The sequence below is a fragment of the Clostridium acidisoli DSM 12555 genome (assembly GCF_900176305.1).
GTDB lineage: Bacteria > Bacillota > Clostridia > Clostridiales > Clostridiaceae > Clostridium_I > Clostridium_I acidisoli.
In genome coordinates this window covers 287,710-403,052 of record NZ_FWXH01000002.1, presented here as the reverse complement: position 1 = coordinate 403,052, position 115,343 = coordinate 287,710, and the positions used below count along the sequence as shown (strand labels likewise).

The following is a 115,343-nucleotide window of genomic DNA, read 5'->3' as shown; positions in this document are numbered from 1 at the left end:
ACCACAAAGAAGTGATAATTAATTCTATTGCTATAGAAAAAATAGAAGAAGTACCTGAAACAGTTATAACGCTTTTAAATGGAAATAAGTATTTAGTAGAGGAATCACCAGATGAAGTTATAGATAAAATAATAGCTTTTAAAAAAAGAATAAATGATACTAAATATCTATAACATTATTTTGTTTAGAGGGAGTGACATATAAATGAGTGAGAAGAACAAGAAAGAAAAAAAAGGCGGAGTTCCAATAATAGTTGTAATATTACTTTTAGTAATAATTATACTGGGTGGTGCTTTTGGAGCGTACATGTTACTTTTCAATAAAAGTTCAAGTAAAACTGCTAATAACACTGCTAATACTGTAACGGTAGATTCCACTGAGCAGGCAACTTTATCTTTAGATGAAACTATAATAAATTTAGCGGATACAGATTCACAAAGATATGTAAAAGTAAAAGTTTCTTTTGGTTACGATTCTACAAATAGTAAACTTACAGCTGAAGTTACAAGTACAGATGCAGATAAAAAACCTATTTTTGCGGATTCTGTTATAAGTATTCTAAGAAACAAAAAATCTACTGACCTAACAGGAAAAAACTTAGATGCTATTAAGCAAGAAATTTTAAATACTGTCAATCCGTATTTAAAAAATGGAAAATTTTCAAATGTATATTTTGATGAATTAGTTGTTCAATAAGTAATGTCGAGGGTGGTAAAAAGATGCTGGACACATTTTCAATTATAGTAAAACTTATAGTTGCACTTTTAATTATTTTACCATTAATATATTTAAGTTTAAAATATGGTGGAAATAGATTACAGGGCATTCAAAATGGAAGTTTTATGAAGTTATTAGAGAGGCTTCAAATTTCAAAAGAAAATAGTCTTCTGGTAATAAAGATTGGTGAAAAAGGATATGTATTCTCCAGTACTGGAGATAAAATTGAAATTATTATGGAGTTAACAAAAGAGCAGATTTTTGAAATTGAACAATCAAAGAAGATAAAGCAATACAAAAACATGAGTGAATTTCTTAATGATTTCAAAGTTAAAATGAATTTTAATGATAAAAGTAATGCATTAAAATCGTTTAAAAATAAGCTTAAGATTAAAAAGGAAGATTAGTATGAAAAAGAAGGCATGTATAGTAGCTACTTTAATTTTATTAAGTGTATTTTTTATGGGACATAATGTACAAGCTGCAACTAACAGTGTACCATCATTGAATGTGTCATTAAATAATTCTTCTACTCCAACTGATTATGTTAATGATATAAAGATACTTATTATGATGACAGTTTTAACACTGCTTCCATCAATAATAATAATGACAACAAGTTTTACTAGAATAGTTGTTGTATTTGGATTTCTAAAAAGTGCATTAGGTACTCAAAATGCACCACCAAGTCAAGTTATAATTGGATTATCATTATTTTTAACATTTTTTATAATGACACCAACAGTAACGGCCATTAATACTAATGCAGTTCAACCATATATTAACAATAAAATAACTCAAGAGCAGGCCATAACAGCTGGAGAGAAGCCGTTAAAAGATTTTATGCTAAAGCAAACAAGGCAAAAAGATTTAAAGCTTTTTATGGAGGCTGCTAAGAATGATCCTAAAACTCCAACAGATAAAATACCAATGCATGTTGTGATTCCAGCATTTATAATAAGTGAACTTAAAACAGCATTTATAATAGGATTTTTATTGTATATACCATTTATAATAATAGATTTTGTTGTAGCAAGTATATTAATGTCTATGGGTATGTTTATGGTTTCACCAGCAATGATTTCGTTACCTTTTAAGTTGCTTTTATTTGTTATGGTAGATGGTTGGTACATGATTGTTAAATCACTTATTCTAAGTTTCTCATGAGGAGGAAAATTAAATGACAGAAAATATGCTATTAGGAATATTAAAAGATGGAATTACAACAGGATTAATGGTAGCTGCGCCGTTTTTAATTGTGGCTGTAATTGTTGGATTAATCATAAGTATATTTCAAGCTACAACACAAATTCAGGAGCAAACCCTAACATTTGTTCCTAAACTTTTGGCTATTGCGGTGATTGGAATTTTAACGTCCACATGGATGCTTCATATGATGACTGGTCTTACAGATAGAATATTTGATACAATTTCAAATATAACTAGATAGGTGTGATTATTAAATGATTAATGTATCATATGTTTCTGCATTATTTTTAGTATTTCTAAGAGTAATTACTTTTTTTATTGCAGTGCAAGTTATATTCCCAAATGGTCTACCTAATACAGTAAAAATTATGTTTTCACTAGCGATTTCATATTTTGTTGTTTCTAATGTTAATTATTCGGATATTTCAGCTATTAATAACCAATTAATTTACGCACAAAAATGTATCTTTGAAGTGTTAACCGGTCTTGTTTTAGGTTATTTAACAAATCTAGTATTTATGTGTGCAAGAATTGCTGGTCAATTAATAGATGTTCAAATTGGATTCTCAATGGTAACATTGTTTGATCCAACTGCAAATGTTAATACTACACTTATTGAAAGATTAATGCAGATGTTTAGTGTGGTAATATTTTTCATAATTGATGGACATTTGGTGCTTATACAATCACTTATTGATAGCTTTAGTGTTATTCATTTGGGCAATTTTGTATTAGGTGATGGGTCAGCAATGTATGCTTTAAATGCATTTATTCAATTTTTTCAAATAGCTATAAGAATAGCAATTCCAGTAATAATTATACTGGTAATTACGGATATTGTATTAGGTCTTGTTTCTAGAACTGTACCACAATTGAATGTAATGATTTTGGGACTGCCAATAAAGGTTTTGATGGGAATGTTTGTATTTATGCTTACACTTCCAATTATGATAAATCTGATTATACATGGATATAGTTTGCTACCAGATTTATGGAAGGGATTTTACAAAATATTACCGGCCATAATAATATTTGCAGATGGCGATAAGACTGAAAATGCTACTCCAAAGAAAAAGAGTGATGCAAGGAAAAAAGGCCAGACTGCAAAAAGTAAAGAAGTTCCATTAGCCATTACACTTTTAACTTCGGCTATTATTTTTTATACTTTAGGAAATTCTGCATATAATCAAGTAAGAAATATGATGATTACATATTTTAGTGGCTATATGTTAAATGTTAAAGGCTTCAATGCCTATACAATTCAAAAAATACTGTTTTTTGCTTTAAAAAATGTAGGTATAGTTTTTTTAATGTTTGCAGTTCCTATTATGATTATGGGTATAGCAGCTAATTTTCTTCAATCTGGTTTTATATTTTCAACAGAATCACTTAAACCAGATTTAAAAAAATTAAATCCAATTTCAGGATTTAAGAAGATGTTTTCAATTAGAACTTTGGTTGATTTAGTAAAGGATATAGCGCTTGTATCAGTAGTAGGATATGTAGGATATAAATTTATAATTGGAAATTTTGATAAATTTTTAGGTATAGATACTTTGAATTTTGATGTCATACCTGGCGTAGTAAAAGGCTTATTTATGTCAATACTGCTAAAGATTACTCTTATTATGGTAATTATAGCAATTTCAGATTATATATATCAGAGATATATGTTTAATAAAGATCTTAAAATGACAAAACAAGAAGTCAAGGATGAATTCAAACAGGATGAAGGAGATCCGCAAGTAAAGTCAAAAAGAAAGCAAAAAATGAGAGAAATGTCAATGCGTAGAATGATGTCAAATGTTCCTGATGCAACAGTAGTAGTCACTAACCCAACACATATAGCTGTGGCATTAAAATATACGGAGGGTGAAAGTAGTGCGCCTATTGTAATAGCAAAAGGTGCTGATAGACTAGCTCTTAAAATAAAGGAAGTAGCAAAAGAAAATGAGGTTGCAATAGTTGAAAACAAGCCATTAGCTAGGCTTATGTACAATGAGGTTGAAATTGACGAAGAAATACCAATGGACATGTATCAAGCTGTTGCTGAAATATTGGCTATAGTATTTAAGATGAAAAAAGGTAAAGGATGAATGTAGATGAACAATGACAAGAAAAAAAATTATAGTATAAAGAATAATTGGGATGTTGTTGTAGCATTTGGTGTAATGGCAATAGTATTAATGATAATAATACCATTACCTACCACTTTAATTGATATTCTGATTGTAACTAATATGACAATAGCAATAATTATACTCTTAACAACTTTGTTTACTACTGATGTTTTGCAGTTATCTATATTCCCTACATTGCTTTTAATCACAACTTTGTTTAGAGTTGGACTTAACGTGTCTTCTACAAGGTTAATATTAAGCCAAGCTAATGCAGGAGAAGTAATAAGTGCATTTGGAAACTTTGTTGTAAATGGAAACTATGTAGTTGGTATTATAATATTTTTGATTATTATAGTAGTTCAATTTGTAGTAATAACAAGTGGTGCTGGAAGAGTTGCAGAGGTGTCTGCTAGGTTTACATTAGATGCAATGCCTGGTAAACAGATGAGTATTGACGCAGATCTTAATGCAGGTCTTCTTGATGATATGCAAGCTAAAGAAAGAAGAAAAAATCTTCAAAGGGAAGCTGATTTCTATGGAGCAATGGATGGTGCTTCTAAATTTGTTAAAGGTGATGCTATAGCCAGCATTGTAATAGTTATGATAAATATTATTGCTGGTATTATAATAGGCGTTCTCCAACTTAACATGTCTGCAGGGGATGCAGCACAGACATATGTTAGACTTACAATTGGAGATGGTCTTGTAAGCCAGATTCCTGCACTTTTAATATCTATTGCAACAGGTATTATTGTAACACGATCAGGAAACGAAAAAGATTTTGGAAATGAATTAGTTGGACAGTTAACTGCCTTTCCAAAGGTCTTGTTTATAGCTTCTAGTGTATTATTTTTACTTGGACTTTTATCCGGTTTTCCACATTTAGTGTTTATGGTTTTATCTGCTTCATGTGGACTCGCAGCTTATTTACTTTTTAGAGAAGAGAAAAATAAAATAATACAAAAAGAGGAACATAAAAATAATGAAATTGCAGAAATGGAAGGTAAAGAACCAGAAAATGTTATGAACCTTGTTTCTGTTGAACCGATGGAAATAGAAATAGGTTATGGTTTAATTCCACTTGCGGATGAAACATCAGGAGGAGATTTACTTCAAAGGATTGCTTCGGTTAGAAGACAATGTGCAATTGAAATGGGTATAGTGGTTCAGCCTATAAGAATAAGAGATAACTTACAACTAAAGACAAATGAATATGTTGTTAAAATTAGAGGAACAATAGTTCAAAAGGGTGAATTAATGCCAAGTATGCTTCTATCTATGGATTCAACTGGTGAAAGTGAAGAAATTCAAGGAATAAAGACGATTGAACCAACATTTGGACTTCCAGCAGTATGGATAAATAAGGATCAAAGAGAAGAGGCGGAGATAAAGGGCTTTACAGTTGTTGATCCAACTACGGTAATGGTAACTCATTTAACAGAAACTATAAAACTTCATTCATATGAACTTTTAGGAAGGCAAGAAGTAAAAGGAATTATAGATTCAATGAAAGAAAGATATAGTGCTGTAGTTGAAGAACTTATACCAGATCTTATGACCATTGGTGAAGTTCAAAAAGTTCTACAAAATCTTTTGAAAGAGAAAGTGCCAATTAAGGATATGGTCACTATATTAGAAACACTTGCAGATAACTCTAGAAACTCTAAAGATATTGAACTTCTTACTGAGTATGTCAGGATAGCGCTTGGAAGAACAATATGTAATCCTCTTGTTGGAGAGGACAATAAATTAGTTGTTGCAACTTTTGCACCAGATGTAGAAAATGTGATTGCTAATAATATACAAAAATCTATGCAAGGATCTTTTCCAGCGGTAGATCCAGAAACTACATCAAAAATTTTAGATTCAATAAAAAATGTCTTAAGTTCAATTTATTTTCCTGAGAATCAACCTGCAATTTTGGTTTCTCCTAAGATAAGACCAGCAGTAAGAAAACTTTTAGAGATGGTATTTCCTCATGTTTCTGTGTTGTCTTTAAATGAAGTACCTAATGAAGTTGAGATAAAAGCTGAAGGAGTTGTTAACATCTAATGATTATAAAGAAATATGTAGTTAATAGCATGAATGAAGCAATGACTAGAATTAGGTATGAACTTGGAAATGATGCTGTTATTATAAGCCAAAGAAAGATAAGAAAAAAAGGCATTAAAGGTATCTTTTCTAAAAAAGCAATTGAGGTTACAGCCGCAATAGATGATAAAAATAAAAACAACAATTTCAACAATATAGACATAAGTGATAGCATAGAAGCTATCAAAAAAGCTATGAATTTAGAAAAAAAACCTCTCACAAAAGTAATTCAGGAAAAAAATATTGACAATGGTAAAAAAAGCAATGAGAGTGTAAAAAATTCAGATTATTTAATTAATGAAATGAAAGAAATGAAAAACATATTAAGTAATATTGCAAGTACAGGAATAAGTTCAAATGGTAAAAGTGATTTACATGAAAAACTTGAAGGTTTAGATTTAAACTCAGAAATAGTTGAAGACATAATAAGTAGAATTAGACTTGACAAAAGAGAAGTAGATGAAAATGAGAAAATTAAAGAAGCATTGAATTGTGTTGTTAGTGTAACTAAACCTAAAAATGAGAAAATAATAGTTTTAGTGGGACCAACAGGCGTTGGAAAAACTACAACTATTGCAAAGCTTGCAGGTAGATTATCTTTGATTGAAAAAAAGAAAGTTGGTCTTATAACTGTAGATACATATAGGATTGGAGCAGTAGAACAATTAAAAACTTATGCAGATATTATGAACATTCCATTTGATGTGGTTTTTTCAATTAAGGATATGGAAAAAACAATAGAAAACATGAAAAATTGTGATGTGATTTTAGTAGATACTACAGGAAGAAGTAGTAAAAACGTAATGCAGATTTCTGAACTAAGAGCATTTGTAGAAAAGACAAATTCTAAGGATATTCACCTTGTTATAAGTGCATCTACCAAAAATAGCGATATTAAGACAATAGTTGAGGGATATAGAGTTTTGAATTATAATAGTCTTATAATAACAAAACTAGATGAGACTTCTACCTATGGTTCATTAATAAATATAATAAATTATGCACAAAAACCGTTAAGCTATGTAACAACTGGTCAAAATGTTCCAGATGATATTAGATGTCTAAATTGTGATGAGGTGACAAACCTTGTTATGGGAGTTGAAACTGTATGTTAGATCAAGCTCAAAGGCTTAGGCAAATGGCTGCCAGTAATAAATTAGATGAAAAAAAAAGTTGTCCCAAAATAATTACAGTTACATCGGGAAAAGGTGGAGTTGGGAAAAGCAATTTTGTAGTAAATTTAGGCTTGACTCTACAAAAAAATGACAAAAAAGTTTTGATTTTTGATGCTGATGTGGGTATGGGAAATGATGACGTATTACTGGGGGTTTTACCTAAATACAATGTATTTGATGTCATATTTAATGATAAAGATATTAAAGATGTAATTGTTACTGGTCAATATGGAATTAAACTTTTACCAGGTGGTTCAGGGATGACAAGAATTAATGAGATTACTAATGTCCAAAGAAACAAATTTTTAGAGAAACTTTCAGCACTTGAGAATTTAGACTATATATTAATGGATACAGGGGCAGGTATAAATAGAAGTGTATTAGGCTTCATTGCTTGTTGCGATGAACTTATAATACTTACAACGCCAGAACCAACCTCTCTAATGGATGCATATAGTCTTATAAAGGCAGTGGTGCATTTTAAGATTAAATCAAAAGCTAAGGTAGTTATAAATAGAACTTTAGACAAAAGTGAGGGCCAGGAAACTTATGAAAAATTTAAAAACGCAGTTAAAACATTTCTTAAAATTGATGTAGAGTATATTGGAAGCGTATCAGAGGATAAAAAGTTAGTTCAAGCAGTTAGATCACAAAAACCATTTGTAATAAGCAGCCCCAATTGTGAAGCTGCTGAGGATATAATTAAAATAGCAAATAAACTTCAAGGAATTGAAAGCAAAGGTACAAGTGTCCAAGGACTATTTAAAAAGATATTTAACATATTTTCGTAAGGGGTTATCAAATAATGAAGAACAATAATGTAGAAATCAATATCAATACAAAATGTGAAGTCCTTATTAAAGGAAAATCCTATAAGAGTAACATACAAGATATTTATGAAAAAGATATAGCCATAAGTATACCAGTTTTTAAAAATAATTACGCTAATTTACTTAAAGATGAAGAGGTAGAAGTTATATACTATGATGAAAAAAATGTATATGGGTTTCAATCTAAAGTCACTGGTAGGAAAAATGATGGTATATCTATGATACTTATTGAAAAACCTGATAAAATAAAAAAGGTTCAAAGAAGAAGGTTTTTTAGGATGGATTTATCCATGGAAGTAGAATATAAAAAAATTGAAGATAATTTAAGCGATAATCAAATAAATGCAATTATTGAGGAAAATAAGGACTTTAGTATATGTACAATGGTTGATTTAAGTGGTGGCGGCATAAGGATAAGAACTAAAGACGATATTGATGAAAATCAATTGTATATAATAAAAATACCATTAAAAGATGAGGTTATCTATGTTACATGTTATTGTGTTAGAGTAATTAGAGATAGTATAGCCAAATCTAATGTATGTGGATTTTCGTTTTATGATATTGAGGATTCTAAGAGAGATAGAATCATATCGTATTTGTTTCAATTAATGAGGGAACTTAGGAAAAAGGAATAGGGGAGGTCTAATCATGGTTAGTCTTGGAAGTTTTGATACTAAAGAAGAGATAATAAAAAAATATATTCCACTTGTTAAATATATTGCATCGAGAGTTATAATTGGGAAAGGAAAATACATAGAATATGAAGACTTGGTGAGTTATGGAATGGTTGGACTGATGGATGCTTTTAATAAATTTGATGTTAGTAAAGGAATGAAATTTTCCACTTATGCATCTATAAGAATTAAGGGATCAATGATTGATGAACTTAGAAAAAACAGCCCTATTTCTAAAGGTGCAATGGACAAACTTACAAAATATAATCAAGCAATAGAAATATTACAAAAAAAATTACTTAGAGAGCCAACAGATTTCGAAATAGCAAATGAGCTTGGAATTACAATAGGAGATATTAGCCAAGTTGAAAATTATATAAATTATATTTCCGTGGTATCATTAGAAACTTTGATTTTTTCAGATGATGATGATATGCCGTTAATAGGAACAATAAAAGATGAAGATAGTCCAAGTCCTGAAATGGCTTTAGAAGAAAAAGAAGAAGTAGAGTATCTAACTAAAGCGCTGGATTTGTTAAAAGAAAAAGATAAAACCGTTTTGTCATTATATTATTATGAAAATTTTACATTGAAGGAAATAGGACATGTTTTAGGTGTTTCAGAATCAAGGGTATGCCAATTGCATACTAGAGCTATTGTACATTTAAGAAGTGCTATGCAGAAATTAAAATATGAATAGTGTGAGGTTTTGATAATATGATAACATTTTTGTTAGTATTAATAGGATTTTTACTTATAATAATTAATTTCAAAACTATAAAAAACGAAAAAAACACCTTTAAAGGAACATTTGATGATGTTTCAAGTAATTTAAAAGATTATGATATAGAGATTGGGAAACTAAGAAAAGAATTTGGAGAAACTATATTTGAACTTCAGCAAGAGATTCAAGATTTAAAGGGTAATATAGATAATGGAAAAATTAAAATATATAAAGAAAGCGATATCGATAACGAATATATAAATAGTGACATTGAAGACAATGAAGAAAAAGTTGAAATTGAACAGAAAACATACATACAAAATAGTGATGAATACAAACTAAATCCACAAGAAAATAATGTTAAAATAAATGAAATAAAAGAGATGATGGATAAAGGGTTATCTATAGATAGTATATCTGAAAAATTAGGAATGGGTAAGGGGGAGATACTATTAATAGAAAAATTATATCACAAATAAAAAATTGTATAATCTTAATTTGTGATAGGAAGATTATGCTTGGAATTGGAATTGGAATTTTAATTGCAACTTGTTTTATGGTTACTGAAAAAACCATTGTAAGTCTTAGTAAAAGTCAAATTGAAACCAGAGCTTATAATTATGGAATGAGATATCCAGAGGATATGAAAGTAATAAATAGTAAGGATGTGGGCAAATGATACGAGGTTTATACACAGCAATTTCAGGAATGATAACTCAACAGTCAAAAGAAGATGTAATTACAAACAATATGGCTAATGCCGATACTAATGGTTTCAAAGGAGATAATCTTGTAATAGGTAGCTTTAAGAATGTTTTAATTGCAAACAGTTCTGATATTGAAAATGGACGACATGTACGTAATACTATTGGAACATTAAGTTTAGGTAGTCAGATAGATGCTTCAGATACTGATTTTACTCAAGGAACAATAGTTAATTCTGATAGTGATAAGGATTTTGCTATAGATGGTAGAGGTTTTTTTACAGTAAGTCAAGATAATGGGACAGGAACTCAAAATTATTACACAAGAGATGGTCATTTTCATGTTAACATGCAAGGGTATTTAATGGATGAAAGTGGTGACTATGTTATGGGTAAAAATGTGAACACTGGTAATGAAGAAAAAATTAATATTGGTAATGGAAAATTAACAAGTGATCAGTACGGAAACTTGAGTGTTGATGGAAAACCAGCATATTCACTTTCTATGGTTGATTTTAATGATTATAAATCACTCAAAAAAGTTGGCGATAACTTATATTCAGGAACTAATCCTATTCGAAATGTAAATGCTACAGTTCAGCAAGGTGCTTTGGAAAAATCAAATATAAGCACGGTTAATGAAATGGTAAATATGATGACTACTATGAGAAATTTTGAAAGCAGTCAAAAAGTGGTTTCTGCAATGGATGAAACTTTAGGGCAAGCCGCAAATGATGTTGGAAAGGTGTGATTTAAAGAATGGATAGATTAATGTGGGCTGCACGTACTGCGATGAACGCACAGCAAGAAAAGTTAGATATAATATCAAATAACATATCTAATATGGATACAGCCGGTTACAAAAGCCAGGATGTTGGCTTTAGAGATTTAGTTTATGAAACAATGAATAGAAATGGAATTCCTGTTACTGATAATAAAAGCAGAACTGTAGATCCACAAAATGGAACAGGTATTAGAAATTCAGAAGTAACAAGAGATACAACATCTGGAGGGTTGGTTCAGACAGGTTTAAAAACTAACTTAGCACTTCAAGGAAATGGATATTTTAAGGTTATTCGTCCAGATGGAAGTAATGCATATGTTAGAAGTGGCGATTTTGTGGAGGATGGTTCAGGAAGACTTGTAGATAATAATGGAGATAGGTTGGAAGTTATAGGACAAGATAATAAGTTTATCAATGGAAATTTTGCCGTGGATACACAGGGAAATGTTACTGTAAATGGAAGTAATGTTGGTAAAATTAACGTATATGATACTATTGGTGAAGATTCTTTAGTCTCTGTTGGAAATAATTTATATGTACCTAAGGCTGGAGCAACTATGTTTGTAACAAATGGTGCTACAATAAATCAAGGATATTCAGAAGGTTCTAATGTAGATATGTCAGAACAAATGACGGATATGATAGAAGCGCAAAGGTCTTACCAAATGAGCGCAAAAAGTTTAACTAATGCTGATCAAATGGCTGGAATTGTTAATCAGCTATTTAAAGGGAATTAATCAATAAAATAAAAAACTTCCAAAAGCTATATAACTTTTGGAAGTTTTTTTAATTATTTGATGCTTCAATAACACTTGTAATAGGTGGAATGACCTGTTTCTTTCTTGAAAGTAATCCAGGTGCGTAAGCACTATCATCTTTAAGAGTTATATTAAATGCCTTTGATACAATCTCTTTATTAGGACCAGTAGCAAATAACTGAGAACCACCTTTTAATATATCAGTTAGAAGTAATAAAAGAAAATTGAAACCTTCATCCTTTACTTTCTTATTCATATAATCCATCATTGATGGTTTCATAGGATCAAATCCATCTATATCCATTGTAGTTACCTGTGAAACTCCAATTTTATAATTTGAAAGTGAGAATATCTTATAGTCTTGATTAAATATTTCACTTACAGTTTTGCCTTCAAGAGAAGTTCCAGCCTTAAACATTTTAGCTGCAAACTCTTCTGGCTCAACACCTGTAATTTCACTTAATCTTTTTAATACTTCTCTATCTTTAGGTGTAGTAGTAGGGGACCTAAACATCAAAGTATCTGAGATTATAGCACCAGTTAAAACTCCTGCAGCTTTTTTAGAAGGGCGAATGCCATTCTCAAAAAATATTGAGGCAACTATTGTGCTTGAACTACCAACTGGCTGATTTCTAAAATAAATTGGAGATCCAGTTTGAATGTCAGCAATTCTATGATGATCAATTATTTCTAATATTTCTGCATCTTCAAGACCATCTACTGATTGGGCTCTTTCATTATGATCAACTAATATAACTTTTTTCTTTATTTGAGAAATCAAATGGAAACGAGATACAGCACCTACAACTTTATTATTACTATCAACTACTGGATAACTTCTATATCTTGTTTTTAACATAACATCCTTTATGTCTTCAACGTAATCATTAAGTGTAAACTTTACTATGTCAGAAGAAACCATAACATAACTAATGGGGATACTTTGAACAATTAGTCTTGAAGCTGTGAAAGAATCATATGGAGTCGAAATTATAGAACAACCAGCTTTTTTAGCTGCTTCTACTATTTCATCACTTACTGGGTGATTTCCAGAAACAATCATTAGTGAAACCTTAGAATTAATAATCATTTCTTGAGTATCTTTTCTATCACCACATATAACAACATCACCTTGTTCTATGTGATCTTCAGCACTACTTGGTAACATTGCAGCTATAACAATCTTGCCAGGAAAACTAGGATCAGCTTCATGTAGAAATATTGATTTTGCAGAAAGAGTGTCTAGGATATTTTCTATTTTAGTATTTGATTTTGCTAAAATTTTATTATCCCAAATATCCATATAAGTTGATGTTAAGTTTGATACTGAAACAACACCTTTTAATTTTCCATTATCATCAACTACGGATAATGTTTTAACATTATTTTTTTTCATAATTGACCAAGCCATTTTTAATGAAATTTCAGGTTGTACAGGTGAAATTTTATCATATTCTAAATCTGACACCTGAGGTTTCATTGTTGTTAATAGTGTAGGTTTTTCTACTTCAAAATAGTCTAATATAAATTGTGTTTCACGACTTAATTCACCTTGTCTTAGAGCTAAGACAGGTGTTTCTCCAGTCTTATTTTTAAATTCAGCATATGCAATAGCAGCACATATTGAATCCGAATCGGGATTCTTATGTCCTGTCACATAAATTACGTCTTTCATAAAAAAGTCCTCCTTTTAGATCAAAAAATCAAGCACCACATATTATATATGTCATGTTTTAGTACAATTTGTCTTACTATATTTTATAATCTATATTTCCAAAAGTAAAGTGAAAGGTTAAAAAATCTTTCATAATGTTTACATATATAAACATATATTAGTTATAAATTAAGATTTTTATAATAGGAAGGATAAAAGATTGCAAAGCAGTGGTGAAGGGTTTTAACGATTGCTTCGCTTTTTCACCGTGAAGCATAGGTGAAAACCCTTCACCTATGCCTTGCAATATATCACTATTATGAAAATCAAACTAAGTATTAACGTTATCTAAGTATTTATGCGGGGTGAAAAAATGATTAATGAAAATGAAATTTATAATGGACTTAGTACTGCAGAGGCAAATAAACTATTAAAAACACATGGGTTAAACATACTAAAGCAAAATAAAAAAGCCACACCTGTGAAGATATTCATAGCTCAATTTAATGATTTTATTATATGGGTATTGATTGCAGCAACTATAATATCCGGCTTTATGGGTGAAAAGGCAGATGCCATCACCATAATAATAATTATTATTATGAACGCAATTATGGGATTTGTACAGGAGTATAAAACGGAAAAATCTCTAGAGGCTCTAAAAAAGATGGCATCACCTACAACGAAAGTAATAAGAAATGGTAATGTTCAAGTAATAAATGCAGAACTTTTAGTACCAGGAGATTTAATTGTAATAGAGAGTGGTGATAGAGTACCGGCAGATGCTATAATTGTAACATCTTCTAATTTATCCCTTGATGAGTCAATTTTAACAGGTGAATCGTTAGGGGTTAGCAAAAGTTCCAGTAATAGAAATAATAGTGTTTTTATGGGAACAATAGTTCTTAGGGGAAAAGGAGAAGCAAGAGTAGTCGAAACAGGAATGCATACAGAAATGGGCAAGATAGCAAATCTTTTGCAAAATATAGAACAGGAGAGATCACCATTAAAGGATAAATTATCTTCACTAGGAAAGGTATTGGTAGTCCTTTGTGTTATGATATGTATTGTAGTTACGGCGCTTGGAATAATAAGGGGACAAGATAAATATCAGATGTTTTTATTAGGACTAAGTCTTGCAGTTGCTGCTATTCCAGAAGGATTACCAGCTATTGTAACTGTAGCACTTGCACTAGGTGTATCAAGAATGCTTAAAAGAAACGCTCTTGTTAGAAGACTTCCAGCAGTTGAAACACTTGGCTGTACATCTGTAATATGTAGTGATAAAACAGGAACTCTTACTAAAAACATTATGACAGTAAAATCAATATATTATAACGATAAAATTTATAATGAAAATAGATTTAAAGACGAGAAATTATATCTATTAAAAAGAGCATTTGTATTTTGTAATGATTGTGAAGTGAATTACAGAGAAAAAAATATAGGAAAAAGTCTTGTAGGTGAACCAACTGAAACAGCTCTTATAAAAGCTTTTTTTACCAATAGTTATGACATAAAGACATTTTTAGATAGTGCTAAAAGAATTAGTGACATTCCATTCGACTCAAATAGAAAAATGATGTCAGTAATAGTAAATGAGCACGGGAGAAAAATTTCATATGTAAAAGGAGCACCAGAGAGAATAATTGATAGATGTAAATATATCAGTATTGACGGAGAAAAAAAAGCATTTACAGAAAACTATAAAAAAAGGGTACAATCTGTACTTAATGATATGTCAAGCAAAGCCTTAAGATGTATTGCTGCTGCGTATAAGGACAGTGGAATTATAAATGGAAATCAAGAAAGAGATCTTATATTTTTGGGTTTTGCAGGAATGATAGATCCTCCAAGAGATGAGGTTAAGGGAGCAGTATTAAGATGTAAAGAGGCTGGTATAAAGGCAGTAATGATAACTGGTGACCATAAAAACACAGCTTATGCTATAGGAAAAGAATTAGGTATATGTAGTGATCTGTCGGAAGTTATAACTGGTGAGGAACTAGATAAATTAGACGACAATAAACTTTCATCAATAATAAATAAAATAAAGATATTTGCAAGAGTTTCTCCAGAACATAAACTTAGAATAGTTGGAGCATTTAAAAGAAAAAATAAAATTGTGGCAATGACTGGTGATGGAGTAAACGATGCTCCAGCAGTGAAAAATGCAGACATAGGAATATCTATGGGAATATCAGGTACAGATGTAACAAAGGAAGCCAGTTCAATGATACTTCTAGATGATAATTTTACAACAATTGTGGCAGCTGTTGAAGAGGGTAGAGTTATATACAATAATATAAGGAAATTTATCAGATATCTTTTATCGTGTAACCTTGGAGAAGTACTTACTATGTTTTTATCTTCTCTATTGTATTTGCAAACACCATTATTACCTATTCAAATATTACTTGTAAATTTAGCCACCGACGGTCTTCCTGCAATTGCCTTAGGTGTAGATCCAAAAGATGAGGATGTTATGTACGAAATGCCAAGGGATAAAAATGAAAGTATTTTTGCAAGAGGATTAAAAGAAAAGATAATAATAAGAGGTAGTTTAATTGGAATATGTACAGTACTTTCGTTTCTAGTAGGAGAAGTTTTAAATATGCCTTTAAGGACATGTAGGACAATAGCCCTTGGGACTTTAATAATGTCACAACTTATTCATGTATTTGAATGTAGGTCTGAAAAAAAATCTATTTTTCAAATTAAGTTATTTACCAATATGTCTTTAGTTATGGCAGTAACTGTATCAATAGTTATGTTAATTTGTGTGATTTATGTTCCATTTCTACAAATTGTTTTTCATACAGATGCTTTAAATTTGTTTCAATGGGGAATAGTAATATTTTTTTCAGCCTTTATATCAACTATAAATAGTGTATATTTATATTTTAAATAAATTTAGAATTTAAAGATTATGACTCAAAGTAGCCTAAAACTAATAAAAAACTTCCTTACCAGCATAAATGGCTGTAAGGAAGTTTAATTTTATCTGTATTTTCTAATTTGTTTAACTGGCTTGGTTGGATTACCATCAACTTGAACTAAATCTTTTTTGGTAGTCATATTTCGTATGTTTAATATATCTATAGATTCACCATTTCCCTTACCTTTTTTAGCCTTTAAACCTTGAACCAGTAATAGGTTACCTTGGTTTATAGTCATAAAAGTTACTTTCTTAAACCATCTGCTTTTTTTGTATTCGCACTTTACAACATTTTTACTTCTATCTGGTTTTATAATAAGGGTAACTAATAATTTATGAAAAATCCATAAAATTGATTTCTCCTCAATTTTAACTGAAACAACATTTCCTTGAAGTTGTGTAATTCTATCACCGTTTTTGTCCATATAAGACTTTGCATAATAATTTTGAAGTTTATCTTTAAAACCCATGTAAATAGCTCCTTTTCAGTTGAATTTATGTAAGTTAATGTTTATATATATTTATATGTATTGCTAATTGTAGCTACATTATATCATACTATATATGGTTTTTAAATATATACATGACAAAGGCGCGTGAAAAAATGTAATTTTACTTGTAAGATTTAAATTTATATTATAGAATACATATGATATAAGAGTATAGGAGGAATAATATGAAAAAACAAGAATTAGCAAAATTAATTGATCATACTATATTAAAACCAGAAGCAACAAGGGAACAAATTGTAAAGCTTTGCAAAGAAGCTATAGAAAATGGTTTTGCTTCAGTTTGCATAAATCCATCTAATGTTAAAATTTGTGCAGAACTTCTTAAAAAAAGTGAAGTAAAGGTATGCACGGTAATCGGATTCCCTTTAGGAGCCAATATAACAAAAATAAAATCATTAGAAACAGAAGAAGCAATAAAAGATGGAGCAGAAGAAGTTGATATGGTTATAAATGTTGGAAAACTTAAAGATAAAGATTTTCAATATGTAGAAGATGATATCAGAGCAGTAGTGGAAAAGGCAAAAGGAAAAGCTATTACAAAAGTAATTTTAGAGACTTGTCTTTTAACAAAAGAAGAAATAGCAAAGGCTTCTGAATTAGCAGTAAAGGCTGGTTCAGATTTTGTTAAGACCTCAACAGGTTTTTCTTCAGCTGGTGCAAAAGTTGAAGACATAAAAATCATGAGAAAATGTGTTGGAGATAAACTTGGGGTTAAAGCCTCAGGTGGAATAAGAACTTATGAAGATTGTATAGCAATGATAGAAGCAGGGGCAAGCAGAATAGGGGCTTCGGCATCAATTTCAATATGTGAAAAAGCAGAATAAAGGAAGATTTATATCCTAAATAATACTTATACGCTAAATACCACGACCTTCGGTCAAAAAATGAGGGACAAAATATACTTTAAATTATAAACAGAGTTCTTGGTTTCAGGTGGAGTGTTTAGGCCATAGGGCATCCATCTGAAACTTAGAAATAGTTATTTATAGCTTTTTCCAACGGAAAACCCATCGCCTTTGACTAGCAAAGTGCCTGTCAAACCCTTCACCCGTACTCCGCAATTTCCCATAAGTACGTATTCCTTTTGCTAAAAGCAAATTCTCTCACCGTTAACGGTATTACCGTTAATTCTTCCATCTTGCCGCCAAGGATTTCTTTCACCTTTTTACTCACGTAGTAGAATAAATTTCTTTAGTCTTTACTTAAATCTATCTATGTATTAATTATTTTTAATGTTGTACTTTGGTAATGGTAAATTGTAGGATTTAATTTAAAACATAGTTTAAATAATAAGATAGAGTGTAGCTAAAACATTTTCTAAGAATATTAATATATTAGAAGATGGTTTAGGGAGGTTAAAAATGGTAAATGAACTAATGCCTGAAGATATTGAATTCAAAGTTGATTTAAGTGGTGAATATATTGTAAATGATGATTACTGCCCTCAATATGAGGAGATATATGATAAAATAAATGAAATTATGTCAATTAATAAACCAGGATTTAATCTTTATATCATAGATGATTTCACAAAGAATAATTTAAATAAAATAGTTGGATTTATAGAAAAAAATATAAAAAGAAAATCAAGTGCAGAAGATATTTGTTATGTAAATGGAGAGCAGGAAAGAGTACCAAGATGTATTAAAACGGAAAGTGGATATGGAATTCTTTTAAAATCAGCTATAAAGAAAATAAAGGAGTCATACATTAACCTTATATATGAATTTTACAATAATTTAAATGAAAATTTATTAGATACTATAGGTAGTGAAATTGAGATAAAAAAAAATAAGTGTATAGATACATTAATTAAAAATGCGCATGAGGCGGGCTTTGATATAAAACAAGAAGATGGAGGTTTTATATTTATACCAATATATAAGGACAAAACAATTACAGAAGATGAATATGACAAACTAAATATAGAGGAAAAAGAGAAGTTATTAGAGGAGCTAAGAAAGCTAAAAGTTATTGAGAGTAAAGTTATAAGAGAAATTAAAGAAATAGAGAAACAAGGTACTAATAAAATTAAGAGAATTTTAAAGAAAGTTTTTGATGTGTCAATGGAAAATCAAAAAAGAGAGTTTATATTAAAATTTAAGGATAATGATAAAATAATAGAATTCTTAAAATCTACATTTTTTGATATAGAGAAAAATGTAGTTGATGCTTGCACTGGTGATTTTGAAGAGGATGAAAAAAAGTTCATTGAAATATTTTCAAAATATAATGTAAATGTAATTGTAGATAATAGTAAAAAAAATTTTCCGGTAGTTTTTGAGGATGATCCAAGTATAGGAAATCTTTTAGGAAGTATAGGGTTTAAGAATGCTGAGGGAAATTATGTAACAGACATTAGACTTATTAAAGCAGGCTCCTTGCTAAGGGCAAATAATGGATGCTTAATAATAAGAATAGATAGTTTATTATTATATCCTAGTTCTTTTTATTATTTAAAAAAATTTCTATTGAATAGAAGAGTTGATTTTAGTTTTGATAAGGTGTATTTTGAATTGCTATCAGAAAACAAATTAAAACCGGAACCTATAGATATAGAAGAAAATGTAATACTTATAGGTGATGAAGAAATTTACAGCAGGCTTTTTTATTATGATAAAGATTTTAGAAATATGTTTAGTACAACAGCAGAAGCAAAATTATCATTAAAAATTGATAGCAATATTAAAGCGTTTCTTTTTAATTATATAGAAAATTATATGAGTGATAAAGGTATAAAAATATTATCACAAGATGCTATAAGTGAATTAATTAAGGTATTATGTAGAATGGCTGAAAGCAGAGAAAAAATTTTGTTTAGAGAAGAAGAATTAAACAGGATATTACTAATAGCTAATGAATACGCTAAAAAAGATAATAAATATGAGATAGATGATGATTGTATTATAAAAGCAGCCTATAAACAATCAACAATGGAAAAAGAAATGTTAGAATTGTATGATAAAAGAAAAATTTTCATACAAACTGAAAATAGAACCATTGGACAAATTAATGGGTTATCAGTTGTAGATGTTGGATATGAAAGTTTTGGAAAACCAGTTAGAATAAGCTGTAGTTGTTTTAAAGGTAATGGAGATATTATCGATGTTCAAAAGATAAACGATTTAAGTGGGCGTATTCATTCTAAGTCAGTAAGCATATTAAAGGGATATCTGAATAATATCCTAGAAGAGTATAATGGATTAAGTGTTGATTTTAATATTTGTTTTGAACAAACTTACGGAAAAGTTGATGGAGATAGTGCATCAGCAGCTGAAGTTTTAAGTATGTTATCAGCAATAAGTAAAACACCTATAAAACAAAATTTAGCAATTACGGGGTCTCTAGATCAGTTTGGGAATATACAACCTATTGGTGGTGTAAATGAAAAAATAGAAGGTTTCTTTAACGTGTGTAAGGTTATGGGTGGATGTGAAGGAAAAGGCGTTGTAGTGCCTTCTACTAATGTTGACAATATAGTGGTTAGTAGAGAAGTTGAAGAAGCAGTAAAAGTAAAAAAATTTCATATATTTTCAGTAGAAACCGTAAGTGATGCTGCAAACATTATGATGGGAGACAATAATTTAGATTGGGAAAAAATAATAGAATCCTGTAAAGAAGAGTTAAATAAATTCATGAATGGTTTGGATTTTGCTTCAACTAAAAAAAACGTTAAAAAAACAAAACATAGAAAACAAAAAGAAGGTGACAAATAAATTCTCATTTTCCATGATTGCTTAATTATATGGAATAAAAAAACAGTAGTTAAAGCTTGCGTTTAGCTAGATAAAATCTTTAACTACTTGTTTTGAAATCTCTTTATATTATGGATAAACTCAACTAATTAGCATTAAACATTAAACCTAAAGTTTACAACATCTCCATCTTTCATCTCGTAGTCTTTACCTTCAAGTCTAAAAAGTCCTTTTTCTTTTGCAGCAGCTTCAGAACCACATTTCACCAAATCATCAAAAGAAACAATTTCAGCACGTATAAAACCACGTTCTATATCACTATGGATTTTACCGGCAGCTTTAGGAGCCTTTGTTCCATTCTTTATAGTCCAAGCTCTTACTTCATCTGTACCAGCTGTTAAAAAACTCATAAGTCCAAGTAATTTGTAGCTAGAATGTATTAATTTATCAAGACCTGATTCAGTAAGTCCATACTCAGATAACATTTCATTTTGCTCTTCTTCGCTTAAAGTTGCTAACTGTTCTTCAAGACTTGCACAGACAGTTATTACTTCAGAATTTTCAGAAGCAGCTAAAGCTTTTACTTTTTTTACGAAGTCATTATCAGCATTTCCAGAAAGAAGATCATCTTCAGATATATTTGCAGCATAAAGAACTGGCTTTGAAGTAATAAAGAATAAATCTTTAACAAGTTCTGATTCTTCATCTGTAAATTCGAGAGTTCTTACGGGTTTACCACTTTCTAAATGGGCTTTTATTTTCTCCATTATTTCCATTTCAGCCTTAGCTTTTTTATCACCAGAACGAGATAATTTTATAGATTTTTCCATTCTTCTTTCAAGAATCTCTAAATCAGAAAAAATAAGTTCTAAACTAATAGTCTCAATATCTCTTATTGGGTCCACAGAACCATCAACATGAACTATATTATCATCATTAAAACATCTAACAACATGAATGATTGATGAGGATTCTCTAATATGTGATAAAAATTTGTTTCCAAGTCCTTCACCTTTACTAGCTCCTTTTACAAGTCCAGCTATATCGTAAAACTCAATGCTAGCATGTATTTTACGTTTTGGGTTATATATTTTTTCTAAAACATCAAGTCTTTTATCAGGAACATCCACTACACCTACATTTGGTTCAATTGTGCAGAAGGGATAATTAGCTGATTCAGCACCTGCTTTTGTAATTGCATTAAACAATGTACTTTTGCCTACATTTGGTAGACCTACAATACCTAATCTCATTTATGTACATTCCTTTCTCGTATATAGTTAGACATATTCAAATTTTTCATATGTCCTATAATAATTCTTTCTAATTATACATTACAATAAGGTGTATTTCAATCTGTCCTAACTGAAGATTAAAGATTTTATCATGTATATGCGATAAAAACATTAGAAATTTGCAATTTATTTTTTAATTATATAAAAAAGTTCATAAAAAAGAAGGATTTTATAAATATTTATAGAATAAGTAGAACAAAGTGGTTTAAAGTGGAGTAGTATGGAGTGAAATTCCAAGAGGTGAATAAGATGTTCATAGGAGAATATCAACATGGTATAGATAACAAAAATAGAATTATAGTTCCATCAAAGTTTAGAGAAGCACTTGGAGATGTTTTTATTTTGACCAAGGGTTTAGATGGATGTCTTTATGCTTATACCATAGATGAATGGAAAACTCTTGAGGAAAAACTGAAAAAATTGCCACTTACAAACAGAGATGCTAGGGCATTTGTGAGATTTTTCTTTTCTGGTGCAAATGAGGTAAATGTTGACAAACAAGGCAGAGCATTGATACCTCAAAATTTGTTAGAATATGCTTCTATTGAAAAGGATATAGTAAGTATAGGCGTATCTACAAGAATTGAAATTTGGAGCAAGGAAAAATGGAATCAATATAATGAATCTGATATAAATATGGACGAAATAGCAGAAAAAATGAATGAACTTTTAATTTAGAGGTGAAGAAATGGAATTTAAGCATGTATCGGTTTTACTAAATGAATGTTTGGAAAACTTGAATATAAAAGAAGATGGCATATACGTGGATTGTACTCTAGGCGGTGCAGGACATTCAAGTGAAATATTAAAGAGACTTAATAAAAAAGGAAGATTGATTGGCATAGATCAAGATATGGATGCAATCAATGCAGCAAAGAGTAGATTAAAGGACTATGAAAATGTCACTTATGTACATAATAATTTTTATAACATAGATAGTATTCTTAATGAACTTGAAATTGAAAAAGTTGATGGAATACTTATGGACTTAGGAGTATCAAGTTATCAGTTAGATCAAGGGGACAGAGGTTTTAGTTACATGCATGATGCACCACTTGATATGAGGATGAACAGAGATAGCAGTAAATCCGCTTATGAAGTTGTTAATAATTATGAAGAAGCTAAAATATATGAAATCATAAGAAACTATGGAGAAGAAAAATTTTCAAAACGAATAGCAGCTTTTATTGTAGAGAAAAGAGAAGATAAACCAATAGAAACTACTTTTGAATTGGTAGAGGTTATAAAAGCAGCAATTCCAGCAAGATTTAGAAGGGATGGACCTCATCCTGCAAAAAGGACTTTTCAAGCCATTCGTATAGAAGTAAATAACGAACTTGGTATTTTGGAGAAAACTATTGAAGATGGAATAAGAAGACTAAAAAAACAGGGGAGAATGGATATAATTACATTTCACTCCTTAGAGGACAGAATAGTAAAAACTAAATTTAAAAAATTGCAAGATCCATGTGAATGTCCAAAAGAATTCCCTATTTGTATATGTGGGAAGACGCCAGAAATAAAGATAATAACTAAAAAACCTATTGAAGCATCAAACGATGAACTAGAAATTAATCCAAGAAGCAGAAGTGCTAAACTTAGGGTTGCAGAAAAATTATAAGGGGTGAAACAATTGGTAGTTACTGAGAAAAAATACATAAATAATGGGAATAACGCATTAAATCCAAAAAGAAAACCTTTTAGAGAAGAAAATAATGAATTTGGAAGAAAAGATAACGAAGAATTAAGAAAATCAAAACAAATTAAATTAAGAAAACAAGCCATGGTAATGGCCTGTATAGGACTTATATTTATTTTAGGCTTTTCTGTTGTGTATAGGTATTCGGTAATTTATACTATGCAAATAAAACTTCAAGCAGCAAACACAAATGTAGACAACATCGGTAAGGACAATGAAAATTTACGTTTGCAATTAGTTCAATATAATAGGCTTGGAGACTTACAAGACAAAGCGTCAAAACTAAATATGGTAGCACCACAAAAAAATAATGCTGTATCATTAAATTATGATAAACAGACGTTGAAGTTAAAAAGTAGTGGCGATGTTAAAGATAAAAAAAATATTTTTACTAAGCTTTTAGGACTTATAAAGTAAAACTTGGACTAAGCTGTAGTTATAGAACAGATAAAAAAATAAATTAGTAATATTATCCTAAGATACTTAATATTTATTAGTGTTAACCTTATTATGGGAGGTATCTTAGTTGGTAAAAAAGAAATATAGGGACAAGGTTATTATAAGAATTAGGTTGGTATTCATATTGACTTTTTTTATAGTGATTTTTGCCCTTTTAATTTGTCAATTGTTTAAAGTTCAAGTTATTTTGTCACCGAAGTATAAAAAATTGGCAATTGAACAATGGACAAGTGAGGTTAAAATATCTGCAAAACGTGGCAGAATATTAGACAAAAATGAGAATGAACTTGCTGTAAGTGGAAATGTTTATAGAATAGATTTAGATTTAGATACAATGAGAAGTTATCTTAAAAAAAATAATAGTATAAATATTGAAACTTTAGCAGAGAAACTTGCAAATGACATAGGGAAACCTAAAGAGGACGTAAAGAAAATTTTAAATTACAGATTACCTAGTGGTGCAGCTGCTGGTTCAGCAACACTTATAAGACGAATACCAAAAGAAGAAGCTGATAAGGTAGCTAGCCTCAAAGTAGATGGCATTATAATTTCGCCAGATACAAAGAGATATTATGTAAATGATAATCTTTTGTCTCAGGTAATCGGCCATACTAATTCAGATGGAAAAGGATTGACGGGTGTAGAGCTTCAGTATGACAATTACTTATCAGGAATACCAGGAAGAAGAATTGCAGAGATAGACAAAAACAGCCCTAATTTAGACTATACGGTTTCAGAATTTTCTAAACCTCAGAATGGTAAAGATGTTGTTCTTACCATTGATGAAAACATACAAAAGATTGCTGAAAAAAATGCTCAGCAGGCGCTTACTGATAATAAAGCAAAAGCTGTTTCTATTGTTGTGGAGAATCCAAGTACAGGAGAAATCTTAGCTATGACTAATAAACCTGACTATAATCCTAATGATCCCTGGGAGAAAGGAAAGAGTTCTGATGAACTTCAAAAGGAATGGAGGAACAGAGCTGTAAGTGATGCCTTTGAACCTGGTTCTATTTTTAAGGTAATAACTTCAACTGCAGCAATGGAAGAAAAGGTTGTTAAGGAAGATGATAAATTTAATTGTAATGGAAGCATAGTTATTGCAAATAAAATTATTCATTGTTGGAAGAGAACTGGACATGGGGCAGAGACCTTTGTAGACATAATAAAAAATTCTTGTAATGTGGGTTTTGCTATACTTGGACAGAGACTTGGAGCAGAAAATTTAAATAAGTGGATTAACATATTTGGATTTGGACAAAAGACAGGTATTGATTTACCTGGGGAAGCTAAGGGAATTATAAAGGCAACTAATAAAATAGGGCCTGTAGATCTTGCAACAATTGCTTTTGGTCAAGCTAATACAGTTTCAATGGTTCAATATTTAAGTGCATTTAATACTATAGCAAATAATGGTGTATGGGTAAGACCACACGTTATGGAGAAAATTGTACACTACGATTCTAATAATAAGGAAATAGTAGATAAAAAATATGATAACTATGGTGAAAAGAAGATTGTAGATCCAGAGGTTGCAAAAAAACTTCGTGGATATCTAGAAAAAGTAATTTCTGAAGGTGGAGGTAAAAAAGCATTTATTGATGGATATCAAATAGCAGGAAAAACAGGAACAGCTCAAAAACCAAATCCTAATGGTGGTGGCTATGAATCAGGAAAGTACATAGCTTCCTTTGCAGGGATGGCTCCAGCAAGCAATCCTAAGGTTACTGTCTTAATCTCTATAGATGAGCCAGATCCTTCAAATTATTATGCTGGACAAATTGCTACACCAGTTGCAAAACAAATGTTTAGTGATATATTCAACTATCTTAATATAAAAGTTGATGCATCAAATAATGATGTATTAAATAGTATGTTAAATGATGTCGTAGTTCCAAATGTTAGAGGAATGAAAAGTCAAGATGCGTATAAGCTTTTAAAAGATAATAATTTAGCATTTGATCAGCTTCAAGGGGCGGATACTATTACAGATATTTCACCTGTGCCTGGTGCTACAGTAAAAGAAGGCTCAAAAGTAATACTTTACACTGGAACCACACCTAACTATAATAGTAATGTAGAAGTTCCAGATTTATCAGGATTAAGTAAGGATAAAGCGGAAAAACTTTTAGAAAATTTAGGCTTAAAGGCTAATTTTTCAGGAACAGGAATTGTTACAGATCAAGATGAACCTGAGGGCACTAAAGTTCAAAAGGGAACTACAATTAATTTGAATCTAGAAATTACAGGAGATTAAAAAGGCTACCCTGAAATTTTAAAACTATGAGTGGCTGTCTAAAAATGTTTAAAATCATTTTTAGACAGCTCATTATTTGAATAGGAGTGATAACGTGAAATTAAGTAATATACTAAGAGGTATCCAATATGAGGTCATATGTGGGGACTCTGAAGTAGAAGTTAATGAAATTCAATATGATTCAAGAAAATTAAAGAAAAATGATTTATTTGTATGTATAGAGGGCTATAATACAGATGGTCATAAATATATTAGTAATGCTTGTAAAAGTAAGGTATCTGCAATAATTTGTACAAAAGTGCCTGAAAGTTTACCAGAGTGCACACTTATAAAGGTTAGTGAAAGCAGAAAAGTTTTAGCACTTATATCTGCGAATTATTACGGACATCCAGAAAAGAAGCTTAAATTAATTGGAATAACAGGAACAAATGGAAAAACAACTTCTACTTATATGATGAAGAAAATTTTAGAATCCACAGGTGAAAAGGTAGGACTTATAGGAACTATAGCTAATTACATAGGTGACGAGAAGATTGAAGCTAGTAGAACAACACCAGAATCATTAGAATTATTTCAGCTATTTAATAAAATGCTTGAAAAGGGCGTTAACTATTGTGTTATGGAAGTATCATCACATTCATTATATCTAAATAGAGTTTATGGAATTGAATTTAATGAAGGTGTTTTCACAAACTTAACCCAAGATCATTTGGATTTTCACAAGACTTTTGAAAATTACTATAATGCAAAGTTGATTTTGTTTAAAAATAGTAAAAATTGTATAATTAATATGGATGATAAATATGGGAAAAAAGTATATAGTGACTTAGAAAATAATAAAATAACATATGGTATAAATGAAAATGTAGACTTGAAGGCAGAAAACATAAAACTACATTCAAGGGGCATTGAATTTGATATGAAGTATCTAGAAAAATCTGTTCATATAAATTTAAATATACCAGGAAGATACAATATTTATAATGCATTAGGAAGTGCTGCTGCTTGTATGTTAGAAGGGCTTACTATGGAACAGATAAAAACAGGTATTGAATCTTTAAAGGCTGTTCCAGGAAGATGTGAAGCCTTTGAATCTGATAAAAAATTAGATTTTGATATAATTATTGACTATGCACATACACCAGATAGCCTTATGAATATATTAAAAACAACAAGAGAATTTACAAAAAACAAACTTATAGTTGTTTTCGGATGTGGTGGAGATAGAGATAGTTTGAAAAGGCCAATAATGGGAGATATCGGAACTTCCATGAGTGATATAGCAATTATAACCTCAGATAATCCAAGATCTGAAGAACCAATGAAAATTATAGAAGACATAATTAATGGCGTAAAAAAAGATAATTATATTAAAATTGAAGATAGAAAAGAAGCAATTAAAAAAGCAATAACCATTGCAGAAAAAGGTGATGTTATTGTTATTGCAGGAAAAGGTCATGAGGACTATCAAGTATTAAAAGAAGGCAAGATTCATTTTGACGAAAGAGAAGTTGTTGCAGAAATATTAAAGGAGCTGTTTTAATTGGAATACATTGCACTAAATGACATTTTAAATGCAGTAGAAGGTAAAATTTTAAAAAAGGGTACTAATGATAAGTTTAATCATATTAGCATAGATACAAGAAAAGTAGAAAAAGATGGAATATTTATTGCAATTAAAGGGGAGAAATATAATGCAAATGAGTTTTTGCCTGATGCAATACGAGCTGGTGCAGCACTATGCATTATAGAAGAAATAAAATATGAAGATAAAGATTTAAATGAAAATACGTCAATAATAATTGTTGAAAATACAAGAAAAGCGCTATTAAAGCTTGCAGAGTTTTACAGAAGTACATTAGATATAAAAGTAGTTGGAATTACAGGTTCTACAGGTAAAACTTCCACAAAAGATATGACATATTCCATTTTAAGTGAAAAATATAAGGTTTATAAAACACAAGGAAATTACAATAATGAGATTGGACTTCCACTTACTATATTTTGCCTAGATAATTCTTATGATATAGCTGTATTGGAAATGGGTATGAGTAACTTCTTTGAAATTCACAATATGGCAAAAGCAGCAAAACCAGATTTGGCACTAATTACAAATATAGGAATATCCCACATTGAAAATTTAAAAACTAGAGAAAACATATTAGGTGCAAAGCTTGAAATTACAGACTATTTTAATGAAAAGTCAAAATTAATATTAAATGTTGAAAATGATATGCTTAGATCTGTTAAAAATGATGGTAAAAGCTACAAAATTATTAGATGCGGAATAAGTTTAGAAGCTGATATAAAAGCAGATAATGTACGTTTAGGAGAAAATTTTGTGATTTTTGACGTACTTGAAAAAAACACTTTGGTATATAAGGATTTCAAAATAAATGCGCCAGGAAAACATAATATTTTAAATGCACTCCTAGCTATTGAAGTAGGCAGAAGTTTTGGGCTAACTTATGATGAGATGAATGAGGGAATTAAGAAAATGCAGATGACATCTATGAGATTAGATATTTTAAAAGGTAAAAAATATACTATTATAGATGATTGCTACAATGCTAGTCCAGATTCCATGAAAGCAGCAATTGACGTATTACATAATATTAATGCAAAAAGAAAAATTGCAATTCTAGGGAGCATGAGAGAACTTGGAAACGAAGCATATAATGCACATAAAGAAGTTGCAGCTTATGCAAAGGATAATTCAGTAGATTTTCTAATTGTTTTAGGAGAATTTTCTTCAGCATATACAGACGGATTTAAAAACACAGATAAAATGAAATGTTTCGATTCAACAGATAGAGCTATAGAATTTATAAATAAATTTCTAGAAGATGGTGATGTAATACTTGTAAAAGCTTCTAGAGCAATGAAATTTGAAAAAATAGTTGATGACATCAAAGAACTTAACAATTAGAGGGGAGAGATATAGATGAGTGCAATGATATATTCCGTTCTAGTGGCATTTTTAATTTCTTTGCTTCAAGGACCGATAATAATTCCGATACTTCACAAATTGAAATTTGGACAAAATATAAGAGAAGAGGGACCTAAAAGTCATAGAAAAAAAGCAGGTACACCTACTATGGGCGGAATTATATTTATAATTACTACTGCTGTTACTATGCTTATCATGAATAATAATATAATGAAAAACAAAAATGCTATATTTGCTTTTGTGTGCTTTTTTGCATTCGCAGTTATAGGTTTTCTAGATGATTTTCTAAAAATTATACATAAGAAAAATGAAGGACTAACAGCAAAACAAAAGGCATTATTACAACTAATAGTATCCATTGCAATTGCATATTATGCCTATGTAAACTTTGGTACAGATATATACATACCATTTTTAAAAACGTCACTTACACTTAATCCAGTTGTATATATTGTCTTTGTAGTATTTTATTTTGTTAGTGTAACTAATGCTGTAAATTTAACTGATGGATTAGATGGCCTTGCTACATCAGTTACACTTCTTGTAATGACATTCTTTGCAATGGTAAGTTTTGCTTGGCACAGTTATGAACTTGCAATATTCTGCTCAATATTAGCAGGAGCATTACTTGGATTTTTAAAATACAATGCATATCCTGCACAGATATTTATGGGGGATACAGGCTCATTAGCACTAGGTGGAGCTGTGGCAAGTGTAGCACTAATACTAAAATTTCCATTATTGGTTATAATAGTTGGTGGGATATATGTTTTAGAAGTGTTGTCAGTAGTTATTCAAGTTACTTCTTTTAAATTAACAGGTAAAAGGGTATTTAAAATGGCACCGATACATCATCATTTTGAGCAACTTGGATGGCATGAAACAAGAGTTGTTTCAGTATTTTGTATAGCAACAGTTATTTTGTGCCTTATCTCATTTTTAGCTTTATAAATCGTTATCCAGAGAGAGAGACGTAGCAGCCGTTATCTACAACTTCGAAGAGGATGGGATTGTTACCGATGGTAGCCATCGGATAAATAATATTGAGGAGGTTTCTTATGAATAAACCAAAACTTTTACAAAAGGTAGAGGTTGACTTTGTTTTATTTGCAACTGTTCTTTTGATTTTAGCTATAGGTGTAATAATGGTATATAGTTCTAGTTCATATATAGCATTAAATAACCCGGACATACATGATGATATGTTTTATTTTAAAAAGCAGGGGTTGTTTGCAATAATAGGTATTATAGTTATGCTTATTATGGAAAAAATGGATTACCACAAATTAAAAAAAGTGACTAATATTTTGATTTTGGTTACTATATTTTTATTAGGCATTGTATTTCTTTTTCCAGCGGTAAATGGTGCGAGAAGGTGGATACAGATTGGTCCATTACCATCTATTCAACCTTCTGAAATAGCTAAGTATGTAGTAGTAATCTTACTTGCGAAGGGAATAGAAAAAAATGGTGAGAAGATTAAAAAATTCTTTCCAACGGTGTTTGTATACCTTTTAACAGCTGGATTTTTTGCAGGTTTTGTATACATAGAAAAAAATCTGAGTATTGCAACTGTCATAATGGTCGTAAGTTTGATTGTAATATATGTTGGTGGAGCAAAAGGATGGCAACTTTCCGCTATAATATTTTCACTAGTTCCGTTAGGATTTCTTTTCATTTTAATTGAACCATATAGATTAAATAGACTTAAAACTTTTCTAAATCCAGCATTGGATCCTAAGGGAACGGGATATCAATCTATTCAATCATTATATGCATTAGGTTCAGGTGGGCTTGCGGGGGTTGGACTTGGCCAATCAAGACAAAAATGCTATTATATTCCAGAACCTTATAATGATTTTATATTCTCAATTATTGGAGAAGAACTGGGACTTATTGGATGTGTAGTGATTATAATATTATTTTTGATTTTAATACAAAGAGGCATAAAAATTGCAATTCACGCAAAGGATGTATATGGAACTTTACTTGCTGTTGGAATTACTTCAGTTATAGCAATTCAGGCTATGCTAAACATAGCTGTTGTAACTGGGGCAATACCAGTAACTGGCGTTCCACTTCCTTTCATAAGTTATGGTGGATCTTCACTAGTAGTAAATTTAGCAGCTATGGGTATACTTTTAAACATATCTTCACAGACACAGAGAAAATAAGTATAGCATTGCGTTTGCAATGCTATATTTATTTTAAATATATTTAGAACAAACTAATATTTGTTAAATGGTTTAAATAATATTTATTATATGGTATCATTAAACATAGTTTAATTATTCATTAAAAAGGTGAGTGTATGGAAAATAGTAAAAATGAACTTATTGAAAAAAGAAGAAAAAAAATAAGAAGAAAAAAAATAATTGTTGGGATGGTATTTTTAATTGCAATATTAATTACACTTAGTATAAAGCTGCCCTATTTTAAAGTCAAAAATATAGAAGTTTATAATAACAACAGAGTTGTTTCAGATAAAATAATTAAAGACTCGGAAATAAACAAAGGTTCAAATATTTTTTATATTAATACAAGTAAAATAAAAAATAATATATTAGAAAACCCTTACATATTATCTGTAGAAGTAAAAAGAAAACTACCTGATTCAATAGATATATATGTCCAAGAGAGAAATGCAGTTTTTTATGCAGAAAAAGGTAAAAAATATGTTATAATTGATAAAAATGGCATATGTCTTGAAATAGCAGATAATATAAATAATATGAATCTAATAAAATTAATAGGGATAGACACCTCCAAGGTTACAGTTGGAAATACAATACCAGTAAGTGATAAGAGGCAATTAAATACTATTAGTACAGTAACAGATATTGTATCTTCTAATAGCATATGCAAAAATATTAAAGCTTTGGATATTCAAGATGAAGTTAATATAGTAGCCTACTATAATAACATAAAGATAAAACTTGGATCTAATGATAATATGCTTAATAAACTTAATAAAGCAATAAATATAATAAATGGTGAAAATCTCACAGCAGCAAATGGTTATGTCGATGTTAGCTATAATGGAAATCCAGTGTATTCAATTGATAAGTAGGGGGATAAAGAAATGAGAAAATTACGCTCGCAGTTAGCGGTTGCAGGTGTATGCTGTATATTGGGTTTTATGCTAGCTTATCAATTTAGAATTATAAATTTTCAAGAAACAAAAATAAATTCACAGGTAGATACCTCTCAAATTACAGTGGAAGTTGACCAGCTAAAAAAAGAAAAAGATGATTTAAATAAACAAATTAATGATCTTCAAAATAAAATAAAACAATATCAGGATTCGGCAGCTAATAAAAGTGATTTGAATAAGCAAATAGTTAAGGATTTGAATAATTTGAATCTTATAACAGGAAATACAGATGTGAAGGGACAGGGAATCACTATAACAATAACTCCCAAAAATAATATGTTTTCTGCAGATATAACAAGTTCTAGTGATGTTATTACAGATAAAGATTTAATCGATTTAGTAAATGAACTTAGATTTGCAGGCGCAGAAGCAATCTCAATTAATGATATAAGGATACTGGCAGACACGGGAATAAAGACTTCTGGAGGCGTAACTAATATATTTTTAGGTACAAAGGATAGAATTTCACCTTATGAAAAAATTGTAATTAAGGCAATAGGAAATAAGGATAAATTAAATTCAGCTATTGTATTTCCAGGTGTTTTAGATGTTATTCCTTCATCAAGCTATACTGTTGATGCTCCAGAAAAAAGCTCAAGTATTGTGATTTATAAGTCTAATGCAGTAACTAATTTTCAATATGCAAAACCTGTAAATAAGTAATAGGAGGGGTATTATGATAGCATTTTTTGGACTATTTATAGGTATAATCATAGGTGTATTATGGAACGTACCGATTCCAGATCAGTTTTCACCTTATATGTCCGTAGCAATTTTTGCTTGTTTAGATTCAGTTTTTGGTGCTATGAGAGCAACACTTGCAAAACAATTTAGATCGGATGTTTTCATATCAGGTTTCTTTGGAAATGCCTTTCTTGCAGTAGGATTGGTATATTTAGGAGATAAACTTGGAATACCTATTTATCTTGCAGCAGTAATTGTTTTTGGAAGTAGAATATTTAATAATTTTGCTATCATAAGAAGAATGCTTTTAGATAGACCTAAATCACATTAATGAGGTGATTATATGAAAAACAATGAGGCAACTTTTTTTGTATTTATAGCTTGCATTATATTAGGAATTTTGATTACTTCTAATTTGAATTTTAATAGAGAAACAAAAAATGTATTTCTTAATTCAAAGCAATATCAAGAACAATATAATTATAAAAACAATTTAACTAGTGAAGTTGATGAATTAAAAAATAAATATATGGACTTATCAGATAAATTTCAACAACTTAAAAACAATAATGATCAAAAAAATGAGACAGATGTAATTCAAAATGAACTTAATAATCTAAAAGCTGTCTCAGGTGAGACTGATTTATTAGGACCAGGCATAGTTATTACTATAAATGATGGTACTGATAAGTTTGAGGGAAAAGTAGTACAATCAAATGCAGATTTACAAGGACTTATACATAATTATGATATAAGTTATATAGTAAATGATTTAAAATCAGCAGGTGCAGAGGCAATATCAGTTAATGACCAGAGAATTGTTAACACAAGTGAAATTTATTGTACTGGACCATTTATTAGAATCAATGGAGTTACTGTAGCTTCGCCATTTTATATCAAAGCAATAGGAAATAAGGATAAATTAAAAGATTATATGATGGCTGATACTAACTACTTATATATGTTATTAAATTATAGAGGTATTCAAGGTACTGTTATAAAAAACGATAATATAAAAATAGGAGCTTATAATAATTCTATTAATCACCAATATTTAAATGATAAAAATTAATTTTTATTATAAATTTATTAAATAAATTAAATTTTTTATATTATTATGAAGGATTTTTTTGTTTTATGAAGAATAGTACCTATAGTAAAAAAATTATCATGATTATAAGGAGACGTTTAATTTGTCAATATCAGAAAATATCATTAAGCTAAAAGAAGAATTACCTAAAAATGTTACCTTAATAGCTGTTTCTAAAACTAGAAGTGTAGATGAAATTAAAGAGGCAGTAAAACTTGGTATGCATGATTTTGGTGAAAATAAAGTACAAGAGCTAATTGACAAAATAGATTGTTTTGATTCCTCAATTAGGTGGCATTTAATTGGCCATTTACAAACTAATAAAGTCAAATATGTTGTTGGAAAAGTTTACTTAATTCATTCTCTTGATAGTGTGAAATTATTAAAAGAAATTGAAAAAAGGTATGCTTTGAACAATTTAACTGCTAATGTTCTAATTCAAATAAATATTGGCAAAGAAGAAGCAAAAACTGGTATATATCTAGATGATTTACCAGAACTTTTAGAAGAAATAGAAAAATGTAAGTATGTAAAAGCCAAAGGAATTATGACAGTAATTCCTAAAGGTAATTACGAAGAAAACTGTAATTATTTTAAAAAAGTAAATGATATTTGGCTAAAATTGAAAAATGAAAAATATACAAATATTTCAATGGACTATTTATCGATGGGTATGACGCATGACTATAAAGCAGCAATAAGTCAAGGCTCAAATATGATTAGAATAGGTGAAGGTATATTTGGAAAAAGAAATTATAATAACAATAATTAGGAGGTAATTAAAATGGCTAAAGTATTAAACAAAGTTATGGGAATATTAGGACTTGATGATGGTAACATAGACGATTATGAGGAAGAATCAAGTAATGATGAAAAAGCTTTTGAAAGGGAATATGAAGAAGAAATTGATGAACCTATTGTGAGCAAAAGAAATAGCAAAGTAGTAAATATTCATACAAATGCTACCATGAGAGTGATTATATCAAGACCTAAAGACTATGACGAGGCAACTACAATATGTGATGAATTAAAGAATAGAAAAATAATTGTAGTAAATGTAAGTGACCTTGAACCTAAAATTGCTCAAAGACTTTTGGATTTCATGGGAGGAGCAAGTTATGTTCTAAATGGAGAACTTCAAGAAGTTGAAAAAAATGTATACATATTATCTCCTTCAAATGTAGAAGTTACAAATGAACTTAAAACTGAGATTTCAGGAAAAGGTATGTTTGCTTGGACAAAATAGATTTGAAGCTAGGAAGAGATTAAATTGAACAAGTTAGAATTTTTAAATTGTATTAAAAGTAATGATGAGGTATTTATATCAAATATTTTTGAAAAAATAAGCTTAGCACAAAGAACAGGTGCTACAATATATACCAATGAATTTTGTACTCCAGATATATGGAAGAAAACTGTAGGATTACAGAACCTTTTAGGTATTAATATTAGTAGCTGTGGCATTTTTAAAAGTAGTGAAAGACAAATGCTTGCGTTTTCAAGTGATATTGTGGAATATTTTCCAATTAAGCTTATTAAAATAGAAAATAAATCTAAGTTTAATAATGTAACTCATAGGGATTATATGGGGGCAATAATGTCTCTTGGAATTTCAAGAAAAAAACTTGGAGATTTTGTTGTTTTTGATAATGAGTGTTATGTTGCAACTAGTGAAGACATATGTGAATATATAATAAATAATCTTACTTCCATAGGTAGATATCCATGTAAGGTAAGTGAATATGATTCATATATGGGGGAGATTCCGGATATAAAATTTGAGGAAATCAGTTTAATTGTAACATCACTGAGATTAGATTGTTTGATAAGTGAGATATGTAATACGTCAAGAAGTAAAGCTTTAACACTTATAAGTAATGGAAGTGTCCTAGTAGATTATGATGTTAACAGGGAAAAAAGTTATCCTGTAAAGTATGGTGATACAATAACAATACGAGGTTATGGCAAGTATAAAGTTGTCTCTGATACTGGAATCACAGGACGTCAAAGGATAAAGCTTCTTATAAAAAAATTTGTTTAGTCGGGGTGGTAAATATGAGATTAACTTCAATGGACATAAATAACAAAGAATTCAAAAAAAGTTTAAGAGGATATGACCAAGTAGAAGTTGATGAATTTTTAGATCAAATATCTGAAAGCTATGAAACTTTATATAAAGAAAACTCAACTTTAAAAGAAAAAATAGCTGTTTTAAATGAAAAATTAGAGCACTATGCTAAGATAGAAGAGACAATACAAAACACTTTGATTTTAGCGCAAAATGCTGCTGAACAAGCAAAAGAATCAGCAAAAAAGGAAGCAGAACTTATACTTAGAAATGCAAATGAAACATCTCAGAGAATTATTGATAAATCAAATACAGAAGTAATAAAGATAACAACGGATTATGATAAAATAAAACAAGAGTTTATAAAATTTAGATCAAAATATAGAAATTTCATGAGTACTCAAATGGATATGTTTAATGATTTAGAAATGGACTTTCAAAAAAATTATAATGTAGCAACTACTGAAGATATTGAAGAAAAAAGTATAGAACTGCCAAGTGATGAAGTTATAACAAATGACTTTAAGCAAATTGAAGATAAAGAAGAAAGTTTCAACAATGATTTAAATGAGATAAAAAGTTTTTTTGTAAAGGAATAACAAATACAATCTCACTCTAGTAGTGAGATTTTTTATTGACTAGGAGGAGACATAAAAATGAGTATTGGAATAATTGGAGCAATGGACGAAGAATTAGAATTATTATTAAAAGAAACTAGAATAATAAAAAAAGAACGTAAGGCAAATATGGAATTTAATTTTGGAGAGATTTTTTCAAAAGAAGTCGTAATTGTAAGATGTGGAATAGGAAAAGTTAATGCTGCAATATGTACACAAATATTAATAGACGATTTTTCAGTAGAAAAAGTAATAAATGTAGGAATTGCAGGTGGAATAGGAAAGGATATATATCCTGGTGATGTGGTTATAGCAGAGAATCTTGTTCAACACGATATGGATACTTCTGCATTTGGTGATAAAATAGGACAGATACCTAGAGTTGACACATACGATTTTAAATGTGATGCTGAACTTATAAATTTGGCTAAAAAAGCTTGTGAAAGCTTTGAAGTAAATAATTATTTTCAAGGTAGAATAGTATCAGGAGATCAATTTATTGCTAATGTAGATAAAATAAACTGGTTAAATGACAATTTTAATGCATTGGCTTGTGAAATGGAAGGTGCAAGTATAGCACAAGTTTGTTATTTGAATAAAATACCATTTGTTGTTATAAGATCTATTTCAGACAATGCAAACAATGGAGCACATATGGATTATGAGAAGTTTACACCAATTGCGGTTAAAAACTCTACTTATATAATAGAAAATATGCTTAAATTAATGTAATAAAAATTTTTTCTTTTGGCAAAATAACCTGTAGGTGCATGTATTTAAAAAGGAGTGACAGGTTATTATGGAAAAAGAAAGGTTACAATTTTTTAGAGAAAAGCTTATTAAAGAAAAGGAAAGAGTAAATTCACTTTTAGCTTTAATGATTAAAAATGAAACTATTAAATCTAAAAATGAAGTTTCATCAGAACTTTCATTTTATGATAATCATCCAGCAGATATGGCAACTGAACTAAGTGATATAGAGAGAGGTATGGCATTTAAGGAGAACGAGAAATCTATATTAAAAAAAATAGATAATGCACTTAATGATATTGATAATGGAACCTATGGAGTATGTAAATCTTGTAAAAGAGAAATTAATGAACAGAGATTGGAATTTATGCCTTATGCCGAATGCTGTACAGAATGTCAAAATAAGCAGAATAGTTTAAAACAAAGAGAAATATATGACAGGCCAGTAGAGGAAGAAGTTTTAGGTTACCCTTTTGGCAAAGGATATAGTTCGCATAAATATGATACGGAATTTGATGCTGAAGATAGTTACAGAGCAGTAGGAGATTACAATAAACTTCATAATATAGAAGAATATTATGAACCTGATCTTGATTATGTAGAACCTATAGAAAAGATAAGTAATGAGCAATACAAAAATCAACTTCCAGATTAAATTAAGCGGGATTTTCCCGCTTAATTTGTAGTTGTTTAGGAGGATATTAATGGAAATATTTATAATCTTAATAGTAAATGTTATTGATAGAGTTACTAAAATGTGGGCATCAAAAAGTTTAATTAATGGAAATGATGTAGTTGTAATAAAAAACATATTTAGTTTCTCTTATTTAGAAAACAGAGGAGCTGCCTGGGGAATTTTTCAAGGTAAAGTAAATTTTCTTCTAATAATAACACTTATTATTATTATTGGAATGGTAGTTTATTTGCTGAAGTATAAACCTAAAAGTAAACTTATAAGAATAAGTTTAAGTTTAATAATAGGTGGAGCTTTAGGAAATATGTTTGACAGAGGTTTTTATAAATATGTAGTTGATTATATATATTTTCACTATAATGATTTATATAGCTTCCCTACATTTAATTTTGCGGATATGAGTGTTGTAGTTGGAACAATATTATTAGTAGTATGTTTAATAAAGGATGAAAAATAATGAATTTTTTTGAATTTAAAGTGGAAGAAAATGAAGAAGGTACAAGGCTTGATGTGTATATTAGCAGTAAACTAGAGGACAAGTCTAGAAGCTATATTCAAGATGTAATAGAAGCAGGAAATGTAAAAGTAAATGATAAGCAAAAAAAGAGTAATTACAAACTTAAAATAAAAGATTATGTTACTCTTATAATGCCGGAAAACAAAGAACTTGAAGTTGAAAAAGAAAACATAACTCTTGATATTTTATATGAAGATTCTGATGTTATAGTAGTGAACAAACCTCAAGGAATGGTTGTACATCCAGCACCGGGAAATTTAAGTGGAACTTTAGTAAATGCTTTATTGTTTCATTGCAAGGATTTATCTGGTATAAATGGTGTAAATAGACCAGGTATTGTTCATAGAATAGACAAAGATACATCTGGAATATTAGTTGTTGCCAAAAATGACAATGCACATCAGAAACTTGCAGAACAATTAAAAGAACATACAATGACTAGAGAGTATATTGCATTAGTTGAGGGCGTTATTAATAGTGATGAAGGAACTGTGGATGCACCACTTGGAAGACATCCAGTAGACAGAATTAAAATGAGTGTTATAAAAAATGGCAGGAATGCAATAACTCATTTTGAGGTACTTGAGAGATTTAAGGCAAATACGTTAGTCAAATGCATATTAGAAACAGGTAGGACTCACCAAATTAGAGTTCATATGACTCATATAGGACATCCAATTGTTGGTGACCCAGTATATGGTTATAAAAAACAAAAGTTTAAGTTAGAGGGACAATTGCTACATGCAAAAAAGTTGGGATTTATTCATCCATCTAGTGACAAGTATATGGAGTTTGAAAGTCAAATGCCAAATTATTTTACAAAAGTAATTAATGTTTTAAGAAATGAGTTGAAAAAATAGATGGTTTATGATATCATCTATTGGATAAAACCTTTAAATGAACCAGAGAGTTCATAAGGCTTAAATTTTATATTTTTTTGTTATTTAAGTCTTAACCTCTTTTTGGTTAAGACTTTTTTGTGTAATTAAAATTATGTGTGGAGGAGGGTAATCAATGGAATTAAAAGCCTTGTTGCTGGATGAAAAAGCAATGGAAAGAACATTAACTAGAATATCTCATGAGATTATAGAAAAAAATAAGGGCGTGGAGAATTTAGTCCTAATTGGCATTAAGAGGCGAGGTATACCAATCGCAAAGAGAATTTCTGAAATGATAAAAGAGATTGAAGGGAATTCAATAGAAACAGCAAGTGTAGATATTGCACTTTATAGAGATGATTTAAGTTTAATTGAAAGCCAACCAATTGTAAGTAACAATGAAATTGAAGTTGACATTAAAGACAAAAAAGTAATTTTAGTTGATGATGTTCTATATACAGGAAGAACTGCAAGGGCTGCAATTGAAGCTGTTATAGATTGTGGCAGACCTAAGACAATACAACTTGCGGTGTTAATTGATAGAGGCCACAGAGAGATTCCTATAAGAGCTGATTATGTTGGAAAAAACGTACCAACATCAAATAGTGAAATGGTTTCTGTAAAAGTAAAAGAAATTGACGATAAAGATTCAGTAAGCATTTATGAGCTATAATTCACATTAAAATAGTATAATTATGCTTAGACATTTAAACTAAAGGAGAAATTTTATGAATAAGATTATCAATGTAGAGGACAGAATGCCAGTAATAAAAACCCTACCACTTAGTTTTCAGCATTTATTTGCAATGGTAGGTTCTACAATACTTGTACCAATACTTACTAAAATGAACCCTTCCATTGCACTTCTTTGCAGCGGAATAGGGACTCTACTATATATATTATGTACTAAAGCAAAACTTCCAGCATATATAGGATCTTCTTTTGCTTTTATTGGACCAATTGTAGCAGTTTCAGCTAAATACGGTGCAATGGATAAAACTGGATTAGCATCTATAGGAGCTGTTTCTGGTGGAGTAATTTCTGCAGGAATTGTATATTTAATAGTTGCACTTTTAATAGCTATATTTGGAATAGGATGGCTTAACAGAGCACTTTCATCAATTGTAGCAGGATCTGTTGTAATTGTAATAGGTTTGGGGCTTGCTGCAACTGCAATAAACTGGGCAGGACTAAATGCAAGTTATAGTGATCCTTCACTTTTAAGTGTACCTAGATGGGCATGGATAACCGTTGCAATGATAACATTGTTAGTAGGAATAATAGGATCAATGTATTTTAAAGGGTTTTTAGGAGTAATTCCAATTTTAATAGCAATGCTTGTAGGTTATATTGCTGCACTTGTACTTGGAGTTGTGCCTAATTCTGTGTTACATGAAATTGCCACAACGCCAATATTTAAATTACCTAACGTGGCTATTGGAAAGGTAGCACCAAGATTTAGCTTAGATATAATTTTATTAATGGCTCCAGTTTCTTTTGTAACTCTAGCAGAACATATTGGGCATGTATATGTAACAAATAATGTGGTTGGAAGAGATTTTACTAAGGATCCAGGGTTACATAGATCAATTCTTGGTGATGGAGTAGCCACTATAACTGCAGGACTTTTAGGCGGACCACCGAATACCACTTATGGAGAAAACATAGGAGTTATGGCAATAACGAAAATTTATAGTGTATGGGTTATTGGATGGGCTGCAATAATAGCTATTGTATTATCATTTATAGGTCCGGTATCTGTCTTTATTGAAAATATACCATTACCAGTTATTGGAGGAGTAAGTATATTATTATTTGGAATAATAGCTTCCTCTGGATTTAGAATTTTTGTTGATAATAAAATAGATTTTGGCAAAAAGAGAAATCTTTTAATATCTTCAGTAATTATAGTTTTAGGAATTGGTGGAGCTGCATTAAATGTACCAGTCGCAGGAAACACTATTCAAATTTCAGGAGTTGCCTTAGCAACAATAGTAGGAATAATTTTAAATTTAATTTTACCAGAAAACAGTAAAAGTGAAGAATAATAAAGGTGGCTTGATTTCAAGCCACCTTTATTATTCTTCTAGTTTTTTAGGAATTATATTTATTGTCTTATTGGTTAGATAAATAACCATTCCAGGTTTTGCACCAGAAGGTTTTTTTACATTTTTAACTTCTGTATAATCAACTGATGCTGTAACAGATTTTTTAGCTTTACTGTAATATGCTGCAAGTGCAGCAGCTTCTTCTAAAGTTTTATCTGGCACATCTCCATGATTTTTAACAATGACATGGGAACCAGGAATATTTTTTGTATGCATCCATATATCTCTTTTATCAGCAAATTTTAAAGTTAGATAATCATTTTGAAAATTATTTTTTCCAACATATATGTCAATGCCATCGCTTGATATAAAATGAAGGGGCTTAGACATTTTCTGTGCTTTTGTTTTATGCTTTTTATTAAATTTAATATATCCAGTGTCTATAAGTTCTTTTTTAATTTCTTCTATTTCACTATAAGCTTCGCAGTTTTTTATGTTTACTAAAACAGATTGCAGATAATCCATTTCCTCAGAGTTTGATTTTAATTGTACTAAGGACATTTCTTCTGTTTTCTTTAATTTATTATATTTTTTATAATATTTCTGAATATTTTCAGATGGAGTTTTGTTTGGATTAAGTTTAATTACAATCTCTTCTAAATTATCACTATAGTAATTTTGTAAAGTTATTTCGCTCTGACCTTTTTTTATAGAATATATGTTAGCAGTTAAAAGTTCTCCATAAAGTTTAATGGTATCCTTATTTTTGCACTCCTTTAAATTTTCATCTAATATTTGTTCTTTTTTAAGACATCTTTCTAAATTTGTATGAACAATTTTTTGAAGATCAGCACTATAATTGTTTAATCTTTCAAACTTATCTCTCTCGTGATAAAAGCTTTCAAGTAGCTGTGAGGAGGAAGCATATTCAATTTCATCATACCCATCTAAGTGTTTTAAAGCAATACAAGAAAAGTCCTTAACTATTCCATTTTTAGCATAGGAATAAAAAGAAAATTTACAATCTTTAATGTCATTAAAAAAACTTGTTACATTTTCATAAAAAACCTGTAGGTTGCTTTCATTTAACGTAGAGTTAAACCTAAAATAAATCTCTTTTGAAAGTGTTTTACTAACTCCAGTAAAGATATTCAAAGCAAATTTTTCATCAAAATTTATTTGATTTGTATGAATAAAATTAAGAAAAGCATCTTTAGAAAAATCAAAAGGATTTAACTTTTCACTTTCAGGTGGATATACGTATAGAATACCTGGATATAGAGACCTATATCTATTTATTTCAGGTGTAATGTGTTTTATACAATCCATAACAGTATTGTCTTTTTGTCGTATTAAAGTAATATTGCTGTGTCTACCCATGACTTCTACTATAAGTGAATAAGAACTATTAAAGCCAAATTCATCAGTATTTTCAAAATCTAAAATTATTACTCTGTCTGTTGAAAATTGTCTTATATTTATTAATCTAGCGTTTATAAGATATTTTCTTAAAACCATACAAAACATTGGTGCTGTAAGAGGATTTGTTTTACTATCTTCAGTAATATGTATTTTGGGATAGCTTGAACTTGCACTAATTAAAAGTTTATAATTTTTGTTATGATTTCCTCTAATTAAAAGGCTTAATTCATCTTTTTCTGGCTGATTAACCTTACTTATTCTGCCAGGAAGAAGTTTATCTTTAAGTTCACTTAAAATACTATATATATAAATGCCGTCTAATGCCATTATTATCATCCTTTCGTATTAAAAAAGTAAATTTTTATTAATTTTGTCTAAAGTGGTGTACATTAATAGCAAAATTTATTATTATTAATTATAGAACTGAATATTAATAGTATTTTATTAAATAGCTGTTAACCTTATTAGTATATCATTTCTATTTAATAAAATAAAGCTGAGGAGTTGCTGTTAAATGATTTTTACAAAAATGCATGGTACTGGAAATGATTTTATTATTATAGATGATAGAGATGAGAAATTTTTAAATAGAGAGAGTAGCATTGCTAAAATTTTATGTGATAGACATTTTGGTATTGGAGCTGATGGAATTTTAGTTATTAGAAATTCTAATTCTGCTGATATAGAAATGATTATAATAAATTCAGATGGATCATATGCAGCCATGTGCGGAAATGGAATAAGATGTTTTGCAAAATATGCTTATGATGAGAATATAATTAAAAAAAATGAAATAAGTATTATGACAGGTGATGGAATAAAGATAGCAAAAATTGAGGACAACGGAGGAATTGCTGAAAAGGTAAAAATTTATATGGGTACTGCAAGTTTTGAAACAAAAAATATACCTGCACTTTTAAAAGAAGATATAATAAATCATACTATATTTGTTAACAATAAAGAGTATAAAATAAATTCAATGCTTATGGGTGTTCCACACACAGTTGTAATGGGTAAACTTGAAAAATTTGATGTAAATGAAGGCAAGTATATAGAAAAATATAATGAAATCTTTCCAGAAGGTACTAATGTAAATTTTTGTGAAGTTGTTGATGAAAGTCATGTAAAAGTGAAAACATGGGAAAGGGGAGCTGGAGCTACTCTTTCATGTGGAACTGGATGTTGTGCGTCTGCAGTTGCAGCAAATAAATTAGGGCTTACAGGTAAAAAAGTTCAGGTTTCAGTACCTGGTGGAATTGTTTACGTAGAAATAGAGGAAGATGGGGTTTATATGATAGGGGATTCAATGATAACATTTAGAGGAGAAACTGATTTAATATGAACCATCTAAAAAAAATAATAGTTTTTTTGTTAACTATTTTAGTGATTTCTCAATTGGCAGCATGTAACAAAAAAACAAAGGACGATGGGAATTCAAGTAAAAACAACATAGAATTTTCTGATGTTATGACACTTTCACAGGAAACAAATTCCGAAAAAATTTATAAGCTTAAGGAAAAACAACTTTTAGATAGTGGAAATTTAGTTAAGACGCAAAATATAAATTATAATATAAATAAAAAAACAACTGTATATACAAAAAAGATTAAAAATGGAGATAATTTAATAAAAAATTATATAGAAATAACAGATAAAGATAAGACATATGTTTTAAATAAAGATTTTTCATATGAAGACTTAAGACTATCTAATAGTGGTGAATATATTGCATTTAGAAGTTTTAGTTCAGATGATATTACTTCTGCAAAGGGACTACAAGTTTATAATATAAAAACAAGAAAACAAATTAATTTTGATAAAAAAATATTTGTTTCAGGAAATTTATATCAATGGGATGATAAAGATACGCTTTTTTATTATGGAATTGATATTTCAAAACGTAGTTATGGAAAAATATATAGTTCCGAAGTTGAAAACTCAGAGAATAAAGCTGTTTTCGATAAATTTAATGGATATTGCACATTTTTTTCTAGATTTATAAGTGGAGATATGTTATATATAGAAAATGATTCTGAAAGATATAATATGTATTATTATGATAGTAAAAAAGATAGTAAAATTCCAATTGTGACTACAGTCGAAAATATATACAATTATACTTTGGATAATAAGAATAATATTTTATATTTTATAGGAGATGATGGTAGCAGTTCTCCAGCTTTATATAGTTTTAATATTAATACTAAGAAGATAGATAAACTTACTTATGATTTTCCAAGTGTAGTAGATAAAAATGGAGGAATTGCTGTTAATAATTTAGGATACGTATATTTTTGTGGTAATGATACTTTAGATGTAAATAAAAATAAAATATATATGTATAATAATTCGGATAAATCAATAAATTTAATTACAAATGAATCCAATAATAGTTATCATATTATAAGCAATGAAAAATAATAAATCCAATGGATACTTTAAAGTGTTCATTGGATTTTTTATTTTTCATAAAAAACATTTAAATAATCTTTTTATCTAGCTTTAGCTACGATAAAATTCTTTAACCTTATTTCTCAATCTCTTTATATTATAAAGCTAATACAATCAGTGAAAAATTTATTTAAGATTTAATACAAATTGTATAAAAAAGTAAATGTGGTAAATAATAATAAATAAAATATTGGTAGGAGGGGATTATTATGGAAAATGATAATTTAGATGAAAGATTAAAAAACTCCAATATAAATCAAAATTTTGTGGACTTAGATAATTATAATATATCCATGGAGTTAATCAGAAAAATTAATAAGGATATAGCTTTTAAGTATATTGCTTTGCCATATAAAGAAAATAAGGGTGAATTATTTATTGCTATGGAAAATCCAAAGAATCAAGCAGCCCTTAATGATTTAAAGTTTATAACTGATAAGAAGATTATACCTGTAAAAGCAGTAAAAGAACAGATATTAGAATACATTAAATTATATTACGAAATGAATGATGGAAACATGGCCATTGAGGAAATAAAAAGAAACTCTAAAAGCTTAAATATAAAAAGTTTTAATGTAGAAAAGTTAAATGACTCTCCATCAGTTAGATTAGTAAATTCAATTATAAGTCAAGCAATATCAGAAAAAGCAAGTGATATACATATAGAACCCTTCGACAAGTTTATAAATGTAAGGTTTAGAATTGATGGCGTGTTACATGAAATTATGAAATTACCAAAATCATCTTATAAAAGCATAGTCATAAGAATAAAAATAATGGCCCAAATTAATATAACCCTAAAAATGTTACCTCAAGATGGAAAATTTGAATTTATTAAAAACAATATAAATTATGATTTTAGAGTCTCTTCGATCCCAACTATAAATGGTGAAAAGTTTGTTATAAGAATTCTATATAAATCAAAGAAAGGAATAACTCTTGATGAATTAACGTACAGCAATGCAGATGCAATTAGAAAAATAATAAGAAAACCCAATGGCATAATTTTGCTTACAGGACCTACTGGAAGTGGTAAGTCTACCACGTCTTATTCAATAATTAAGGAACTTAATAGTAAAGAAAAAAATATTGTAACTATCGAGGACCCTGTGGAATTTACCATTGAAAACATAAATCAAATAAATGTAAACAAGAAGGCAGGACTTACCTTTGCGGCTGGTCTTAGAAGTCTACTGCGGCAAGATCCAGATGTTATACTTATTGGTGAAATAAGAGATGAAGAGACGGCAAAGGTTGCGGTGAGAGCGGCATTAACCGGACATCTAGTCATCAGTACCTTGCACACAAATGATGCTCCTAGTGTTGTAGTTAGATTAATAGATATGGGAGTTAAACCGTATTTATTATGTGATGCAGTAGTTGCTGTTATAGCCCAAAGACTAGTAAGGAAGATTTGTCCATACTGCAAAAAACTTTATGAACCTAATAGTTTTGAAAAAAGATTATGTGGACTTAAAGACGGAGAACACTTATACAAAGGCATAGGCTGTAATAAATGCAATAACTCAGGTTACATTGGAAGGATTGCTGTTTTTGAAATTATGAAAATAGATGAGGTTAGTAGAAAAATAATATATAAAAATGGAAGTGTAGATGAACTAAGAAAACATAATTGTCAATCTGGTATGAGTACATTGGAGGAAAACGCTATAAATTTAATAAAAAACGGTATTACTACAGTTGAAGAATATATAAAGGTTATAAATAGTGAGGATGATTTTAGTGAAACTTTATAAATATAAAGCTGTAAATAATGAAGGCAGATATATTAATAGGGTTGAATATTTTGAAAGTTTAGATAGTCTATATTCTGAGCTAAGGAAAAAAGAGTATTACGTTGTCAAGACAAAGCTAATTACTAAAATTAAAAAAACTAATATTTTTAATAAAATAAGTCTTAAGGACATATCTGTTTTTTCAAGGCAACTATATTCAATGCTATCAGCTGGATTTAACATTTCAGATGCATTAGAAGTGTTTAATAATGAAATATATAGTAAAACTTTAAAAAACAACATGATTAAAGTAAAAGAAGATATAGAAAATGGAAATAGCTTTTACGATAGTATATCTAAATATCATGATTTATATCCTGTATTTTTTCTTGAGATGATTGATATTGGGGAGCAAAGCGGTAATTTAGACGTTATATTAAAAAATTTATCACTTTATTATATAAAAGAACACAATATTAGAAAAAAGATAACATCTTCAATGATTTATCCAGCAATAATTTTCATGACCACTATAATTGCATTTTTTTATATTGAAGTTTCTATAGTACCAATGTTTATGGAAACTTTTAAAAACTTAGGTCAAGATATGCCTATTTATTCAAGAATAACAATGAATTTTAGTAAATTTATTGTCACCAATTGGCCTCTTGTCTTACTTAGTTTGTTTATTATGACGTATTTTATATTAAAGGTTAGAAAGATTGAAAAAATAAAACTTAAAATTGATAAGGCAAAACTGTCAATGCCAGTTGTAGGAATGATCTATAAAAAAATAATAGGGGCTAGATTTTCTAGGTGTCTTGGAATTTTACAGCAAAGTGGAATAAATCTAATAAAGTCTATTGAGATGATTGATAAGGTTTTAGATAACATGTATATCAAAAACAAAATTCAAGATGTACTTCTTCAAGTGGAAAAAGGTAATAGCATGGCAGATACATTAAACAAGATACATATTTTTCCTGAATTCATAATATCAATGATATTTTTAGGTGAACAAGGCGGAAATTTAGAGGAGATGATGAATTTATCGGCTGATATGTATGATAAAGAAGTTGAGGACACTTTAGAAAAAGCTGTTAGCTTCATTGAACCACTGCTTATAGTTGTTTTAGGAATAATAGTTGGAAGTATCATCATCTCAATTATGGTTCCAATGATGAAAATGATGCAGTCTATTTAGGAGAATATATGAAAAAAATAAAATTAAAAGGGTTTACTCTTATAGAGCTTATAGTGGTTATATCAATTATAGCCATTTTAGGAGGAATATTAATACCTAAATATGTTTTATATGTTAATAAAGCAAAGGAAGCTAAAATAGAGCAAGTTGGAAGGATGATTTTTACTTCGTCAATGAGATGTTATCTAAATGATGAAGCATTTAATAAAGATGATGTAGACAATGCAGTAAAAGAAGATATAGGCATGGACGGTCTTAAGGTTACTATAGAAGATCCTAGTGAAGACGGCAGTGATATCTCTGCTGATTTTACTACTGATGGACTGAGGTACAAAATTATAATTTATGGAGATAGTAGTTCATATAAACTTGTTAAAGAATAGAGGGTGCAAGAAATTACAAAAAAATGTGGATTTGTAATTGATAAGGTAAAAGGATTTACACTAATAGAAACTGTAGTAGTAATGTCAGTGATATTAATAATTACGTCTATAACCTTTGCTCAAATTAAAGGCTATAGAGATTTTAAAAATGAAATTGATTCGAAGTATTTTGACAATGAAATATTGTATTTAATCAATGAAGGTAGACATACATGCATAGTCAGTGAAAAGGAAGGAGAGCTAATGTTTAATGAGGAAGATAACAAAGGTGGTTTCTATCAAAATACAGAATTAAAGGACAGACTAAACATACCAGATGGGTTTACCATATTAAAAAATACAGCAAATACTTCATCAAATTTAGTTTATATTGAAGAAGATGGAACAATTTCAACACCATGTAGCTTGTTATATAAGGACAGAACTCAAAAGATTCATACTATAAGCATTGGTGTGGGGACAGCTTATGTTGAAATTAAACAATAAAAACAATGGATTTACGATTATAGAAGTAGTCTGTAGTTTTACTGTGTTTACAATAATATTTCTTTTAGCAATGACTATAAAGCTGTGTACCATAAAGCTTGAATTGTACAATAATGAATTAGAAAAATATAATGTTTACGCTAAAGATATAAAGACAGAAATTTTAGATAACATATCTAACGATGATATTAATAAATTAATTGCGGATGGAAATGTGTACATTCCTAGTGAAGAAATTAATGATATTTCTTTCAAACAAAATAATATTATTAATTTGTTTGAAGGTCATGAGCCAACAAAAATGCCATATGTGGAACTTAAGGGATTAGATAAAGACAACATATATTTAGAAAAAATCAATGTTATTTTATACGCAAAAATACAAGGAAAAAACGAAGAAATTAATACTGAATTTTTTAAGGGGAATTATAAATGAAAAAGGGATTTACACTAATTGAACTTGTAATAGTTATAGGAATTTCGGCAATTATATTATCGTTTGAGTGTACTGTTTTAATAAAATCTTTTAAAGGATATAAAGATAATATTGTTAAAACCAGAGATGAAGCCTATGTAGATGAGGGCATTATTATAATTAAAAATTTTGTAAACGATAATATGATTTCGGTAAATGCTCAAAATAATGAAATAGATGTAATAAGCAGTGATAATCAGATAAAAAAAATACATTTAGTTAAGAGCAGTGGAAAAATAATGGTTGATTATTATGATGCCTTTGGAAATGAATTTAAGGCGGCAAACGTTATAGCTACTAATATTAAAGATATGGAGGTATATAAAAAGGAAAATTTGTTGTATGTATCAATTACAGATGAGGATGGGGAAGGTGCAAATGAATGCCTAGGAGTAAAAAAGCTTTACTAAAAAAGGGTTATATTATGGTTTACACATTAATTGTTAGCTTTATTATATTAAGCATATTCAGCTATATGTATACAATTGAAATGAAGAGAAAGATATGCATTTTAGATAATTCAAGAAATATGAATGAAGAACTTTATAATGAAGAAACTAATGAGTATCTTTTCTCAAAAATGAATGATTACATTTTAAATAATATAAAAGATGTAAATAAGAATTCAGTACACAATTTTTTTGTAACAAACAAAAATGTTAAATTTGGAAATGAACAATACTATATTTCGTATAGTACAGGACTTGATGAATTTCTGTTGTATGTGCCATGTAAAAATAATAAATATAATAAAATTAATGAATATGATTATACTTTTCAAAATGGGAAAATAAATTATATTTATAAGGTTACAAAATATGAATAAGGAGGGGGCGACTTATGGCTTTATTCACAAAGGACTTGTATGAGGTTAGTGATAATAAAATATATAAAATTTCATGCATGAAAAGTCAAAGAGATATTGAAATAGATGAAATTAAAAAAAATAATCACCATAAAAAAGTATTTATTATATCTGGAGAAGAAATTTATATAAAGTATTTAAACTTGCCAAGGGTTAAAAATGATATTTTAGAGAAATTAGTAAAAGATGAGTTGGAGTCTTATTACAGAGGAAGAGAAGATATAATATTTAGTTATATTGTCCTAAATAAAAATCAAAAAAATTTAGATTTAATAGTTTTCTACATTAATTCTAGAAAACTTAGAAATATTGAACTTGCAAATATATACAATATAAAAGGAATATATTTAATACAATTTATATATTTGAGATATATAAATAAAATTGTAAGCTTTAGTAATTACATTTTAGCTTTTATGTATGAAAAAAACCTTTATCTAATTTATTGTAAAAATGGAGTTTTAAGATCAAACCTTTTTCAGAAAGAATTTAAGAACACAGAGTTAGAACTTAAAAAAAATATTTATAATTTTTTTAGCATAAATAATATAGATGGGAAGTTAATAGAAAAAATTATAACTACAGGGTTTTCTTTTAAAATTTCAGAAGTAATACAAAATGAAATTAGCATTATGGATATTGGTTTAATTGAAAAGTCAAATTTATACAAAGCTATAAGATAGGAGAAACATGGAATATAATTTTTTGCCAAAATGGTATAAATTAAAAATTAGAAAAAGGAATAAATTAATCTTAAATATGATTGTTATAATATTATTTTTAATAAACATATTTATGATATATAGGATATATGACATAGATAGAAATATGCTAATGACAAAAAACACTTATAAACCAATTGATAAGAAGAAAAATAATACTGTAAATGAAAGTAAGGATAGATTAACACTTAACAATTTCATGAACTTTTTAAAATTTAAAAGTATTGATAAGTTTTATACTGTGACAGTCAAACAGAATAATATAGAAGTGAATTTTAAGATAAACAATATGGATGACTATGAATTATATACTAAAGATATTGAGGATAAAAAGGATTATAAAATTATTAAGTTAATGGCCCCTGAAGATAAGACAAAAGATATTAAGCTTTTTCAAGCAGATATTGAGGTGAAAAAATAGGTGAAAAAAAATATTATTTATTTTATGCTCATAGTTCTTATGGCACTTACAGCGGTAATTTTAATTAAAGTAACTAGACAAGAAAGTATGAAGTATAACAGTTATAAAAGCAAGCAGGTTGAAAATCAAGTTATAACAAAAGATACAAACACAAATAGAAATATAACAAAATATAGTAATGTAATCCATTTAGTGAATAAATATAAGGGAGAAATAAAAGAATTTAAGAATAAAAGCTCTAGTTCAATTGATGCTGATATAATAATTAATGGAAATGAAGAGAAGTTATCAAATTTTATAGGTGAACTAAGAAAAACAAAAAGCTTAAACAATATAAATTCTATATGCTTAAATAATCAAAGTGAAGATGAGGAAAATTATTCTTTAGAGGTAGATGCTGAGTTTGGTAAAAATAAATGAGTTAATTTATTAATATAATGGATTAACTTAACATAAAATTTGCAAATATACTTAACTTTTGATAAAATAAATGTGTTCGACATTTTTTAGGTGCCAATAAAATAAAAAATATATTGATTTTATCTAAATATAATATATTTTCAAGAGGGTGATATTCAATGTTTAAAGACAGAATTGAAAAATTGAGAAGTTGTATGATTTCTAAAAATTTAGATTGTGTTTTTGTAAAAGGCGATCCAAACAGAAATTATTTAAGTGGATTTACAGGGGATGAAAGTTTTTCTATAATAACAGCTGATAAAGCATTTTTTATAACTGATTCAAGATTTACTCAGCAGGCTAAGGAACAAGTAAAAGACTATGAGATTGTAGAATATAAAGGAGTTTTTAGAGATTTTTTTACAGACATTACTAAAAAACTAAATGTAAAAAACATTGGTTTTGAGGAAGACATAGTTTCTTATGACGAATATCAAAGGTTATCAAAAAACTTAGATGCAAAACTTGTACCTATGGGTGGAATTATAGAGGATATAAGGCTTATTAAAGATGAAAGTGAAGTTGAAGTTATAAGAAAAGCTGCTGAAATTGCAGATAAAGCTTTCTCACATATGCTTAAATTCATAAAAAGTGGAATGAGTGAAAGAGAAGTTGGACTTGAACTTGAGTTCACAATGAAAAAACTTGGAGCAAAAGATTTGTCATTCCCATCTATAGTTGCTAGTGGTGTAAGATCTTCTTTACCTCATGGTCAAGCAACAGATAAGGTGCTTAATAATGGTGAATTCTTAACTCTTGATTTTGGCTGTATTTTTAATGAGTATTGTTCTGATATGACAAGAACAGTTGTCATAGGGGAACCAAGTGATAAAATGGCAGAAATATACGATACTGTGTTACAGGCGCAAAAAAATGCTTTACAAGTTATAAAATCAGAAATAAAAGCATGTGTTGTAGATGAAGCTGCAAGAAGTTACATAAGTAAAAAAGGATATGGACAGTATTTTGGACATGGCGTTGGACACGGAGTAGGAAGAGAAATTCATGAGGGGCCAAGGGTCAGTCCAGCAAGTGATACTATATTAAAGCCGGGTATGATTATAACTGATGAACCAGGAATATATATTCCTAATTTTGGGGGAGTAAGAATAGAGGATTTAATACTTGTAACTAAAAATGGATGTGAAGTTTTATCTAATTCACCTAAAGATATGATTTGTCTTTAATGATAGAAAAAACATAGCTCATATTAAGCAATTAAGGTATTAATTTTACCTGAAAAGGTTAGAATATATTATGAATTAATAATTTTTGGAGGGATACTAAATGATATCAGCAGGAGAACTTAGAAAAGGAATAACTTTTGAACTTGATGGACAAGTATATACAGTTATTGATTTCTTACATGTAAAACCAGGAAAAGGTGCAGCATTTGTAAGAACAAAACTTAGAAATGTTATATCTGGAGGAGTAACAGAAACAACTTTTAATCCAACAGCTAAATTGCAGGATGTTGTTATTGAAAGAAAGGAAATGCAGTATTTATATTCAGATGGTACATTATATTACTTTATGGATCAAGAAACATATGAGCAAATTCCACTAAGTTATGAACAAGTTGAATCAGCAATAAAATTCTTGAAAGAAAACATGTTTGCAGTAATTAAATTTTATAAAGGTGCAGCTTTTTCAGTTGAAGCTCCAAATTTTGTAGAATTAGTAATTACAGAAACGGATCCTGGATTTAAGGGAAATACAGCAACAAATACTTTAAAGCCAGCAACCCTTGAAACTGGTGCAGTAGTTCAAGTACCTCTTTTCGTAAATGAAGGAGAAACAATAAAGATAGATACAAGAACTGGTGAGTACATGGAAAGAGTTAAATAATAAATAGTAAATACAGAAAAGAAACTTCTAATTTTTAGAAGTTTCTTTTTTTTGGCATAAATTTTTGAAAATATAAATATTATTTAATTAAGAGAGGAGGAGAAAAAAATGATTAACTTAGAAGATATATTAAATGTTATGCCTGTGTATATAAAAGAAATACTAATGAACATAGAGCATATAGAAAATATTCAGGAGATAAGATTAAAGGTAGACAAACCAGTGATTTTACAAATATCAGACAGAGAAGTTATAACTAATTATAATATTACAAGCGAAAACATAAAGACTATATTGAAGAAGATGAGCAATTATTCAATATATTCAATAGAGCCTGAATTAAAGCAAGGTTATATAACAATAAATGGTGGACATAGAGTTGGTATTTGTGGAAATTGTATTATTGAAAATAATATAGTTAAGACGATTAAAAATGTATCATCTTTAAATATAAGGGTTTGTAAAGAAATTTTGGGATGTTCTGATAAAATAATGCAATTCATATTAGAGGATAAAAATGTGTTAAACACAATAATTATATCACCACCTAAATGTGGTAAAACCACATTAGTAAGGGATATAACTAGAAATCTATCTGATGGTATGGAAAATTTTAAGCTTGATGGGAAAAAAGTATGTGTAATTGATGAGAGAAGTGAAATATGTGCATGTTCTGATGGAATTCCTCAACTAAAAGTAGGATTAAGAACGGATGTATTAGATAATTGCCCTAAAAGTCAAGGAATAATGATGGCAATAAGAAGCATGTCACCAGATGTAATTGTATGTGATGAAATTGGAACCTATGATGATATAAAAAGCATTTTAGCAGCATTAAATTGTGGCGTAAATTTAATCACTACTATTCATGGATTTGGAATAGAAGATCTAAAATCAAGAGACGTATTTAAAGAGGTTTTGAAAAATAACGTATTTAAAAGAGCAATTGTATTAAGCGGAAGAAGAGGCGTTGGTACTGTGGAGTACATCTATGATTTTAGTAAAAATACAATAATAAGGGGATAGTATATATATGCTTAAACTAATAGGAAGTTCTGTTGTTTTAATAGCATCGACTATCGGAGGCATTATATATGCACAGTCTTATATTTATAGATTTAGAGAGCTCAATGAAGTAGAAAGATGCATATGTGAGCTTGAAAATGAAATTGTATATACTCATACTCCACTACCAGAGGCTTTGAAAAACATAGCTAGTAGAAGTGAAAAACCTATATCTGAAATTTTTAAGAATATATCTACGGAATTAGCTAGTAATTGTCATGACAGCGTTTATGAGGTCTTTAAAGAAGAACTAGGAAGGAGTAAAAATATATATTTGAAGACTGAAGATGTAAACATTATTTTAGATTTAGCAAAATCACTTGGAGAATCCGATATAGATGGACAAGTTAATATATTTTTATTTACTATAAATAATTTAAAAAAAGTTATTAATGATGCGGAAATAGCAATGAAAAAAAACGTAAAGATGTTTAGATATTTAGGATTTAGTATTGGGGCTATGATTGTTATCATGCTCATTTAGGAGGTGCATTTTAATGTTGGATGTGAGTTTGATATTTAAAATGGCAGCAATTGGAATTCTAATAATTATAATTGATAAAATATTAAAAGCCAGCGGAAAAGATGATTATGCAGTCATAGTGAATCTGGCTGGAATTGTAATTGTATTAATGATGGTAATAAGCCTTATAAGCAAATTATTTGACACCGTAAGAACAATGTTTCAATTGTAGGTGGCTGAGATGGAAATAATAAAAATAGTTTCATTTGCTTTTATAAGCTTATTTATTGTATTAATTCTAAGAAACAGAAGAGATGAAATTGCAATACAGATTAGTATTGTAGTTGGCATAATGATATTTTTATTTACACTAGGTAAGATTACAGCAATAGTTGAACTCATGCAGCAATTGGCATTAAAAGCTAACATAGATTTCGTTTATTTAAATACTGTGTTAAAGATACTAGCCATTGCGTATCTCGCTTCATTTTGTAGTGAAATTTGCAGAGATGCCGGTGAAAGTAATATAGCATCTAAAGTTGAGTTTGCAGGTAAAATATTAATTTTAGTATTAGCTATACCAATTCTTATGGGGGTTTTAAATGCTATTTTAAATATTATGTAGAGGTAAATTATGAAAAAATTAATTATTATTATCATTGTATTATTTTATGTTATTTTAAGTCCAACATTGGTACAAGCATCAGAAAATAACATAAACACTACAAATCAAAATGATAAAGAAGTTGAACAGCTCTATAATTACATGACAAACATGAAAACTAAATATGAATTGCTAAAAAATCTTGATATCGAAGATTATGTACAAAATGTTATGAAAAGTGGAGATGGAAAATTTTCTTTTAAGAAATTAATAACCGCAGTAGCTGATTATGCAGTTAAAGATATAATTGCAGATGTAAAACTTATGACTATGCTTCTTATTATATGCGTGATTTGCGCACTTTTGATTAATTTACAAAGAGCTTTTAGTAGTGAAAGTTTATCAAATATAGCTTATTTTGCTTGTTATTCATTAATTATTATAATTGTAGCAAAAAGTTTTTATATTGGAGTAGCTGAAGTAAAGGACGCAGTGAAAGGATTATCAGATTTTATGATGGCTCTAATGCCTGTACTTTTAGTGCTTTTAGCTACCAGTGGAGGTGCAGTGCAATCAGCAGTCATTGATCCTATTATAATGGTAACCATTAGTATTACATCAGAAATAATCATTAATGTAATTTTGCCATTAATAGTGCTCAGCTTTGTGCTTCAATTTGTAAACAATATATCTGAAGATTATAAAATTGACAGGTTAGCCAAACTTTTAAAGCAGTCAGTGCTTTGGATACAGGGCTTTGTTATGACGATTTTTATTGGAATAGTTACAATTAGAGGAATAAGTGCTAAGGCAATTGACGAGGTAACAGCAAAAACTGCTAAATTTGCAGTTGATAATTTTGTACCTGTAGTTGGTAAATGTTTATCTGATGCAATTTCCACTGTGGTTGGTTACTCAGCAGTAATTAAAAATGCCATAAGTAGTGTTGGGCTCATAATATTAATTGCAATAGTAGCGTTACCTATAATCAAACTTTTTATTCTTGCTTTTGTCCATAAGCTAACGGCAGCACTTGTACAACCTATAAGCGATAAAAGATTAGTAAGTGTTATAAATGCAGCAGGAGATACACTTATTTTATTAGCGGCTTCATTGATAAGTATATCTGTAATGTTTTTTATAATAATAGCCATAATAGCATCTTGTGGAAACAATATATCTTGAGAAGGTGAAAATTTTGATTGAGTGGATTAAAAATTGGGTCATTAATATTTGTGCTGCAGTAATTTTTATTACAGCAGTAGAGCTTATAATTCCTGAAAACAAGATGGACAAATACGTTAAGTTTGTTATGGGGCTTATTCTTATAGCGGTTATTATGAACCCAATAGTTAAGGTTTTAGGAAGCAAAGGAGACATGGCTAATTATATAAATAGGGCAACAAATTATGTAAACAGTACGTCTATTAATAGCAATATACAGCAAGAAAAAGCATCAGATAGAGATAATACAATAAGTGAGTTTAAGACAAATTTACAAAATACGTGTGCTAAGATGCTTAAGGAGAAATTTCCTGAGAATAACTATGAAGTTACTGCTGACGTGAAATATACCAGCCAGGAACAAGAGATATCTATAGAAGATTTAAAAATACATGTTAAAACTAGTGGCGTTGAAAAAATAAGAAAAGTGAGTATAGACGCAAAAATATCAAATACAGATGATGGAATATACTCAAATGATAAAACAGCAGTAGATATTAAAAATTATCTTAATGATGAACTGAAAATTGATAAAAACAATATATTTGTAAAAGAAGATAATAAATAAATTTACAAGGACTGTAAGGAGGTGATAAGGTGGATTTTAAAAAGTTAATTGAAAAATTTAAAAAGTTAAGCTTAAATAAGCAACTCACAAACATTGTTATTGTGATATTAGTAGGAATACTTATTATAATAGCAGCAAGTGCATTTAAAGACAGTACAGGTATAAACACAAGTAAAAATCAAAAAGAAAATACAGTTTCTAGCGACTCAACAAATAATGGTGATAATTCAACTGATGGAAGCAATTCAAGTACCACTGATGATTCATATGAAAATGATCAAGAAACAAAATTGAAAAATATATTGGAGAACATAGACGGTGTTGGAGCAGTACAGGTGATGATTTATTATGATAGAGGAGAAGAACAAGTACCAGCATATAATCAAAACAATTCATCTTCTGTTACAAGTGAAGATGATAATTCTGGAGGAAAAAGAACTACTACACAAAATAGCATTGGAACTAATGTGGTTGTAACAACTAATGGAGATAAAACTGAGCCTCTAATAATAAACAAATATAAACCAAAAGTAACAGGCATATTTATTACAGCTGAAGGGGCAGACAATTCAGACATAAAACTAGACATAACTAATTCGGTAGCAGAATTCTTTAATATTCCAGTGGATAAGGTAAATGTGTATCCTATGAAAAAGTAACATATAATTATGTGAACAAGCATATAAATTTTGTATAAAGGTTTAATGGAGGGGATTAAATGAATAGGAAACAAGCAGTAATAATAGTAGCCTTACTAGTACTAATTGTATGTGCTGGTGTATTAGCTACAAAAGTACAAAGTCCACTTTATGTCAGTGATACAGATCTTGTGGACAATAGCAGTACTAATGATACCAATAGTACTACTAATGGAACTAACCAAACTACTAATCTTAATAAATCAAATAAGACAAGCAGCAATCAAGATTATTTTGCAGAAGCAAGACTTACAAGAGAAAAAACAAGTGAGGACACTATTGCAACATTAAAAGAGATTATCGATGATAAAAATTCAACTGCTCAAAATAAACAAAATGCTCAACAAGAATCAATGTCAATTATTTTATCAGAGCAAAATTCCATGAAAGTTGAAAATATGCTAAAAGGAAAAGGTTATAAGGATGCACTCTGTACAATAAACAATGACAAAGTAAATATTGTTGTAAAATCTGATGCTTCAAAATTAACAGATGCACAGCAAAGAGAAATCAGAGATGTGGCTTTAACTGTGACACAAATAAGAAATATAGAAATACAACCGCCAATTCATTAATATTGTAATATTTAAATTGTTTTGATATAATAAACTTAAGATTAAAATACTTTCCTAAGACAATAAACCTGAGGAGGTAAAGATATTATGGAGAATGAAATAAAGGATACCGTTGACGTGGGTATAGTAAAAATATCAGATGAAGTAGTTGAAGTAATAGCTGGACTTGCAGCCGCTGATATTAAAGGAGTAATTGGCTTAAGTTCGGGGCTTGTAGGTGGAATTACACATGTACTTAGTGGAAAAAAGAACCTTGCTAAAGGTGTTAAAGTTAATGTGGGAGAAGATAGTGCCTCTATAGATTTAAACTTAGTTGTCCAATATGGAATAAAAATTCCTGAAATAGCAGCTTCTGTTCAAGAAAATGTTAAAAGAGCAGTAGAATCTATGACTGGACTTGTTGTATCAGGCGTGAACATATATATTCAGAATGTTGTTCTTCCAAAAGAAGAGACAATTACTGAAGGCGAAGAAGAATAATTATTAAAGGGGATGTTTCAAAAGGAATTTTGAAATGTCCCCTTTAAATTATATAGTACAATTTTTATAATAGTGATAAAGTGCGAAGCAAAGACTAAAGAATTTTATCATAGCTAAAGCTAGATAAAAAGATTAAAGAAAGCCTTCGGCTAGATGAAAGAATTGACGAGGCCAAGGCCGTCAAAGGTGAGAGAAGTTACTTACGCATCCGGTAAAGGAAATTTTTCTTTCTACGTCAGAAAAATAATAAATTTAAATTTATATGTCTTAATATTTAGAGAAAACTCTACAATATGTTTTAACCGTAGGTTTTGTTTTTAGGCGTAGCCTTTGGTGTTCATATTATGGTTAGTATTGTAACAAATACTTATGAACCAACAATAAAGACCTTCGGTCAAAAAAATGAAGTACAAAATACTTTAGATTTATAAATTTAAGTTCAAAGATTTTTTGCAGCATAGCGTAGAAAAATCATCCTAGACCTTTTGCTGCAAGCAAATTCTCTCACTATTAACGGCATTACCGTTAATGCTTTAATCTTGCCACTCTGGCAATCTTTCATCTTTTTACTCACGCAGTGGAGTAAAAAGCTTTAATCAGGTGATTCGCAATTTCTTCATAGTATGTACTAAATTAGTCTATTTAAGTATTTAATATTTTGAGTTAAAAAATTTTTTTTAACATATCTATGGAACTTTGATTTAATATATAGTAATATAAGTTCAGTATACAGTAGTTTGGGAGGACAATTTAAATGAATAGAAGAAAAAGTAGAGAACTAGCAATGAAACTGTTATTTGAAACATCAATTAATAAGAAAGGGACAGAAGAAATAATAGATGATTACAAAGAAGAAAACGAAAATCTAGATTTAAAGAATATAGATTTTGAATACATAAAAACTTTATTAGACGGTATATGTGAAAAGGAAACTCTATTGACTGAGAAAATCGAAGAAAGTCTTACTAATTGGAAACTTAACAGAATATCTAAAATTAATATGGCAATTTTAAAAATTGCAGTTTATGAGATATATTTTATTGAGGATATTCCAGAGAAAGTATCCGTAAATGAGGCAATAGAACTTGCAAAGACATATTCAGATGAAAAATCACCTTCATTTATTAATGGAGCAATTGGAAACATAATTAATAAAAAAAACGCATAATGAATTTGATAGTTGGGGTGCTATAAATGGGAAAAATAATCGAAGGAAAATTAATTGCAGAGGTTTTTAGAAATAATATTAAAAATTTCGCAAAAGAAAATTATTCTAAGGGGATAAGAGTTCCAAAACTTGCAATAGTAATGGTTGGAGACGATGGTGGTTCAACATTTTATGTAAGAAATGCTAAAAAATTAAGTGAAAATTTAGGATTAGATTGTGAAGTGTTCCACTTTGACAAAGACACGTCAGAAGAAAGTGTTGTGGACACAATTAAAGAACTTAATATTAGAAAAGATGTTGATGGTATAATGATGCAGCTACCACTTCCAGATAAATTTAACGAAAAATATATAATTTCAAAGATAAGTCATAAAAAAGATATTGATGGACTTACTGATGTTAATATTGGAAGATTTTACAGTGGAGAAAAATGTTTTATACCATGTACGCCTAAGGGAATTATGGAGCTTATAAAAAGCACAGGGGTAGATATCACAGGTAAAAATGCAGTAGTAGTAGGAAGAAGTAATATTGTTGGTAAACCAATTGCACAGTTACTTCTAGATGAACATGCTACAGTTACAATTTGTCATTCTAAAACAGAAAATTTAATGAGAATTTGTAGTAGAGCAGATATTTTAGTGTGTGCTGTTGGGAAACCTGGATTTATTAATGAAGACTTTGTTAAAGAAGGTGCTATAGTAATAGATGTAGGAACAACTATGGTAGATGGAAAATTAAAAGGTGACGTTGTGTTTGAAGAAGTATTAAAAAAATCAGCTTTTGCTACACCAGTACCAGGTGGAGTTGGTGCAGTTACTACAACTATGTTATTAAAGAATACATGTGAGGCGTTTGAAAAAAATGTACGTTAAGACATTAACAGTTTCAGAATTAAGCACTTATATAAAAAAAATAATAGACACTGATTTTATTCTTAGTAATACTAATGTAAAAGGTGAAATATCTAATTTTAAAATTCATAGTAGTGGTCATGTTTATTTTTCACTTAAAGATGACTTTGGAAAAATAAACTGTATAATGTTTAAGAATAAGTTCGAAAACATTAAGTTTTTACCTGAAAATGGTATGAGTGTTGTTATTAAAGGTAAAGTATCTGTTTATCAAAAAGATGGATCATATCAATTATATTGTAATGATATAGAATTGGAGGGCGCTGGAAAGCTCAGCGCTGCTTTTGAAAATCTTAAGAAAAAGCTAGAGGCAAAAGGTTTATTTGATGTCTCAGCTAAAAAAGTAATACCAAAACATTCTAGAAGAATTGGTGTTGTTACATCACCTACAGGAGCTGCAATAAGGGATATAATTAATGTTTCTAAAAGAAGAAATAATAAAGTGAACATATTAATTTATCCAGCTCTAGTCCAAGGACCCAATGCACCAAACGATATAATAAAAGGAATAGAGTACTTAAATACTGTTAAAGATGTAGATGTAATACTAATTGCCAGAGGTGGAGGTTCAATTGAAGAACTTTGGTCTTTTAATGATGAAGCCTTGGCAAAAGCAATTTTTAAATCGAAGAAACCAATAGTAACCGCAGTAGGACATGAGACTGATTTTACTATGGTTGATTATGTAAGTGATTTAAGAGCACCAACTCCATCAGCTGGAGCAGAACTTTTAACATTAGACCTTAATGAAGTAAATTTTAAAATAGATAGTTATAGAGAAAATTTAAAAAAACTTGTTAAAAACAACATAAATAATGAAAAAAGTAAGCTTTTTAATTATAAAAAAAGTTTAGAGTATAATAGCCCAGTTGTCCTTATTACAAATGCATATAAGCAATTAGATAATCTTAATGATACTTTAAACGTAAGTGTTAGAAATAGGCTTAAGTTAGAAGAACAAAAATTAAGCAAAATAAATGCATTGTTAAATGCACATAATCCTCTTAATGTTTTAAATAGAGGATATGCTATAATAAAAGACGAGGATAACAATTTGATTACACATATAGGTGAGCTTTCTACAAAAAACAATATTAATATAACATTAAAAGATGGAAATGCAAATTTTAATATAATAAATACTGAAAAGATAACTAGTAAATAATTTGGCTTTAAGTGCCTTAAATAAAGAATTTAGATTGATGGAGGAATTTATGGCAAATAAAAGTGAATCTTATGAGAATATGATGGCGAAACTAGAGAATATAGTTTCTTCTATTGAAAATGGAGAGATGACTTTAGAGGATACAATGAAAAATTACGAGGCTGGAGTTTCTTTATGTAATAAACTATACAAATACCTTAATGATGCAGAAGGTAAAATAGAAATACTTTCCGGTGATAAAGAAAAAGATTTTACGGGAGATGAGAAGTAGTATATGGAATTTGCAAAACTTAAAAGTGACATTGATTTATGGTTTAAAGAGTATTTTAATGAAAAAGGCTCTTACAACAAAAAAATATATGATGCAATGTATTATAGTTTAGAAATTGGTGGCAAAAGAGTAAGGCCTTTACTGCTTTGTTACACTTATAATATGTATAAAGAAGAATATAAGGATGTAATGTCTGTTGCCTGTGCAATAGAAATGATACATACATATTCATTGATACACGATGATTTACCTTGTATGGATAACGATGATTTAAGAAGAGGTCATCCAACAAACCACAAGGTTTTTGGTGATGCTATAGCGGTTCTTGCAGGAGATGGATTATTAAATGAAGCAATGAGTGTAATGTTTGATTTTTGCAAAAATAAAGGTAAAAACGAAGTTTTAGCCTGTAAAATAATTTCTGATAGTGCAGGACCTGAAGGAATGATTGGTGGTCAGGTTGTGGATATATTAAGTGAGGGACAAAAAATTTCTTACGAAACATTATGTTATATGCACAAGAAAAAAACAGGGGCTTTAATTAAAGCTTCAATTTTATCAGGTGCAGTTTTAGGAAATGCAAATAAGGAAGACATAGACAAATTGTCTGATTTTGGTGAAAAATTAGGGCTAGCTTTTCAAATAAAAGATGATATATTAGATGTTATAGGAGATGAAAGTCTCATAGGAAAAAACACTAATAGCGATGCAGATAATAATAAAACTACATTTATAACTACTTTTGGCTTAGATGAGTGTAAAAACAAATGTAAGAATTTAACTAAAGATTGTTTAAATATATTAGCTAGCATGGATAGGGATACATCTATGCTAGAAGAGATTACAAAATTTTTACTTTATAGAGAAGTATAGATTGATTTGTAGTAAAATATAATAAAGGTACTTTTTTTGTTTTAAAATTCAAAGAAATGTAGCTAATTATAAAGGATAGATGATTATGGAAAATATACTTGATAAATTTAATGGTATTGATGATATAAAAAATATGGATTATAAAAAATTAGAAGATTTTTCAGAAGAAATAAGAAATTTTTTGATAAATACTGTTTCAAAAACTGGTGGACATCTGGCTTCTAACCTTGGAGTAGTTGAACTAACACTTAGTCTTTATAAAGCCTTCAATTTCAATGAAGATAAAATTATATGGGATGTGGGACATCAAGCATATGTTCATAAAATACTTACAGGTAGAAAAGATGAATTTGATAAACTTAGAAAGTATGGTGGAATAAGTGGTTTCCCTAGACGTGATGAAAGTAAATATGATACCTTTGGAACTGGGCATAGCAGCACTTCTATTTCAGCAGGACTTGGAGTAGCAAGGGCTAGGGATTTGTCAGAAAAGAAATTTGAGGTGGTTTCAGTAATAGGTGATGGAGCACTAACTGGAGGCATGGCATTTGAGGCACTAAATGATCTTGGTTATAGTAAAACAAAAATGATTATAATATTAAATGACAATCAAATGTCAATTTCAAAAAATGTTGGTGGTATGTCAAAATATTTAAACAAAATACGTATCGATCCTGCCTATAATAAATTTAAAGAAGAGCTTAAAGATAAACTCAATAAAACAAACTTAGGAGCGGGATTTGCAAATTCACTTCAAAAATTAAAAGATGGTGTAAAACAGATTTTTATTCCGGGAATTTTATTTGAAGATATGGGAATAAAGTATATTGGACCTATTGATGGTCATAATATAAAAGAACTAGTACAAGTTATGGCAATGGCAAAACAGATAAATGGTCCAGTAATTATTCATACTATAACTAGAAAAGGTAAGGGATATAACTTTGCAGAAAAAAACCCTAATAAGTTTCATGGGATAGGCCCATTTAATTGTGACAGTGGAGAAACATCAAAAGCAAAGAGCACTACTTATTCAAAGGTATTTGGAGCTGAAATGGTAGCCCAGGCTACTGAAAATAAAAAGGTAGTAGCAATAACAGCTGCAATGCCAGATGGAACTGGACTTTGTGAGTTCGCTGAGAAGTTTCCAAAACGATTTTTTGATGTTGGAATTGCTGAGCAGCACGCAGTTACCTTAGCAGCAGGAATGGCAGCAGCAGGAATGAAACCTGTATTTGCAGTTTATTCAACTTTCCTTCAAAGAGCATACGATCAGGTGGTTCATGATGTGTGCATACAAAATCTGCCGGTGGTTTTTGCTATAGATAGGGCAGGAATAGTAGGCGAAGATGGAGAAACGCATCAAGGAATTTTTGATTTATCATATTTAACGCATATTCCAAACATTACAGTAATGAGTCCTAAGTGTTCAGCTGAACTTGCGTATATGTTAAAATGGGCATTAAAACAAAATTCTCCAATTGCAATTAGATATCCAAGAGGATGTGATAATCAAAATGTACAGCTAAGCAGCTTGGAAGATTTTAAATTAGGTAAATGGGAAATAATAGCTGATGAAGGTAATATAGCAATAATAGCCACAGGAAAAATGGTTCAAACAGCCGTACTTGTAAGAGAAAAATTGTTAAAGTCTGGAATAAAAGTATCTATAATAAATGCTGAATTTATAAAACCAATTGACAAAGAACTAATAAAAAAATTGGTTAAGGATAAATTTAAGATTATAACCATTGAAGATAATATTCTACACGGAGGTTTAGGATCTTCTGTATTGGAATACGTAAATAAGCTTAATGATAATAATAAAATATTGACATTAGGGTATGATGATAATTTTGTAACATATGGTGATATTAATACATTATATAAGTTACATGGACTTGATGCTGAAGGCATCTATTATAGCATTTTAAAATTTATATAATTAAGGAGATAGGTATGTCTGAAACAAAGGAAAGATTAGACGTTTTACTTGTAAAAAAAGGCATTTTTGAATCAAGGGAAAAAGCAAGAGCAAGTATAATGGCCGGAGAAATATTTATTGATGATGTTAGATTTGATAAATGTGGAGAAAAAGTGAAAGAAGATGTAAACATTGTTTTTAAAGGAGAGAAAATGCCCTATGTAAGTAGGGGAGGTTATAAACTTGAAAAAGCAATGAAAACATTTAATATAAAGCTTAAAGATAAAGTATGTTTTGATATAGGAGCGTCTACAGGTGGTTTCACTGATTGTATGCTTCAAAATGGAGCAGAGAAGGTTTTTGCAATAGATGTAGGTTATGGTCAATTTGCATGGAAACTTAGGACAAATCCCAAGGTTGTATGTATGGAGAGAACGAATGTAAGATATGTAAAACCAGAAGACGTAGGTGAGACTGGAGATTTTGCAAGCATAGATGTGTCATTTATATCGCTTAAAAAGGTTACTCCAGCAGTATTAAACTTATTGTCTTCGGAAGGTGAAGTTATAGCACTTATAAAGCCACAATTTGAAGCAGGAAGAGAGAAAGTTGGCAAAAAGGGAGTAGTTAGGGATCCCAAAGTTCATATTGAAGTAATTGAAGGAATAGTAGACTTTCTAATAGAAAACAAGCTAAACATAATAGGAATAGATTATTCACCAATAAAGGGACCAGAAGGTAATATAGAATATTTAATATATTTCAATAAAGTTTGTAATTTGGATAATGAATTCTCAAAGGACAAAATAAATGAAATAGTTGAAAAAGCACATGGTAACTTAGATTAGGAGTATATATTTATGAGGGATATAGGAATAAACGTTAATAGCAGTAAGGACAAAAAGTTAACTAATTATGTAATTAACTTTATAAGACAAAACGTGAAAAATTTGAATATAAAGTTATATGATAATCTTGAAAATTTTACTTTTGAGGAAGCTAAAAATACAGAAATGATGGTAGTGCTTGGTGGAGATGGTACAATACTTAGCACTGCGCAGGTTATTTCTAAGTTTGAAGTCCCAATTTTAGGAATAAATCTTGGACATCTTGGATTTTTGACAAGTGCTGAGATTTCAGAATTAAAAGAAGCTTTTAAGAAATTATCAAATAAAAAATTCTATGTGGAAGACAGACTTATGCTTGAGTGCAGTGTAAATCTAAATAATGAAATAAAAACTTATTATGCTTTAAATGAAATTGTTATATCTAAAAAAACTTTGGCAAGAATATTAGAATATAGCCTATATATTGATGAAAGATTTTACACAAATATTGCGGCTGATGGTATAATTATCTCTACGCCAACAGGTTCTACGGCATATTCATTATCAGCTGGTGGACCATTTGTTTATCCTACAATGGATTTAATTGAAATTACACCTATTTGTCCATTATCAATAGGTATAAGGACTATGATATTACCAAGTAATAGTAATATAAATGTAAGCTTAAGGAATAAATATGAAACAGCATATTTGACTTTAGATGGGCAAACTTCATTTGAAATTAGCAGCTTAAATCATATAAATGTTAAAGAAGCTAATTTTAAATGTAAATTAATAAGAATAGAAGATTATGATTATTTTAAAGTTTTACGTAAAAAGATAATATCTAGAACTAAAGAGTGCGAGGGAGATAAATAATGAAAATATCAAGACATGCCAAAATATTGGAAATAATTAATTCTAAAGATGTAGAAACTCAAGAAGACTTAGCAGATGAACTAAGAAAACAAAATATGGTGGTTACTCAAGCAACTGTGTCTAGAGATATAAAGGAATTGAAGCTCATAAAGGTTTTATCAAATAGTGGAAGATATAAATACGCATCAATTTCACCAACAGAAAACTTCTTATCAAATAAGCTAGTAACAGTATTTACTCAAACAGTTTTAAGTGTTGAAAATATACAAAATTTTATTATTGTAAAAACAATATCGGGATCTGGTTCAGCAGCAGGAGAAGCAATTGATTCCTTTAAGTTTGATGGTATTGCAGGAACAATAGCTGGAGACAATACAATCTTTATATTAATGAGAAATGAAGAAAAAGCTTATGAAACAGTTCAAAAAATGAAAAAATTGTTAAATAACGAATAGGGTGATTTAGTATGCTCCTTCAACTAAATATAAGTAATTTTGCGCTAATTGAAAATTTGGGTATTTCTTTTGAAAGCGGATTTAACATTTTATCAGGTGAAACTGGTGCGGGTAAATCCATTTTAATTGATGCTATAAATTACGTGCTTGGCGTTAAGTTTACTAAAAATTCCATAAGAACTGGTGAAAAAAAGACATTTGTGGAAGCAGTGTTTACAATTGAAAATAATAAAACCAAAGAAATATTAAGGAATTTCGACATTGATTTTGATGATATTTTAGTGATAACGAGAGAAGCTTTTCAGTCAGGAAAAAGTATAGCAAAAATTAATAACAAAACAATAATATTAAATCAATTAAAAGAAGTAAGTGACACGCTTATGGATATTCATGGACAGCACGAAAATCAAAACTTAATGAGTGTAGAGAAACACATTGTATACCTAGATAATTATGGCTATGATATGTTGAAAAATGTAAAAAATCAATATAGCATATATTACGATGAATTTAAGAAAATAGATCTTAAAATAAAAGATTTGCAAAATAAAACAGGTAGCGATGATAAGATTGTTGATTTCCTAAAATATCAAATTGATGAAATTACAAAATCAAAATTAAAAATTGGTGAAGATGAAGAATTAGAGGAAAAATATTCAATTATATCAAATAGTGAAAACATTAAAAAAGTATTAAGCAATTCTTATGAGAGACTTTACAATGGTGAGGAAAATACAAGTTCTATATTTGACAGTATAGGAATCATAATCAAAGAACTTGGAAGTATTGAAAAACATTCTGAGGAAATAATGAAGATAAAAAACTCTTTAGAAGAAATGTATTATAGTTTGGAACAAAATATTGCTGATATTAGAAACATAAAAGATAACATTGAATTTGATGACAGTGAACTTGAATATATAAATAACAGATTATATACAATAGATAACTTAAAGAAAAAATATGGGAAAACCATTGAAGATATCACGAATTACAAAGAAAAAATAATTAAGGAATATGAAGAATTGATTCACTCTTCTGAAATAATAGGTGAACTTGAAAAAACAAGATCAGAGGCATATATAAAAGTAATTCAATATGCGGAGAAAATTCACCAAATAAGAGAAAAAATATCAAAAAGTTTGGAGTCAAAAGTATTACATGAATTAAAATATATTGGACTTGAAAAAAGTATATTTAAAGTTAATATAAAGTTTGAAGAGGAAGCAGTTTCTGAAAATGGCGCGGATAGAGTTCAATTTTTTATTACTACAAATCCAGGCGAACCTTTAAGACCACTAGAAAAAGTAGTTTCTGGCGGTGAACTTTCAAGAATAATGCTGGCATTAAAAACTGTATTTGTTGATAAGGATAATATACCTTCTGTTATATTTGATGAAATTGACACTGGTATAAGTGGAAGAGTAGCTCAAAGTGTAGCGGAAAAATTGTATAATATATCCAATAAGCATCAAGTTTTTTGTGTGACCCATTTGCCACAAATAGCATGTATGTCTGATATACATTATCTTGTTGAAAAAAAGGTAATTGGAAATAAAACTTATACTTACGTAAATAGGATGTCCTTGGAGGATAAAGAGAAATCAATTGCAATGATGATTGGTGGAAGTGAAGTAACAAAATTAACATTAGAGAATGCTAAAGAAATGATAAGACTTGCAGATGGAAAAAAGAAAAATATAAGGCAAAATTATTAATAAAAATACATAAAAAAAACCATAATAATATTATGGTTTTTTTTTGTTTTTATATTTTTAATTAACTCTATATACAGAGATAAAACAGCATAATAAAATTTCATTAGGGTAAGTTAAAATTAGAGTCTTAAGTAAACAGGAGGAACAAATATGAAAAATAAAAAACTTAATATGATATATTTAATTCTAACGTCCATATTTCTTCTGATTTTAACTACCTTTATGAACTTAAGAGAATTTTCAAATGTAAAATACACTTATAGTGATAATGGAGTAATAAGTAAAAGTTTGAACAAAAAATCAGATTTAGCATTAAAAAATTCAGGAAATAAGTTAATGAAGTCAATTGCTGTTAGCAATAAAGCTAAAAACTATCAGTCAAGATTAAAAGTAATTCCAGGAGGGCAGCCAATTGGTATTAAATTAACTACAAATGGAGTTTTAGTAGTTGGATTGTCTGATATTGAAGGTAAAAATGGAGAAAAATTAAGTCCTGCTGGAGAAGCTGGGATTCAAATTGGAGATAGCATAATTAAGATTAATGGAACTACAATAAAAGATTCTAAAGATTTAATTGACAAAGTAAATAAAGATGGAAAAATTAATATTATTTTATTAAGGAAAAATAAAAGCATTGAAAAAACGGTGACTCCATTAAAAAGTGAAGTTGATGGAAACTATAAGCTAGGTATTTGGGTAAGAGATTCAACTGCTGGTGTTGGAACATTAACTTTTTACGATAAAACATCAGGAAAGTTTGCAGCTCTTGGTCATCCAATTACGGATGTAGACACAGGAACACTTTTAACGGTTAAAGATGGTAGCTTAATAAATTCCACTATAATTTCAGTAAAAAAAGGAATTAAAGGAGATCCAGGAGAAATTAGAGGAATTTTTATAAATGAAGAAAATCCAATTGGAAATATAAAAGAAAATACTATGTGTGGTATATATGGTGACAAATTTAAAATTGGAAAGAGCAAAGTAAATAAACCAATAGAGGTTGCTTTTAAAGATGAAATAAAAGAAGGGGATGCAAAAATTTTAACAACTATTAATGGAGAGGAACCTAAATATTATAATATTAAAATAGAAAAATTGTTTTCCCAAGATGCACCGGGACCTAAAAGTATGGTAATAAAGGTAACAGATCCAGAGTTATTAAAAAAGACTGGCGGTATAGTTCAGGGTATGAGTGGAAGTCCCATAATCCAAAATAACAGAATCGTAGGTGCGGTAACACATGTTTTGATAAATAATCCTGACACTGGATATGGTGTATATGTAGAATGGATGCTTAAAGGGTCAGGAATGATAAAATGAAACTTTCACTCAGATGGTAGCGAATGGATAAAATAACAATAAAAAGGAGTCTATATAAAATTTAATTAGACTTCTTTTTAGATTAATTTCATATAGATGGCTATGGGTGCATAAAATGCGTTGATTTTTGATATTGTTAGTAATAAAATTAAATAGTAAGTATCTAAATATATTAATTAATAAAAATTTCAGTATTTTTGAGTAATTTGTTAGCAATATAATACATAATATGGTATTATATATAATAGATGGTTTTTATTAAGCAAGAAAAACAAGTTATATACGAAAATAAATTAAATAATATAAAAGGATTTATCAAGGATTTGTCGAATATATAATTTGTAAACATATGGAAATTAAAGCGAAGGGGAGTATAAAGATGGAATATTCAAAAATTAATGTATTAATCGCAGATGATAACAAGGAGTTCTGTAATATTTTAAATGACTATTTATTAAATCAAAGTGATATGGTTGTAGTTGGAATTGCAAAAGATGGAATCGAGGCTTTAAAGCTTATTGAGGAGAAAAAACCAGATTTGGTTATACTTGATATAATAATGCCACATTTAGATGGATTAGGAGTTTTAGAGAGACTAAACAATATGAATATTGAACATATGCCTAATGTAATTGTTTTATCAGCAGTTGGACAAGATAAAATAACACAAAGAGCAATAACTTTAGGTGCAGATTATTATGTAGTAAAACCATTTGATATGGACGTATTCACAAAGAGAATAAGACAAATGTTTAATAACACAATATCAGAGGGAACAAGTAGAAGACATACAGTAGTAGCAGATGAATCAGAAGAAAAGATTGTAAATAAAAGACCTTTGGATTTAGAATCTGAAATCACAGCTATTATTCATGAAATAGGAGTTCCAGCACACATAAAAGGATATATGTATCTAAGAGAAGCTATAAGTATGGTAGTTAATAATATTGAATTATTATCTGCAGTTACTAAAGAACTTTATCCTTCAATAGCAAAAAAATATAATACAACAGCAAGTCGCGTTGAAAGAGCAATAAGACACGCTATAGAAGTTGCATGGTCAAGAGGACAAGTAGATACAATTAATAAATTGTTTGGCTACACAATACATAACGGTAAAGGTAAACCAACTAACTCAGAATTCATTGCCATGATTGCTGATAAATTAAGACTTAAAAATAAGGTTAGCTAAGGTAGAATTATCAATGGATAAGAGGCATTTCGCTTTTTATGCTAGAAGCAAAAATGTAAAATTTTATGTATAAATCTATAAAAAAATATTAATAGACTTTTTTCATCTATAGGTAGATGGAGGAGGTCTATTTTTTATGAAAAATATAAATATTTTATTAGATGAATTTATGATTTATTGTGAATCAAAAAATCTTAGTAAAAAAACAATGATGAGTTATGAACAGACATTAAAGCTATTTTTTAAGTATTTATATGAAAAAGAAAATATAATGGATGCATCAAAAGTTTCCGAGAAGTTAATAAGAGAATATATTAATTATATTAAAGAACGTGGTAAATATACTGTTGTAAGTAACAAAAATAGTTTAAAAACTAACACGCCAGAAGTTAGAACGGATTATGGAAAAAAAGTATCTATAACGACAATTAATAATTACATTAGGAATATAAAAGTATTCTTTAATTATTTAAAAGAACAAAATTATATTAAAAAGGACATAGTAAAAAGTATCAAGCAATTCAAAAATGAAAGAAAACCCAAAGATTTTATTTCAGATGAACAATTTTCTGAATTATTAAGGCATATCGATACAACAAAATTCCATGAGTATAGGGATTACATTTGCATTCAGTTAATTCTAGATACGGGTATGCGTATAAGTGAATGCCTAGCAATACAAGTTTTAGATGTAGACATTAATTACAGGAGTATACTTTTACCAGCAGAAAATACCAAAGGTAAAAGAGATAGGTATGTTTATTTTAGCCAAATCATGCAAAAAAATTTAAGACGATGGCTGCAATACAAGGACAGGTACGTAGAAAGTGATTATTTATTTTGCTCTTCAGGTGGGAAACCACTATTAATAAGAACTTTTGAAGCAAAATTAAGAGGTTATGGTAAAAGAATAGGATTAAAAGAAATTTGTCCTCATCAGTTAAGAAATAATTTTTCCAAGAGATTTCTGATGGCAGGTGGAAATATTTATACTCTTTCAAAAATTTTAGGTCATAGCAGCGTAAAAGTCACAGAACAAGCTTATCTTGATTTAACAGATGCAGATATAAGAAAAAATTATCAGCAATTTAGTCCCCTAATGAATTTAAGGAATAAGAGGTGAAGTAATATGGAACACATGGAATATAAACACTATAAGCATATTAACAGATTTTATAAGGATGCATTTATAAAGAAAGAAGAAATAGTTAAGCAGGAAATAGAAATAAATTCTTGTGGGAGCTTAGAAATATTAGTTGTAGAAAAGTTTAATAACATTGTTACAATTACTAAAGCTAGTGGAACTAATATAAATAAACCAATACTAGAAGATAATATCCATAAAGTTATTATGAATAAATCCAAATTAGAAGAAATATTAAGTTTATTTTAATGAAAAAATAAGCCAAATGCTTCCGACAGCATTAGCTTATACAAATAAAAACTGAATATTGTTAAATAAAACCTTTAACAAACTCCAACAAATATCATATGTAAATTTTAAACAAAAAAATGGAGATTGTCAATAGGTCTAGTTTCCTATTGTCTTTTTTAGGATGATATGTGAGTTGTAGATGCACTTCTAGCAACTATAAACAATTAGAGTAGGTTAGTTGAGCCACTGCAAATAAATCAACTATTGCACAAAAAACGCTATACCCTTCTTTAGTGGTGCAATGCAAGGAGAGTACATCCATTTAAAGGTACGGAAAGGTTGCTTGGTGTGATAATTCACAGGTAGGTATTAACAAGCCATATAGGCACTTATAGGACAAGCATTGTAAGTTAAGTTAATATTGCATTAGCAGTAAATAAGAAGGGTATTAATGGGCATAGCAAGGCTTAAACCGATTATAATTAATAATTTATCTACTTATGTGCAGTATTAAAGTTTTTATTATTTTTTACTGCATATAGGTAGATAAATTATATCCAAAACAAAAGCAGACGTTCCCGATTATAAGTTGTTAGGTTCGTAAGTCAAGTGTATATTTAATAAATATCCAACATTCAAATAATAAGAGTAGGAAAAATGTCTCCTACTCTTATTATTTCTAGCTAGATTGTTTAAGTCCTAATGCTTTAGCTTGTTTCAATTCTATAGTTAATATGTTTTTATTATTTTTTAAGGCTGCATTTGTTTTGTTTAAGTAATAAACTTTACTACCTTTTAGATAGTATACAGTGCTATCATCATTTATTGCTGTTTTGGATTTAGTAACCTTTGCGGTTTTTGTAGATGTACTCTTTGTACTAGTACTATTGTTTGTACCACATCCACCCAATAAGCCTCCAATGCCAGCAATGATAATACAGGCTGTAAGTATTTTAGATAATCCCTTCCTTTTGTTAGTAATTTTTAAGTTATTCATCATACTATATACCTCCTATAATTAGTAACAAATACCATTATACACTTTAATAGGATAATTTACAAAATCAATTGTAAAATGTTACAAAAGTACATGCCAAATATAGTTTTAATTGAATTTAATACAGTTGAGAAAGACTTCAAAACAAAAGAAGATGCTCTTGATTGGATCATTAGCAATCAACTTGGCAGGAGAAACTTAACTGATTTTCAGAGAGTTTATTTAAGAGGTTTACAGTATGAAAGAGAAAAGAAGAAAGTCGGGGGACAAAAAGGTAACAATAATGCAGTTAAAAACGATGTGCGGAAAAATCACACATCGAATCATATAACACCACAGAAAACTTGTGAGCGTCTTGCAGAAAAATATAAATTAAATCCAGATACTATAATCCAAGATGCTAAATAAAGATAAAAAAATAACAGTTAGTTACGACCTAAATGTTATTTAAAGAATTAAACACTATATAAAATAAATAAACTCAAAGTTTATCCACCTTTATTATAGTATTTAAACTTTATAGAGTCAATCAAGTATTATGTGTTATATGTCGATATTTGTATAATATTATGTGTTATTTATTGGATTAACTACAAATAAAAGGTTGAAAAATGCAATATAACATGTTAAAATATAAAAACAAAAATTTATTTAATAATGGAGATGGATTATAGTATGGATGAATATTCGAAAATGGAAAATATAAATGAAATTGTGCCTGAACTTGAACAAAAGCCAGATATAGGTTACCTTATAGGGTTAGGTTTAATAAAGGAAGTTTACAGAGAAAATATTATATCTGAAAAAGAATATAATGGAATGGTTAAGACATTTACTAGAGAATATGCAAAGTGCATACGTAATGAAAATGTTAAAAACAAAGAGTTTAAAAGCGATAAATAAGACCAAATACAAGGGCTAAATTTTCAGCCCTCACAGAAGACTAAAGCACCATAAAATTGTGCTATCGTCTGGAAGTAAAGAAATAAATTTTATATATCATCTATAATTCTTATACTGATTTATTATGTAAATAGGGAGATGAGGACAATGATTAAAGAAAATAAAAACAAGCCTAAGTTATTGTCAATACAAATGTTCCAAGTTGCTTTTGATTATATTATTAAGCATGAGAATATAGAAGACAAAGAAAAGTATAAAAAAGAGCATAAGATTGTAATTATAGATAAAGAAAAAGATAATACATTAAGGAATATACAAGCAACGATTATATATTCTGATGGGAGCAAGCAGATTGTGGATATATATGAAGAGGTTAGGACAGTTAAAGAGTCTAAAAGAACAAATAATAGCCTAAAATTTATAAATTTAGATATCACGAATGATGGTTATATGCAGGAAAATTTTACATGTGATAATCCTGAAATTGGTACAATCTCTTTTATAAGTACAGGAACAGAAGAAGATTTAACAAATTTTCTTAAAGGTATGATTTTTGACTATGCTAGAAGAAATAAGTTAATTGACTAAATATATACAATGGAAAATTTAAATATGATAACTTCTGAGGAACAATTTAGAAAAATTGAAATTGAAAGAATTAAGAAGGTCTAATTTAAGGTTCTTAAGTCAAATATAAGCATTCTTACAACACGCTCTATAAGGCTCATATAAGCGATTTTTTGCTTATTCTAAAGGTACAAGTATTAAATTAAATAAGTAATATATAGGAGGATGCTATGCAAAAAATTGAATATAAGAATGGATTTAAGGTAATTATAAATTACCCTGATTTTACTCCAGAAGAGAAAGAAAAGGCTGACCAAGAATTATTAGACAAGCTTTGCGATATATTTTACGAAAAAATAAAGTATTGACACAAAAGTGAAAAGGAGGAAATTATGATTGAAATAGTAATATTAAGAATATTAGCAAGGAAAGGTTTAATAACAGAAGAAGAACTAAAGGATGCGATTGCATATTTAACTAAAAGTTATTAAAATAGAGACATCAATATATATTGATATATGGTTATTCTGTAAATAAAGTTAAGAGTAGTGGTTTTGGAGACCACTACTCTTTATCTATCTTTAACACATCCGATATATCACATTCAAGTGCATCGCAGATTTTTTCTAAATTATCAAATTTTATTGCCTATTTAAAGTCTAAAAGTAAATAATTATAAAATTTAGGTACAAAATGTACCCAAAACAATTGACATTATAGAATAGATAGTATAATATATAAATACAGGGTACGAAATGTACCCAAAGCAATTAGTGAAAGGGGAGAAAGATTATAAAAGGATTAGAGTACATACTTTCTTTAAATAATATTAATATAACTGATTTAGCGAAAGACTTTGGAATTGCAAGAGCAAATATTTACAAGTGGATAAAAGGTGAAAGAAAAATACCAGAAAATCAGTTATTACAATTATCAAAAAAATTTAATCTCAATAAAAATTGGTTCCAAAAAGAATTAGATGATATGGATAAATTTAAAATTCAGAAAGAAAAACTTCAAAATGAAATTAAACCTTATGAAGTTGAAGAAACAATTGTTGATCCAGACACAGGTAAAGATATAAATATTACAACAGAGCATTACGATTCTTCACAAATGATAGGACTTGCACTTACGGATTATAGTATCCTTGAAAAAGAATTAATTATCAAAATAAAAACTTCATTAGATAAAAGTTTTAACACTAATAAAGGCAATTATATTACTTATGAAATTGAAAAAGATATAGAAGAAGCCGAGAAATTGATTAAATATTATAGTAGTTTTTCTGATTTAATTATAAATGAAGATATGTTAATTCGTAAAGTTATGGTGAATATATTGGAAATTATGAAATCATATCAGAAAGATAAATTTGTCGAGGATAATGATAAGTTTGCAAAAGATATAATTTCAACAATAAAAGAATATGAAGAATGGAAAAAGGAAAACTGGGGTACACAAGAAAATTAAGATAATAATAAATAAGGTTAGGTAAATTGCATTACCTAACTCATAAACCATTAATAAAAATACAAAAAACTCAAATAAGCATGTTTATAATTATTTTTTTAAAAACATACTTGTATTTACTATTTAATTTTGAAAGGATGTGAGGCTTATTTAAAATATAAAACACTCATAAAAATAACAGTATACAATAATTAATTTTACCACAACAAAAGGGAAAGTCAATAAATTTGAATTGAAAAATACAAGAGCGAAGGAGAAAAAATATTATGACAAAAATTTATGTATGTACAGAGGAAAGTATTTTACTAGACCTAATTTATGAAGGTTTAGAAGTCGATGAAGCAGAACTAAAACTGCATAGCATAGTAGATGAATTGAATGATTTTAGTAAGGCTTATAATGTTGGAGAAACTCATATTATGGGAGAATTAGCAGCAGAGCTATTAAAAGAAAAGTATGGAGTAATATGTAATGAAGAAAAATTAATATAGTTTTAGTTTACGTTTTTAAGAAAACAATTTATAATGTTAAAATGTAATATGAAATATACAAATAAAAAATGGAGGAATGTAAAAATGGAGACATTAAAAAAGGTTAACGATACTAGCGGATTGGACAACTATAAATATTTCGAACTAATAAATGAATGCAATCCATTTATTGTTGGGGGGGATTGCAATGGCTTTTATTTGAAGGTTTATAAAAGTGAAAGTGATTTAGAAAACAATGTTTTTAAAGAAATAGAATTTGATAACTCGCAGGACTATGTAGATTATGTTATGGGAATGGAAGATATAACGGAGTAATACTAATAAAATTGTAGTTTTACGCTGTGTTATTTAAAAATGCTTATAATCATCCATTTTAAATACAGCATAATAAAATGATAACATAATAGTATTATGTTATCAATAGAAAAATTAAAGAAAGGAGAGGATTGATATTAAACTTTATGCATTAACTAAAGGAGAAATAGGGAGCCAACTAGTAGAGAAAGGACTAAGAAGCCAAGAAATAAAAAATTATATTAAAAATTTAAACACGGACATAGGATTAGGAAAAACAAAAGATATATCTAAAATTAACGATGTATATATATCGTTGAAAAAAAGTACACACGATCTAATGTTTACACCAATTAGTATTGGCTAAGTGCCTATAACACTATTAATAATGGTAGGTGTTGGTATTGTTACTAATAGTGATTATATATATTCAAAATAAATTAATAAAGGTGGTGAAATATGTGGGATATTCCACAATAACATAAAAACCTTCAGTCTCTTTTAATGAAATAAATATATATTTAAGGATAAAGATATATTTAAACGAGGATTGAAGGACAGCCATTAAATTGGAGGAAGAAAAATAAAATTACTATTTACTATAAGGAAAGACAAGAGATAAAAGGGTTCTATGTTGAATACTAGGGATAGTAACACATAGCAACTATGGTTGAAGAATACAGGAACTTATTACCAACGTATATTAGAAACTTAGAAAAACAACAACTAAATTTGATAGCAAGCAATGATTTAGACTCGATTATATCATGCGCTTTATGGGAGGAAAAGTATAATTTTCGAATCAAACATTTTTTTGATTTTCGCAATTTGTGGACATGTAAAGATTTTAAAGATGATCCAGAGGATAGGTTTGGGGTTGATTTATCCTTGACGGAGGGTAAATGTATCTCGAACCATGTGACGCAAATTTCTTATATGGATGAAATTGTAAATGAGCAGGATGTAAATATGAATAATATTGAATGGAAAGAGGGGCGTATAATACACGGTAGTGGGATTTGCTATTTTGGAAAGTACAATTTAAACACAATACTATTATCTATGTCTGTTTTAGATGTACCATTGCCAAAAGACGATGAATCAAAATCGATTATATTGGCAATTGACTCAGCCTTCCAAGCGTTTTATAGCAAACATCCAAATGATGTAAGAGCAATCTATAGATATTTAAAAATATTAGGCTTTGAGGAATTAATAGATTTTATGAAACAAAAAGACGAGCAATATTTTAAAAATATTACAGAGAAATACGGACTTAAGTCAAAAATATTTATAAAGAATGGAAAATTGACATCAAGTAAAAATCTAACAGGTTTAAGAAACAAACTAAAATTATCCATGGGGATAGACATAAAACTCCCACAACAAGAATTTGAAGTAACTCAGCATTTTGGAGTCCAAGCAGTTGAAATCCCAAGAAATATATTTCTAACAAAGCAGGAACCAATTGACAGAGGAGTAAAGTTATATAGTCTTGCAATTACGGGGAGATACTACATGAAAACATCATATTATATTTAAAGTATCCATTTTCCTACGCCAATAGAAAAATGGAGGGGTGTATAACCAGCACCTATGTACACCTTGTTTAAAATATACTATTAATCATTTTAAATCATTTAAAAACAAATATCAAATATTATTTTAAATTAGAATACAAGGTAGTTAATTATATTGACTACCTTGTATATAAGCAAACATACAGGAGGAAATAAGAAAATATGAATATTCAAGTTTTTAGTAATAAACTTGCAAAGAGTCTAATTAAGCAGGGTTATGTTGTGGAGGATATAGTTCCAAATAATAAATATCCACAGCGTTCAGTATTTTATTTTAAAAATGAAAATGGGATAGTAAAAATAGTTGAAGATTATATATTAGTTTCAAAAGACAAGAAACTAATATAAGCTAATTAGATATTAATATTGAAACATATTTGAAACGGAGGAAATATATTGAATAAAAAGAGAATAAGCGATTTAATAACTACACAGGAAATAAAAGATTGGGAAACTGGAAGCATAATAGAAATAAATGCTGCTACAGGGGCAGGCAAGTCTTATTTTATAAAAAATAAATTATATAATTATGCCAAGGAACATAACCAAAAAATACTGATATTGGTCAATCGTGTTAGATTGAAAGAGCAATATATCGAGGAAATTAATAGAGACGACAAGAATGACATAATTAAAGTATTAAATTACCAAACATTTGAAAGTAAGCTTTTGTATGGAAAAGAAGTAGATTTTAAAAAATACAAATTTATTATTTGCGACGAATACCATTATTTCCTAACTGATAGCAATTTTAATTATAAAACAGATTTATTTTTATCTTATATACTTCAAAAAAGCAACATTACAAGGTTATTTCTTAGTGCCACAAGTATAAATATAAAGGAATATATAGCACAATTTATTGACCAATATAATAAGACAAACAATTCGAAAACACAAATTATAGAATACAGTATTCCACAAGACTATAGCTATATAGAATCGTTAAATTTTTATAATAATAAAGAAACTGCTATAAATTTATTAAGTAAAATAACACAAAGCAAGCCAAAAGATAAAATAATATATTTTTGTAAGAGTACCAAAACTGCGCATAATACGCATATTCAATTTATTGACAAGTCAATTTTTAACTGTAGTGATGGTAACAAGGAGTATTCAAAATTTATTAACCATGAAAAAATAGAATTGTTGATTAAGGAAGAAAAGTTTGATGAACAAATATTAATAACTACTACTGCACTGGATAATGGGGTTAACATTATAGATAAATCTGTAAAACATATAATAATTGATGTGGAAGATGTTGATGTATTAATCCAATGTTTAGGTAGAAAAAGAGTTGTTGACGAAAATGATAAAGTAAATGTCTATATAAGGAATTTTTCAAAAAGTGATGCTACCAGACGCTTAAAAAGTGTAAATGATTTAATATATTCAGCAGATTATTTTATAAAAAATGGGTTTAGTAAATTTGTAATAAAGTACCCTAGGCAAACAGATTATTCAAAAATAATATTTGATGTTCCAATAACAAGGGAACCAAAATACAAAACTAAGCGTGTTAACTACATTATGTATTATAAATACAGAATGGATGTTTTGTTTTATAAAGAGGTACTAATATATAAAGATGCCTATAAGGATAAGATTTCTAATTTATTAAACATTAAAAAATATAATATAGTTGAAACGGAAAAAGTTAAATCTGAGTTGGAAATTTATTTAAATACTTTAATTAATAAAAAATTATACAAAGAAGATAAAATTAAATTAATTGAACGTGTGGATCTAAAAAGAGATGGAAAATTGTTAAGAAGTTATGCAACGTTAAACAGTTGCTTCGATGAATTGGAAATAGATTATAATATTAAATCCCACAAAGATTATAATCGTAAGCTTGAAGATGGTTGTGTAAATCCAAATTACAAATTAACTTATTGGCAAATAATTCATGCATAATCACATAAACCTAGTAATGTCAATGGATATATAAAATTTTTCTTTTTCCTGGCCTGAGTCGTATCACTCTATTATGCCCCTTTTTTAGGAGTATTCTCTATATAGGTAAAACGCCGATTTTAGGGGCAAAAACAGTAACTAATAGGATTGAGCGTTAGCGAAAGCCTGTCCGTGGAAGGGTGGTGTGGGGAAACGCAGGTCACTGCGGTTTCCAATCCACTACAAGTTAACAATAATAATATAGTGGGGGCTAATGGTTCAGCAAAATTGCTTCGTGCCTCGCAATTTCACTTCACGAAGACCGCCCCCACACCCCTGTCTTATCACTATTATTTGTTTTGTAAAAGTTGTCCATATGTTTAGGAGATATATATTTAAAGAAACAAAAGGAGATTGATAAAATGGAAAATGATAAACTTATTGGTACTTTAAGAGTAAATTTAGAGAGTTTAAAAAATGATGTTTCTCAAGCAAATAATATCCTTGAGAATTTAAGTAAAATAAAAATAGACTCTATAGATGAAGAGTCTGGAAAAAAAGCAATAGAAGTAATTCGTTCCATAGAACAGGAATTCGATAATTTAAAAAAAGCCAATGGCGAAGGCTTCGATACAAAAATATTGAATAGCTTAGAAAAAACGATAATAGATTTAGGCGTTAATATAGGAACTGTAACTACAAAAGTAACTGAATTTTTTAAATCTGGTGCAGAAGAAGCACAAAAAACTGCTCAAGCTTATAAAACTGTAACTGAAGCAGTTGACGAATATAATAGAAAAACTAAAGAGACGACATATGCTCCTCAAAAGAATGAAAAAACTGGGGAGATAATACAAAAGAGTCCGTCAACTACAATAACAAATGATTATGCTGCTCAAACAAAACAACAAGAACAATTAGAAGAAGCATCTGCGAAAGCAACAGAGCAGATATACAAAGAAAATGATGCATTAGACGCTTATAAAGCTAAAATGCAAAGCAATGTAGACAAGCTATTTTCTAATGATATATTACCCAAAGACCAATTATCAGATTTTGAAAATGCTTTAAATAAGTTAGATTTAGGAAGTACAAAAAGTGATTTCCAATCTATAGAAAATAGTTATAAAAGTTTAGTAGATGAGCAAAAGCAATTAAATTTAGAGAAGCAAAATGAATTAAATTTAAGAAAAGAATCAATTGCTGATGCATTAAAAGAGACAGAGCAAGAACAAAAGTTCTCTGAGCAAGTAGATAAAGGATTAGACTCTTTAGATGCTTATACATCTAAAATGCAAATTAATATTAATAAATTATTTAGTAACGATATTCTTCCAAAAGATCAACTTACAAGCTTTGAAGAAGAATTAGGAAAATTAAATTTAGGTAGTACGAAATCAGATTTCCAAAGCATAGAGAATAGTTATAAAAATTTAGTTGATGAGCAAGGTCAACTAAATAAATCAATAAATGATGAATTAAATTTGCATAAACAATCTATGAGTGATTTATTAAAAGAAGTTGATTCTAACCAAAAAATTGCTGACCAAATTGAAAAACAAAACCAATTATCTTTAAAGCAATACACTCAGGAACAAGCAAATTTATCTGAATATAATAAAATGTCTGAACAGTTAGCTAAAATCTCTGGTGAACAGAATTTATCTATGAGTTCGAGCAGTTCAAGTAATTCCATGATGGATAGATTTAAATTGTCTGGAAGCTATCTCGCTTCTGCAACTATAATTTACCAAATCCAAAATGCGCTATCAAGTGCAATAAAAACAAATGAAGACTATGAAACAAGCCTAACAGATTTAGGAAGAGTTTTAGGTAATGTTAGTGATAAAGATTTAAAAGAATTTGGGCAATCTGCTATTCAACTATCTAAAGATTTTGGAGAGCCTCTGCAACAGGTTCAGGATGCCATGAACTCATTAGCTTCTGCTGGTGTTCAAGATAAAGCAAGCTTAGAGAGTATGACAAAAACAGTTATGATGGGTGTTAATACCTCAGATATAAAAGATGCCAGTACCATGACAGATTTGTTGACAAGTTCAATGAAACAGTTGAATATTTCATATTCACAAAGTGAACAAGTTCTTGATTCGTGGAATAAGATGGCAGATGTAAGTTTGGCAAAAACTTCTGATTATGCTGAAGCAGTTTCTAAAGCAGGTATGACAAGTAAAGCTATGGGGATAGATCTTAACCAGTTAAACGGAATAGTCTCTGTCCTTGCAGATAACACAGGAAAATCTGGAGATGAAATTGGTGATGCTTTAAAATCTGTTGAAACTAGACTCGAAAGACCAAAAACTTTAGAAACATTACAGCAATATGGTATCGAAGTAATGAAAGACAAGGATCACTTTAAAGACTTTGGCGATATAATGACGCAAGTTAGTTCTGCTTTAGATAAATATGGAGAAAATACAACCCAATCTAATGCAATAGAAGATGCTCTTGGCGGAACTATGCGTAAAGACTGGATAGATATACTTGCACAAAATTATGACCAAGTTGATGCAAGGACAAAGCAAAGTGAAGAGTCGCTTGGCTATTCTGCCGCAAAAAGTGAAAAGACTATGCAGACATTAGGAAAGCAAGTTGAAGTTTTGAAGACGACAGTATCAGAATTCTTCATTTCTTTAGGAGACGATGGTGGATTAGGACAATTAAAGGATATTATTGGTGCTGGTAAAGATGTAATTGAAGTTTTAAATGATATGCCGAGTGGAGCACAAAGGTTGTTGATTCTTATTCCAGAGGTAAGTTTGGCAGTGAAAGGCTTGTCTACAGCATTTCATATTTTTAAAGGTGAAGGTATTAGACAATTCCTGGATAGTTTAAATCTACCAGAAAAAAACATAGGTAGTATTTTTAGTTTTGGTGGCCAAACTACAACCGTAAAAGCTTATCAAGCAGCAGTGGACTCTTTAACTAATGATATTAAAAATGGCAATATAACTGAAGAAGAATCGGCAACCATACTTGGTGTTGTTGGTGAAAAATTAAATATGGCAAAATCTAGTACAAATGTTCTTGCAGCAGCAGAGCAAGCATTAAACGATAAAGTTAAAGCAGAGAAAATTACTGAAGAAGAAGCAGCAGTTGCTATGGATGCGTTAAAAGAAAAAACTGGTGCTAATGCCACAACTACTGAAGCCGCTGCTGCCTCAGAAGATGCACTTGCTGCTTCACAAAAAATGACTTTAGCATCAACTTTAGCGTTAAATGTTGCTATGGGAGCAATAATCATTGCTGCTAGTTCAGTCATTACGACATTAATGTCTCTACATAAGAGCACCCAAGATGTAGAATCCGACATTGATAGTTTAGCTACGAAAATGAGTTCAAATCAACAAAATGATGCTCTCATAAAAAAATATCAAGATTTAGAGAAGCAATTAAAGAGCACGAGTAAATCTAGTCAAGATTATACAGATATTCAAACTCAAATAACTCAAGTACAAGAGCAATTAGCAGAGCAATTCCCTACTCTAGTTACGGGTTACGATGATGAAGGAAAAGCTATTGCTACAAATGTAAAAGCATTAAAAGAATATAATGATGAAAAGAAGAATCAGATTGCAGCGAGTAACGCAAGTGACTATTCAAAATTATATAAAGAATTAAACACAAAAGATGGGTCTTCTGCATTTCAAGGTCTTATTCCATCCATTTTAGGCAATAAAGTTGATACTTCAATGTCTACAGAAATAGAACAATATACTGAAAACATGAAAAAATTGCAGCAAGAATTAAAAACTACGGGTCAAGATACTGAAGGCTATGGAGATAAAACAAAAGCCACTCAAGATAAAATAGACGCTTTGAATAAAGCAACTATGAATATGTGGAGTGCTGGATATAGAGGTTCACAGCAACAATATTTCGATACATCAAGCTTACAATGGGAAACTTATACTCAGTATATGAAAAAGAATTCTGACGAGACTAAAAAGAATAGTGATGCAAAAGATAGTAATTCAAAGTCTTTAAAAAATAATTCTAATTCTTTTAGTGAAAATACAGACGAAACTCAAGACAATACTACTGCTTTGCAAAATGCCCAATCTCAAGAAGAACAATATCAGAAAACTATTGAAAGCTCTACTAATAAGGTTAAAGACTATTCTAAATATATAAAAGATATGAATGACAACACTGGTCATATGCCTTCTAAAGATGTTGCAGAAATAGCAAACAAATATCCTGAACTGTTAGCATATATGGGCGATGAGAAGACATTATATAATCAAATAAATAGTAGTATTAATACCAATAAACAAACTGCACAAACTGCTTATGCTCAAATGATAATGGCTCATGAACAAGCGAAACAAGCAATTGCTCAAGAGGCACAACAATATCAGCAATTAGCAGCATCTCAGAGCCAAGATACCGCATCAAAGAAACAAATGTCTCAAATAGCCCAAGACTTAGCAAATAACATTGATGGCGTAATAACTGCCACGGATTCCGAAGGTAATGTTACTGTAACAAACATGGATTTAGTAAATAAACAAGTTGGAATGTTACAAACTGAAGGAACGGCCTACCAAGGTTTAGCAAATGTTAAACTATCTACATCTAAAGAGTCTGCCGAAATAGATACGGGAAACACTCAGACAACTTATGAGAATGCAAAAACAAGAATTGCATCTATTATGGCAGAAGTTCAAGCATTAGAAATAAAAGAGCAAGCAGAAATAAAAGCAGCATCCGTTGTAGCAAAGGCAAGTAACGGTAAGGTTACAGGAATGGGTGGCGGAACTGATTTTGATAAAACAACTTCACAAATAAATGCCGATAACGATGATGTTCAAAAAATCAAAGATGCAATGAGTGCAATTGACAAATTGTATGACACCGCTGGCAAGGCAACCTCCGCTGTTATAGACAATATGGATGGGGCATCTGAGGGTACTGACTCTACTGCCAAAGCAGAAGCAGCACAAAGAGCAGCAGAAGAAGCACAGAAAAAACAACAAGACGCATTAAAGAAATCTCTTGAAGACCAGAAAAAAGAAGCAGATGCATTATTAGACGCTTCTTATAAAATACAAAAGCAACATGATGATGATATTAATAATAGTTTACAAACTCAAATTGACCAGTTGGAAAGGAAAAAGCAGTTAACCAGTGACGAGAATGAATTATTAAAAGACCAAAATGCTTTAACCAAAGCTCAAAGTGAGTTAGATTATACTCAAAACCAAGACGATACAAGGATGTTAACTGCTACAGGGTTTCAATGGGTAGCAGATCCCGATGCAGTTAAATCTGCTCAACAAAAAGTACAGGACGCTCAAGATGCTGTGAATAAAAAGCAGTCGGATATGGCCTATACTCAACAAGAAAATAGCTTGAATGACCAGAAAACAGCAGCAGAAAACAAAGCAAACCAAGATGAGCAAAACTATCAAAATCAAAAATCTACTACAGATGCAGGTTATGACGACAAGATAAATGCTATTACTGGTTATAAAACTGGTGTTGATTCTGTACCACAAGATGGTATATACACTCTTGCTGAAGGTGATGTTCCAGAACTTGTAACAAAAGAACAAAAGGTAAAATTACCACAAGGTGCAGGAGTTTATAACGGCAGTGAGACTTCACAAATATTGGGTGGAACAACTAAAACAACGCAGGCAGTTGTAAATAATAGTAACAGTTCAGTTGTTCAATCTACTAAGAAGGTCTTATCTGCTGTAGATGATGTTATTCAAGATTTTGTCGATAACTCTACAAGCTATCCAAAAGATACTGACAAGAATGTAGCAAAATCTATAACAGACAATAAAGATTTAGTTAATAAGCCTTTACTTAGTTTAATTTCTGGTCTAAAGAGTAGTATTGAAGACTTTGTTAATAACTCTCCAGAGTATAGCAAAAATACCAATAAAAATATTGGAAGCACTATAACATCTACTTCCAACCTTGTTATAGATCCAACAAAAGCCTTATTGAGCAATTTAAATACGACATTTACCACTTTTGTTAGTTCTACTACTCAGTATGGACTTAGTATTACAAAAGATATTGGACAAGGTATGCAAGATGGTACTAAGGATTTAGAAAAAATCATTAATGATTTATGTACAAAAATTATTGACGATTTTCATACTGATTTAGGCATACACTCCCCTAGTACAATAGCAAAAGAGATAGGTTCATTTTGGATGCAAGGGCTAATTAACGGGATGACTGAATCTGATATAGAAAGTTTAATCGCTACAAAAATGGGTAGTGTCGTCAATTCCACTCAAGTATCGTTAGGTGGAAATATTGCAAGTTATCTACAACAAGCAATGAAGGATACTGGAACACCCGACTCATGGCTAGAAGGTCTTGAGATGATTGCAAGTAGAGAAAGTGGGAATCCAGGACAACTTGGAACAGGAAATGCAAATTTAAAAAATAATGTTTCTGTAGATGGAGAATACGCAACAGGATTAATGCAAATGTTACCATCTACATTTGAAGAATACATGAAGAATGGGCATAACAATATATTAAATCCCGTAGATAATGCTGAAAGTGCTATAGACTACATCAAATCAAGATATGGCTCAGTTTACAACATCCCTAATTGGAATAGCAGTAGTTATAGAGGTTATGAAGATGGTTCATATGGTACTTTAGCAGGTTGGGCTGCTGTAAATGAAAAAGGCCAAGAAATGCGATTGATGAATGACGGAGATGGCGTTGTTACGGCTCAAAGAACTAGGTCAATAAGTGAATTTGCAGATAAAATACCAGATCTTATGTCTAGGTTTGAGGTTCCGAACTTTAATGTACCTAGCGTAGAAATCAAGGTACCAAATTCGAGTGGTGGAGATACACATTTGAATTTAGGTAATATATCTCTACCTAATGTGAAAAGTGGTAGTCAGTTAGTTACTCAGTTGCAGCAAATAGTAAAAACACATAATTATTAAAAATAATAGGAATGTAGGCTAGTATTTTAGAGTAGAGAGTAAAACTCTCTACTTTTATTTTTACATACTGCTATATGATCTATATAGCGACTCGATTCTTAATAGCATTAGGTTTTGGCAACAAGATTAAAATGTTTTATATATGCTGAATTTGTGGGCTAAAACAATACTGTAGAGGAAAATTAACTATAATAAAATGGATAATTTATTAGAGAGAAAAAGGTAAGATTAAAATGATTGATTATAAGAAAGCTTGGAATGTATTATATAATTCTATGCAAAGAACAAATGGAAGTATTTGTGTAGTTTTATAATAATTGTATCAAAATGTAGTAGTATTACGTACAAAAAAATATCACACTATTCATTATTGATTCTTTGAATAATGTGATATTAAAAACATCTATTATTTTAGACTATAAAATTACAAATTAGAATTTGAGTTATCTAATAATAGAGTATCCTTTTACAGTAGTCTTATTTGCTTTTCAATTTGTTCTTCAACATTTTCCTTTTCTAAACAACTATTTGCTTGCTTTAAATTATTAAACGCCTTTTGTACCCTATCTCTGTATTTTTCTTCTTTAAATTTTTTCGCAAGTTCATCAAATTCTAATGCATGATTTCCATTTTCATTTTGCTTAATAATTTTATCTAAAATTATTTGATATCTGTACATTTCAAACAATAATTCCTGATAACGTAAAACAAAATCCCCCAATAAATTAGATGCATTGCCTGAAAATAAAAACTTAATTTTAGTAGCAACTTCCTTTAAATTTTCTAATTTAATTAATAATTCCTTGTGGTTTGGTTCTTTTAGTGGATTATCTATTGCACAAGTTATTTGCTCTAAATAAGTGTTATTTGTTAGCGAATTGAAATCAAAATCATTTGAAAGCATTGGTTCATCTTTTTCATTATTGATATCATTACAGTTGCTTCTATATAATTTTATCAGTCCTGTTGCAATAATGTAATTTTCCATACGCTTATCGAACAAATGCTGTTTGTTACTTAACTTTATCTGTTTATAAGTCAGTATTACTGCAACAATCGCCACAACAGAACTAACTATTGGAATCAAAGATTTCCAATCACCAAACATTGTAGCTTCATTCCTTCCATTATAAATTCAAATTTGTCTTTTTGTTAATTATAGCATAGTTTCTAAATTCAACATTATTTAATTTTCAAAGATAATTTTTATTAATTACTACGTCAAATCTGCAAATTATGATTTAACTTTATTACAAAAATATATTGTAGTTATTAATTTATACTGGTGCTTTTATTCAAACTTTGTTCCAAACCAACAATTGGCAATACAAATATTCCTAAATTAATGGACGCTATCATAAAAGGAGATAGGAAACAATGTATTTGTGTAGTTGGGTTGTTAAATGTAGATTGTGACAAGACATTTATACAAGGTCAGCAGTATCTTTATTTATATAAAAATGAGAATGAAATTTTTGTAAGAAATAATATTGGATTAATAAGTAAATTTACTGGCAAAGAATTTAGAGAAACTTTTATTAGTAAAATATACGACTATGAATGGTAAAAGAAGTTTTTTATGAGGAGAAAGGATGCGGTGCAAATGTCCTATTTTACAAATTATCAATTAAAAATCTGTGACAAAATATTAATTGATGTTATAAAAAGATTGGAGAATATTAATGAGATTATGGATGATTATAAAAAATTAAAAAATACAATTGGTGATTGCAACGGAAAATTAGAGTATAAAGAACTGCAATGCATGGTTCAGATTTGTAAGTTACAATCAAAGCTAGGAAATAGGTAGGAGCTGTCAGATTAATGAATAGACATAAGACATTTGAAAATGTGACACTAAATGAGTTCAAAGACAGTGTGAAAGGAATATATACTACTTCAGTTAATAAGGATACTATTGATAAAAGCCCTATGGTATATAAGCCTATGGAAGAAATAATCAATAATGTCCAGGATACGGTTGATATTGTAAAGATTATTAAACCAATATATAATTTTAAAGTAGGGAATTAAATTATGAGAGGTGATATAAGATAATGTCTAAATGGAAACATTCATTACACATATCTAAATACGAAAGTGATCCTGATTATTTTGATAAATATTATGGTAATAAGATAATATATCTTACATTTATTTGTTGTTATAATGTTATGCATGAGATTGGACATGTACTTTGTAGAGAATATAACTACAAATTTGATAAAAATTTAGCTCATAATGATGCACTAAACCAATTCCATGAAGAACTATTAGTAAATGATTTTGCAGCAGCATACTGGCATAAGTTTGGGCAAAAGGAATTTTTAGATAAAATACTTATGTATGTAAATAAATTTATAGATAAATCAGAAGTTCAGTATGGGTGGGATAATTTAACAAAAAAGTTATTTAAGATTAATTATGAAAATTATAAAATTGTTTATAGTAGTTATGCGTCTTTGAGCTTTTTAACTAAACAGCTTGTATTCTCAAGAGATGATAATTATAGCAAGCATTATGATAATTTTCAAAATTTTAGTATTAAAGAATCGTTGTATAAAAATATTGATTTAAATATTCTTTTAAAAGAAATAGGAATTAATAATTTTTGCTCATTTAAAGATTGTAATAGATTAAATTATGATTACAATATAAATACTCCTAAAGAAGTGATATCTGATGTGACTAAAATTTTTTTAGGTCATGGTATACAAATTTCACCTATTGAGTATTATTTAGAAAATGATAAGGGCTGCAATTATATGTGTTCTGAACCTATTAAAGACAAGTAAAAAGTAATTTCTATAGAGAGGGAGAAGTGAGAAATAATGATAAAGGCTTACATTTCAGACAACCAAATCGTATTTAATTTATCCGAGCCTGATAGATTGGCTTATACAGAGTATGATGAGAAACTATGGGAAAAAATAAAGGATATAAATTGGACAATACAAAAAAATAAAAAAGGTGAACCTAAATACCTTGTATCAGGAAAGTTAAAAAAATCTCTTCATCAATTAGTTATTGAAAATTATTTTGGGGCAGAGACTTTAAAAGAGGCATATAAAACTGGAATGATTATCGAACATTTAAACAATGATGGATTCGACTGTAAAATATCAAATTTATATTTTTTAAAAAAAATTAGAAATACATATAAGGGCATGCATTTTGACAAAGAAAGCGAAAAAGCCATTCCTATTCTTGCTATGAGAATATTCCATATAATTGAGAATGGGACTTTTCAAATGACGATAGGGTTTAATGCAAAAGCAAAAGAGATTAATTCAGGGCGCCCAATTCAGTCAATAAGATTTCTATATAAGTGTGATTATTGGATGGTGATTCAAGATGCAGAAATGATTTTGGAAAAATTTTTAAGTAATATAAAATTTGATTTATCTAATTCCGATAGAATATATAGATATGTAAAGTATGAATTAGAGTATGCTCCAGAAGCAATATTAACCGAAGAAGAAGCTATGGCAGGACTGAAACCAGGGAATATAATATGGAGAAATGGAGAACCGTTATTTCTTACTGGAGATACAAATAGATTTAGAATTATATCAGTATCACCGAAGAAGGATTGGGATTTGTAATCATAAATAAAATTTAGAAATAAATTATATTATGTTTTAAGTTTGATTATCAAAATAGTATTATAAAAGATGACTTTTACGACAGGAGGAGATTTATATTAAGAAAATATTAATAGTTTTATTAACCATATCATTGTTAGGAGCCACAGGCTGCTCTACTGAGAGAATTAAGGCTACAACTAAACGGCATAATAATACTGCCCAGCAGGTTCAACAAGTACAACCAGTAGAACAGGTACAAGCAGGGAATCTTCAATATTATTTTACTAAAGCAAATCAGCATCCAGACGAACAATTAATTAAGGTTATAAATTCATCAAAAAGCACTCTTGATATTGCTATATATAGTTTGACTAAGAAAAGTATTGTGAACGCAATAATACAAGCCAAGGATAGAAAAGTTGATGTTAGAATAATGACAGATAAGATTGAGTCTAAAAGTAAATCAGAAAGCAAAGAGTTAGCCTTATTGCAGAAGGATAATATTCCTATAAAAATAAATAGCCATCCAGGACTTCTCCATATAAAAATGACTATTGCCGATAAAAATATAGCAACAACTGGTAGTTATAATTATACCGAAAATGCTTCAACAAAAAATGATGAGATACTTGTTATTATAAATGATTCAAAGGTTGCTCAAGACTTTGATAATGAATTTGAAAATATGTGGAATGATACTAAGGATTATGAAGATTATAATTAAAATATTTAGATAAATATTTGGAGGGTGAACAGAAATTAACTTAAAAGATAATGCTTTAGAACTAATAATAAAAAGAATAGAATTTTTGACTAATAATTTAAATTATAGAATAGAACGATATGGAGAATATAAAACTACAGAAGTTAACATTGCAATTAGAAATCTTGAGGTAGAAATTAATTTTTTAAAGTCATTAATAGATGATGGTGCGAGCGAAGAATAGAGAAATATAAATAAACAATATGGCAAACAATAAGTTACTAAAAAAGTTGCGTATACCTAAAATATGATATATAATTTACATATAATACAAATATTCGAGAATAAAGGTGATGTTATGAAATTTCTGACTACAGGAGAGAAGCTAAAACGGCTTAGAACCCAACTAGGTTTAAAGCAAGATGATTTGAAAAGTGAGAATGTAACTAGGGGACTCATAAGCATGATGGAAACTGACAAAAGAGATGTAACTTATTCTACAGCAGTAAAACTTGCTGAAAAATTTAATGAAAAAGCAGAAGAACTTGACATTATCGTAAATGTAGATGAAGCATATCTAATGCGTTCTCCTAAAGAAGACGCTGAGTTATATTGTTTTAGAAAATTGAAAAATCCTGAGATAGAGAAGATCAGCATAGATGGAATTTTTAAAATAGCAAATGAATATGATTTAGTAGAGGTTAAGGCAGAGGCATATTGCAAATTAGGTGAAATTTACTTCAAAGAAAAAGAGTTCGAAATAGCTTGTGACATTTATAAAAAAGCTAGAGAGATATACATAGACATTAGGAAGAATGAAAAACTTGGACATGTTTATTGGAAGTTAGGTGTTTTTAATGCAGATGGTTTAAAGTATGAGGCAGCCATTGAGTATTATCAATTAAGTCAATATTACTGCACTTTATATAAGGATGTTAAAACAAAAAAATTATGTCTATATTCTTTAGCAATGTGTTATAGGCGATTAAATAAAATAGAGTTAGCGTTAGAAACTATTGAAAAATTTTTATCTGTGAGTGATGAGAAAGAAGATTTTAGGCTATATTTCTTTGCCTGCAATACAAAAGCAACTTGCTACAATACTAAAGGTAAATATGATAAAGCAATAGATATATATAAAGATTTACTTTTAAAAATTTCAGACGATAAAAATGTTTTTTTAGGATATATATATAATAACTTAGGATTAAATTATTCGGCTAAAAATGATTTTAAACAGAGTATGAAATACTTTGAAATGGCGGCAAAATTTAAAAATGAATTTAGCAAATCAAATTTGTCACATACACTCATAGAAAAATCAGAGGTTTTATTAAAACAAAATTTGATTGATGATGCAATTAAATCTATAAAACTAGGATTGGAATATGCAAAAGAATATAAAGATTTAGAATATTTACTGAAAGGTAATTATTTATTAATGGATATATACGATAAATTAAATGATAATGAAAAATTAGAAAAAGTATACATTAATATTATTGAGTTATTAAAGCTTACTAAAAATACTAAAGAACTCAAAGACCTTTATAATGAACTAGCCCTTAAGTATTTAAGACAAAATAAGGCAGAGATATGTGAACAATATTTATTATTGTCAAAAAATTTAAAATAAATGGGGGTATTACTATGAAAAAGAAAATATTAAGAGCTTTGACTTTAGGATTGGGTTGCTTAATGCTAACATTAACAATATCAACAAGTGTGTCAATGCATCATAGTACAACAAATAGTAATATACATGTTATACATCCACAAGAAGAATCACCAAACAGTTAATCCAATACATTAAAAAAGAGAGTTATACAGAGTGATTTTAATTTATTTTGTATGATTCTTTTTTTATTGATCCATTCACATAATTTTGAAACTAATCTGATAAAGTAAAAGAATACCTTAATGAAAATTAAGCAATAGACTATCTATAAAGTTATAGAAGAGGACTCTTAACAGGGTTCTTTTTTATTTGGTAAAATAGTTTGACAAAAGAAGGAATTACCTTTTAAATATAGAAATATATATAAAATATTTAAAAGAAAGTGAGAATATGAGAATTGACCCACCAGATAACATTGCATAAAAACTATTAGAAAGAGAACTTTTGAAATAGGGTTCTTTTTCTTTTGAAAAATCATTCGACAAATAAAGGATTTTAACTCTAAATGTAGAAGTATTTGGTTAAAGATGGTAGATAGAGATGAGAAATATAATACTATTTTTTAACGATAAGGAAATTTTAAAATTATACCTAGAAGAAAAAGAAATTGAAAGTATAATAACATGGGTGGAATCTGGTTCACAACATGCATATAAGATTAACCAAAAAGAACATCAATATATTATTCTTAGAAATAATATTAAATATGTTACAGTAGATATTAAAAAAACAAATCAGTATATAGTCAAGTAATATATTAACGAACAAGTAAAAAGAAGGAATTTGACTTAATATTGTAGAATAAGGCTATAAAGTACAATATTAGGGAGATGGGATTATGGGTTATTCTGATAAATTAGTAGCCAAGATAAAAGATGAATACAGGGATTCAGTCAAATTTGAGGAATCATTAAAAGTAGCTCCAGAGTTAATTGTAAAATTTTTCAAAGAGTTGGAATGTAGTATTAGTAAAGAAATAGAAGCTTCAAATGAACAAATAAGTTTTGAATATGGAGATATACCAGAAAAAGCTTCGTTTCAATATACAATAGCAAAATTAACTATAATTTATGAAAATACAAATTCAATTTTGTTTTTTAAAAAATCTCCAAGTAAAATTTATGTTATTATAAACGATAATTTTCATCAACCATATGATATTATAGACACTGGAAATGATTTCTGCGTATATAGTAAAGAGTATGGAAAATTTGATATAAGCGTATTAGATAAGTATTTAGAATTAACTTTTAATGAAATAACAGTGTAAAGAATAAATGAAAAGTAGGGCTTAGAGATAAGCTCTTCTTATTTTATTAAGTTTTAAAAGGATATTACATTAATTTGTCGAATATGGCTATATTGAGGTGACAATATGGAAAGTAAAAATTATAGGTATATTAGGGTTGCACAATTTATTTTAGGAATTATTTTATTTATTATTGGTATTATAACACTTGTGATTTATAAAAATTATCGTTGCTTAATATTTAGTGATATTGGATTCATGTTTATTATAATTCCTGTTTTACATTTTTTTAAATTTAATGATAAATTAATAAATAAATCTATAGTAGCAATTGTATTATTTGGAGTAGGCTCTTATATAATATTATTTTCGTTTGCAGAATTTGCAGTAGGTATATCTCAAATAACAGGCATAGGTAAGGATGCATGGATTGGTTTGTTAGGTACAATATTTGCTTCAATTATAGGTGCAGGTATAGGAGGCGTTGTATCATATTCAGTAGTTTCTGAACAAATTAAATATAGTAATATAGCTTTAAGTAAACAAATAGAAGAAAATAAGAAGCTAACAAGATACACACTAGATGAATCAGAAATTTTGTTAATAAGAAAGTTAGCGAATAGAACAATGAGTGATTTAGTAAATATAATAATATATATTCAAGATACCTTGGTGTATTATTATAATCATTTAGAAACAAATGAGAATGCGGGAGAAATAATGAACAATTGGATAGATCCTCAAAATAGATATATAGACGATATTAAAAAATATTTTAAAAAAGATGACTCATTTGGAACTACAGTTGATTTTCTTTATAGAGTGTACTATGTTATATCAAAGTCAGGAAAATTAGAAGCCAAGCAGGTTAAAAATCTAGAAAACATTTTTAAGAAAGATAAAGTTGAACAACTTAAAAAATATAAATCAAATCCAAATGCCTTTAACAATTTACAACATGTAACTATCGAGTTAACCCTTAGTAGTAAGTATGCTAATGTAATTAAAACGATTGATGATTTTAGAGCTGTTGAAAGAAAAGAAGATATCATTAGAACTGTGTATGATTACATGGGGATATAAACGCAGGATAATCAAAGTATTAATATTAAAATAACTCTTTTTTGCCAGAATTAAAGTGGTACAAATATCCATAAGAAGTTGATAGGGTATGGGAAAATGCAGGGTATAACAGCACAATAAAAACTGCTAAATTAACTGAAGTTGATATAACTTATATGGATGATTTAACTGATACTATTGAGGTGAAAAAATGAAAGATAATTTAACTAGTGAATTTTACGAGACTATAGATAACACAGTTAAGTATATTAAAAATGAATGGATCTTAATAAAAAATGGAATAGATACAGGTAATCTTAAAGATATGTTAAATCAAATATACACTATCTCTATAGAACCTAATATTGATCAATTTTCTTATAAACTATCTAAATTTAAAACTTTATATAGGGCAGTAAAATCTAGTGATATATATCCTGATTATGCTGAATATAAGGACATGATTCCTCAAAAAGGAAGTTTAAATAGGTGGAATCCTGAAGATAAGATATACTTATATTTATCAGGAGCTCCGAACAAAAAATCAAAAATTATTGATAAAGAATATAAGCTCAATATTTGTGAAAAAACCTGTATGGAAGAAATAAGAGCCGTTCCTTGTAATAATACGAAAATCACCATGTGTAGTTTTAAAGTTGTTCCTAAATATGCAAATGGTATAGTTATTAATATGTCATTTATGAACCAATCATATGATGATATATTAAATGAAGCTAGAAATGAATTAAAAAACTATACGTCTATTATAATTAAAAGTTCACTAAAAAAAGTAAAAAGAAAAAATATGAATTTATTAGACATACAAAAATATACTATGAATATCCTTCAATCTAACAAAGTTGAAGATAAACTTAGAAAGATTGCATCTATTTATGTAACAAAAGGTATTCTAAAAATATTTTTAGATGAAATATTAATTCCATTGGATGATGATAATGATGATAGGGAGAAAGAATACAAACCATTTCATGATATGGCTGAGTTTTTTGAATCAAAAAAATTTTGTGGAATTTATTATCAAAGTACAAGAATGAAAAAGATAAAACTAGTTGGTTCAAATGTTGTATTATTTAATAAAGATAGTGCGGTACCACAAAAAACAGCAATAAGATGTTTTATATACTAAATTAATTCAATTGATAGAAGGTTTTGATAGTGGAAAAGAAAAATTTATTTAAACGTATTGAACAACATAAAATAATAACAAGTATTATTATTTTTATTGTCATTATAGTAATTTTTATATTATGTATTGTAGTTATACAATTACCTTATGCAATAGGAAAATATCATTCATTTGTAATAATAAATTTTCATGCAAGTGATCTTTTAACTTTTCTTGGTTCGTATTTAGGCTTGGCTGGTACAATTTTTTTAGGATTAATCACAATATGGCAAAATAAAAAATTAAGAGAAGAATCTAAAGCAAAAGATATTAATAGACTATATTCAGAAAATGAAAGAATAAGACTTCAATATGTGCCATCATTTTTAATTCAAGGAATGTCTAGTGAAGAACAAAGGGATATACATTCTGAGAATGTAGCTAAAGAGAGTTTATGGACACTAATAAATCAAACAAATCCATACACATTTCAGTTTGATAATAAAGAACTGAAATGGATTGATAGTCATTGGGTATCTATACGGAAGTGCTTTCAAATATTAAATTGTGGAAATAATACTGCTCAAGATGTTAAGATTATAATTAAAATTAATGAAAATGAATATCCTTGTGTTAAAACATTTTCTATTGATAAAAATAGTACAATTTATTTTAGAGTAGATTTTGATAAAAGTACATTTACTTTGAATGAAAATACACTTTTGTTATTAAGATTTAAAGACACATTTCAAAATGATTATGAGCAAATTTTTAAAATGTATGTTAAAGATGATAATATATATATTGAGAACAATTCTAAAATTAATATTGTAAATAGATGGAATCTAACACCAAGTTTAGAAAATTTAAAAAATGAATTAATGAAATAAATAAAAATATCCTAAAAGGTATACCTTTAAGGATAGGAAAAAAACTATAATATTTACGTTTATAAAAGTGGCAAAAACATTTTATAAACGTTTATAAAACACTATATACATTTACAAACGCTTATGATATAATTATTTCATAAGATAAATGGAGGTAAATTTATATGAGAATTTATGGATATTGCAGAGTAAGTACAAAAGAGCAGAACCTTGACAGACAATTAATAGAGTTGGAAAAGTATGTTGATAGTAGGTACATATTTAAGGATAAACAAAGTGGTAAGGATATGGATAGGGTAGAATATCAATTACTTAGAAAAGTTGCTCAACGTGACGATATAATTTATATAAAATCATTAGATAGGTTAGGTAGGAACAAGCAACAGATTAAACAAGAGTTAGAGTATTACAAGAATGAAGGTGTAAGAATTAAAATATTAGATATACCAACAAGTATGCTGGATATACCTAAAGGTCAAGAGTGGTTATTAGATATGATTAATAATCTATTGATAGAAGTATTAAGTACAATGGCAGAACAAGAAAGATTGAACATAAAGTCAAGACAGGCAGAAGGTATTGCAGCAGCAAAAGACAAAGGTAAACATTTAGGCAGACCAAAAGCAGAATATCCTTTAAATTGGAATGAAGTATATAATAAATGGAAACATGGGGAGGTTTCAGCAGTAAAGGCTATGGAACAGTTAGAATTAAAGAAGAATACATTTTATAAGTTAGCTAAACAGTATGAAGGGTAGTGGAAAACTGCCCTTTTATTTTTATACTGGTACGGGGTAGTTTACGTTTTAGAAACAATAGTAACTTGAATTTTAGCTATATCCTGCCACATCCCCGCACTCAAGACAAAAAAATTTACCGAAATAAAAATAAGATCACGAAAAAACCTAGTGATAGCAACGTATTCCCGAAATTGTTTCCCGAAATTTTCCCGATTAAAATGCCGTATTTAAAGTAAATAAGGGAAAGTAGATTATTATTTTTAGAATATTTAAGATGTAAATGTAAAAATATCGAAATTAAATATTGTAAAAAATAAAGATTAAAAAATAGGCGCTTGTAATATGATTTAATAGCGTTATAATATACGTATAAACTATTTAAAAATATACCTATAAAAGTGAAAAAAATTTATACGTATTGACTTATAGAAATTAATATAGAAATTACATTTTAAAAGCTTGAAAAACCTTGGTATCACACAAGTAGATACAATTAACAAATTGTTTGGCTACACAATACATAACGGTAAAGGTAAACCAACTAACTCAGAATTCATTGCCATGATTGCTGATAAATTAAGACTTAAAAATAAGGTGAGCTAAGGTAGAGTTATATTAGAAATTCAACGGTTAAGAGATTGTATAAATAATTTACATTTAGATTAAAAAAACAAATAAATATACTTTATCTTGGTTAATAAGCCAATAAACATTTAAAGGGTATAATTATAAACACCTTTTGTTTTCTTAATTATTTATTAGGAAAATGGGAGGTGTTTTTTTTAATGTTAAGAATATAGAAAAGATTATTAAAAAAAGGTTAGTGCCAGCACAATTAATAATTACTAAACGTAATGCTGCAAAAAAATTAAATTTTTAAAGTATGTAATAAGGAAAAAAGAACAAATATCTTAAGATATAAATTATTTGCAGAAAAGAAACCTATAGGAATACCGCAAAATTATAAGGGTTTAATTACAGGAAATTAAATTTGCGCTATAATTAGGAAAATACAAGAATTTAAAAAATCTTAGCAATACGGTATAATAGTAAAATATGACGAAATAATAAAAATTGTTTATATGATGGGAGGTTAAAATATATGACTGAAAAAGAAATGTGGAGTTTATATACAAAAAACAACGATGTGAAAGATAAGACCTATGATGCTTGGTGTTTCGGTGGAGATATTTCAAGTGCAAATGGACTTGCAAAGCTTGTATTAAATGGTATCAAAAAGGCAACAGCATCGGCGTATCAATTATATGAACTTGAAAACAGTCCGTTGCCACCAATAGGTGGTTTAAACATTATATTAGACTCTGATAATAATGCTGTTTGTATAACTAAAACAACTAAAGTTTATACTTGTCCATTTAAAGAAGTATCAGAAAATCATGCTCTTAAGGAGGGCGAAGGAGATTTATCATTATCATATTGGAGAAAGGTACATAAAGATTTTTTTTCAAAAGAATTAAAAGAATATAATCTCGATTTTGATGAAAGTATGATTATTGTTTGTGAAGAATTTGAAGTAGTATGCAAAGAATAAGCAACAATTTTCTTTTATTGTGACACAATCGAAAATATAATACATGATAAAAAAGGAAATTTTGAAGCATGTATAGAATATGTTTTATGAGGTAAAACTTTATGAAAATTAGTAGGATATGATAGATATAAAAATAATTAATAGATTTCAAATTTCATTCTATTCAATATGTCAAACTTTTTGATTTTTGCATAATTATTAGATTGAGGTGTTAAATATGCAAATAGAAATAAATGAAGACCTCAATATTCATTGATGGATATTGAGGTCTTCTTATTATTCTTAGATTAAAACCTTAAGTTTATTTTATGAATTAAATGTTTAATGGTCTTAATTCATCATATTCATGAATGTTTATTATTATCAAAGTTATGTTTTTCTGCACAAAACGCATCGCATAATAAATTTAAATTAAAATTGATAAAATCTTCTTGTTTAAGCGAATGATAAGTTGTAAATGTTTTACCTGATACAGAAAGCATGTGAAAAAATCCTGTGATTAAAAACTCAGCTGAATAAGTTATACTGAGTGTATCAAGATCTGTACGTATACTCCCATCTAATTTTCCTTCATCAATCACTTTTGTAATCTCTTGTGTCATTAATTCATTAATCTTATTGAATTCTTGATACTCTGCTGAAAATTTTCCTCTTATTTTAACATATCCAACGTAGTTCATTATTTCTAAAGTACTAGGAAAAGTCTGATAGAATCTATAATAAGCAGATGCCAAACATTGAAGCTTTTCAAGACCGGTATTATTATTTTTAATCGCTTCCTGAAAAAAAGATAAAAGCCGCTTAAATCCTCTAACAACCACTGTGAAATATAAAGATTCTTTATCTTTAAAGTATTGATATAGCGTTTTTCTGCTAAATTCGGCTTCTTTGGCTATTTCATCCATTGAAGCTCCTGTATAACCCATTGTTGAGAATATTTTTTCAGCTGCATTTATTAGATTTTCTTTCCGTACTTGTTTTTCTTTTTCCTTTCTAGACATTATATCCATAAGTTTATCTCCTCCTGCTTGACAATATTAGTATATCAGGTGTATATTAAAGTTACACTATGTAACTTTAATATACATAATGTATCAATAAAAGTATAAGATATTTTGTTTTATCAGTCAAGAAATAGAAATTATGATTTGATAGATTTAATTCATACTTTATAGTTTATTATCAGATTATTCTGTGCAAAAAGAGGAGATAAATTTACTCTTTGTAAAACCTGTTTTTAAAAGAAGTATTTTGAAGAATAAAGAAGGTAGAGAATGAGCTACGTATAACAGCCTTCATCAAAAAGGTTTGATTTAAGTAAAAACTTTGAATATATAATAAAAGTTTTATAGATATAGGGGGAGGTACTATGAGAAAGCTTTTGTCAAAATTATCAAATGATATGCAGAAAATTTCCAATAAAAAATATATCTTGATTTTCATTGGATTTTTACTATTCATGGGATATATGTCTACTAATAATGTTACCGGTACAGTAAAACTCAAGGAAATCAGTAATGGAATTCAACCGCTGGATATGAGATTTAGCTATAATCCAGGTGAAGCATATGATGTAATTAAAGCATTAGGACCAGCGGGACGATATTTTTATATTAAATGGCTTATTATGGATTTTGTGGTTTCACTTTCAACGATGCTTCTGCATTCTGTACTTATTACATATTTTATTGGAAAATTATCTATAAGTGGTAAAATGCTAAAAGTAAATCTACTCCCTTATATTAGAGGTGCTTTTGACTACATAGAAAACTGCCTATTATTAATAATGCTTTTTAACTATCCTAAAGTTTTTATTGTAATAGCAAGTATTGCTGATTTAATGACGATTATGAAATGGATTTTATTTTCTATTTCTTTGGTTGTCATAATTACACTTATGATTATAACAGGATGGAAACTCATAAAAGCTAGATATTCTATTTTTAAGAGTACCAAATAGTTTAAGGTTTTATTATAAGTATATTATATATACAAGGCAAAGATATTTTTAAATACACAGGAGGGGATTCATATTAAAAGAATATTAATAGTCTTATTAATCATATCATTGTTAGGTGCCACAGGGTGCTCTACTGAGAAAGTTAAGGCTACAACTAAGAGACATGGTAACACTTCCCAAAAGCTTCAACAAACACAACCAGCACTGCCAGTAAAAACAGGGGAGCTTCAATATTATTTTACTAAAGCAAATCAGCATCCAGACGAACAATTAATTAAGGTTATAAATTCATCAAAAAGCACTCTTGATATTGCTATATATAGTTTAACTAAGAAAAGTATTGTGAACGCAATAATACAAGCCAAGGATAGAAAAGTTAATGTTAGAATAATGACAGATAAGATTGAGTCAAAAAGTAAAGCTGAAGTCAAAGAGTTAGCCTTATTGCAAAAGGATAATATTCCTATAAAAGCAAATAGTCATCCAGGACTTCTACATATAAAAATGACTATTGCCGATAAAAATATAGCAACAACTGGTAGTTATAATTATACCGAAAATGCTTCAACAAAAAATGACGAAATACTTGTTATTATAAATGATTCAAAAGTTGCTGAAGGTTTTGATAGTGAGTTCGAGAATATGTGGAATGACACTAAGGATTATGAAGATTATAATTAAGATATTTGGATAAATATTTGGAGGGTGAATAGAGATTAACTTAAAAGATAATTCTTGGAGGAAAGAATAAATAAACAACATAACAAACAATAAGTTGCTAAAAAAGTTGCATACACCTGAAATATGGTATATAATTTACATATAATACAAATATTCGAGAATAAAGGTGATGTTATGAATTTTCTGACTACAGGGGAAAAGCTAAAGCGGCTTAGAACTCAACTAAATTTAAAGCAAGATGATTTAAAAAGTGAGAATGTAACTAGGGGACTCATAAGCATGATGGAAACTGACAAAAGAGATGTAACTTATTCTACAGCATCAAAACTTTCAGAAAAATTCAATGAAAGGGCGGAAGAACTTGACATTATCGTAAATGTAGATGAAGCATATCTAATGCGTTCTCCCAGGGAAGATGCAGAGTTATATTGTTTAAGAAAATTGCAAGATCCCGGAATAGACAAAAGCAGCATAGATGGAATTTTTGAGATAGTAAATGAATATGATTTAGTAGAAGTTAAGGCAGAGGCATATTGCAAATTAGGTGAGATTTATTTTAAAGAAAAAGAGTTCGAATTAGCTTGTGACATTTATAAAAAAGCTAGAGAGATATACATAGACATTAAGAAGAATGAAAAACTTGGACATGTTTATTGGAGGTTAGGTGTTTTTAATGCAGATGATCTAAAGTATGAATCAGCTATTGAATATTATCAATTAAGTCAATATTACTGCAATTTATATAAAGATTTTAATACTAGAAAATTATGTTTGTACTCTTTAGCAAATAGTTATAAAAAATTAAGCAAAATAGATTTAGCATTAGAAACTATTGAAAAATTTTTAGATGTTTGTGATGAGAAAGAAGATTATAGATTATATATCTTTGCTCAAGGTATTAAAGCAACCTGCTATGAAGTTAAAAAAGATTACAATAAGGTAATAGAAACATACGAAATAATAATTTTAAAAATTTCGGATGATAAAAATGTGTTTTTAGGTTATGCATATAACAATTTGGGACTAGCATATTCTGCTAAAAATGATTTTGAACAGAGTATGAAATACTTTGATATGGCAGAAAAATTTAAAAATGAATTTAGTAAATCAAATTTGTCACATACACTTATAGAAAAATCAGAGGTTTTACTAAAAGAAAATTTTATTGATCATGCAATTAAAACTATAAACTTAGGATTGGAATATGCAAAAAAATATAAAGATTTAGAATATTTACTGAAAGGTAATTATTTATTAATGAATATATACCATGAATTAAATGATAATGAAAAGTTGGAAAAAGTGTATATTAACGTTATTGAGTTATTAAAACTTACTAAAAATACTAAAAAACTTAAAGACCTTTATAATGAACTAGCGCTTAAGTATTTAAGGCAAAACAAGCTGGAAATATGTGAACAATATTTATTATTATCAAAAAATTTAAAATAAATGGAGGTATTACTATGAAAAAGAAAATATTAAGAAATTTGACTTTAGGATTGGGGTGCTTAATGCTAACATTATCAATATCAACAAGTGTGTTAATGCACAATAGTACAACAAATAGTAATATACATGTTATACAGCTACAAGAGGATATGCCAAATAGTTAATCAAATACATTTATAAAAGAGAGTTATACAGAGTGATTTTAATTCATTTGGTATGATTCTTTTTTTATTGATTTATTCACATAATTTTGAAACTAATCTGATAAAGTAAAAGAATACCTCAATATGTCGAATATGGATACATTGAGGTGATGAAATGAGAAAAGGTATAGAAAGCTTTATAGATGACAAACGAAATTACAATAATGTAAAAAAATGATTCAAAGGTTGCTGAAGGTTTTGATAGTGAGTTCGAGAATATGAAGATTATAATTAAAAATTTGTATGGTGAATAGAAATTAACTTAAAAGATAATTCTAGGAGTAAAGAATAAATAAACAACATAAAAAACAATAAGTTTCAAAAGAAGTTCCATACACTTGAAACATGCTATATAATTTACATAAGCATGAAGAAGAGGCTAGGTGGACAATCACAAACCATAACTTGAATAAAAGAGTTATAGCATAACTGTCTAAATATAACGTCTCACTTTATTCATATATTTTATATATTCTTCTCCGAATTTCTTAATACACCATCTTTCTTCTGAAAGAATAATCCAGTGTGCGGATACTTGAAAACAGATTAATAACGCAAGTAATATCAAGGAATGTGTTAGCAATGCACACCCTAAAAAATAAATAAAATATGCAATGTACATAGGATTGCGAGATACTCGGTATAATCCATTTAAATTTATTCCATTCATTTTAGGCTTAGCATAATTTACTATAGATACAGCATATAAAATAATTCCTAAACTATATACTCCTAAACCTATGTAAAACCAATCAGAGTCAGTTTTGATTTTGAGTAATAATAGGTATAGTAAAATAAGAATGGTTGTAATTTGATAAACCCAGAATGCTACTCTTTCTCTTCCGATTAATGGAGCAAAGAAGCCTGCACGTTTAAGTGATTCTTTGTCTATTATACTTAAAATCCCATACCTAATAAGTATTAGTGGTATTACTGTGAAAAATGCATTCATTTTACCACACCTTTTAGTTTTTTGCTCTATAACATTTCTATTTTAGTTATTCGCATTTTCTAACTATTATTCATTAGATTATAGTCTTGCATGATGCTTATTATAACATAATTGACAAAATATCACACCTGCTATATACACATTGGCTCTCTATTCTTTAAATCTTTTACTTTGGCATATGAATATACCACATTACTTTGAACCACTTAATATAGTTGTAGCAAAACCATTAATCAAATACATTAAAAAAGAGAGTTCCACAGGGCGATTTTAATTCATTTTGTATGATTCTTTTTTTATTGATCCATTCACATAATTTTGAAACAAAATTGTGACAATTATTTCATAATATAAAGCTAGAAAATAAATTTTTAAGATAAACGTTATCAGTTATTATTTGATAACAATTATTGTTTACAAAATGTGATTTGTTTCTTATAATATAATTATATCGATAATAGTTATTATATATAAATTATTTTTATTAAAAAGGAATGATGTGTTATGTTATTATTTGGCAATAGAACTAAAACAAAAACTTATTCTAAAACACAATCTGATTATCTTAAGATAGATATTTTTGATGAGGAAGACTTAAAGTTTTGGTGTAAAAGATTTAACTGTACAGAAGATGCATTAATGGCTGCAGTTAATATAGTTGGTGTTTCAGCCAATAAGGTAGAAAATTACTTTAATGAAAATTAAGCACTAGATTATCTATAAAGTTATAGGAGAGAACTCTTAACGGGGTTCTTTTTTATTTTTTGGAGTTTTTTCTTAAAATTATGTTATTAAAACTAGAGTACCTATAGAAACTAGATTACTTACTTCAATAACTTGGTTATTGAACATTCTTATACAACCGTTAGATATGTTTTTTCCAATTGAAGAAGGATTGTTTGTACCATGAATTCCATAATCGCCATAAGGTGCATTTAAGCCTAACCATCTTGCACCAAAAGGACCGCCTGGATTTATAGCACGATTAATTATTTTAAAAGTTCCTTTAGGAGTTGGTGTAGAAGGTTTTCCGACTGCAACCATATAAGTTTTGTAAAAATTGTTGTTTCTAAATAAAGTAAGAATACGAGTTTGCGTGTTAATGGTTATACGATATACAGCTCTGTAAGGTTGGGTATATGGGTATATATAATAAAACATTTTTTATGTCTCCAAATATAACTATACTAACATAATATTAATTATTTCATTAATTTAGTCATAAAAGTGTTTGAATTTCTTGATTTATTGTAAATTGCGTAAAAAAATAAAACCAACTATCTTTTTTTGAATAGTCAGTTTTATGCTTGTTTTTTCTTTTGTATGAACCTTTACCCTTTTTAGGCATTATAACACCAGTTCCCCTTGAAATTTCTGAAGTAGTAAATTTTCTACGATTTAACATTAGCATGTTCATATCAATTGTGCCTATTTTTTCTTTTTTCATAAATTTATCTCCTTACGATTTTATGAAAAAATAGTAACATGTAAAATTTTAAAAGTCAAGAATAGTATATAATTAGGTAGTATTTAGTTACCATAATAAAAGTTATGTAAACTAAATTAAAGGTAAACCGGAATCATATCATAAAAACTGGATATTATTCTTGCTTTTAAGGCAAAGAAATTTAAAAAATTAATAAATATTGTTCAAAAGTTGTAGTTTATCAATAGTTAGTGTTATAATAAAGTTGTACTGTAATAAATTAAAATATCTAGACAGAGGGGGGGAGTACAGGTTGTATAAAAAAATATTATCAAGTGTTTTGGCAATCGGAATCGCATTAACAATGAGTTCACAAGCTCTAGCCGATCCATTAACAGACAAACTGAATTCGACAACAGACCAGTACAACCAAAATCAGAATAACCTTAGTGATGCACAAAAAAAGGCTAGTCAATTAGAGGCTGATATTGAAAACTTGGACAACCAAATTCAGAAAAACATGGCAGAGGTTGATGGCTTAAAAACTAAAATAAGTTCGACAGAATCCAATATTGCAGAAACACAAAAAAGCATTCAAAGTTCTGAAGATGAAATAAAAAGCGAAAAGGAATTGTATGATGCAAGAATGAAGGCAATGTACATCAATGGAATTGGTGGATACATAGATGTTCTTTTTGATTCAAAAAATTTAGGCGATTTCTTATCAAAAGCAGAGGTAGTTCAAAAAGTAACAGAAGCAGATAGCAAAATAATAAATCTTTTAAATCAGCAAGAAAAAGAATTACAAGACAAAAAAGATGCTCTTGCAAAAGATAAAGAAAATCTTCTTGTTATGCAAAGCGACAGTAACAAAAAAATTTCAGATTTAAATCAAAAGCAAGCTGCTGAAAAGCCATTAGTAGCACAAGCACAAAGTCAGGTGAATCAATTTACAAACTTAACTGCAAGCCAAAAAGCTGCAATTGATGCAATTAATAAACAAATAAGTGATGCGAAAGCAGCACAAGCAGCACAGCAAACAGTTCAAGTGAGTCAACAGACTTCAGTAAATAATGGACAAGCAGTACCAAATAACAAATATACACCGGCACCAACACCAAAGCCAGTGCCAACACCAACACCAACACCAACGCCAGGGCCGGCACCAAATACTTCAAGTCTTATAAGTTTTGCGGAAAGCTTTCAAGGCGTACCATATGTTTGGGGAGGAACAACACCAAGTGGATTTGATTGTTCTGGTTTTACATCTTACGTGTTTAATCATTTTGGTAAAAATCTACCAAGGACAAGTGAAGCACAATGGAATGTTGGTACAGCAGTAAGTGAATCAAATCTTCAACCTGGAGATTTAGTGTTCTTTGAAATGGCATCAGATGGACCAGGACATGTTGGAATTTATATAGGAAATGGTTTAATGATACATGCGCCACACACAGGTTCATATGTACAAATAATTCCGTTTACAGATAACTGGGGTTATTGTGGAGCAAGAAGGGTAAGATAAGAGATAAGCTATCTAAAATTATTTTAGGTAGCTTATTTTTTATAGAGTTAAATTTTACTTTATTCATTTATATAACAAGTGTTTTGTTTGACAATTATATTTGGACAGATTAGAATTAAAATTGCGAAGTTTACTATGAAATTGGAGGAGTTTATTTTGAATTTTGTAGAAGAAACAGTCAATAAAGAAAAAAAGTATGAAGGAAAAGTAATAGAATTATATTTACATAAGGTAAAACTTCCTAATGGCAAATTTGCAAATAGAGAAGTTATAACACACCCAGGAGGAGTTGCAATTTTAGCATATAAAGATAGTGAAACAATATTAATGGTAGAGCAATATAGAAAGCCAGTAGAAAAGGTTTTGATAGAACTTCCAGCAGGAAAAATAGAAAAAGGAGAAAGCACAGAAGTTTGTGGCAGGAGAGAACTTGAAGAGGAAACGGGTTTTAAAGCAAACTATTTTCAGTATCTAGGAAAAATTGTTACTACACCTGGTTTTTGTAATGAGCATATTTATTTATATAAAGCAGAAAAGCTTTATAAAGGAAATATTGGAGGGGACGATGACGAATTTTTAAATCTAAGAGAAGTTAAAATAAAAGATATAAAACAAATGATAAAAAATGGAGATATAATTGATGCTAAAACTATAAGTTGCTTCATGTATTTGTAATTGGAATAATACTCCCTTATTAATCATAAATATTTATAAAACCTGATTAACAAGGGAGGAAGTATTTATATGAAATTTCAAATTTTAAGAGAAGCCACGGCAAAACACTTACAAGACAATTTATGGCTATATGTGCTTAGTGCAGTGTGTATGTGCACAGGGGTTGTTTTAGGTGTCTATACAGTTAAGTATATGAATGGATTTGATAAGAGTGATTTGCTTAGCTATTTGACCTCTTTTGTAAAATCTGATGGAGCAAAAAACATTAATTATTATGGGATATTTTTAGAAACAATAAAAAATAATATACCAGTAATGGCTGTTATATGGTTTTTAGGACTTACTATGATTGGAATTCCAATTATATTAGTAATAGACGTTATTAAGGGTTTCACAATAGGCTTTACAGTTACTTTTTTTGTAAATGGATTAGGATTAAAAGGAATATGGATTGCACTTTTATCTATAATTCCTCAAAACATAATTTACATTCCGTGTATTATGATTGCATCAGTTATAGGCATGGAATTTTCATTTCGGTTAATAAGAGATAATTCGAAAAGAATGTGGACAAAGAGTATATCTTCTAAAATATTTTCCTATACTGTATTTTTTATTATATTAAATGTGGTTATGATTGTAGGCTTTTTATTTGAAACCTATATTACACCAAGTATAATAAGAGCAGTTGCATAGGAGGATATGTTGAATTTGATTAATTCTGATGTGTTTAAAACCATTACTTTGTTTTTTAAGTGCATATTGATTCTTATTTTTTTAGGTATAATTCTTCCTAATTTATTTGATTACATTATTATTTCTCTTATTATCAAATCTAAGTTTCACGGAAATAGTGTTTTAGTATATAATATACTTAGTGATAACAAACAGATTATCTACAATTATATATATTTATTTAAACTTACTATAAGTAGGTAAAATGTTAGGAGAAAATATTATGAATAATTTAGTGGAAAAATATTTTGATGAAATAAATAAAAAAAATTTTAGCAAGAACACATTGGATGCATATAAAAGAGATATAAAGAGGTTTGCAGAATTTATCAAGGATAGAAATGAAAACGTTGAGGAAATTGATGTAGTAACAATTATGGCATACACTCAAGAAATGGTTAAAATGGGGAAAGCTAGTTCTTCCATTACAAGAAATACTGTCTCTATAAGAAATTTCTATAAATATTTAATAAATATCGGTAAAGTTGATAGAAATCCAGTAGACACGTATAAGGTACCTAAATTAAAAAGAGGTTTACCTATGGTTTTAACTGTTGATGAAGTCGATAAATTACTTAATATTCCTGATCTTGATACATACAAAGGTATAAGAGACAAGTCAATGCTTGAGATAATGTATGCAACAGGTATAAAAGTAACAGAACTGATAAATCTAGTTGTATATGATGTTAATTTAAAACTTTCATACATAAAGTGTAAGGGTGTAAAAGGAAAAGAAAGAATTATTCCATTTGGGTCCTATGCACTTAAATGGGTACAGGAATACCTTAAAATAAGACCAATATTAAATACAGATAATTTGGATTATTTATATTTAAATTTACATGGAGATAGGATGACAAGACAGGGCTTTTGGAAGATAATAAAAAAATATGCCGCTGAAGCTGATATTAATAAGACAATTAATTCTTATACATTAAGGCATTCTTTTGCAGTACATCTTCTGCAAAATGGTGCAGATATAAAAACTATACAAGAATTATTAGGGCATACTAATTTAACTACCACACAAATATATTCAGGTGTTTCTAAAAAAAGCAAGGTTGCAGAAGCATATAAGAAATATCATCCAAGAGCTTAAATTTAATATACATTATGGAGGAGATAATTATGAAGAGAGTAGTTTTAATAGTATTAGACAGTGTTGGAATAGGAGAAATGCCAGATGCAGATTTATATAATGATGTAGGAAGCAATACAATAGGAAACATTTCAAAAAAAGTTGGGGGATTAAAACTACCCAATTTGGAGAAACTTGGACTAGGAAATATTGATGGTGCTGAGGGAATAAATAAAACTACTAATCCAACAGGTGTTTTTGGAAAATGTGCAGAAATATCTAAAGGAAAAGATACGGTTACAGGACACTGGGAAATGTCTGGGGTTATTTTAGAGAAACCACTTAACACTTATCCTAATGGATTTCCTAGCAGTATAATAAATGAATTTGAAGAAAAGATAGGTAAAAAAATTATTGGTAATAAAGTTGCTTCAGGTACTGAAATTATAAAGGAACTTGGAGATGAACATGTAAAAACAGGATGTCCTATTATTTATACATCTGCTGATAGTGTATTCCAAATAGCAGCACACGAAGATATAATAACATTAGATGAACTATATAAAATGTGTAGAATCGCAAGAGAAATGTTAGTTGGAGAAAGAACTGTAGGAAGAATAATAGCAAGACCTTTTATTGGTGAAAGTGGTAATTATACAAGAACTTCAAATAGACGTGATTTTGCCTTAGATCCATTTGGAAAAACTATGTTAGAATATGTTAAAGAAGCAGCTTTAAATGTTATGGCTGTAGGAAAAATAGAGGATATTTTTAATGGTAAAGGAGTAACAGAAGCTGTACACATAAAAAACAATATGGATGGCGTGGATAGAACTATTGAGTATATTAAACAGCAAAAAGAAGGTCTTATATTTACAAACTTAGTTGATTTTGATATGCTATTTGGGCATAGAAATGATCCAGCTGGATACGCAAATGCTTTAATTGAATTTGATAAGAGACTTCCAGAGATTATATCTAGTCTAAATGAAGATGATATCTTAATAATAACTGCAGATCATGGTTGTGATCCAACTACAGAAAGTACAGATCATTCAAGAGAGTATATACCACTATTGGTATATGGTAAAAAACTTAAGGCTAATGTAAATATAGGAGTAAGAGATTGTTTTTGTGATATTGGAAAAACTGTGTTAAATGCACTAGATATAAAAAATGAATTACCGGGAACAAGTTTCTATGATAAATTAATATAAAATACAATACAAGCTAAGGATAGCAGGAGGAAATAAAATGGAATTAGAAAAAGTGAAAGAAAGTACAGAATATGTTAAAAGCAAACTAGGCAAATTAAATCCTGAAGTAGGAATAATCTTAGGTTCAGGACTAGGTGAACTTGCGGATACGTTAGAAGAAAAAATAATTATTAAATATTGTGATGTGCCAAATCTTCCTGTATCAACTGTAAAAGGTCATGCAGGACAATTTGTCGTTGGAAAACTTCAAGGAAAAACAGTAATAATGATGCAAGGAAGATTTCATTATTATGAAGGAAATCCAATGAAGGTTTTAGCATTGCCAGTATATATAATGAAAAATATAGGCGTTAAAAATTTGATTGTAACAAATGCAGCAGGTGGTGTTAATGAGGGATTTGTGCCTGGAGATTTAATGATTATAAAGGATCATATAAATTTCGTGTTTAACAATCCACTTATTGGTAAGAATAATGAAGAAATAGGCGCAAGATTTCCAGATATGTCAGCGGCTTACGATAAGGATTTAGTGATACTTGCAAAAGAAGTTTCTGATGAATTTAAAATAGGCGCAAGAGAAGGCGTTTATTTAATGATGACTGGTCCAAATTACGAAACACCAGCAGAAATAAAGATGGCTAGAATACTTGGTGGAGATGCAGTGGGGATGTCAACAGTTCCAGAAGTTATTGCTGCAAGTCATTGCGGAATTAAAGTATTAGGTATTTCATGTATAACAAATATGGCAGCTGGCATTCTTGATAAACCTTTAAATCATGCTGAGGTTGTTGAAACTTCTAATATGGTTAAGGATAAATTTAAAAGTTTTATATTAAATATACTAAAGAGAATGTAGAGGAAGGATGTTTTTATGAATTTATTAGAAAAAATTAATGAAGCTAAAGAATATATTTTGAGTGTAGAAAAAAGGAAAATAGATATTGCTATTATCTTAGGAACAGGACTTGGCAGCATTACAGAAGATATTCAAAATAAAACAGTAATAAAATATAAAGATATACCTGAGTTCCCAGTTTCTACAGTAAAAGGTCATGCTGGTGAACTTATAATTGGAGAATTAAGTGGTAAAACTGTAATTGTTATGAATGGAAGATTTCATTTTTATGAAGGTTATTCAATGGAAACAGTTACTTTTGCTGTAAGAGTAATAAAAGCTTTAGATGTAAATGATATTATTGTAACAAATGCAGCAGGTGGTATGAATCCAGAATTTGAAGCAGGGGATCTTATGATTATAGAAGATCATTTAAACTGTATGGGCACAAATCCACTTATTGGGAAAAATTATGAAGAACTTGGAGCAAGATTCCCAGATATGTCACAGTGTTATAATAAAGAACTTATAAAACTAACTAAAGATGTGTCAGAATCCCTTGAATACTCCATTAGAAGTGGTGTTTATGCAGCTGTTTCTGGACCAATGTATGAAACACCAGCTGAACTTAGAATGTTTAGACTTTTTGGCGGAGATGCAGTAGGAATGTCAACAGTACCAGAGGTTATAGTTGCAAATCATATGTCCATGAGAGTACTTGGAATATCATGTATAACAGATATGGCACTTGCGGATAATCTTGAACCGTTAGATCATAAAAAAGTACTTCAAAATGCAGAAAAGGCTAAAATTAAATTTGTTAATATAGTAAAAACCGTAGTAGAGAAAATCTAGGATGTGTCTAACGGCGGGAGG

127 protein-coding genes and 4 pseudogenes (1 of these 131 running past the window's edge) are annotated in these 115,343 nt (G+C 28.8%); 119 read left to right on the top strand and 12 right to left on the bottom strand.

Annotated elements, in window-relative coordinates:
• The 15 genes in view from B8978_RS02095 to B8978_RS02030 are tightly spaced (at most 35 nt apart) and all read left to right on the top strand, a layout consistent with a single transcriptional unit that may run on beyond the window.
• Window positions 1-173 carry the 3' portion of a flagellar FlbD family protein gene (locus B8978_RS02095; protein WP_084113625.1) on the top strand. It extends 22 nt beyond the left edge of the window, so the window shows 173 of its 195 coding nt (coding positions 23-195); its start codon lies off the left edge, out of view; the stop codon is at window positions 171-173.
• Window positions 174-204: 31 nt separating this feature from the next.
• The gene (locus B8978_RS02090; RefSeq protein ID WP_084113624.1) at window positions 205-696 is read left to right on the top strand and encodes a flagellar basal body-associated FliL family protein; all 492 of its coding nucleotides are present in this window, start codon (window positions 205-207) and stop codon (window positions 694-696) included.
• A gap of 23 nt (window positions 697-719) precedes the next feature.
• On the top strand, window positions 720-1,124 hold the full coding sequence (locus B8978_RS02085) for a flagellar biosynthetic protein FliO (RefSeq protein ID WP_084113623.1): 405 nt from the start codon (window positions 720-722) through the stop codon (window positions 1,122-1,124).
• Between the two features lies 1 nt (window position 1,125).
• Window positions 1,126-1,884: a flagellar type III secretion system pore protein FliP gene (fliP, locus tag B8978_RS02080; RefSeq protein ID WP_084113622.1), complete on the top strand. Its 759-nt coding sequence runs from the start codon at window positions 1,126-1,128 to the stop codon at window positions 1,882-1,884.
• Window positions 1,885-1,897: 13 nt separating this feature from the next.
• Complete coding sequence (gene fliQ / locus B8978_RS02075) at window positions 1,898-2,167, top strand: flagellar biosynthesis protein FliQ (protein ID WP_084113621.1); 270 nt, start codon at window positions 1,898-1,900, stop codon at window positions 2,165-2,167.
• A 13-nt stretch (window positions 2,168-2,180) separates the two neighbouring features.
• Window positions 2,181-4,022: a fused FliR family export protein/FlhB family type III secretion system protein gene (locus tag B8978_RS02070; protein WP_084113620.1), complete on the top strand. Its 1,842-nt coding sequence runs from the start codon at window positions 2,181-2,183 to the stop codon at window positions 4,020-4,022.
• Between the two features lie 6 nt (window positions 4,023-4,028).
• Window positions 4,029-6,098: a flagellar biosynthesis protein FlhA gene (gene flhA, locus B8978_RS02065; protein ID WP_084113619.1), complete on the top strand. Its 2,070-nt coding sequence runs from the start codon at window positions 4,029-4,031 to the stop codon at window positions 6,096-6,098.
• Window positions 6,098-7,252, top strand: a complete 1,155-nt coding sequence (gene flhF, locus B8978_RS02060) for a flagellar biosynthesis GTPase FlhF (RefSeq protein ID WP_084113618.1) — start codon at window positions 6,098-6,100, stop codon at window positions 7,250-7,252. Before flhA ends, flhF begins: the two co-directional genes overlap by 1 nt.
• Window positions 7,246-8,103, top strand: coding sequence for a MinD/ParA family protein (locus B8978_RS02055; protein WP_084113617.1), 858 nt, complete (start codon window positions 7,246-7,248; stop codon window positions 8,101-8,103). The genes flhF and B8978_RS02055 overlap by 7 nt, the downstream gene beginning before the upstream one ends.
• Before the next feature lie 14 nt (window positions 8,104-8,117).
• Entirely contained in the window at window positions 8,118-8,780 is a 663-nt protein-coding gene (locus B8978_RS02050; RefSeq protein WP_084113616.1) for a flagellar brake protein, read from the top strand.
• Between the two features lie 13 nt (window positions 8,781-8,793).
• Window positions 8,794-9,519, top strand: coding sequence for a FliA/WhiG family RNA polymerase sigma factor (locus B8978_RS02045; RefSeq protein WP_084113615.1), 726 nt, complete (start codon window positions 8,794-8,796; stop codon window positions 9,517-9,519).
• A gap of 17 nt (window positions 9,520-9,536) precedes the next feature.
• Window positions 9,537-10,022, top strand: a complete 486-nt coding sequence (locus B8978_RS02040; protein WP_084113614.1) for a DUF6115 domain-containing protein — start codon at window positions 9,537-9,539, stop codon at window positions 10,020-10,022.
• A 35-nt stretch (window positions 10,023-10,057) separates the two neighbouring features.
• The gene (locus B8978_RS19680; RefSeq protein WP_176212587.1) at window positions 10,058-10,222 is read left to right on the top strand and encodes a hypothetical protein; all 165 of its coding nucleotides are present in this window, start codon (window positions 10,058-10,060) and stop codon (window positions 10,220-10,222) included.
• Entirely contained in the window at window positions 10,219-10,998 is a 780-nt protein-coding gene (locus B8978_RS02035) for a flagellar hook-basal body complex protein (RefSeq protein WP_084113613.1), read from the top strand. The genes B8978_RS19680 and B8978_RS02035 overlap by 4 nt, the downstream gene beginning before the upstream one ends.
• Before the next feature lie 8 nt (window positions 10,999-11,006).
• Window positions 11,007-11,768, top strand: coding sequence for a flagellar hook-basal body complex protein (locus B8978_RS02030; RefSeq protein ID WP_084113612.1), 762 nt, complete (start codon window positions 11,007-11,009; stop codon window positions 11,766-11,768).
• 49 nt (window positions 11,769-11,817) lie between these two features.
• Here the strand turns inward: B8978_RS02030 and B8978_RS02025 are convergent, their stop codons facing one another.
• Window positions 11,818-13,464, bottom strand: a complete 1,647-nt coding sequence (locus B8978_RS02025; protein WP_084113611.1) for a putative manganese-dependent inorganic diphosphatase — start codon at window positions 13,462-13,464, stop codon at window positions 11,818-11,820.
• 352 nt (window positions 13,465-13,816) lie between these two features.
• Here B8978_RS02025 and B8978_RS02020 point away from each other — a divergent pair, with 352 nt between their 5' ends.
• Entirely contained in the window at window positions 13,817-16,354 is a 2,538-nt protein-coding gene (locus B8978_RS02020) for a cation-translocating P-type ATPase (protein WP_084113610.1), read from the top strand.
• 89 nt (window positions 16,355-16,443) lie between these two features.
• Here the strand turns inward: B8978_RS02020 and B8978_RS02015 are convergent, their stop codons facing one another.
• Window positions 16,444-16,851, bottom strand: a complete 408-nt coding sequence (locus B8978_RS02015) for a hypothetical protein (protein ID WP_084113609.1) — start codon at window positions 16,849-16,851, stop codon at window positions 16,444-16,446.
• Between the two features lie 206 nt (window positions 16,852-17,057).
• Here B8978_RS02015 and deoC point away from each other — a divergent pair, with 206 nt between their 5' ends.
• Both deoC and B8978_RS02005 read left to right on the top strand, forming a co-directional pair.
• Window positions 17,058-17,717, top strand: coding sequence for a deoxyribose-phosphate aldolase (deoC, locus tag B8978_RS02010; protein ID WP_084113608.1), 660 nt, complete (start codon window positions 17,058-17,060; stop codon window positions 17,715-17,717).
• Between the two features lie 537 nt (window positions 17,718-18,254).
• Window positions 18,255-20,609: an AAA family ATPase gene (locus B8978_RS02005; RefSeq protein ID WP_084113607.1), complete on the top strand. Its 2,355-nt coding sequence runs from the start codon at window positions 18,255-18,257 to the stop codon at window positions 20,607-20,609.
• A gap of 134 nt (window positions 20,610-20,743) precedes the next feature.
• Here the strand turns inward: B8978_RS02005 and ychF are convergent, their stop codons facing one another.
• Window positions 20,744-21,841, bottom strand: coding sequence for a redox-regulated ATPase YchF (gene ychF / locus B8978_RS02000; protein ID WP_084113606.1), 1,098 nt, complete (start codon window positions 21,839-21,841; stop codon window positions 20,744-20,746).
• Between the two features lie 291 nt (window positions 21,842-22,132).
• On the opposite strand from ychF, the gene mraZ reads away from it, so the two are divergent.
• From mraZ to B8978_RS01890, 22 genes and pseudogenes are all read left to right on the top strand, one after another.
• Window positions 22,133-22,561: a division/cell wall cluster transcriptional repressor MraZ gene (mraZ, locus tag B8978_RS01995; protein WP_084113605.1), complete on the top strand. Its 429-nt coding sequence runs from the start codon at window positions 22,133-22,135 to the stop codon at window positions 22,559-22,561.
• Between the two features lie 10 nt (window positions 22,562-22,571).
• Complete coding sequence (rsmH, locus tag B8978_RS01990) at window positions 22,572-23,504, top strand: 16S rRNA (cytosine(1402)-N(4))-methyltransferase RsmH (protein WP_084113604.1); 933 nt, start codon at window positions 22,572-22,574, stop codon at window positions 23,502-23,504.
• Between the two features lie 12 nt (window positions 23,505-23,516).
• Window positions 23,517-23,999 carry a hypothetical protein gene (locus B8978_RS01985; RefSeq protein WP_084113603.1) on the top strand — a complete coding sequence of 161 codons (483 nt, stop codon included), beginning with the start codon at window positions 23,517-23,519 and terminating at the stop codon, window positions 23,997-23,999.
• 109 nt (window positions 24,000-24,108) lie between these two features.
• Window positions 24,109-26,298 (top strand): stage V sporulation protein D, encoded by a 2,190-nt coding sequence (locus B8978_RS01980; RefSeq protein WP_084113602.1) that lies wholly within the window; start codon window positions 24,109-24,111, stop codon window positions 26,296-26,298.
• A 94-nt stretch (window positions 26,299-26,392) separates the two neighbouring features.
• Window positions 26,393-27,841, top strand: coding sequence for a UDP-N-acetylmuramoyl-L-alanyl-D-glutamate--2,6-diaminopimelate ligase (locus B8978_RS01975; RefSeq protein WP_084113601.1), 1,449 nt, complete (start codon window positions 26,393-26,395; stop codon window positions 27,839-27,841).
• The gene (locus tag B8978_RS01970; protein ID WP_084113600.1) at window positions 27,842-29,227 is read left to right on the top strand and encodes a UDP-N-acetylmuramoyl-tripeptide--D-alanyl-D-alanine ligase; all 1,386 of its coding nucleotides are present in this window, start codon (window positions 27,842-27,844) and stop codon (window positions 29,225-29,227) included. It abuts the gene before it with no gap.
• Window positions 29,228-29,242: 15 nt separating this feature from the next.
• Window positions 29,243-30,199, top strand: a complete 957-nt coding sequence (gene mraY / locus B8978_RS01965) for a phospho-N-acetylmuramoyl-pentapeptide-transferase (RefSeq protein WP_084113599.1) — start codon at window positions 29,243-29,245, stop codon at window positions 30,197-30,199.
• 107 nt (window positions 30,200-30,306) lie between these two features.
• A complete protein-coding gene (gene ftsW, locus B8978_RS01960) occupies window positions 30,307-31,422 on the top strand; it encodes a putative lipid II flippase FtsW (protein ID WP_084113598.1) in 1,116 nt (371 codons plus the stop codon).
• Window positions 31,423-31,559: 137 nt separating this feature from the next.
• Window positions 31,560-32,318 carry a cell division protein FtsQ/DivIB gene (locus tag B8978_RS01955; RefSeq protein ID WP_084113597.1) on the top strand — a complete coding sequence of 253 codons (759 nt, stop codon included), beginning with the start codon at window positions 31,560-31,562 and terminating at the stop codon, window positions 32,316-32,318.
• A gap of 12 nt (window positions 32,319-32,330) precedes the next feature.
• On the top strand, window positions 32,331-33,065 hold the full coding sequence (locus tag B8978_RS01950; RefSeq protein WP_084113596.1) for a DUF881 domain-containing protein: 735 nt from the start codon (window positions 32,331-32,333) through the stop codon (window positions 33,063-33,065).
• Between the two features lie 13 nt (window positions 33,066-33,078).
• The gene (locus B8978_RS01945; protein WP_084113595.1) at window positions 33,079-33,417 is read left to right on the top strand and encodes a small basic family protein; all 339 of its coding nucleotides are present in this window, start codon (window positions 33,079-33,081) and stop codon (window positions 33,415-33,417) included.
• Window positions 33,418-33,429: 12 nt separating this feature from the next.
• On the top strand, window positions 33,430-34,158 hold the full coding sequence (locus tag B8978_RS01940) for a DUF881 domain-containing protein (RefSeq protein WP_084113594.1): 729 nt from the start codon (window positions 33,430-33,432) through the stop codon (window positions 34,156-34,158).
• Between the two features lie 106 nt (window positions 34,159-34,264).
• Window positions 34,265-34,948: pseudogene (locus B8978_RS01935) on the top strand (YggS family pyridoxal phosphate-dependent enzyme); the annotation flags it as partial.
• Window positions 34,949-34,960: 12 nt separating this feature from the next.
• The gene (locus tag B8978_RS01930) at window positions 34,961-35,422 is read left to right on the top strand and encodes a cell division protein SepF (protein WP_084113592.1); all 462 of its coding nucleotides are present in this window, start codon (window positions 34,961-34,963) and stop codon (window positions 35,420-35,422) included.
• Window positions 35,423-35,446: 24 nt separating this feature from the next.
• Window positions 35,447-36,217, top strand: a complete 771-nt coding sequence (locus B8978_RS01925; RefSeq protein ID WP_084113591.1) for a YlmH family RNA-binding protein — start codon at window positions 35,447-35,449, stop codon at window positions 36,215-36,217.
• 14 nt (window positions 36,218-36,231) lie between these two features.
• Entirely contained in the window at window positions 36,232-36,843 is a 612-nt protein-coding gene (locus B8978_RS01920; protein ID WP_084113590.1) for a DivIVA domain-containing protein, read from the top strand.
• Window positions 36,844-36,900: 57 nt separating this feature from the next.
• The gene (locus tag B8978_RS01915) at window positions 36,901-37,593 is read left to right on the top strand and encodes a 5'-methylthioadenosine/adenosylhomocysteine nucleosidase (protein WP_084113589.1); all 693 of its coding nucleotides are present in this window, start codon (window positions 36,901-36,903) and stop codon (window positions 37,591-37,593) included.
• A gap of 67 nt (window positions 37,594-37,660) precedes the next feature.
• A complete protein-coding gene (locus B8978_RS01910; RefSeq protein WP_084113588.1) occupies window positions 37,661-38,266 on the top strand; it encodes a TraR/DksA C4-type zinc finger protein in 606 nt (201 codons plus the stop codon).
• A gap of 49 nt (window positions 38,267-38,315) precedes the next feature.
• Window positions 38,316-38,762: a signal peptidase II gene (gene lspA / locus B8978_RS01905; RefSeq protein ID WP_084113587.1), complete on the top strand. Its 447-nt coding sequence runs from the start codon at window positions 38,316-38,318 to the stop codon at window positions 38,760-38,762.
• A complete protein-coding gene (locus tag B8978_RS01900) occupies window positions 38,762-39,682 on the top strand; it encodes an RluA family pseudouridine synthase (protein WP_084113586.1) in 921 nt (306 codons plus the stop codon). The genes lspA and B8978_RS01900 overlap by 1 nt, the downstream gene beginning before the upstream one ends.
• Before the next feature lie 154 nt (window positions 39,683-39,836).
• Complete coding sequence (pyrR, locus tag B8978_RS01895; RefSeq protein WP_084113585.1) at window positions 39,837-40,373, top strand: bifunctional pyr operon transcriptional regulator/uracil phosphoribosyltransferase PyrR; 537 nt, start codon at window positions 39,837-39,839, stop codon at window positions 40,371-40,373.
• A gap of 55 nt (window positions 40,374-40,428) precedes the next feature.
• A complete protein-coding gene (locus B8978_RS01890; protein WP_084113584.1) occupies window positions 40,429-41,748 on the top strand; it encodes a solute carrier family 23 protein in 1,320 nt (439 codons plus the stop codon).
• A gap of 30 nt (window positions 41,749-41,778) precedes the next feature.
• On the opposite strand, the gene B8978_RS01885 is transcribed toward B8978_RS01890, so the two are convergent.
• The gene (locus B8978_RS01885) at window positions 41,779-43,497 is read right to left on the bottom strand and encodes an Rqc2 family fibronectin-binding protein (RefSeq protein WP_084113583.1); all 1,719 of its coding nucleotides are present in this window, start codon (window positions 43,495-43,497) and stop codon (window positions 41,779-41,781) included.
• A 187-nt stretch (window positions 43,498-43,684) separates the two neighbouring features.
• Here B8978_RS01885 and dapF point away from each other — a divergent pair, with 187 nt between their 5' ends.
• From dapF to B8978_RS19675, 24 genes are all read left to right on the top strand, one after another.
• Entirely contained in the window at window positions 43,685-44,512 is an 828-nt protein-coding gene (gene dapF / locus B8978_RS01880) for a diaminopimelate epimerase (protein ID WP_084113582.1), read from the top strand.
• Complete coding sequence (locus B8978_RS01875; RefSeq protein ID WP_084113581.1) at window positions 44,509-45,591, top strand: hypothetical protein; 1,083 nt, start codon at window positions 44,509-44,511, stop codon at window positions 45,589-45,591. Before dapF ends, B8978_RS01875 begins: the two co-directional genes overlap by 4 nt.
• Before the next feature lie 239 nt (window positions 45,592-45,830).
• A complete protein-coding gene (locus B8978_RS01870; protein ID WP_084113580.1) occupies window positions 45,831-47,378 on the top strand; it encodes a GspE/PulE family protein in 1,548 nt (515 codons plus the stop codon).
• Complete coding sequence (locus tag B8978_RS01865; protein ID WP_084113579.1) at window positions 47,365-48,561, top strand: type II secretion system F family protein; 1,197 nt, start codon at window positions 47,365-47,367, stop codon at window positions 48,559-48,561. Before B8978_RS01870 ends, B8978_RS01865 begins: the two co-directional genes overlap by 14 nt.
• Before the next feature lie 8 nt (window positions 48,562-48,569).
• Entirely contained in the window at window positions 48,570-48,944 is a 375-nt protein-coding gene (locus tag B8978_RS20325; protein WP_084113578.1) for a prepilin-type N-terminal cleavage/methylation domain-containing protein, read from the top strand.
• A gap of 3 nt (window positions 48,945-48,947) precedes the next feature.
• The gene (locus B8978_RS01855; protein WP_084113577.1) at window positions 48,948-49,430 is read left to right on the top strand and encodes a type II secretion system protein; all 483 of its coding nucleotides are present in this window, start codon (window positions 48,948-48,950) and stop codon (window positions 49,428-49,430) included.
• A complete protein-coding gene (locus B8978_RS01850) occupies window positions 49,411-49,866 on the top strand; it encodes a prepilin-type N-terminal cleavage/methylation domain-containing protein (RefSeq protein WP_084113576.1) in 456 nt (151 codons plus the stop codon). Before B8978_RS01855 ends, B8978_RS01850 begins: the two co-directional genes overlap by 20 nt.
• A complete protein-coding gene (locus tag B8978_RS01845; RefSeq protein WP_084113575.1) occupies window positions 49,863-50,315 on the top strand; it encodes a type II secretion system protein in 453 nt (150 codons plus the stop codon). Before B8978_RS01850 ends, B8978_RS01845 begins: the two co-directional genes overlap by 4 nt.
• A gap of 14 nt (window positions 50,316-50,329) precedes the next feature.
• Window positions 50,330-50,731 carry a hypothetical protein gene (locus B8978_RS01840; protein ID WP_207651864.1) on the top strand — a complete coding sequence of 134 codons (402 nt, stop codon included), beginning with the start codon at window positions 50,330-50,332 and terminating at the stop codon, window positions 50,729-50,731.
• A gap of 14 nt (window positions 50,732-50,745) precedes the next feature.
• Window positions 50,746-51,453, top strand: a complete 708-nt coding sequence (locus tag B8978_RS01835) for a type IV pilus biogenesis protein PilM (protein WP_084113573.1) — start codon at window positions 50,746-50,748, stop codon at window positions 51,451-51,453.
• A 7-nt stretch (window positions 51,454-51,460) separates the two neighbouring features.
• A complete protein-coding gene (locus tag B8978_RS01830; protein WP_084113572.1) occupies window positions 51,461-51,913 on the top strand; it encodes a hypothetical protein in 453 nt (150 codons plus the stop codon).
• A complete protein-coding gene (locus tag B8978_RS01825) occupies window positions 51,914-52,333 on the top strand; it encodes a hypothetical protein (protein ID WP_084113571.1) in 420 nt (139 codons plus the stop codon).
• 158 nt (window positions 52,334-52,491) lie between these two features.
• Window positions 52,492-53,559, top strand: a complete 1,068-nt coding sequence (locus B8978_RS01820; RefSeq protein ID WP_084113570.1) for a M24 family metallopeptidase — start codon at window positions 52,492-52,494, stop codon at window positions 53,557-53,559.
• Window positions 53,560-53,659: 100 nt separating this feature from the next.
• Complete coding sequence (gene efp, locus B8978_RS01815; protein WP_084113569.1) at window positions 53,660-54,220, top strand: elongation factor P; 561 nt, start codon at window positions 53,660-53,662, stop codon at window positions 54,218-54,220.
• Window positions 54,221-54,328: 108 nt separating this feature from the next.
• Window positions 54,329-55,246, top strand: coding sequence for a stage III sporulation protein AA (gene spoIIIAA, locus B8978_RS01810; RefSeq protein ID WP_139795948.1), 918 nt, complete (start codon window positions 54,329-54,331; stop codon window positions 55,244-55,246).
• Between the two features lie 7 nt (window positions 55,247-55,253).
• Entirely contained in the window at window positions 55,254-55,769 is a 516-nt protein-coding gene (gene spoIIIAB / locus B8978_RS01805) for a stage III sporulation protein SpoIIIAB (protein ID WP_084113568.1), read from the top strand.
• Window positions 55,770-55,782: 13 nt separating this feature from the next.
• Window positions 55,783-55,980 (top strand): stage III sporulation protein AC, encoded by a 198-nt coding sequence (gene spoIIIAC, locus B8978_RS01800; protein ID WP_084113567.1) that lies wholly within the window; start codon window positions 55,783-55,785, stop codon window positions 55,978-55,980.
• A gap of 9 nt (window positions 55,981-55,989) precedes the next feature.
• The gene (gene spoIIIAD / locus B8978_RS01795; protein WP_084113566.1) at window positions 55,990-56,373 is read left to right on the top strand and encodes a stage III sporulation protein AD; all 384 of its coding nucleotides are present in this window, start codon (window positions 55,990-55,992) and stop codon (window positions 56,371-56,373) included.
• A gap of 9 nt (window positions 56,374-56,382) precedes the next feature.
• Window positions 56,383-57,537: a stage III sporulation protein AE gene (gene spoIIIAE, locus B8978_RS01790; RefSeq protein ID WP_084113565.1), complete on the top strand. Its 1,155-nt coding sequence runs from the start codon at window positions 56,383-56,385 to the stop codon at window positions 57,535-57,537.
• A 13-nt stretch (window positions 57,538-57,550) separates the two neighbouring features.
• Complete coding sequence (gene spoIIIAF, locus B8978_RS01785) at window positions 57,551-58,144, top strand: stage III sporulation protein AF (protein ID WP_084113564.1); 594 nt, start codon at window positions 57,551-57,553, stop codon at window positions 58,142-58,144.
• Window positions 58,145-58,173: 29 nt separating this feature from the next.
• Window positions 58,174-58,803, top strand: a complete 630-nt coding sequence (spoIIIAG, locus tag B8978_RS01780; protein ID WP_084113563.1) for a stage III sporulation protein AG — start codon at window positions 58,174-58,176, stop codon at window positions 58,801-58,803.
• Window positions 58,804-58,862: 59 nt separating this feature from the next.
• The gene (locus B8978_RS01775) at window positions 58,863-59,417 is read left to right on the top strand and encodes a SpoIIIAH-like family protein (protein WP_084113562.1); all 555 of its coding nucleotides are present in this window, start codon (window positions 58,863-58,865) and stop codon (window positions 59,415-59,417) included.
• A gap of 87 nt (window positions 59,418-59,504) precedes the next feature.
• Entirely contained in the window at window positions 59,505-59,897 is a 393-nt protein-coding gene (locus tag B8978_RS01770) for an Asp23/Gls24 family envelope stress response protein (protein WP_084113561.1), read from the top strand.
• 153 nt (window positions 59,898-60,050) lie between these two features.
• Window positions 60,051-60,218: a hypothetical protein gene (locus tag B8978_RS19675; protein WP_176212586.1), complete on the top strand. Its 168-nt coding sequence runs from the start codon at window positions 60,051-60,053 to the stop codon at window positions 60,216-60,218.
• 118 nt (window positions 60,219-60,336) lie between these two features.
• Here the strand turns inward: B8978_RS19675 and B8978_RS20320 are convergent, their stop codons facing one another.
• On the bottom strand, window positions 60,337-60,459 hold the full coding sequence (locus B8978_RS20320) for a hypothetical protein (protein WP_278326607.1): 123 nt from the start codon (window positions 60,457-60,459) through the stop codon (window positions 60,337-60,339).
• Window positions 60,460-60,651: 192 nt separating this feature from the next.
• Here B8978_RS20320 and nusB point away from each other — a divergent pair, with 192 nt between their 5' ends.
• The 14 genes from nusB (at window position 60,652) to B8978_RS01700 (ending at window position 73,999) form a co-directional block, all read left to right on the top strand.
• Window positions 60,652-61,065 (top strand): transcription antitermination factor NusB, encoded by a 414-nt coding sequence (nusB, locus tag B8978_RS01765; protein ID WP_084113560.1) that lies wholly within the window; start codon window positions 60,652-60,654, stop codon window positions 61,063-61,065.
• 26 nt (window positions 61,066-61,091) lie between these two features.
• Complete coding sequence (locus B8978_RS01760) at window positions 61,092-61,940, top strand: bifunctional 5,10-methylenetetrahydrofolate dehydrogenase/5,10-methenyltetrahydrofolate cyclohydrolase (protein WP_084113559.1); 849 nt, start codon at window positions 61,092-61,094, stop codon at window positions 61,938-61,940.
• A complete protein-coding gene (xseA, locus tag B8978_RS01755) occupies window positions 61,930-63,144 on the top strand; it encodes an exodeoxyribonuclease VII large subunit (RefSeq protein ID WP_084113558.1) in 1,215 nt (404 codons plus the stop codon). The genes B8978_RS01760 and xseA overlap by 11 nt, the downstream gene beginning before the upstream one ends.
• 49 nt (window positions 63,145-63,193) lie before the next feature.
• Window positions 63,194-63,415: an exodeoxyribonuclease VII small subunit gene (locus tag B8978_RS01750; protein WP_084113557.1), complete on the top strand. Its 222-nt coding sequence runs from the start codon at window positions 63,194-63,196 to the stop codon at window positions 63,413-63,415.
• A gap of 3 nt (window positions 63,416-63,418) precedes the next feature.
• A complete protein-coding gene (locus B8978_RS01745; protein WP_084113556.1) occupies window positions 63,419-64,288 on the top strand; it encodes a polyprenyl synthetase family protein in 870 nt (289 codons plus the stop codon).
• 85 nt (window positions 64,289-64,373) lie between these two features.
• Window positions 64,374-66,233 carry a 1-deoxy-D-xylulose-5-phosphate synthase gene (gene dxs / locus B8978_RS01740; RefSeq protein WP_084113555.1) on the top strand — a complete coding sequence of 620 codons (1,860 nt, stop codon included), beginning with the start codon at window positions 64,374-64,376 and terminating at the stop codon, window positions 66,231-66,233.
• 14 nt (window positions 66,234-66,247) lie between these two features.
• Complete coding sequence (locus tag B8978_RS01735; protein ID WP_084113554.1) at window positions 66,248-67,060, top strand: TlyA family RNA methyltransferase; 813 nt, start codon at window positions 66,248-66,250, stop codon at window positions 67,058-67,060.
• Window positions 67,061-67,072: 12 nt separating this feature from the next.
• Window positions 67,073-67,918, top strand: coding sequence for an NAD(+)/NADH kinase (locus tag B8978_RS01730; protein ID WP_084113553.1), 846 nt, complete (start codon window positions 67,073-67,075; stop codon window positions 67,916-67,918).
• On the top strand, window positions 67,918-68,373 hold the full coding sequence (locus B8978_RS01725; protein WP_084113552.1) for an arginine repressor: 456 nt from the start codon (window positions 67,918-67,920) through the stop codon (window positions 68,371-68,373). The genes B8978_RS01730 and B8978_RS01725 overlap by 1 nt, the downstream gene beginning before the upstream one ends.
• An 11-nt stretch (window positions 68,374-68,384) precedes the next feature.
• Complete coding sequence (gene recN / locus B8978_RS01720) at window positions 68,385-70,091, top strand: DNA repair protein RecN (RefSeq protein ID WP_084113551.1); 1,707 nt, start codon at window positions 68,385-68,387, stop codon at window positions 70,089-70,091.
• Window positions 70,092-70,241: 150 nt separating this feature from the next.
• Window positions 70,242-71,414, top strand: a complete 1,173-nt coding sequence (gene spoIVB / locus B8978_RS01715) for a SpoIVB peptidase (RefSeq protein ID WP_084113550.1) — start codon at window positions 70,242-70,244, stop codon at window positions 71,412-71,414.
• Between the two features lie 379 nt (window positions 71,415-71,793).
• Window positions 71,794-72,606 (top strand): sporulation transcription factor Spo0A, encoded by an 813-nt coding sequence (spo0A, locus tag B8978_RS01710; protein WP_084113549.1) that lies wholly within the window; start codon window positions 71,794-71,796, stop codon window positions 72,604-72,606.
• 136 nt (window positions 72,607-72,742) lie between these two features.
• Window positions 72,743-73,729 carry a tyrosine-type recombinase/integrase gene (locus B8978_RS01705; protein ID WP_084113548.1) on the top strand — a complete coding sequence of 329 codons (987 nt, stop codon included), beginning with the start codon at window positions 72,743-72,745 and terminating at the stop codon, window positions 73,727-73,729.
• Window positions 73,730-73,735: 6 nt separating this feature from the next.
• Window positions 73,736-73,999: a hypothetical protein gene (locus tag B8978_RS01700; RefSeq protein WP_084113547.1), complete on the top strand. Its 264-nt coding sequence runs from the start codon at window positions 73,736-73,738 to the stop codon at window positions 73,997-73,999.
• 661 nt (window positions 74,000-74,660) lie between these two features.
• On the opposite strand, the gene B8978_RS01695 is transcribed toward B8978_RS01700, so the two are convergent.
• On the bottom strand, window positions 74,661-74,981 hold the full coding sequence (locus B8978_RS01695; RefSeq protein ID WP_242950457.1) for a hypothetical protein: 321 nt from the start codon (window positions 74,979-74,981) through the stop codon (window positions 74,661-74,663).
• Window positions 74,982-75,056: 75 nt separating this feature from the next.
• On the opposite strand from B8978_RS01695, the gene B8978_RS01690 reads away from it, so the two are divergent.
• The 4 genes from B8978_RS01690 to B8978_RS19670 all read left to right on the top strand — a co-directional run bounded on the left by B8978_RS01690 (window position 75,057) and on the right by B8978_RS19670 (window position 76,816).
• Window positions 75,057-75,386 (top strand): hypothetical protein, encoded by a 330-nt coding sequence (locus tag B8978_RS01690; RefSeq protein ID WP_084113546.1) that lies wholly within the window; start codon window positions 75,057-75,059, stop codon window positions 75,384-75,386.
• A 267-nt stretch (window positions 75,387-75,653) separates the two neighbouring features.
• Window positions 75,654-75,881 (top strand): hypothetical protein, encoded by a 228-nt coding sequence (locus tag B8978_RS01685; RefSeq protein WP_084113545.1) that lies wholly within the window; start codon window positions 75,654-75,656, stop codon window positions 75,879-75,881.
• Between the two features lie 147 nt (window positions 75,882-76,028).
• Window positions 76,029-76,469 (top strand): hypothetical protein, encoded by a 441-nt coding sequence (locus B8978_RS01680; protein WP_084113544.1) that lies wholly within the window; start codon window positions 76,029-76,031, stop codon window positions 76,467-76,469.
• A 209-nt stretch (window positions 76,470-76,678) separates the two neighbouring features.
• Entirely contained in the window at window positions 76,679-76,816 is a 138-nt protein-coding gene (locus tag B8978_RS19670; protein WP_176212585.1) for a hypothetical protein, read from the top strand.
• A 196-nt stretch (window positions 76,817-77,012) separates the two neighbouring features.
• On the opposite strand, the gene B8978_RS01675 is transcribed toward B8978_RS19670, so the two are convergent.
• Window positions 77,013-77,093 carry a helix-turn-helix domain-containing protein gene (locus tag B8978_RS01675; RefSeq protein ID WP_084114401.1) on the bottom strand — a complete coding sequence of 27 codons (81 nt, stop codon included), beginning with the start codon at window positions 77,091-77,093 and terminating at the stop codon, window positions 77,013-77,015.
• 144 nt (window positions 77,094-77,237) lie between these two features.
• Between B8978_RS01675 and B8978_RS20475 the strand changes: the two are divergent.
• From B8978_RS20475 to B8978_RS01640, 8 genes and pseudogenes are all read left to right on the top strand, one after another.
• Window positions 77,238-77,402 (top strand): annotated as a pseudogene (locus B8978_RS20475) (helix-turn-helix domain-containing protein); the annotation flags it as partial.
• 30 nt (window positions 77,403-77,432) lie between these two features.
• Window positions 77,433-77,921, top strand: a complete 489-nt coding sequence (locus tag B8978_RS01670) for a hypothetical protein (protein WP_084113543.1) — start codon at window positions 77,433-77,435, stop codon at window positions 77,919-77,921.
• A 266-nt stretch (window positions 77,922-78,187) separates the two neighbouring features.
• Complete coding sequence (locus tag B8978_RS01665; protein ID WP_084113542.1) at window positions 78,188-78,412, top strand: hypothetical protein; 225 nt, start codon at window positions 78,188-78,190, stop codon at window positions 78,410-78,412.
• 84 nt (window positions 78,413-78,496) lie between these two features.
• Window positions 78,497-78,727, top strand: a complete 231-nt coding sequence (locus tag B8978_RS01660; protein ID WP_084113541.1) for a hypothetical protein — start codon at window positions 78,497-78,499, stop codon at window positions 78,725-78,727.
• 807 nt (window positions 78,728-79,534) lie between these two features.
• Window positions 79,535-80,248, top strand: coding sequence for a hypothetical protein (locus tag B8978_RS01655; RefSeq protein WP_139795946.1), 714 nt, complete (start codon window positions 79,535-79,537; stop codon window positions 80,246-80,248).
• A 200-nt stretch (window positions 80,249-80,448) separates the two neighbouring features.
• A complete protein-coding gene (locus tag B8978_RS01650) occupies window positions 80,449-80,634 on the top strand; it encodes a DUF5659 domain-containing protein (RefSeq protein ID WP_084113539.1) in 186 nt (61 codons plus the stop codon).
• A gap of 48 nt (window positions 80,635-80,682) precedes the next feature.
• The gene (locus tag B8978_RS01645) at window positions 80,683-82,209 is read left to right on the top strand and encodes a DEAD/DEAH box helicase family protein (protein ID WP_084113538.1); all 1,527 of its coding nucleotides are present in this window, start codon (window positions 80,683-80,685) and stop codon (window positions 82,207-82,209) included.
• A 401-nt stretch (window positions 82,210-82,610) separates the two neighbouring features.
• Window positions 82,611-89,138, top strand: coding sequence for a phage tail tape measure protein (locus tag B8978_RS01640; RefSeq protein WP_084113537.1), 6,528 nt, complete (start codon window positions 82,611-82,613; stop codon window positions 89,136-89,138).
• Window positions 89,139-89,604: 466 nt separating this feature from the next.
• Here B8978_RS01640 and B8978_RS01635 read toward each other — a convergent pair whose 3' ends face one another.
• Window positions 89,605-90,246, bottom strand: coding sequence for a hypothetical protein (locus B8978_RS01635; RefSeq protein ID WP_084113536.1), 642 nt, complete (start codon window positions 90,244-90,246; stop codon window positions 89,605-89,607).
• A 237-nt stretch (window positions 90,247-90,483) separates the two neighbouring features.
• Here B8978_RS01635 and B8978_RS19380 point away from each other — a divergent pair, with 237 nt between their 5' ends.
• The 17 genes and pseudogenes from B8978_RS19380 (at window position 90,484) to B8978_RS01565 (ending at window position 101,725) form a co-directional block, all read left to right on the top strand.
• Window positions 90,484-90,705 (top strand): hypothetical protein, encoded by a 222-nt coding sequence (locus B8978_RS19380; RefSeq protein ID WP_139795945.1) that lies wholly within the window; start codon window positions 90,484-90,486, stop codon window positions 90,703-90,705.
• Between the two features lie 12 nt (window positions 90,706-90,717).
• A complete protein-coding gene (locus B8978_RS01630) occupies window positions 90,718-90,948 on the top strand; it encodes a hypothetical protein (RefSeq protein WP_139795944.1) in 231 nt (76 codons plus the stop codon).
• Between the two features lie 11 nt (window positions 90,949-90,959).
• Window positions 90,960-91,172 (top strand): annotated as a pseudogene (locus B8978_RS01625) (RNA-splicing ligase RtcB); the annotation flags it as partial.
• A 23-nt stretch (window positions 91,173-91,195) separates the two neighbouring features.
• The gene (locus B8978_RS01620; protein ID WP_084113534.1) at window positions 91,196-91,933 is read left to right on the top strand and encodes a hypothetical protein; all 738 of its coding nucleotides are present in this window, start codon (window positions 91,196-91,198) and stop codon (window positions 91,931-91,933) included.
• Between the two features lie 36 nt (window positions 91,934-91,969).
• The gene (locus B8978_RS01615; protein ID WP_084113533.1) at window positions 91,970-92,743 is read left to right on the top strand and encodes a hypothetical protein; all 774 of its coding nucleotides are present in this window, start codon (window positions 91,970-91,972) and stop codon (window positions 92,741-92,743) included.
• Window positions 92,744-92,876: 133 nt separating this feature from the next.
• Window positions 92,877-93,449 carry a phospholipase D-like domain-containing protein gene (locus tag B8978_RS01610; RefSeq protein WP_242950456.1) on the top strand — a complete coding sequence of 191 codons (573 nt, stop codon included), beginning with the start codon at window positions 92,877-92,879 and terminating at the stop codon, window positions 93,447-93,449.
• A gap of 85 nt (window positions 93,450-93,534) precedes the next feature.
• Window positions 93,535-93,672 carry a hypothetical protein gene (locus B8978_RS19665; RefSeq protein ID WP_176212583.1) on the top strand — a complete coding sequence of 46 codons (138 nt, stop codon included), beginning with the start codon at window positions 93,535-93,537 and terminating at the stop codon, window positions 93,670-93,672.
• Between the two features lie 114 nt (window positions 93,673-93,786).
• Window positions 93,787-95,064: a helix-turn-helix transcriptional regulator gene (locus B8978_RS01605; protein ID WP_176212582.1), complete on the top strand. Its 1,278-nt coding sequence runs from the start codon at window positions 93,787-93,789 to the stop codon at window positions 95,062-95,064.
• 14 nt (window positions 95,065-95,078) lie between these two features.
• Entirely contained in the window at window positions 95,079-95,228 is a 150-nt protein-coding gene (locus B8978_RS19660; protein WP_176212581.1) for a hypothetical protein, read from the top strand.
• Between the two features lie 418 nt (window positions 95,229-95,646).
• On the top strand, window positions 95,647-95,859 hold the full coding sequence (locus B8978_RS01600) for a hypothetical protein (protein ID WP_084113530.1): 213 nt from the start codon (window positions 95,647-95,649) through the stop codon (window positions 95,857-95,859).
• Between the two features lie 85 nt (window positions 95,860-95,944).
• Window positions 95,945-96,376: a hypothetical protein gene (locus B8978_RS01595; RefSeq protein ID WP_084113529.1), complete on the top strand. Its 432-nt coding sequence runs from the start codon at window positions 95,945-95,947 to the stop codon at window positions 96,374-96,376.
• 105 nt (window positions 96,377-96,481) lie between these two features.
• Window positions 96,482-97,438, top strand: coding sequence for a hypothetical protein (locus tag B8978_RS01590; protein ID WP_084113528.1), 957 nt, complete (start codon window positions 96,482-96,484; stop codon window positions 97,436-97,438).
• A 190-nt stretch (window positions 97,439-97,628) separates the two neighbouring features.
• Complete coding sequence (locus tag B8978_RS01585) at window positions 97,629-98,564, top strand: hypothetical protein (protein WP_084113527.1); 936 nt, start codon at window positions 97,629-97,631, stop codon at window positions 98,562-98,564.
• Between the two features lie 29 nt (window positions 98,565-98,593).
• Window positions 98,594-99,433: a hypothetical protein gene (locus B8978_RS01580; RefSeq protein ID WP_084113526.1), complete on the top strand. Its 840-nt coding sequence runs from the start codon at window positions 98,594-98,596 to the stop codon at window positions 99,431-99,433.
• A gap of 164 nt (window positions 99,434-99,597) precedes the next feature.
• Window positions 99,598-100,191, top strand: coding sequence for a recombinase family protein (locus B8978_RS01575; protein WP_084113525.1), 594 nt, complete (start codon window positions 99,598-99,600; stop codon window positions 100,189-100,191).
• A 462-nt stretch (window positions 100,192-100,653) separates the two neighbouring features.
• Window positions 100,654-100,776 (top strand): annotated as a pseudogene (locus B8978_RS01570) (sporulation initiation factor Spo0A C-terminal domain-containing protein); the annotation flags it as partial.
• Window positions 100,777-101,275: 499 nt separating this feature from the next.
• Entirely contained in the window at window positions 101,276-101,725 is a 450-nt protein-coding gene (locus B8978_RS01565) for an ASCH domain-containing protein (RefSeq protein WP_084113524.1), read from the top strand.
• A 344-nt stretch (window positions 101,726-102,069) separates the two neighbouring features.
• On the opposite strand, the gene B8978_RS01560 is transcribed toward B8978_RS01565, so the two are convergent.
• A complete protein-coding gene (locus B8978_RS01560) occupies window positions 102,070-102,735 on the bottom strand; it encodes a TetR/AcrR family transcriptional regulator (RefSeq protein ID WP_084113523.1) in 666 nt (221 codons plus the stop codon).
• A gap of 359 nt (window positions 102,736-103,094) precedes the next feature.
• On the opposite strand from B8978_RS01560, the gene B8978_RS01555 reads away from it, so the two are divergent.
• The 4 genes from B8978_RS01555 to B8978_RS19655 all read left to right on the top strand — a co-directional run bounded on the left by B8978_RS01555 (window position 103,095) and on the right by B8978_RS19655 (window position 105,982).
• Window positions 103,095-103,685 (top strand): hypothetical protein, encoded by a 591-nt coding sequence (locus B8978_RS01555; protein WP_084113522.1) that lies wholly within the window; start codon window positions 103,095-103,097, stop codon window positions 103,683-103,685.
• A gap of 108 nt (window positions 103,686-103,793) precedes the next feature.
• A complete protein-coding gene (locus B8978_RS01550; protein WP_242950455.1) occupies window positions 103,794-104,366 on the top strand; it encodes a phospholipase D-like domain-containing protein in 573 nt (190 codons plus the stop codon).
• Window positions 104,367-104,540: 174 nt separating this feature from the next.
• On the top strand, window positions 104,541-105,818 hold the full coding sequence (locus tag B8978_RS01545) for a helix-turn-helix domain-containing protein (RefSeq protein WP_176212580.1): 1,278 nt from the start codon (window positions 104,541-104,543) through the stop codon (window positions 105,816-105,818).
• A 14-nt stretch (window positions 105,819-105,832) separates the two neighbouring features.
• The gene (locus B8978_RS19655; RefSeq protein ID WP_176212579.1) at window positions 105,833-105,982 is read left to right on the top strand and encodes a hypothetical protein; all 150 of its coding nucleotides are present in this window, start codon (window positions 105,833-105,835) and stop codon (window positions 105,980-105,982) included.
• Window positions 105,983-106,454: 472 nt separating this feature from the next.
• Here the strand turns inward: B8978_RS19655 and B8978_RS01540 are convergent, their stop codons facing one another.
• Complete coding sequence (locus B8978_RS01540) at window positions 106,455-106,973, bottom strand: methyltransferase family protein (RefSeq protein WP_084113519.1); 519 nt, start codon at window positions 106,971-106,973, stop codon at window positions 106,455-106,457.
• A gap of 504 nt (window positions 106,974-107,477) precedes the next feature.
• Here B8978_RS01540 and B8978_RS01535 point away from each other — a divergent pair.
• Window positions 107,478-107,678 carry a DUF3606 domain-containing protein gene (locus B8978_RS01535; protein ID WP_084113518.1) on the top strand — a complete coding sequence of 67 codons (201 nt, stop codon included), beginning with the start codon at window positions 107,478-107,480 and terminating at the stop codon, window positions 107,676-107,678.
• A gap of 78 nt (window positions 107,679-107,756) precedes the next feature.
• Here the strand turns inward: B8978_RS01535 and B8978_RS01530 are convergent, their stop codons facing one another.
• Together B8978_RS01530 and B8978_RS01525 are read right to left on the bottom strand one after the other, a co-directional pair.
• Complete coding sequence (locus tag B8978_RS01530) at window positions 107,757-108,134, bottom strand: L,D-transpeptidase (RefSeq protein WP_084113517.1); 378 nt, start codon at window positions 108,132-108,134, stop codon at window positions 107,757-107,759.
• A gap of 58 nt (window positions 108,135-108,192) precedes the next feature.
• Entirely contained in the window at window positions 108,193-108,420 is a 228-nt protein-coding gene (locus tag B8978_RS01525) for a hypothetical protein (RefSeq protein ID WP_084113516.1), read from the bottom strand.
• A gap of 292 nt (window positions 108,421-108,712) precedes the next feature.
• On the opposite strand from B8978_RS01525, the gene B8978_RS01520 reads away from it, so the two are divergent.
• The 7 genes from B8978_RS01520 (at window position 108,713) to B8978_RS01485 (ending at window position 115,322) form a co-directional block, all read left to right on the top strand.
• Window positions 108,713-109,924 (top strand): C40 family peptidase, encoded by a 1,212-nt coding sequence (locus B8978_RS01520; protein ID WP_084113515.1) that lies wholly within the window; start codon window positions 108,713-108,715, stop codon window positions 109,922-109,924.
• A gap of 156 nt (window positions 109,925-110,080) precedes the next feature.
• Entirely contained in the window at window positions 110,081-110,599 is a 519-nt protein-coding gene (locus B8978_RS01515) for an NUDIX hydrolase (protein WP_084113514.1), read from the top strand.
• 69 nt (window positions 110,600-110,668) lie between these two features.
• The gene (gene spoIIM / locus B8978_RS01510) at window positions 110,669-111,295 is read left to right on the top strand and encodes a stage II sporulation protein M (RefSeq protein WP_084113513.1); all 627 of its coding nucleotides are present in this window, start codon (window positions 110,669-110,671) and stop codon (window positions 111,293-111,295) included.
• 262 nt (window positions 111,296-111,557) lie between these two features.
• Window positions 111,558-112,436, top strand: coding sequence for a site-specific tyrosine recombinase XerD (gene xerD / locus B8978_RS01500; RefSeq protein WP_084113511.1), 879 nt, complete (start codon window positions 111,558-111,560; stop codon window positions 112,434-112,436).
• Window positions 112,437-112,465: 29 nt separating this feature from the next.
• The gene (locus tag B8978_RS01495; RefSeq protein WP_084113510.1) at window positions 112,466-113,632 is read left to right on the top strand and encodes a phosphopentomutase; all 1,167 of its coding nucleotides are present in this window, start codon (window positions 112,466-112,468) and stop codon (window positions 113,630-113,632) included.
• A gap of 37 nt (window positions 113,633-113,669) precedes the next feature.
• Window positions 113,670-114,488, top strand: coding sequence for a purine-nucleoside phosphorylase (locus tag B8978_RS01490; RefSeq protein ID WP_084113509.1), 819 nt, complete (start codon window positions 113,670-113,672; stop codon window positions 114,486-114,488).
• 15 nt (window positions 114,489-114,503) lie between these two features.
• Entirely contained in the window at window positions 114,504-115,322 is an 819-nt protein-coding gene (locus tag B8978_RS01485; RefSeq protein ID WP_084113508.1) for a purine-nucleoside phosphorylase, read from the top strand.
• Window positions 115,323-115,343: the final 21 nt, after the last annotated feature.

Excerpts from the sequence above, each read along its gene's own strand:
- spoIIIAE (WP_084113565.1), top strand. The coding sequence starts at position 56,383 with ATGAAAAAATTAATTATTATTATCATTGTATTATTTTATGTTATTTTA.
- B8978_RS01840 (WP_207651864.1), top strand. The coding sequence starts at position 50,330 with ATGGTTTACACATTAATTGTTAGCTTTATTATATTAAGCATATTCAGC.
- dapF (WP_084113582.1), top strand. The coding sequence starts at position 43,685 with ATGATTTTTACAAAAATGCATGGTACTGGAAATGATTTTATTATTATA.
- B8978_RS02030 (WP_084113612.1), top strand. The coding sequence starts at position 11,007 with ATGGATAGATTAATGTGGGCTGCACGTACTGCGATGAACGCACAGCAA.
- spoIIM (WP_084113513.1), top strand. The coding sequence starts at position 110,669 with ATGAAATTTCAAATTTTAAGAGAAGCCACGGCAAAACACTTACAAGAC.
- B8978_RS01635 (WP_084113536.1), bottom strand. The coding sequence starts at position 90,246 with ATGTTTGGTGATTGGAAATCTTTGATTCCAATAGTTAGTTCTGTTGTG.
- B8978_RS02020 (WP_084113610.1), top strand. The coding sequence starts at position 13,817 with ATGATTAATGAAAATGAAATTTATAATGGACTTAGTACTGCAGAGGCA.
- B8978_RS19660 (WP_176212581.1), top strand. The coding sequence starts at position 95,079 with ATGAAAAAGAAAATATTAAGAGCTTTGACTTTAGGATTGGGTTGCTTA.
- B8978_RS01670 (WP_084113543.1), top strand. The coding sequence starts at position 77,433 with ATGGATAAATTTAAAATTCAGAAAGAAAAACTTCAAAATGAAATTAAA.
- B8978_RS01870 (WP_084113580.1), top strand. The coding sequence starts at position 45,831 with ATGGAAAATGATAATTTAGATGAAAGATTAAAAAACTCCAATATAAAT.
- B8978_RS01850 (WP_084113576.1), top strand. The coding sequence starts at position 49,411 with ATGTTGAAATTAAACAATAAAAACAATGGATTTACGATTATAGAAGTA.
- B8978_RS01495 (WP_084113510.1), top strand. The coding sequence starts at position 112,466 with ATGAAGAGAGTAGTTTTAATAGTATTAGACAGTGTTGGAATAGGAGAA.
- ychF (WP_084113606.1), bottom strand. The coding sequence starts at position 21,841 with ATGAGATTAGGTATTGTAGGTCTACCAAATGTAGGCAAAAGTACATTG.
- B8978_RS02090 (WP_084113624.1), top strand. The coding sequence starts at position 205 with ATGAGTGAGAAGAACAAGAAAGAAAAAAAAGGCGGAGTTCCAATAATA.
- B8978_RS01775 (WP_084113562.1), top strand. The coding sequence starts at position 58,863 with ATGAATAGGAAACAAGCAGTAATAATAGTAGCCTTACTAGTACTAATT.
- B8978_RS01830 (WP_084113572.1), top strand. The coding sequence starts at position 51,461 with ATGGAATATAATTTTTTGCCAAAATGGTATAAATTAAAAATTAGAAAA.
- B8978_RS19380 (WP_139795945.1), top strand. The coding sequence starts at position 90,484 with ATGGACGCTATCATAAAAGGAGATAGGAAACAATGTATTTGTGTAGTT.
- B8978_RS01700 (WP_084113547.1), top strand. The coding sequence starts at position 73,736 with ATGGAACACATGGAATATAAACACTATAAGCATATTAACAGATTTTAT.
- B8978_RS01725 (WP_084113552.1), top strand. The coding sequence starts at position 67,918 with ATGAAAATATCAAGACATGCCAAAATATTGGAAATAATTAATTCTAAA.
- B8978_RS01920 (WP_084113590.1), top strand. The coding sequence starts at position 36,232 with ATGAGATTAACTTCAATGGACATAAATAACAAAGAATTCAAAAAAAGT.
- B8978_RS02085 (WP_084113623.1), top strand. The coding sequence starts at position 720 with ATGCTGGACACATTTTCAATTATAGTAAAACTTATAGTTGCACTTTTA.
- B8978_RS01545 (WP_176212580.1), top strand. The coding sequence starts at position 104,541 with ATGAATTTTCTGACTACAGGGGAAAAGCTAAAGCGGCTTAGAACTCAA.
- B8978_RS01525 (WP_084113516.1), bottom strand. The coding sequence starts at position 108,420 with ATGAAAAAAGAAAAAATAGGCACAATTGATATGAACATGCTAATGTTA.
- ftsW (WP_084113598.1), top strand. The coding sequence starts at position 30,307 with ATGAATAAACCAAAACTTTTACAAAAGGTAGAGGTTGACTTTGTTTTA.
- fliP (WP_084113622.1), top strand. The coding sequence starts at position 1,126 with ATGAAAAAGAAGGCATGTATAGTAGCTACTTTAATTTTATTAAGTGTA.
- B8978_RS01585 (WP_084113527.1), top strand. The coding sequence starts at position 97,629 with ATGAAAGATAATTTAACTAGTGAATTTTACGAGACTATAGATAACACA.
- B8978_RS02005 (WP_084113607.1), top strand. The coding sequence starts at position 18,255 with ATGGTAAATGAACTAATGCCTGAAGATATTGAATTCAAAGTTGATTTA.
- B8978_RS01890 (WP_084113584.1), top strand. The coding sequence starts at position 40,429 with ATGAATAAGATTATCAATGTAGAGGACAGAATGCCAGTAATAAAAACC.
- B8978_RS02035 (WP_084113613.1), top strand. The coding sequence starts at position 10,219 with ATGATACGAGGTTTATACACAGCAATTTCAGGAATGATAACTCAACAG.
- mraY (WP_084113599.1), top strand. The coding sequence starts at position 29,243 with ATGAGTGCAATGATATATTCCGTTCTAGTGGCATTTTTAATTTCTTTG.
- flhF (WP_084113618.1), top strand. The coding sequence starts at position 6,098 with ATGATTATAAAGAAATATGTAGTTAATAGCATGAATGAAGCAATGACT.
- B8978_RS19655 (WP_176212579.1), top strand. The coding sequence starts at position 105,833 with ATGAAAAAGAAAATATTAAGAAATTTGACTTTAGGATTGGGGTGCTTA.
- B8978_RS01875 (WP_084113581.1), top strand. The coding sequence starts at position 44,509 with ATGAACCATCTAAAAAAAATAATAGTTTTTTTGTTAACTATTTTAGTG.
- B8978_RS20320 (WP_278326607.1), bottom strand. The coding sequence starts at position 60,459 with ATGAAAGATTGCCAGAGTGGCAAGATTAAAGCATTAACGGTAATGCCG.
- B8978_RS02025 (WP_084113611.1), bottom strand. The coding sequence starts at position 13,464 with ATGAAAGACGTAATTTATGTGACAGGACATAAGAATCCCGATTCGGAT.
- B8978_RS01940 (WP_084113594.1), top strand. The coding sequence starts at position 33,430 with ATGAAAAACAATGAGGCAACTTTTTTTGTATTTATAGCTTGCATTATA.
- pyrR (WP_084113585.1), top strand. The coding sequence starts at position 39,837 with ATGGAATTAAAAGCCTTGTTGCTGGATGAAAAAGCAATGGAAAGAACA.
- B8978_RS02050 (WP_084113616.1), top strand. The coding sequence starts at position 8,118 with ATGAAGAACAATAATGTAGAAATCAATATCAATACAAAATGTGAAGTC.
- B8978_RS01770 (WP_084113561.1), top strand. The coding sequence starts at position 59,505 with ATGGAGAATGAAATAAAGGATACCGTTGACGTGGGTATAGTAAAAATA.
- B8978_RS01530 (WP_084113517.1), bottom strand. The coding sequence starts at position 108,134 with ATGTTTTATTATATATACCCATATACCCAACCTTACAGAGCTGTATAT.
- B8978_RS01735 (WP_084113554.1), top strand. The coding sequence starts at position 66,248 with ATGTCTGAAACAAAGGAAAGATTAGACGTTTTACTTGTAAAAAAAGGC.
- B8978_RS20325 (WP_084113578.1), top strand. The coding sequence starts at position 48,570 with ATGAAAAAAATAAAATTAAAAGGGTTTACTCTTATAGAGCTTATAGTG.
- B8978_RS01690 (WP_084113546.1), top strand. The coding sequence starts at position 75,057 with ATGTTACAAAAGTACATGCCAAATATAGTTTTAATTGAATTTAATACA.
- B8978_RS01695 (WP_242950457.1), bottom strand. The coding sequence starts at position 74,981 with ATGATGAATAACTTAAAAATTACTAACAAAAGGAAGGGATTATCTAAA.
- B8978_RS01485 (WP_084113508.1), top strand. The coding sequence starts at position 114,504 with ATGAATTTATTAGAAAAAATTAATGAAGCTAAAGAATATATTTTGAGT.
- efp (WP_084113569.1), top strand. The coding sequence starts at position 53,660 with ATGATATCAGCAGGAGAACTTAGAAAAGGAATAACTTTTGAACTTGAT.
- rsmH (WP_084113604.1), top strand. The coding sequence starts at position 22,572 with ATGGAATTTAAGCATGTATCGGTTTTACTAAATGAATGTTTGGAAAAC.
- B8978_RS02055 (WP_084113617.1), top strand. The coding sequence starts at position 7,246 with ATGTTAGATCAAGCTCAAAGGCTTAGGCAAATGGCTGCCAGTAATAAA.
- spo0A (WP_084113549.1), top strand. The coding sequence starts at position 71,794 with ATGGAATATTCAAAAATTAATGTATTAATCGCAGATGATAACAAGGAG.
- xseA (WP_084113558.1), top strand. The coding sequence starts at position 61,930 with ATGTACGTTAAGACATTAACAGTTTCAGAATTAAGCACTTATATAAAA.
- B8978_RS01600 (WP_084113530.1), top strand. The coding sequence starts at position 95,647 with ATGAGAAATATAATACTATTTTTTAACGATAAGGAAATTTTAAAATTA.
- B8978_RS01745 (WP_084113556.1), top strand. The coding sequence starts at position 63,419 with ATGGAATTTGCAAAACTTAAAAGTGACATTGATTTATGGTTTAAAGAG.
- B8978_RS19670 (WP_176212585.1), top strand. The coding sequence starts at position 76,679 with ATGCAAAAAATTGAATATAAGAATGGATTTAAGGTAATTATAAATTAC.
- B8978_RS02015 (WP_084113609.1), bottom strand. The coding sequence starts at position 16,851 with ATGGGTTTTAAAGATAAACTTCAAAATTATTATGCAAAGTCTTATATG.
- B8978_RS01555 (WP_084113522.1), top strand. The coding sequence starts at position 103,095 with ATGAGAAAGCTTTTGTCAAAATTATCAAATGATATGCAGAAAATTTCC.
- B8978_RS01900 (WP_084113586.1), top strand. The coding sequence starts at position 38,762 with ATGAATTTTTTTGAATTTAAAGTGGAAGAAAATGAAGAAGGTACAAGG.
- B8978_RS01760 (WP_084113559.1), top strand. The coding sequence starts at position 61,092 with ATGGGAAAAATAATCGAAGGAAAATTAATTGCAGAGGTTTTTAGAAAT.
- B8978_RS01560 (WP_084113523.1), bottom strand. The coding sequence starts at position 102,735 with ATGGATATAATGTCTAGAAAGGAAAAAGAAAAACAAGTACGGAAAGAA.
- B8978_RS01590 (WP_084113528.1), top strand. The coding sequence starts at position 96,482 with ATGGAAAGTAAAAATTATAGGTATATTAGGGTTGCACAATTTATTTTA.
- B8978_RS01565 (WP_084113524.1), top strand. The coding sequence starts at position 101,276 with ATGACTGAAAAAGAAATGTGGAGTTTATATACAAAAAACAACGATGTG.
- B8978_RS19680 (WP_176212587.1), top strand. The coding sequence starts at position 10,058 with ATGCTTGGAATTGGAATTGGAATTTTAATTGCAACTTGTTTTATGGTT.
- B8978_RS01945 (WP_084113595.1), top strand. The coding sequence starts at position 33,079 with ATGATAGCATTTTTTGGACTATTTATAGGTATAATCATAGGTGTATTA.
- B8978_RS01490 (WP_084113509.1), top strand. The coding sequence starts at position 113,670 with ATGGAATTAGAAAAAGTGAAAGAAAGTACAGAATATGTTAAAAGCAAA.
- spoIIIAA (WP_139795948.1), top strand. The coding sequence starts at position 54,329 with ATGATTAACTTAGAAGATATATTAAATGTTATGCCTGTGTATATAAAA.
- B8978_RS01885 (WP_084113583.1), bottom strand. The coding sequence starts at position 43,497 with ATGGCATTAGACGGCATTTATATATATAGTATTTTAAGTGAACTTAAA.
- B8978_RS01915 (WP_084113589.1), top strand. The coding sequence starts at position 36,901 with ATGAGTATTGGAATAATTGGAGCAATGGACGAAGAATTAGAATTATTA.
- dxs (WP_084113555.1), top strand. The coding sequence starts at position 64,374 with ATGGAAAATATACTTGATAAATTTAATGGTATTGATGATATAAAAAAT.
- B8978_RS01750 (WP_084113557.1), top strand. The coding sequence starts at position 63,194 with ATGGCAAATAAAAGTGAATCTTATGAGAATATGATGGCGAAACTAGAG.
- B8978_RS01575 (WP_084113525.1), top strand. The coding sequence starts at position 99,598 with ATGAGAATTTATGGATATTGCAGAGTAAGTACAAAAGAGCAGAACCTT.
- B8978_RS01685 (WP_084113545.1), top strand. The coding sequence starts at position 75,654 with ATGGATGAATATTCGAAAATGGAAAATATAAATGAAATTGTGCCTGAA.
- deoC (WP_084113608.1), top strand. The coding sequence starts at position 17,058 with ATGAAAAAACAAGAATTAGCAAAATTAATTGATCATACTATATTAAAA.
- spoIVB (WP_084113550.1), top strand. The coding sequence starts at position 70,242 with ATGAAAAATAAAAAACTTAATATGATATATTTAATTCTAACGTCCATA.
- B8978_RS01680 (WP_084113544.1), top strand. The coding sequence starts at position 76,029 with ATGATTAAAGAAAATAAAAACAAGCCTAAGTTATTGTCAATACAAATG.
- spoIIIAC (WP_084113567.1), top strand. The coding sequence starts at position 55,783 with ATGTTGGATGTGAGTTTGATATTTAAAATGGCAGCAATTGGAATTCTA.
- B8978_RS01820 (WP_084113570.1), top strand. The coding sequence starts at position 52,492 with ATGTTTAAAGACAGAATTGAAAAATTGAGAAGTTGTATGATTTCTAAA.
- B8978_RS02040 (WP_084113614.1), top strand. The coding sequence starts at position 9,537 with ATGATAACATTTTTGTTAGTATTAATAGGATTTTTACTTATAATAATT.
- B8978_RS01605 (WP_176212582.1), top strand. The coding sequence starts at position 93,787 with ATGAAATTTCTGACTACAGGAGAGAAGCTAAAACGGCTTAGAACCCAA.
- B8978_RS01660 (WP_084113541.1), top strand. The coding sequence starts at position 78,497 with ATGGAGACATTAAAAAAGGTTAACGATACTAGCGGATTGGACAACTAT.
- B8978_RS01650 (WP_084113539.1), top strand. The coding sequence starts at position 80,449 with ATGAATATTCAAGTTTTTAGTAATAAACTTGCAAAGAGTCTAATTAAG.
- nusB (WP_084113560.1), top strand. The coding sequence starts at position 60,652 with ATGAATAGAAGAAAAAGTAGAGAACTAGCAATGAAACTGTTATTTGAA.
- xerD (WP_084113511.1), top strand. The coding sequence starts at position 111,558 with ATGAATAATTTAGTGGAAAAATATTTTGATGAAATAAATAAAAAAAAT.
- spoIIIAD (WP_084113566.1), top strand. The coding sequence starts at position 55,990 with ATGGAAATAATAAAAATAGTTTCATTTGCTTTTATAAGCTTATTTATT.
- B8978_RS01910 (WP_084113588.1), top strand. The coding sequence starts at position 37,661 with ATGGAAAAAGAAAGGTTACAATTTTTTAGAGAAAAGCTTATTAAAGAA.
- B8978_RS01615 (WP_084113533.1), top strand. The coding sequence starts at position 91,970 with ATGATAAAGGCTTACATTTCAGACAACCAAATCGTATTTAATTTATCC.
- B8978_RS01705 (WP_084113548.1), top strand. The coding sequence starts at position 72,743 with ATGAAAAATATAAATATTTTATTAGATGAATTTATGATTTATTGTGAA.
- B8978_RS02070 (WP_084113620.1), top strand. The coding sequence starts at position 2,181 with ATGATTAATGTATCATATGTTTCTGCATTATTTTTAGTATTTCTAAGA.
- B8978_RS19675 (WP_176212586.1), top strand. The coding sequence starts at position 60,051 with ATGAAAGAATTGACGAGGCCAAGGCCGTCAAAGGTGAGAGAAGTTACT.
- B8978_RS01595 (WP_084113529.1), top strand. The coding sequence starts at position 95,945 with ATGGGTTATTCTGATAAATTAGTAGCCAAGATAAAAGATGAATACAGG.
- spoIIIAB (WP_084113568.1), top strand. The coding sequence starts at position 55,254 with ATGCTTAAACTAATAGGAAGTTCTGTTGTTTTAATAGCATCGACTATC.
- B8978_RS01730 (WP_084113553.1), top strand. The coding sequence starts at position 67,073 with ATGAGGGATATAGGAATAAACGTTAATAGCAGTAAGGACAAAAAGTTA.
- B8978_RS01620 (WP_084113534.1), top strand. The coding sequence starts at position 91,196 with ATGTCTAAATGGAAACATTCATTACACATATCTAAATACGAAAGTGAT.
- B8978_RS01665 (WP_084113542.1), top strand. The coding sequence starts at position 78,188 with ATGACAAAAATTTATGTATGTACAGAGGAAAGTATTTTACTAGACCTA.
- B8978_RS01835 (WP_084113573.1), top strand. The coding sequence starts at position 50,746 with ATGGCTTTATTCACAAAGGACTTGTATGAGGTTAGTGATAATAAAATA.
- fliQ (WP_084113621.1), top strand. The coding sequence starts at position 1,898 with ATGACAGAAAATATGCTATTAGGAATATTAAAAGATGGAATTACAACA.
- B8978_RS01535 (WP_084113518.1), top strand. The coding sequence starts at position 107,478 with ATGTTATTATTTGGCAATAGAACTAAAACAAAAACTTATTCTAAAACA.
- B8978_RS01540 (WP_084113519.1), bottom strand. The coding sequence starts at position 106,973 with ATGAATGCATTTTTCACAGTAATACCACTAATACTTATTAGGTATGGG.
- B8978_RS01950 (WP_084113596.1), top strand. The coding sequence starts at position 32,331 with ATGAGAAAATTACGCTCGCAGTTAGCGGTTGCAGGTGTATGCTGTATA.
- B8978_RS01630 (WP_139795944.1), top strand. The coding sequence starts at position 90,718 with ATGAGGAGAAAGGATGCGGTGCAAATGTCCTATTTTACAAATTATCAA.
- B8978_RS01640 (WP_084113537.1), top strand. The coding sequence starts at position 82,611 with ATGGAAAATGATAAACTTATTGGTACTTTAAGAGTAAATTTAGAGAGT.
- mraZ (WP_084113605.1), top strand. The coding sequence starts at position 22,133 with ATGTTCATAGGAGAATATCAACATGGTATAGATAACAAAAATAGAATT.
- B8978_RS01845 (WP_084113575.1), top strand. The coding sequence starts at position 49,863 with ATGAAAAAGGGATTTACACTAATTGAACTTGTAATAGTTATAGGAATT.
- B8978_RS01930 (WP_084113592.1), top strand. The coding sequence starts at position 34,961 with ATGGCTAAAGTATTAAACAAAGTTATGGGAATATTAGGACTTGATGAT.
- flhA (WP_084113619.1), top strand. The coding sequence starts at position 4,029 with ATGAACAATGACAAGAAAAAAAATTATAGTATAAAGAATAATTGGGAT.
- recN (WP_084113551.1), top strand. The coding sequence starts at position 68,385 with ATGCTCCTTCAACTAAATATAAGTAATTTTGCGCTAATTGAAAATTTG.
- lspA (WP_084113587.1), top strand. The coding sequence starts at position 38,316 with ATGGAAATATTTATAATCTTAATAGTAAATGTTATTGATAGAGTTACT.
- B8978_RS02045 (WP_084113615.1), top strand. The coding sequence starts at position 8,794 with ATGGTTAGTCTTGGAAGTTTTGATACTAAAGAAGAGATAATAAAAAAA.
- B8978_RS01955 (WP_084113597.1), top strand. The coding sequence starts at position 31,560 with ATGGAAAATAGTAAAAATGAACTTATTGAAAAAAGAAGAAAAAAAATA.